Origin of the sequence: Amycolatopsis sp. MtRt-6, from assembly GCF_017308975.1 — a bacterium.
GTDB lineage: Bacteria > Actinomycetota > Actinomycetes > Mycobacteriales > Pseudonocardiaceae > Amycolatopsis.
The window spans coordinates 109,248-224,054 of record NZ_JADWPD010000002.1 but is presented as its reverse complement, the minus strand read 5'-3'; the positions used below and the strand labels follow the sequence as shown (position 1 = coordinate 224,054).

Sequence of the window (114,807 nt, the reverse complement as noted above, 5' to 3'; positions counted from 1 at the left end):
GGCGACGGCCCGGCCATCGGCCACGCCTCGCAGAACTTCGTCACGATCGCGCAGGGCTTCGTCGCGCTCGCCGACGACTTCGAGCGCACCGGCGACACCGCGCTGGCCGAGTGGGTCGACGAGGCGGGCAACGCGGCGAAGGAAGCGCTCGGCGACTTCTCCTCCGGCATCCGCGGCATCGGCTCGGCCGCCGGCTCGGTGGCCGAGGTGCTGCAGATGTGGTCGATGGTCATGGTGGTCATCGAAGAGGTGATCAAGGGGATCATCACCGAGCTGGTGTCCTGGCTGATCACCCTGTGGCTGCCCGCGCTGGCCGCGTCGGTGATCAGCTTCGGCGGCTCGGTCGCCGCGGCGATGACCGCGTCGATCGCCAAGGCGGCCAGCGTGCTGCAGAAGGTGACGCGCTACCTCGGCAAGTTCGGCAAGCTGCTCGACAAGTTCATGGAGTTCCTGGTCAAGTACTCCGGGAAGATGGAGGTGTTCGCCCGCAAGCTGCGTGTCGGCGTGATGCCCGGCGAGACGAAGTTCGGCTTCGGCGCGGCGGCGCAGGGCTTCCAGCCGAGCAACCGGGTGCTCACCACGATGTTCGGCACCGACGCCGGCGTGAAACCGTTCCTCGCCGGCGCGGGCGTCAAGGCCGGCATCGGGGCGGGCAAGGGCGCGTTCGCCGAGGGCAAGGAAGCGGTGACGCCGGAGGGGGACGAACCGTGGTTCGACAAGAGCGAGATCGGCGGGGACCGCAGCCCGGAGGAGACCCGCAAGGACCTGGACATTTGAGCGAGCGCATCGAGCGCTGGGCCGAGGAGACCAAGGTCCGGCCGGGGTTCCGCGAAGGCGTCGAGGCGCTGCTGCGGGACCGGTGGCGCGAGCCGGTCATCGTGCTGCACCTCGGCGACACCGACGTGGGCTACGACGTGCCCGGCCGCCGCGAGGACGGCACCGTCCGGGGGAAGCGGCTCGTCCGGCGGTTCTTCTGGAACATCCTGCGCGGGATCGGCGCGGTGGTGTTCGGCGTCTTCGCCCTGGCTCACGGCGAGCGGCCGGGGCTGCCGTTCCGGCGGACGATCGGCGTCACGGGCCCGGAGAACGCGATGGCGCTCGACCTGGTCGACCGGCTCGGGTCCGTGAAGGGCGCGTGGCTGGCGTGCTCGCCGTCGTGCCTGGCGGTGGTGGACACCGGGGCGACGAGCACCGATCCGGCCGCCGCGCCGCCGCCGCGGATCGTCTGGGAAGCACGCAAGCCGCAGGCGCCGGAGCTCAGCTTCCGCAAGAGCACGCTGACCTGGCCGGACGGCTCGGTCTTCAAGCTTCCCATCCAGGGCCGTACCGAGCAGCAGCACCTGCGGAAGTTCGTCGAGTTCCCGGACGTCATCCACTGGAACGGCCGCTAGGCCCTCGCCTGGTCCGTGCAGGCCAGCCGGGCCCAGACGACCTTGCCGTCGTCGTGGTGGCTCACGCCCCAGGCGAGGGCGAGCTCGTCGACGAGCTGCAGGCCGCGGCCGCCCGAGCGGCCCGGCACCCGCAGGCGCGGTTCGCCCGTGCCGGTGTCGGCCACCGCCACCGTCACCTCGCACGGGTCGCGCGCGAGGTGGATCCGCAGCTCGTGCGGCCCGGTCGCGTGGACGTAGGCGTTCTCCAGCAGCTCCCCGACCACGATCACGACGTCGACCCGGTCCGCTTCGGTGAGCGAAGCCAGCCTGGCCGCGGCCCATCGGCGTGCGGCGGCCAACCCCGCGGCGCCCCCTCTGCCGACGTCCAGCACTTGCCAGCCGGGCTCACCCGCGGTGCCCCAGTTCACTTGCACGTGCGACTCCTCCTTCCGTGGCGGCGTACCCGGCCGGGCGGCGTTTACTCACCGGGTGTTTCCGGTGACGACGCCGGGTAACCCGTAGCCGGGATGATTTCCGGCCGCGGAAGGGGGCACGCCCGTGCCGCAATGGGCAGAAGCGGGGCTCTGGGGCCTCGTCGGCGGGGTGGCGCTGGTGCTCGGCGCCGCCGTCGCGTGGTGGGTGCGGGTGTCGCGGCGGGTGGTCGCCGGGATCATGGCCTTCGGGGCCGGGGTGCTCATCTCCGCGCTCGCCTTCGACCTCGTCGACGAGGCGCAGCGGTCCGGCGGGCTGTGGCCGACCGCCGCCGGTTTCCTCGGCGGTGCCGTGGTCTACGTCGTGATCAACGTGCTCCTCGCCCGCCGGGGTGCCCGGCACCGCAAGCGTTCCGGCGGGCAGCAACCGTCCGAACAGGACACCGCGGGCAGCGGGGCGGCCATCGCCGTCGGCGCGCTGCTGGACGGGGTTCCGGAGTCGGTGGTGCTCGGCGTGTCCCTGCTCGGCGGCGGTGGGGTCGGCGTCACCGTGCTCGCGGCCGTGTTCATCTCGAACGTCCCCGAAGGCCTGTCCAGCGCCGCCGGCATGAAGGCCGCCGGACGCGGTGCGCGGTACGTCTTCGGCGTGTGGAGCGGCATCGCCCTGGCCAGCGGGGTCGCGGCCCTCCTCGGCAACCTGCTGCTGCGGACCGCGTCCCCCGCGACCGTCGCCGCGATCACGGCGGTGGCCGCGGGAGCGATCCTCGCGATGATCGCCGACACGATGATCCCCGAGGCGTTCGAGCGCACCGAGCTCTATACCGGCCTGCTCGCCACCGCCGGCTTCCTGACGGCATTCGTCATCGGGCACGCCGGCTGACGGCGGCGGTGTCGCCGCCGACGCAGGGAACCGAAGAGCACGGCCTTCGAGGCTCGGTGCGGATGCGGGGCGGCGACAGTCATCATCTTCTCCTCGACGTGTTCAGCGCGCTTCGGCGGCGGCCAGGTAGCGGAGGGCGGTGGCGGGGTCGGCCTCGATCTGCTCGCCCGTCCAGCTCTCTTCGGTGCGCACGAGCACGCCGCGGTCGATGCGCAGCCCGTCGCCGATCGCCGGCCCGGTCCAGCGAAAGCCCCGGGGCGGGCGTGCCCGGCTACCACGCGCCCGGCGACGCCACCGCGATCTCGTCCGAGGTCATGGCCGCGGTGCTCGAAGCCTGCGCCGAGGAGGCGGGGGAGGAGCCGCCGACGCCGTTCGACGCGCACCTCGAGACCCACCGCGAGTGGGCGGGCGACCACCCCGCGCCGGCCGCGGTCCTGCACCGCGCGCTGTCCTTCTGGACGCGCCTGCACGGCGTGCTCTCGCTGGAGCCGGCCGCCCTGCGGCCGCGGTGACTCAGCCGGTCTGCGCGCGGATCCAGTCCGCCACGACGTCCACCCGCGCGATCGTCTCGGGACCGGGCTGCGGGCACGGCGGCCCGGTGTTGACGATGGCCACCAGGGTCGCGGTGCGGTCGTCGTCGGAGACGAAGAACGGGCCGCCGGAGTCCTCCGGGCACGGCCCGTTCTCCACCGTGCGCGTGCCGACCGGCTGCGCCTCCAGCGTCGCCCGGTTGATGCGCGACACCGTGAACTTCCCGCGTTTGAGGTGATCGGACGGGCCGAGCACGGTCGCGGAAAGGGAGCCCCAGCCGGCGAACTGGAGCTGTTTCCCGACCGTCGGCCGGGTCGTGGCCAGTGCGATCGGGACGATGTCGGTGATCGGGGTGGCGAGCTTCGCCACCGCCAGGTCGTTCACCGGCGACTGCCGGACGTCGACGACCTCGGTCGTGTACCCGCCGGGATCGGAGTCCTTCAGCCGCCCGACGGTCACGGTCATCGTGTACGGCGGCCGCCCGCCGATCCGGGCGTCCTTCAGGTCGTGGAAGCAGTGCCCGGCGGAGATGACCCACTGCGGCGCGATCAGCGCGCCGCTGCAGGCGCCGCTGCGCACCCCGCCGCCCGGGACGGGGATGTCGTCGGACGTCAGCTTCGCGTTGAACGGCAGGACGGGGTTCGGCGCCGGCCGGGTGAACGTGGGCTCCGGGGCCGGCGCCGGGGCAGGGGCCGCGGTGTCGGGCAGGCTGTGCCCGCCGGCCGCCGCGGCGAGGATGGGACCGGCGACGGTTGCCCCGGTCGCGGCGTGGGCGAAGGCGAGGCCGCCCCCGGCCAGCACCGCGACCGCCACCGCTCGTGCCCGGAACTGCCGTCGTCGATCCGAAGAGGTCCTCACACCTCTAATGCACGGGTGGGAGCCCGGAATGGTTGCGAAGACCGGGCGGCCGGTGCGTTCGCGCCGGTCAGCCGCACGCGGGCACCCGGCGTCACCCGGCCAGTTCGGGCAGCGCCAGGGTGTGGTCGGTGTGCCGGACCTTGGCGTCGAGGTACCGCAGGTTGTCCGGCGTCGCGTGCACGCCGGTGGGCACCGTGCCGGCGACCGTCACGCCCCGGTCGCGCAGCTGGCGGACCTTGTCCGGGTTGTTGGTGAGCAGGTCCACCTCGGCGATGCCGAGCGCGGCGAGCATCTGGGCCGCCGCGGTGTAGTCGCGGGCGTCCTCGGGCAGGCCCAGCGCGGTGTTCGCCTGGTAGGTGTCGAGCCCGGCGTCCTGCAGGGCGTAGGCGTCCAGCTTGGCGTAGAGGCCGATGCCCCGGCCCTCCTGGCGCAGGTAGAGCAGCACACCGCCGGCGCCGTCGATGCGCTCCACGGCCTCCCGCAGCTGCGGCCCGCAGTCGCAGCGGGCGGAGCCGAACACGTCGCCGGTCAGGCACTCCGAATGCATCCGCACCAGCGGCCGGACCGGGGTGCCGAACACGAGGGCGAGGTGCTCGCCGCCGTCCGTCAAGCCGTCGAAGGTGACGACCTCGGCCGAAGCCGAGTAGCCGTCGGCGAAGCGCAGCGGGACCCGCACCCGGGTGCGGACGGTGGCGACGGGGATCATGGCGGCTCCACTCTCGTTCAAATTTGAACCTGCCGCCAACCCTACCCCTTGAGTTCGAATTTGAACAACGGGTACGGTTGTGACATGGGTCGTCCGCGGTGGCTGAACGCCGAGGAGAAGCGCGCGTGGAACGCGTTCCTCGGCACCTACGAGCTGCTCAACCGCAGGCTCGACCAGCAGCTCAAGCAGGACTCCGGAATCTCCCACCTGCAGTACGTGATCCTCGCGCGGCTCAGCGGCGCCCCGGACCACGAGCTGCGGATGGCCGAGCTGGCCTGCGCGGTCTCGAACTCCAAGAGCGGGCTGACCTACCAGATCGGCCAGCTGGAGCGAGCCGGCCTGGTGCGCCGCCGCGCGTGCGAAAGCGATCCCCGTGCCGTCTACGCCGTGCTCACCGACGAGGGCATGGCCCTGCTGGAACGGGCCGCGCCCGGGCACGTGGCGCTCGTCCGCGAGCTGCTGATCGACGTCCTCACGCCGGACCAGCTGCGCGCGCTGGCCGACGGCCTCGGCGAGGCGAACCGCCGCATGCTCGCCGTCGGCGACCCGGTCGGGGGAAGCTCCGCCGCCTGCCCCTGAGTGACCTGCGCCACTTTCGCCGCCGATTCCCGATCTTTCCGGAACCCGTTCCACGCCGCCGGGGAACAGCCCACGACACCGGCTGGACCGAAAGGCGGGCGATGACCCCGGAAGACCCCGATTCCGACGACGACGCGAGCGTGATCGCGCGGTCGCGGCACGAGCCGAGCCTGTTCGCGGTCATCTTCGACCGCCACTCGCGGCACATCCACCGCTACCTGGCCCGGCGCCTCGGCCCGGCGACCGCCGACGACGTCCTCGCGGACACGTTCCTGATCGCCTTCGACAAGCGCGCGAAGTTCGACCCGGACCGGTCCGACGCCCGGCCGTGGCTCTACGGCATCGCCACGAACCTCGTTTCGCGGCAGCGGCGAACGGAGGTGCGCGAGCTGAAGCTCCGGCTGGCCGTCGGACCGCCGCCCGCCGAGGAAGGGCACGCCGACCGGGTCGCCGACCAGGTCAGCGCCCAGGCCCTCGGCAAACGGCTCGACCGGGCCCTCGCCGCCCTGCGGCCCCGCGAACGGGACGTCCTGCTGCTCGTCGCCGCGGAAGGCCTGGCCTACCAGGAAGTCGCCGAAGCACTCGGCATTCCCGTCGGCACCGTCAAATCCCGCCTCAGCCGCGCCCGCGGCCGCGTCCGCGCCGAGCTCGGCGCCTTCGACCTCGTGAAGGAGACCTCGGGTCATGGATGAACTCGACCTGATCCGCGACCGCGCGGAAACCGTCGGCTTCGCGCCGGCGGAGCACCTCGCCCCGGCCCGCGAGCGGCTGCTGGCCGCCGCCCGCGGCGAGCGGCGGCACCGGCCGCGCCGCTGGTTCTGGATCGCCGGCGCCTCGGCCGGCCTGGCCGCGGCCATCACCGCCGTCGTCGCGCTGGCCCCCGCCGACCAGGTCGGCGTCGGGGCGGGCGTGGCGCACGCCGACCCGGTCAAGGTGCTGACCGAAGCGGCGAACACCGCGCTGAAGGAGCCCGTCAAGCCGCCGCGTCCGGACCAGTTCCTGTACGTGAAGACGGAGTACCCGGACCACCACACCCGTGAGGTCTGGTACTCGGTCGACGGCACTCGCGACGGCCTGATCGGCGACAGCAAGGTCGGCGGCTGCCGCGACGGCAAGGCGCCGATGTACGGCACGAACGACCCGCGCAAGGAAGGGATGCTCGAGGACTGCGTTCCCCGGCCGGTCTACCGGACGGACCTGCCGACGACGGCCGACGCGATGCTGGCCTACCTCTACGCCGAGGCCGGCGACCGGAAGGGCGACGTCAACTCCCTGGGCAAGGACGTCTACGGCCTCGCCTACGAGCAGGTCCTCCAGCCCGCGTCCTACGCGGCGCTGTTCCAAGCGGCGGCGAAGGTGCCGGGCCTGACGGCCGTGGACCACGTCACCGACGGCGCCGGCCGGCCGGGCGTCGGGATCACGTGGCCGGTGCCGCCCGGCTCGTCACCGAAGGCGAAGCCGGTCGTGATCGTCTTCGACGCCACCACCTACCAGTTCCTCGGCACGCCGGAGAGCGCGGTGACGGTGAAGACCTACGTCGACGAGGCGGGGCAGCGGCCCTGACAGCCGGCGTCAGCGTCGTGCCGCCGCCGTCGCCAGCTGTTCGGTGAGCTCCGCCAGCAGCTCGGTGGCGGCGTCGCCGAGCGCGGCGAGGTCGGCGAGGGTCGTTTCTTCGGTGGTCACGGGCACAGTTCCTCCTCCACGGCCTCGTGGCGGGCGATGACGGCCGCGGCGAACGCGGCGTGCACGTGGAGGTACTCCTCCAGGCTCACCGCGGAGTCCGCCCAGGCGTGCCAGCGGACGTGGGCTTCGGCGACGTCCAGCTTCGCGGCGGCGGCCACCCGTGCCGGGCTGGTGCCGGCGAGGACCGCCTGGTGCATGAGCGAGGGCGACGAGTTCCGGGCGAGCTCCGCCAAGGCCGCCAGGCGGGCGAGCTCGGCGAGCGCGTCGCGGGCGACCGGACGGCGGCGAGGCCGGGGAACGCCGTCGGTCAGGACGCTGGTCATCAAACGACTCCTGGGGCGGAAAGCAGCTGACACAACCCGAACGGCGGACGTTTACCCCGGCCTCACCGGGGCAAACGCCCGCCGTTCGTGATCTCTGTCTCACCGCTTCGAGTGATGCCTCAGAGCGCGTGGACCCGTCCGCAGTGCCACGGGATCCGCTGCGGCCGCACGCTTTCCAGCGTCGGGACGACCGGGGCGATCGTGCCGTCGCGGCGGAACGTCAGCTTGTCGATCGTCGTCTCGCGGTGCGTGCCGTCGCCGCCCGGGATGCCGAAGCGGTGGTACGCGAGGTACCAGTCGTCGGTTCCCGGGACCTGCAGCATCGAGCTGTGCCCGGTGCCGAGCACGCCCAGGCGGGCGTCCTTGCTCAGGATCAGGCCGCGGTTGGTGAACGGCCCGGCCGGGCTCGGTGCCGTGGCGTAGCCGACGCGGTAGTCCTCGCTGCGGGTGTCGTCGATCGACCAGCTGAGGTAGTACGTGCCCTTCCGCTCCACCATGAACAGCCCCTCGCGGAAGCCGTCGAGGCCGTTGATCCGGGTGATCTTCGCACTGTCGTAGGACACCATGTCCGCGTTGAGCGGGACGACATAGGCGTTGCCGTTGCCCCAGTACAGGTACGGCTGCCCGGAGCGGTCGAGGAACACCGCCGGGTCGATCGCCTGTCCGCCGTCGGGGTTCTTCGCGATCAGCGGCTTGCCCGAGTCGACGAACGGGCCGGTCGGGGAGTCGCTCACCGCGACGCCGATCTTGGCCTCGGCGCAGAAATAGAAGTAGTACTTCCCGTTCTTCTTGGCGATCGTCGGCGCCCAGGCGTTCTTGTCGGCCCAGCCGACGTCCTTGCCCAGGTCGAGGATGACGCCCTCGTCCTTCCAGTCGACGAGGTTCTTCGACGACCACGCCGAGAACTTCGTCCCGCTCCAGCCGTCGAAGCCGTCGGTGGTCGGGTAGAGGTAGTACGTGTCGCCGAACGCGACGATGTTCGGGTCGGCGGTGTAGCCGGGCAGCACCGGGCTGCGCGTCTCGTGCGCCTCGACCGTCCACACGCGACGGTCACCGCCCGCGCCGGTCACGGTGAACTGCTTCGGCGAGCTGAGGTTGACGGTCTTCCCGTTGTCCGGCTTGATGGTCGCGCCCGGCGCCAGGGCGAACTTCGGCGCGAGCCGGCGCAGGTCGGTGCCCGGCTTGACCGGCAGCACGACCGTGCCGGCGGCCGAGTCGATGACCGCAGGCGTCTTGAGCGAGCCGAGTTCCACCGACCGGATCGCGGTGCTGTTCGACGGCAGCGTGGCGACCTCGAGCCCGGACAGCGCCCGGTTGTAGAGCCGCACGTCCTTCATCTTGCCGGTCAAGGTCTTGTCGCTCGCGTACACCGAGCGGCCGAGGTAGTTCGCCGCCGTGACGCCGCCGCCGAGGTCCGACGGCTTGATCGTGGCGTTCGAGTTGCGGGCGACCTCGACGCCGTCCAGGTAGAGCACCTCGACGCCGTTGCCGACCGTGAGCGTCACGTTCTTCCACACCCCGCGCGGCAGCCCGCCCGCGCCGGCCGCCTGTTCGGTGGTCCAGTTGCCGGTCGCGATGGCGCCGCGGAACCCGCCGCTCGCGGTGCCGCCGGTGGTGAACAGGTAGCCGTTTCCGGTGCCGTCCTTCGCGGTGTTGCCCAGGCCCCACAGGAAGTAGGGTGTCTGCTGGTTCGGATCGACCAGGACGTCGGCCGACACGGTGGCCGCGGTGGCGCCGGTGAGCAGGTTGTTCGGCAGCTGGACGTGCCCGTTCTTACCGCCGAAGGCCAGCGCGCCGCCGGCCCAGGAGACGTCACCGGCCAGGGCGCCGTCGTAGCCGTGCCCGGTGGTGTCGGCCGCGACCGTGCCCGACTTCGCGTCGAGCGGCCAGTGTGCGACGAGGCCGTTCGCGTCGGCCTTCACCGGCGCCGGGGGCGCGCTCAGCCGGTTCATCTCGGCCTGGGTGACCGGCAGGACGGTGCCGTGCCGCGGCGACGCGGGCAGGTGCGCGCCGGTCGACATCGTCCACTTGCCCGAGTTCAGGTCGGTGGTCTCGAACGGGACGTACCCGCGGCCGCCGAACTCGTCGATGAACAGGTACCACTTGTTCTCGGTGTTGGACTTGAACCCGGTCGGCCCCTCGCCCGCGGACAGGCCCGGGCTGGTCGCCGTGGCCTTGCCGATGCAGTCGGCGACGAACGCGTAGCGCGGGTCGAGCAGGTCGGTGGCCTTCTCCTCGGTGATGAACTTGCTGCACGGCGTCGTCGACGTGTTGTTGCGCTCGTCCTTGGTGAACCGGTAGTAGGTGTCCTGGTTCTTGATCACCGTCGAGTCGATCACCGAGTAGCCCGGGTCGATCCAGACCTGCGGCGCGCTGAAGGTGTGGAAGTCGCGCGTGGTCGCGTACATCATCCGGTTGTAGCTGTCGCCGAGGTGGTTCGGGTCGTTCTCCGCGTAGAGCTTCGAGGCCCAGTAGACGACGTACGTGCCGCGCTTGGCGTCCCAGAAGGCCTCCGGGGCCCACGTGTTGCCCGCGGTCGGCGGGGACACCTGGACGCTGCGCTGGCGCGACCAGTGGGCCAGGTCCGTCGACTCCCAGACCATGATCGACCGGCTGCCGGTGCGCTGGGCGGCGTCCCAGCCGCGGCCGTCGTAGATCCGCAGGTCGGTGGCCAGCAGGTAGAACTTGTCGCCGTCGGGGGAGCGCAGGATGAACGGGTCGCGCACGCCCATTTCGCCGAGGCTCGACTTGAGCACCGGCTGGCCGTTGTTGAGCTCGGTCCAGTTCAGCGGGTCGTTGCCCTTGCTGAGCGCCGAGTAGATCTGCTCGCCGTTGGAGGTGCCTTCGCCGGTGAAGTAGAAGAAGCTGTAGCCGGCCAGGGGTTCCTGGACGGGCTTGGGGACCACGGTGGCGGTGAACCGCCGCGTGGTGCTCTCGCGGCCGAGGCTCAGCTTCGCGGTCAGGACGACCTTCGCGGGCGACGCGCCGGTCGCCGGGCGGGTGACCTCACCGGTCGGGGTGATCACCGACGGCGCGGACGACGTCCAGGCGACACTCGTGCCGTCCGGGCCGCTCGCCGGCAGCGTGAGATTGCCGCGGACGTCGTCGATGTCGGGGACGGACAGCGTGCTCGCGGCGGCGCGGAGCGCGGTGCCGGTGTCGGCGGACGGCGCCGCACCGGCGCCGGCACCGCCGAGGGGGACGAGTGCGGCCGCGACGGCCAGCACGACGCCGAAACGGCGCGGGGAGAACAACTTCATCGTTGTCGGTTCCTTCGGGGCACGTCGGGGACCGGCGCATGTTAACGTTAACATGAGTCGGGGTACGCTGACTCTAGGTCGGCGCGGTCCGGCGGTCAAGAGCCTTACGGCTGGTGGGCCAGCAGTTCGGCGATCGCGTCCCGTGGGTACGGCGTTTTGCGGCTCTCGGTGTGGAGGGCGAAGTAGAAGTCGTTGACGACGGCGGCGAGCGGCGCGTACCGGCGCAGCAGCGGTGTGGTGCCCGGCACCTCTCCGGTGGCGCACGCGCGGACGAAGTCGTTGCGGGTGCGGGCGTCCGGCCACTCCCGCAGGCCGCGGACGTGCCGGTTGACCAGGTGGGTCAGGACGTAGGCCCGGTCGTGGCCGTCGTGCTCGGCGAGGAACGCCGCCTCGGCGGCCGAGAGGTCGAATCCCGCGGCCACCGTCAGGCCGAAGTCGGTGAGGTAGAGCCGTTCGCCGTCGGTGACGATGTTGGCGAAGTGCGCGTCGAAGTGCTGGACACCGCGCGCGGCGAGGAATCCGGTGATGTGCCGCAGGTCTTCCTCGAGCGGCAGGTCGTCACCCGGCCACTCGGCGAGATTGTGCGGCAAGTACTCGAGGAACAGCACGAGGTCGGTGGTGGCGCCGGCAAGCGCTTCGAGCCTGCGCCGGACGCCGGCGTCGCCGTGCCAGAAAGCCACGTCGGCCTCGATGCCGGCGCGCGGGCGGGGCAGGCCGGGCAGGGTGCGCCAGTGGTGCAGGAGCGGGAAGTTCCCGCACTCGCCGCCGACGACCCACGCGGTCGTCATGAGGTGCGCCTCCAGTTCGCGCCAGGCGCCACCGCCCGCGGAACCGACGCCGTAGTGCGACCACGGCGGCAGCCCGTAGAGGTCGGCCGTCGAGCGGGGGTTCGCGAGTTCGACGTCGGTGAGCGGGACCCGCTTGACGAAGACGGGTTCGCCGGCCACCCGCAGCAGCCAGGACGACCCGCCGATGCCGGTGCCGAGCGGCCGTGCCGGGGCCAGGAGGTCGTCATCGGCGTCCGCCAGGGCCGCGGAGAGCTTCTCGTGGCGAGCGAGCCGCGGCGTCATGCGCGCACCAGCGGCAGGAAGACCTCGTCGACGATCTCGACGAGGACGCTATCGTCCACAGTGGTCAGTCCGTGCGTGAGGTATTCGTTGCGCAGCAGCACGAGAGCCACGGTGGCGACGCGGGGATGCCGGGCTTCCGGCCGGGCCTCGCCGCGGTCCACCGCCTGGCCGACGAGGGCGAGCCAGGCTTCGGTGCCCCCGGCCGCGGCCTGCTCGTGCAGCTGCTCGCGGAGCTCCGGTTCGTCGCCCACGCCGGTGAGGAGGCTGCGCAGGGCGCGCGCGGCGGGTGAGGCCTGCCCGCAGTTGATCGCCCGCAGCAGCGTCAAGGCGTCTCCGCGGAGATCGCCGGTGGCGGGCGGCGTGAGCGTGTCCTCGGCGAGGTGGCGGTAGGCGGCGACGCCGAGTGCGGCGCGGTTCGGCCAGCGGCGGTAGATCGCGTTCTTGTTGGTGCCGGCGCGCTGGGCGACGCGTTCCATGGTCAGGCCCGGGTAGCCGGCTTCGGCCAGTTCGGCCGCCGCCGCGCGCAGGATCGCCTCTTCCAGTTCGGTGCCCCGGCGCCGGGTCTTCGGTGTCGCCATGGTCCCACCCTAGCCGAGATACGGTACGGTACGGACCGTACCTTAAATCTGCTGGAGGAAGACATGCGAGCCAAGGGGATCGGCTACGACACGGGGTTCGAGCTCGGCGGGCACGTCAACCGCCCGTTCGACCCGGACCTGGTGCGCCGCGAGCTGACGATCATCCGCGACGACCTGCACTGCACGGCGGTGCGGCTGATCGGCACCGACCTGGACCGCATCGAGTTCGCCGCCCGCGAGGCGGCCGCGCTCGGGCTGGAGGTGTGGTTCTCGCCGTTCCCGTGCGACCGTGGCCCGGAGGAGCTCCTCGCCCTGTTCGCCGACGCGGCCTCGCGCGCTGAACGCCTTCGCGCGGCGGGCGCCGAGATCGTGTTCGTCACCGGCGCGGAGCTGAGCCTGTTCTGCGCGGGCTTCCTGCCCGGCGGCAGCCTCACCGAGCGGCTGGACAACCTCCTGGCGTCACGGGAACTCGTGGCCGGCCTGCCGGAGCGGATCAACGCGTTCCTGGCCCGCGCGGTGGCGGTGGTCCGGGCCCGGTTCGGCGGCCGCGTCACGTACGCGGCGATTCCGCTGGAGCGCGTCGACTGGGCACCCTTCGACATCGTCTCGGTGGACGCGCACCGCTCGAAGGAGGTCGAGCACGTGTACCGCGAGGGCGTCCGGAGCCTGGTCGCGGCCGGCAAACCGGTGGCGATCACGGAGTTCGGCGTGACGCCCTACCGCGGCGCGGCGGACCTGGGTGCCCGCTGCGGCGAGATCGTCGAGTACGAAGACGGCCTCCCGGTCCGGCTGACGGGCGACTACGTCCGTGACGAAGAGGAGCAGGCCCGCTACCTGCGCGAACTGGTGGAGGTCTTCACGGTGGAAGGCGTCGACGCGGCGTTCGCCTGCACGTTCGTGTGTTACGGGCTGGTGCACCGGGCCGATCCCCGGACCGACCTGGACATGGCGAGCTGGGGTGTGGTGAAGGTGCTGGCGGAAGGCGCGGGGGAGACGTACCCGGACGTCCCGTGGGAACCGAAGGCGGCCTTCGGCGCGCTCGCCGAGTGCTACGCCGCCTAGAGGTCGATGACGACCTTCCCGTGTACGTGACGCCCCGCCTGAAGCTCGACCGCGGCGCGGATCCGCTCGACCGGGAAGCTCGCCGCGATCGGCACCCGGAGCCGGCCGGCCGCGACCAGGCCGGCGATCTCCTCGATGGCGCCCGGGGCCGCGTTGGCGCCGTTCGCCGGCGTGATCCCGTCGACCAGTCCGGCGATGGTGGTGCTGCGCTCGTCGGGTACGCCCAGTTCGCGTCCCGCCCGCACCGTGTCCGTCCCGTGCAGGTCCATGACCGCGGTGACGCCGTCCGGCGCCAGCGCACGGACCCGGTCGGCCAGACCATCGCCGTAGGTGACCGGCTCGGCCCCCAGTGCGCACAGGGCATCGGCCGAGGTTGCCGACCCCGTCCCGATCACTCGCGCGCCCGCGAGGCGCGCGAGCTGGACGGCGAAGACGCCTACTCCGCCGCCCGCGCCGCCGATGAGCACCGTGTCACCCGGGCCCGGTTCGACCACGGCGAGAGCTGCGGCGGCCGTGCAGCCCGCGATGGCCAGGGTGGCGGCAGTGCGGTCGTCGACCCCGGCGGGAGTCCGGTGCGCCTGGCCGCCCGCCGCGATGGTCCCGGCCACGTCCACCACGACGTGGTCCGCGACCGCGCGGGACAGTGCGCCGCCGAACACGCGGTCACCGAGCGCGAATTCGCTGACGTCGGCACCGACCTGGTCCACGACGCCGGCGTAGTCGGTGCCGAACCCGCACGGCAGGCTCAAGCCGAATCGTGCGGCGGTCTCGGCGTCGGAGGTCATGAACCAGTCCATCGGGTTCAGGCCGGCCGCGGTGACCCGCACCCGGATCTGTCCCGAGCCGGCCTGCGGCACGGGCACCTCGCGAATCCTCAACGCCCCCGGACCGCCGAACGACTCGAACTGGACCGCCCGGGTCGTGGCCGCCGACGTGACGCTCGGTTCTTTCATGCTCGCCTGTCTCCTGGATCCGCTCGGGACGCACGCTAAACGGACTATGCTTCGGTTAGTGTTTTCGACCCTAGCATAAGTGGAGCGCGATCCGTTTTGGTTGCCCCGAGGAGCCGTGGACCGCGGGCGGACGCGACCCGCAACCGCCGGCAACTGCTGGACGTGGCGACCCGCATGTTCGCGTCGGCCGAGGACGAGCCGTCGATGCGCGCGATCGCCCAGGCGGCCGGGGTGGGCATCGCCACGCTCTATCGGCACTTCCCCACCCGCGAGTCGCTGGTCGACGCGGTCTACCGGGACCAGGTCTCGAAGCTCACCGCCGGCGCCCGTGAGCTGCTCACTCAGCTCGATCCACCCGCGGCGCTGCGGCGCTGGATGAACCTGTTCGGGGACTGGATCGCGACCAAGAACGGGATGCTCGACACGCTGCTCGCGATGGTCGAGTCGGGCGAGATCGCCCACGCCGACACTCGGACAGAGCTGCTCGCGGCCATCGACGGCATCCTCGAGGCCGGCCGCGCGAGCGGCGAACTCCGCGCCGACGTCCCCGCCGGAGACATCGCCGCCGCGCTCATCGGCATCTTCACCGTGGCTGGTTCGCCCGAGCACCAAGCGATGGCGGCTCGCCTGCTGGACCTCCTGATGGACGGACTCCAGCCTTGCGTTTGTGGCCAGCCGAAGGTGGCTGAGTGACAGGTGGCCGGGAGACCCGGTCCTATGCCGGACTTGATACAGACCCTGGCCGCGGGCAGGTGCGCGTTCGCGCGACCAGGGTGACACTGGCGGCATGAGGGTCGTCGACGGGTATCCCGGTACACGCCGGCCGCCGCCGGCCGCGCCCGACCCCGCCGAGCCTCCGCTCCGCCGCGGTCCGGTGCTGGTCACGGCCGTTTTCGCGGCCATGGGCGGCGCCTTGATCCCGGCCGCTTCGGTGGCGGCGCTCTGGCGGGTCTGGCAGTTCTACGCGATGTTGTTCGCCCTGGTCGCCGCGATCGGGTTCGCCGCCGCAGTGATCGCGCTCGGCTGGCCGACCCGCAAGACGACCCGCGCCGGGGCGCTCACCGCGGCCGCCGGCCTCGCGCTGTGGGTCGCGAGCCGGCCGCTCGGGCTGCTGACCCGGCTCGACCCCTGGCAGCCCGCGGACACCGTCGTCGGCTTCACCGACTACGTCGCCGCCGGGCTGCAGTGCCTGGCCGTCCTCGGCTTCCTGGTCGTGCGACGGCGGCGAGCGCATCCGTGGCCGTCGGCGCCGCGGCGGGTGGCGGCGTGGATCGTGCTGTTCCCGGTGCTGCTGCTGGTGATCGCGGCCGGCGCCGCGGGCACGGTCGCGGCCGGCGACGGCATCAGCAGCCCGGCCGCCTCGACGCTGCTCGACGAAAGCACCGTCGAGTACTGCCGCCCCGGCGGGATTCCCCTCGCCATGGACCTCACCCGCCCGGCCGCCCGCGGCGCCCCGGTGGCGCTGTTCCTGCACGGCGGTGGCTTCGTCGCCGGCAACCGCCGTCCGACCGGGCCGGGCGCGCTGCTGGCGGGGTCGCGGCTCGTGCCGCTGCGCGAAGCGCTGACCGCACGCGGATTCGCCGTCGCCTCGATCGACTACCGGCTCGCCCCCGCCGCCCGCTGGCCGGCACCGCTGGACGACGCCCGGTGCGCCGTCCGGTTCCTGCGGGCCAACGCGGCGGAGCTGGACATCGACCCGGCCCGGATCACGGCCGTGGGCACGGGCGCGGGCGGCACGCTGGCGGCCCTGCTCGGGGTGGCCGGCAACGCCGAGGTCCGCGCGGTCGCCGCGCTCGAGGCCCCCGCCGACTTCGGCCTCACGGGCCTGGACCCGCTCACCCGCGCGACGGTGCTGATGGCGCTGGGCCGGTCGCCGGCGACGCTGCGCGAGGCGAGCCCGCTGACGTACCCGGGCACGGGCGCCCCGCCGTTCCTGATCGCCGGCGGCCGGAAATCGGCCGAGTTCGCGGACCACCTGCGCGCGGCGGGCGTGGCGGTGACGACGGGCACCGGTGATCCGGCCGAGGTGGCGCGGTTCCTGGCCGCGGTCACCGGCACGCCGGCGGACGCCGCCGCCCGCGGCGGGCGGTGACCCGCGGCTTGACCTGGAGCGCGCTCCAGGTCATAGCGTGACGGCACACCCCATCACGTCAGGAGCTTGTTTCATGGAACTCGGCTTCCACCTGCCCATCTTCGACATCGACGGCGGCACCCCCGCCATCGCCGGCGAGCTCGCGCGCGTGGGCGCCGCGGCGGAGGAGGCGGGGGCGACCTGGCTGTCCTTCATGGACCACTTCTTCCAGATCGAGCCCACCGGCCTGCCCGCCGAGTCGAACATGCTCGAGGGCTACACGACCCTGGGCTTCCTCGCCGCGCACACGTCCCGGATCGACCTCGGCCTGCTCGTCACCGGCGTCACCTACCGGCACCCGGGCCTGCTCGCCAAGATCGTCACCACCCTCGACGTCCTCTCCGGCGGCCGGGCCGTCCTCGGCATCGGGGCCGCGTGGTTCGAGCGCGAGCACCGGGGGCTGGGCGTACCGTTCCCGCCGGTCGCCGAGCGGTTCGAGCGGCTGGAGGAGACCCTGCGCGTCTGCGGGCAGATGTGGGACCCGGCGGACAACGGCCCGTTCGAGGGCAAGCACTACCAGCTGGCCGAGACGCTGTGCTCGCCCCAGCCGATCAACCGGCCGAAGGTGCTCATCGGCGGCGGCGGGGAGCGCAAGACGCTGCGGCTGGTCGCCCAGTACGGCGACGCGTGCAACCTGTTCGCTTCGTCGCCCGCGGACGTGGCGCACAAGCTGGACGTGCTGCGCCGCCACTGCGACGACCTCGGCCGCGACTACGACGTGATCCGCAAGACGGTCCTGGCCAACAACCCGCGCCCGGAACCGGAAACCCGCGACGACTTCGTCCGCGCGATGGCGGACTACGCGAAGCTCGGCGTGCAGACGGCGATCGTCACCCCGACGACGGGCTCGCCCGCGGCGTGGATCGAGGGGATGGCGCCCACGGTGCCCCAGCTGGCGGAACTCTGACGTCCACAGTGGACATGTGAGAAATTTTCCTTTCGGGTGAACCGCATCGCCGATTTGTCCGTGTGCCCTGGTGAGGTGGCGACCAGAAAGGAGGGGCTGATGCCCCAGGTGCGCACGACAGGACGACACCGCAAACCCGCGACGATCGGACTCGCCGCACTGGTGGGCGTGGCAGGCGCAACGGCGGCGGCGATCGCGCTCACCAGCCCGGCGAGCAACGCGGCCACGGAACAGCAGTGCGGTGGTCTGGACACGGCGTTGCGGAACAACCTGACGTTCATCGCGAGCCAGCGCACGGCCCCGGACGCCCAGTCGGAAGCCCGCATCGCCAACCGCCAGGCGGTGGTCGACCAGATAGAGCAGAAACGCGAAGCGGCGGGCTGCGCCGGCCAGGTGGCGGCGAACGAGGTGGCGACCCAGTGCGCGGCGCTCGTCGGGGCCGGCCAGGAAGCCGAGGCCGGGAAGGAAGCCGAGCAGGACGGCATGGCCGCCGGCCAGGGCGAAGCGGGTGCCGGCAAGGCGCAGAAGAAGGGCATGGCCGGCAACGACGCGGCGGCCGGGAACGACGCCGAGAACGGCATGGCCGACGAGAACGGCATGGCCGACGAGAACGGCATGGCGGCCGAGGACGGCGCGGCCGGCAACGATGCCGCCGAGGAGAAGGGCGCGGCCGGGAACGGCGCCGCTGACGAGAACGGTATGGCCGGCGAGAAGGGCGCGGCCGGCAAGAACGGCATGGCGGGAAAGAAGGGCGCGGCGGCCGAGAACGGCAAGGCCGGGCAGAACGCCGCCGACGAGAACGCCGCCGGCCAGGATGCCGCTGCCGTCCAGGCCTGCGAGGTGGTCCAGAAGTGCCTTGCCCAGGCCGCCGGTGCCGCGGACGAGAACGCCATGGCGAACCAGAACGGCAAGGCCGAGGAAAACGGCGCAGCCGCCGAGAACGGCATGGGCGGCGCCGCCGAGGAGAATGGCAAGGCGGGCAAGAACAAGGCCGCCGACCAGAACGGCATGGGTGACGCTGCCGCCGAGAAGGACAAGGCCGCCGAGCAGGAAGCCGCCGGTCAGGGCGATGCGGCGGAGCAGAACGGCATGGCCGGCGCGCAGGACGCGGGCAAGATCGTCCTCGACGCGCAGGACTGCGCGGCCATCCTGGACTGCGTCGCCGAGGCCGCCGATCCCGCGGCCGCCGCGCAGCAGCAGGGCATGGCCGCGGAAGAAAAACAGCAGGCCCAGGAGCAAAAGAAGGCCGAGAACAAGGCAGGCGACAACGCCGCCGAGGCGGCCGACGCCGCAGGTGCGGCCGCGGCCCAGTGCGTCTCCGCCGCCGTGGAAGCGGCGGGGAAGGCGACCGCGGGACGCTGAGCACCACCCCCGCGACCCGCAGCCCGGACCGGCGCCCCACCCGGTCCGGGCTGCCGGGCGCCCCGAACCGGTGACCGGCGGGAACTCCGGCCCGTCGCCGATCGTTGACCGAGCGGAGCGCAGTACCCTTGCGCTCGGAAAACGACCGACGACAGCACGAGGCTTCAGTGACCACCGACCCGGCGGCCGAGGACGCCGCCCTGCGCGAGGCGGCCGACGAGCTCGCCGTCGCCGGGCAGCTCCCGCGGTTCCTCCTGATGTACAAGTTCGCCATCGAAGAGCTGATGACGAAGCTGCGGATCCTCAGCGAGGAATTCGACTTCGTCCACCGGCACGATCCGATCGAGCACATCGAGAGCCGGGTGAAGCGGCCGGAAGCCATCAAGGAAAAGGTGCGCCGGCGCGGCCTCGGCGGCGACTGGGTCTCCGCGGCCGCCGCCCTCGACGACATCGCCGGCATCCGCGTGGTCTGCCCGTTCGTCTCCGACGTCTACGAGGTCGCCCGCATGCTCACCGCGCAGGACGACGTCGAGCTCCTGCGCACCAAGGACTACATCGCGAGCCCGAAGGCGAACGGCTACCGCAGCCTGCACCTCATCGTGCGCATCCCGGTGTTCCTCTCCGACCGGGTGGAAAAGGTCAAGGTGGAGGTGCAGCTGCGCACCATCGCGATGGACTTCTGGGCCGCGGTGGAGCACAAGCTGTCGTACAAGTACCGCGACAGCGTCCCGCCGGACTTCGCCGGCGAACTCGCGGCGGCGGCCCGCACGGCCGCCGACCTCGACCGCCGGATGGCCGCGCTGCACGAACGGATCCGCTAGGGCGCGTCGAGGGCGTCGAGCATGATCCGCAGCCCGAATTCGAACTCCGCTTCGTGGTCGCACACCGCCAGGTACGGTGCCGCCGCCGTGACGGCCGGCAGTCCGGACGCCGCGAGGTCCGCGAGCCGCTGGGCGCTGCCGCCGAACGTCGGCGCCGCGTCGACCTCGCGCATCAGCGTGCCGATGAGGAACGCCACCACGGCCCGCAGCCCGTGCACCGCGCGCTCGGGCGGGTAGCCCGCCGCGAGCAGCGGGGCGAGCACCGCCTCCACCGGCGCCAGCGCCGTCATCGACGCGACCCGGCGGGTCAGCACGAGCGGCGCCGCCCGTGGGTGACCGAGCAGCGCGTCCCGGAACCCGTGCGCCAGCGCGGACATCGTCTCCCGCAGGTCCGCCTCCGCCGGCGGCTCGGGGATCGCGGCGAGCAGCAGCTCGGCGATGCCGTCCAGCAACGCGTCCTTGCCGTCCACGTGGTTGTACAGGCTCATCGGGTCGACGCCGAGCCGCCGCGCCAGCTTGCGCATGCTCACGGCCTCCAGGCCCTCCTCGTCGACCAGGGCGAGCCCGGCGAGCAGGATCCGTTCGCGCGACAGGACGCCCTGGGACGGACGGCCCCGCCGGGTCGTCACGGCGTGAGCACCGCGGGCAGGTTCTCGTAGCCGCGCAGGATCCGCGTGTCGCGGCGGCGCGCGCCGGGCAGCACCCGCAGGCCGGGGAACCGCGTGAAGATCGTGCGCAACCCGATTTCGCCCTCCATGCGCGCCAAGGAGGCACCCAGGCAGTGGTGGCGGCCGGCGCCGAACGACACGTGGTCGCGCGCGCCGGACCGGGTGACGTCGAAGACCGCCGGGTCGGTGAACACGCCGGGGTCGCGGTTGGCACCGGCCAGCACCGTGGTGACCAGCGCGCCGCGCGGCAGCGGAACCCCGGCGACCTCGGTCGCGCGCGTGGCCACGCGGCCGGTCAGCAGGGCCGGCGGGTCGTACCGGAGCACCTCCTCGACGGCGTTGCCCCACAGCTCCGGCCGTTCGCGCAGCACGGCGAGCTGCCCGGGGTCGCCGGCGAGCAGGGCGATGCCGCTGCCGAGCAGGTTGATGGTCGTCTCGAAGCCGGCCGCCAGCACCAGGCCTGCGGTGGACTTCAGCTCCGTCTCGGTGAGGCCGACCCCGCCGTCGCGGGCCGCGACGAGCTTGCTGAACAGGTCGTCGCCGGGGTGGCGCCGCAGGTGGTCGAGGTGCTCGCCGAGCCAGGTGTCGAACTCGGCGAGCGCGGTCTCGACGTCGCGGAAGGTGCGCCAGCCGAGCCCGAGGTCGAGGCTGGGGGCAGCGGCCGCGCCCAGCGCCTGCACCTTGCCGAGGTCGGTCGGCGGCACGCCGAGGATCTCGCTGATCACCGTCACCGGGAGCAGGCCGCAGTAGGACTCGACGAGGTCGAGCGGGCGGGCCGGGTCGAGCGTGTCGAGCAGGCCGTCGGCGATCTCCTGCACCCGGCCGCGCAGCTGCTCGACCGCGCGCACGGTGAACACGCCGGTGACCAGCTTGCGGTAGCGGGTGTGCTCGGGCGGGTTGACGGCGAGCAGCGACGGCGGCCGCACCGGGTGCAGGTGCTCGCCGGCCGACCACTCGACGAGCCGGCCGAGCGCGGAGTCGTCGGCCCCGAGGACGCCGACGCGGAAGTCCTCGCTGGAGAGCACCTCCCGCACCGCCGCGTGCGTGGTGGTCAGCCAGCCGAAGCGGGTCCGCGCGAGCGGGCCGGCCTCGCGGATCTCCTCGAACAGGCCGGTGAGCTCCCGCCCTTCGGCCGCGGCGACGACCATCCGTCCCTGCAGGTCACCGCGGCGGGCTTCGCGGCGCAGCACCGTCCGGGGGAGTGCGTGGCCGAGGCCCCAGCGCACCACGGGTTTCGTCCAGGCCAGCGCTCCGGTCATGACGTCCCCTCCGGTCGGCGTACCTACAGTGTAGGTTATCGCCGGTCGAGGTGGGGGCTGCCGCGGTCGCCGACCGGGGCGAACAGGACGCCCAGCGCGACCAGCTCCGTCAGCGCCATCCCGCGTTCGACCAGGCCGAGCGGGATCAACGTCCACCAGCGGCCGTCGTCCATCGCCGCCACCACGACCGCGCCCAGGATCACCGCGAACCAGCCCAGCGACGCGATCGCCAGCACGCGTGCCAGCCAGCGACGCCCGGGTGACGCCGGGAACGCCGCGCGCGCCGCGACCAGGACCGCCAGCGGCAGCGCCACGAACGCCACCACGCTCGCGATCCGGTGCAGCGTGCCGCCGAAGTCCGCGCGGGAGACCGTGGCCCAGTCCGGCTTGGGGAAAGCCACGATGACCAGCAGCCCGATCGTCCACAGTGTCCCGAGGATGGCCGCCGGTACCGGCAGCCTGCCCTGGCGGTGCAGGACCAGCAGGCCGGCCGCCGAGCCGGCGGCGACCAGGAGCACCGCGAGGTCGAAGACCCACTTGTGATCGGACAAGCCGTACTCGCTGATCGTGCGGCGGGTGACGCTGATTTCGTCCGTCGGCGGGATGACCTGCAGCAACAGCACCAGGCCGGCGCCGATCACCAAGGCCGCGATGCCCGTCAGCGAGACCGCGACCGACACCCGTCGCGCGGGGAACGTGACCATGGACCGACAGTAGCCGAGCGGTGGTTGAACTCCCGGTGAAAAGCGCGTTGAACGCTGTACGACTTACGGCGGTTACCGCGGCCGGATTTCCTCCATTATGGTCCTCCGCTACCGGTACGTCCGTGCGTGCCGGCCTGTGTCAAGGAGGTCTCTTCCTGTGGGGAATTCACCAAGACGGCTGGTGATGCTGGCTTCGGCCGTCGCACTGGCCGGAACGTTCGTCGCGTTGCCGTCCGGCACCGCGGGCGCGGCGCAGAACATCCTGCGCGCCGACAAGGCGGTGCCCCGCTCCTGCTTCGCGAAAGTGCTGCCCAAGGGCACCTCGGGCACCGATCGCCGCGAGCTGACGTCCACGGTGGATGGTCTGGTGCAGGCGCGGCTCCAGCCCGCGTCGGGTGCCGAGGGCGACTGGGACGTCGCCGTGTTCGACAAGGCCACCGGGGCGGTGGTCGCCGCCTCGACGGCGTTGCGCAGCCGCGAACTCGCCGAGAGCTTCGTGAAGAAGGGGCAGGAGCTCGTCGTCCAGGGCTGCCGGTACGGCGGCTCGGCCGGCCAGGCCCAGCTCGGCGTCGACTTCCTGGCCCTGACGCCGCAGGGCACGCCGACGGGCGCGGCGCCGGCGCCCCAGCGCGCGGAGCTTGTCCGCGTCGAGACGCCCACGCGCGCCGACAAGAAGAAGCTGACCGCCCTCGGCCTCGACGTCACGGAGAAGGGTGACGCGACCGGGGTCGAGGTCGTTCTCGCCGGCGACGCCGACCGCAAGACGCTGAAGGACAGCGGCTTCAAGTCGAAGGTCATCGAGGCGGACCTGTCGGCGAAGTCGGTGCAGGACGCGAAGACCGACCGCCAGTACGCCGCGAAGACCGCCGCTTCGGCGCTGCCGTCCGGCCGCACCAGCTACCGGCACCTCTACGAGTACAACTTCGAGCTGAAGGAACTGGCCCGCAAGAACCCGGGCCTGGTCTCGGCGTTCACGATGCCGGAGCCGACGTGGGAAGGCCGTGACGTCGTCGGCGTCGAGATCGCCACCGACGTCAAGAACGTCACCGACGGCAAGCCGGTGAACTTCACCATGGGCGTGCACCACGCCCGTGAGTGGCCGGCCGGCGAGCACGTCATCGAATGGGCGTACGAGCTGGTCAACGGCTACTCCCGCGACGCCGCCATCCGCTCGCTGGTGGGCAAGACGCGCAACATCGTCGTGCCGATCATCAACCCGGACGGCTTCGAGATCTCCCGCGAGGCCGAGCCCAAGGGCGACTTCACCCGGTTCGACTACGAGATGAAGCGCAAGAACTGCAACGTCAACGACTCGCCGCCGCAGTTCGCGACCGGCGTGTGCAAGGCCAACCCGGGTGGCCGCGTGCGCGGCACCGACCCGAACCGCAACTACGGCGGCTTCTGGGGCGGCGCCGGCGCCGAGCTGTCCTGGAGCGGCGACACCTTCCGGGGGCGCGGGCCGTTCAGCGAGCCCGAGGTGCGCAACGTGCGCTCGATCGTGTCCTCGCGCCAGGTGACCAACCTGATCACGATGCACACCGTCGCGGCGCTCGTGCTGCGCCCGCCGGGCGTGGCGGACGTCCGCCCGCCGCTGGAGGAGCCGCAGTACAAGGCCCTCGGCGACAAGCTGGCCTCGCGCAACGGCTACACCAGCGAGCCGAGCTGGGCGCTCTACGACACGACCGGCACCACCGAGGACTGGTCGTACTGGGCCACCGGCGGCTGGGGCTTCACGATCGAGGTCGGCGGCAACGGCTTCCACGGGCCGTACGCCGACAGCGTCGTGGCCGAGTACGCGGGCCTGGCCCCCGCGGCCGGTGCCGGCAAGGGCGGCAACCGCATGGCGTTCCTGGACATGCTGGGCAACGCGGCCGACCCGCAGCAGCACTCGACGCTGATCGGCTCGGCGCCCAAGGGCTACCAGCTCAAGCTGCACAAGACGTTCCAGACGCCGACGTCGCCGGTGCTCCAGCCCGACGGCACCACCAAGCCGCCGATCTACATCACCGACGACCTGACCTCGAAGTTCACCGCCACCGGCGGGCGCTTCGCGTGGTCGGTGAACCCGTCGACGCGGCCGTACGTGGCCGGCCGGTACGGGCGCGACCCGCAGGGCCCGGCGCAGCAGGGCTTCCCGGTCGCCAACCCGGCGGGCGTGCCGCCGATCAACCAGAACTACCCGGCCGACCCGGCGGGTGACTCGTTCACCTTCCACGTCGACGGCCTGCCGAAGGTCGACAACGGGAAGTTCAGCGTCAACATCAACTGGGCGAACACCGCGACCGACTGGGACCTCTACGTCTACGACTCGGCGGGCAACCTGGTCAGCTCGTCGGCGAACGGCGGCACGACGGCCGAGCACGCCGTGCTGTTCGACCCGCCGGCCGGCGACTACAAGGCCGTGGTGGTGAACTACGACCAGGCGAACCCGGACGCGGTCGACGACTGGACCGGTGACGTGTCCTTCTCGTCGCCGGTCCCGCCGACCTACGGGACGAAGGAGGCCTACCAGCTGACCTGCTCGACGCCGGGCGGCAAGCTCGTCGGCGTGGCCGACGTCTACGCCGACCGCGGCCAGACGGTCGACGTCGGCGAGGTCTGCACCCGGTCCGCGCACGCGCAGAAGCAGCGCGCTTCGGGCGGCGTCCGGTAAGCAGTGCGGGTTCGTTCGTGAAGGCCTCCTCGCTCGCGCGGGGAGGCCTTCACGGCGTCCAGGCGAGAGCCAGGCCGAGGACCACGAGGATCGTGCCCACGACCCGGTTGAGCGCCGGTTTCGCGCGGGCGTACCAGCGCTGGGTGGCGGGGGAGGAGAAGAGCAGCGCGACGCTCAGGTGCCAGCCGGCCGAGGCCGCGACGATCAGCGCGACGGCGGCGGCCTTGACGGTGGCGGGTTCGGTGGGCGGCAGCGTCGCGGTGAGGACACTGCCGAAGAACGCGGCGGCCTTGGGGTTGGTCAGGTTGCTGACCACGCCCCGGCGGAAGGCGCTGCCGTGGCCCTCCGGCGCGGGCGGGTCCGTGGCGCGGGCACGGAGCCACAGCCGCACCCCGAGCCAGGCGAGGTACCCGCCGCAGACCACGCGCAACGCCGTCGCCAGCCACGGGGTGCGGGCCAGCAGGCCGCCCAGCCCGAAGACCGCGACCGCGGCGAGCACGCCGCCCGCCACGACCACCCCGAGCGCGACGGCCACCGCGGCGCGCCGGGTGCCGGCCGCGGCCGTGTGCGCGATCAGCACGAAGTTGGGGCCGGGGGACACCGCGGCCGGCAGGTAGGCCAGCAGCACCGTGGCGAGGGTGGCGGCCGGGCTCACGAATCCCGGACCAGCGCCGCCATCTTCCGGATGGTGATCCCCCGGTCGAGGATGGCCGACGGCGGCAGCCGGACGTCGAGGCGTTCGGCGACCAGCGCCTCGATGCGGGCGCCGTGCAGCGACTCGCCGCCCAGCTCGGCCAGGCCGGTGTCGGGATCGGGGGCAGGCAGGAACAGCACCTCCGCCCAGATGGCGGCGACGGCGTCGAGCACGTCGGCGGCCTCGGGCGCCGGGCCGAGCGAGGCGGCCAGCGCGCGGCGGTTCACCTTGCCGGTGGCCGAGCGCGGGATCTCGGCGACCCGCGCGAACCGGTCCGGACCGTGGGCTCGGGGCGTCCGTGCGCAGTGGCGGCGGAGGTCGTCGTCGCTCGTGGCCTCGGAGGCGACGACGACGGCGATCACGGCCTCGCCGAGCACCGGGTCGGCCGCGCCGGCGACCACCACGTCGGTCACGCCGGGATGCCCGGCCAGGACGTTCTCCAGTTCGGCCGGGGAGACCTTCTCGCCGGCGCGGTTGATCACGTCGTCGAGGCGCCCGGACAGTTCCAGTTCGCCGTCTTCGGTGAGCCGGCCGAGGTCGCCGGTCGCGAGCAGGCCATCCGGGTGGTGCCCGGTCAGCGGGCCGTCCACTGTGGACAGGTAGCCGGGGCAGACGTGCGGTCCGCGCACCATGATCTCGCCCGAATCACCGATGGAGACCTCGCAGCCGACCGGCGGCCCGACCGTGCCCGGCGTCACCGGCACCGACGGGCTCTGCGCGCAGATCTCGCCCGGCGCTTCGGTCAGCGCGTAGGCCTGCAGGACCGGGACGCCGAGTGCGTCCCCGAGCCGTACGCGCAGAGCCTCCGGCAGCGGGGCGGACGCGGACCGGGTGAACCGCAACCGGTGTCCGTCAAGCTGCCCGCCGGCGGCGAACGCGGCCACCCGCGCGTGGATGGCCGGGACCGCGCTGTACCAGGTCGGCGCCAAGGAACGGAACGCGGCGAGCATCCCCTCGTCGCTGTACCCGGGCAGGCAGACGACGCTCGCCCCGGCCGTCAGGCTCGACAGCACCACGCCGACGAGCCCGTGCGTGTGGTGCAGCGGCAGCACGTTCAGCCCGCGGTCGGCGGGGGTGAGTTCGAGCGTCCCGGCGACGAGTGATGCCGCGTGTCGCACCGCCGCACGAGGCAGCGGCACGAGCTTCGCCGCGCCGGTGCTGCCGGAGGTGCGCACGAGCAAGGCGGTTCCCGGCACCGAACACCGCGGCCCGGACACCCGGTCGATCTCCTCGAACGGCCGGATCACCGGAACGTCGGCCTCGGCCGAGTCCGTGATGAGCACGGACGCGCCGAGGTCCGCCGCCGGCTGCCCGGGCGGCAGGGGCGCGCAGACCGCGACCGAAGCCGCCGCGAGCAGCATGGCGACCGCGGACGGCGAGTTGCCCATCGCCACCGCGACGACCTGGTCCGGTGCCACGACCCCGCGCAGCCAGGCGGACAGCGCGTCGACCTGCCCGGCCAGCTCGCGGTAGGTGGTGACCGTGCCGTCCTCCGCGAGCAACGCGGGCCGGTCGTCCCGGGCCGGCTCGATCATCGGCGCGCTCCTTCGCCCCGCCGCTCCCGCAGGGCCTGGATGCCGACGACGTCGTCGGGCAGCGCGTCCGGCATGTCCTCGTCGAAGCGCGAGAGCACGCGGGTGCGCAGCGCCCCCAGGCCGAGCGCGACGATCAGCAGCCCGAGCACGACGTAGCTGAACCCGATGCCCCGGCCCGGGCCGGTCCCGAGCACCGCGCCGACGCTCGCGGCGAGCCCGCCGCCGGGCATGAGCAGCGGCTCGAACAACCCGATCACCAGCGGCGCCACCACGATCAGCCCGAGCGGAATGGTCGACCACGCGATCATCTGGTCCAGCGCGAACACCCGGCCGTGGTACCGCTGGGGCACCTTGACCTGCACGATCGTCGCGTGGATGCCGTTGACCAGCGCCACGCAGAAGAACATCCCGGCGAGCCCGGTCGCGACGACCGCGACACCGGCGTGCAGCCCGGCGAACGCGCCGCAGACGCCCATCGCGACGCCGGCGGTCAGCATCCCGCGCATCCGCCGCCGGCCCGGGCCGCCCCACATCGACATCGCCAGCCCGCCGAGCGCGGCGCCGGTCCCGCCGAGGAACGACACCGTGGCCACGGTGGACAGTGAACCGAAGGAGAGCACCAGCGGGAAGATCAGCAGGATCACCGCGGAGAGGAAGATGTTCAGCAGCCCCATGTAGGCGACCATGCCGCGGATGTAGCGGTTGCCGACCGAGTAGCGCCAGCCGTGGACGATCTCGCGGCCGAGCGATTCGCGGTGCTTGTGCGGCATCGACCGCGGGAACCGGACCGCGGCGACGACGGTGACCGCGATCGCGAAGCTGACCAGGTCGAACACCAGGATCCCGCCGAGGCCGAACAGCGAGATCGCGGCGGCGGCGAGCAGCGGCGCGATGAACTGGCCGACGCCGGTCGAGAGCTGGACGACGCCGTTGGCGTGGCCGAGGAAGTGCTTCGGCACCAGCTGCGGCACCGCGGACTGGTAGGCCAGCCGCTGGAAGACCAGCGCCACCGACAGCAGGCCGAGCCCGATCCAGATCTGCCAGATCCGCAGGTCGCCGGTGAAGTAGATCAGCGCGAACGCGGCCTGGATGACGCCGGACGCGCAGTCGGCGGCCAGCATCACCTTCCGCCGGTCGCAGCGGTCCACGATCGCCCCGGCCACCGGGGCCAGGAACAGCCCGAGCATGCCGAAGATCCACGAAGTCGCGTACGACGTCAGCGATCCGGTGGTGAGGTAGATCCACAGCGGGATCGCGTACTCGGTCAGCTGGGAGCCGGTGATCGACACGAGCTGCCCGGCCGCGACGGTCAGGAACCGGCCCAGGCTCGGCTGCGGTGTCCGTGGCGGCGGTACGTCGTCGGGTGCTTCGGAGACTTCGGTGAACCACCAGCTCGCGTCCTCGCCGCGGGCCTCGTGCGTCAGCTCGTCCGTGGTCCCGGCCGCGAGGGCCGGGTGCACGGAGGTGATGATCTCGGCGAGTTCTTCGGGGCGGAACCGCAGGAAGTAGTGCCCGGCTTCGTCGAGCACGACCAGCGCCGTCTTCCGGGTGACGATCTGCCACTCGCGGTAGCGCTCCTGGTAGTACTCGGTGATCGGGTCGCGTTCGCCGACCACCGAGATGATTGGCGCGCGCAGTTTCGCGGCGCCGGTGTCGAGCAGTGCGGAGAAGTAGTCCTCCGCGTTCGCGCCGTCCTCGCGCATCAGCTTGACGATCAGCTGGATCTCTTCGGGCGGCAGGCCTTCGAGGTCGGCGCCCATGCCGCGGAGCCAGTTCGCCCAGGACCGGTCGCTGCGCAGCCGCTTCAGCTTGGTCAGCTGCCCGAGCTTGCCGAGCGCGCCGCGCACCGGCAGCGCGAACGGGAAGTTCGCGGCCACGTAGATCGCGTCGATCTCCCGTCCGGCCGCCTCCAGCCGCCGCGCGATCTCGGTGGTCAGCGCGCTGCCCAGGCAGTGGCTGTACAGCACGAGCGGCCCGGTGACGCGCTCGAGGATCTCTTCGACGCACTCCTGCGCGATCTCTTCCAGGGGCAGTGATTCCTCGACGATGCCGGGGTCGTGCCCCGGCAGGGCGACTGCGAACAGCGTGCACCCGGGCGGCAGCGCGTCGGCCAGTGGCTGGAAGACGACCGCGCTGGTGCCCGCGTACGGCACGCCGACGTAGGTGACCAGCCGTTCGTGCTGGGGAACCGGCCGGGTCAGCTCGTAGAGCCGTTTGCCCGCGCGGCTTTCCGCGTCCGGTGTCTCGATCATCGCGGCCAGCTCGCGGATCGTCGGCTCGGCGAAGACGTCCATCACCGTGATCCCGGGTGAGCCCTCGGGCAGGCTGCGGCGCAGCCGCGAGACCACCTTGGTGGCCAGCAGGGAGTGCCCGCCGAGGTCGAAGAAGTCGTCGTCGATGCCGACCCGGTCGAGGCCCAGCACCTCCTGCCACAGCCGCGCCATCAGCTTCTCGACGTCCGTGCGCGGCTCGGTGCCGCCCGCGTCCGCAGTGGACTGCGCCGGAGCGGGCAGGGCCTTCCGGTCGAGTTTTCCGTTCGGGGTGAGGGGGAACGCGTCGAGCGAGACGTACGCGCTGGGCACCATGTAGTCGGGCAGGAGGCGCTTGAGCCGGTCCTTCAGCTCCTCCGGCCGTGCCGTGGCGCCCACGAGGTAGGCGACCAGGCGCTGGTCGCCGGGCCGGTCCTCGCGCAGGGCCACGACGGCGTCGCGCACGTCGTCACCGCGCAGGGCGGCCTCGATCTCGCCCGGCTCGACGCGCTGGCCGCGGATCTTGACCTGGGTGTCGATCCGGCCGAGGAACTCGAGGGTGCCGTCGGGCCGGTGGCGCGCCAGGTCGCCGGTCCGGTACAGCCGCGCGCCGGGCTTGAACGGGTCCGGCACGAACCGCTCTTCGGTCAGCTCGGGCCGGTTCAGGTAGCCGCGCGCGACGCCGACGCCGCCGATGTGCAGCTCGCCGGGCGTGCCCGGCGGGACGAGCCGCCGGTCCGCGTCGAGGACGTACAGCCGGACGTTGTCGATGGGCCGCCCGATGGGCACCCGCGTCAGCCCGTCCAGGAGGTGCGGCCGGCAGTGCCAGTGGCTGACGTCGATCGCCGCTTCGGTCGGGCCGTACAGGTTGTGCAGCTCGACGCCGGGGAAGCGGGTGGTGAACCGGCGCGCGAGGTCGGCGGGCAGTTCCTCGCCGCTGCAGATCACCCGGCGCAGGGCCGGTGCGCCGGCCGTTTCCTCGGCGAGGAACACCTCCAGCATCGACGGGACGAAGTGGACGGTCGTGACGCCCGCGGTGAGCAGGCTCTGGAGGTAGGCAGCGTCCTTGTGGCCGCCCGGCTTGGCGAGCGTCAGCCGGGCGCCGGTGGCCAGCGGCCAGAACAGCTCCCACACCGAGACGTCGAAGCTCACCGGCGTCTTCTGCAGCACCACGTCGTCGGCGCCGAGCCCGTAGGTCTTCTGCATCCAGTGCAGCCGGTTGACGATCGCGCGATGCTCCGTGACCACGCCTTTCGGGCGGCCGGTCGAGCCGGAGGTGTAGATGACGTAGGCCGCGTTGTCCGGCCCTGCGACGGGTTCCAGCCGTTCGCCGCGGACCACGTCGTCGAGCTGGATCGGCTTGCGCTCCAGCGGCGGCAGCTCGTCGAGCAGGCGGCGCTGGGTGAGGATCGCGGCGGGGGCGGCGTCGGACAGCATGAACGCGAGCCGCTCGGCCGGGTACTCGGGATCCAGCGGCAGGTAGGCCGCCCCGGCCTTGAGGACGGCGAGGAGCCCGACGACCAGCTCGGGTGAGCGTGGGGCGCAGATCGCGACGACGTCGTCCGCGCCGACGCCCTGATCCCGCAGCAGCCGGGCGATGCCGTTGGCGCGGGCGTCGAGGTCCGCGTAGGACAGTTCGACGCCGTCGAAGGTGACGGCCACCGCGTCCGGAGTCCGGTCCGCCTGTGCCTCGATCATCGCGGTCAGCGTGGTCTCGGGGAAGCCGGCGGCGGTGTCGTTCCAGGTGGTCAGGACGTTCGCCAGCTCGGCCTCGCCGAGCACCGGCAGCTCGCCGAGCGGGGTGTCCGGCGCACCGACGGCGGCGGCCAGGAGCGTGCGCAGGTGCTCGCCGATCCGGGTGACGTCGGCGTGGCCGATCCGGCGGCTGCTGTACTGCAGGATCAGCGCGGGCTCGCCGTCCCCGGCGACGACCTGGAAGTGCAGCGCGTTGCGCGCGGCGAACGCGAACTCCGTCCAGTCCACGGTGGCGTCCAGGCCGGTGAACTCCGGCGCCTTGGCCCGGTCCCGGTAGCTCAGCGACACCGGCGCGAGCGCGGTCGCGGGCCGGACGCCCGAAACCGCCCGGGCGAGGGGCACTTCCCAGTGCCGGTACAGCTCCCGCAGCTCTGTTCGTACTCCTTCGCCGAACGTCCGGAACGGCGTCGCCGCGTCGGCGTCGAGGGCGATCGGCAGCTCGTTGACGAACACGCCGACGGCGTGCCGGTGCCGCGGCGTGCGGGTCGACAGGTCGATCGCCACCGAAGGCCGCGCGTTGCCGTAGCGGAAGAGCAGTGCCTGGATCGCGGCGAGGAGCAGCTCGAACTGCGACAGCCCGAGTTCGCGCGCCGACTCCCGCAGCCCGGCGGGCAGGGTGAACTTGACGAACTCGCCGTCACGGGCGTCCGGCGGTCCGTCGAGCCCGGGCAGCAGGACGTCCTCGGGGAGCGGCCGCGTCGCCCAGAACGCCTTGGCCTGCTCGAGGGCCGCGGCGACGCGTTCGGTCTCGCCCTCGACGTGCTCCCGGTAGTCCGGCGGGGCGGGCGGGAGCTCCCGCTCGGTGCCGGCGACGCGGGCGTTGTAGCAGGCCGCGAGGTCGCGCAGCAGGACGTCCTTCGACGCGCCGTCGAACACCAGGTGGTGCACGACGATCAGCAGCTCGTGCCCCTCGACCAGGACGAACCGGGACAGGGGACCGTCGCCGAACGGCCGCGTGATCAGCTCTCGCCGGGTGCCCGCCGCGCGTTCCAGGGCCGGCGGATCCTTCTCGGCGAGCGTGAGGACACCGTCGCTTTCGGACAGTCCACACGCGAGCAGCGGATGCCGCTCGACGACGTCGCCGCACGCCGCGCTCAGTGCGTCCGTGTCGAGGTCGCCGCGCAGGACGACGGAGATCGGGATGTGGTAGGCCGACCCCGCGTCGACCGCGTGCTCGGTGAACCAGATCCCGTTCTGGGCCAGCGATGCCTGCCTCATCGGACCTCCTTGAGCTGGGCCAGGACGAGCTCGGCCAGCCGGTCGATCGCCGGCGGCTCGTAGGTGAGCCGGTTGTGCACGAGCCAGCCGGTGATCCGGCCGTCCGGGTGTTCGGTGAGCGCCAGTTCCGGCACGCTCAGGTCCGGTCCGGGCATCGGCCACGCGAACATCAGCTCGCGTGGCAGCCCGACCGGTCCGGAGTCGAGGCCGGGGAAGTGCACCGGCCCGCCCCAGCGTTCGAAGCGCAGCCAGGCCGGCTGCGGAATCCGGCGGCTGAACTCCTCGTACGGGTAGTACTGGTGCTCGGTCGCGTCGAGCACGACCTGCCGGACGCGGGGGAGCAGCTGTTCGAACGGCGGGTCGCCGGCGACGTCGATGCGCAGCAGCAGCGACTGGACCAGGCAGCCGACCACCGTGTCGAACTCCGGTTTGGTGCGCCCGGGCAGCGGCGACATCACGACGACCTCGTCGCTGCCCGCCCACTCCGCCATCGCCTTGGCCCACACCGTGAGGAGTCCCATGTAGACGGTCGCGCGCTGCTCGGCGACCTTCGCACGCAGCCGCTCGACCAGCTCGGACGGGATCTCGAACGGGACGGAATGTCCTTCGAACGCCGCGATTCCGGCCGAGCGCGGTGCGCCGGGGAGGGCGGCCGGAGCGCCGTCGAGGGCGTGCTGCCAGAACTCCCGCGCTCCGGGCCAGCGGGTCCGCGCCCAGGCCGAGACGTCGGCCGCGCGGCCCGCCGGGGGCAGCCGATGACCTTGGCCCGCGTAGCATTCGCCGAGTTCGCGCAGCAGCACGCCCATCGAGTGCCCGTCGAAGACGAGGTGGTGCACGCCGAGCACCAGGACGAACTCCTCCGGGCCCTCCTCGATCACCAGCGCCCGCACGAGCGGCCCGCGTTCGAGGTCGAACGGCCGCTCCAGCTCGGTACACGCCTGCCGGACCGGATCGGCGGCGAAGACCTCGTCGAAGTCCGGTTCGCAGCGGTCCAGCACCACGGCGCGGCCGCCCGGGAACACCGTGCGCAGGGCGTCGTGCCGGGCGACGACTTCGTCCAGCGCGCGGCGCAGCGCCCGGACGTCCAGCAGGTCGGTGATCCGGATCGCCACCGAGACCGCCGACACCGCACGCGGCTCGGCCGTCTCGCCGAGCCACCGCAGGAAGTACTCCTGCAGCGAGCTGAGCGGGACGCCGTCCGACACGTCGACCTGCACGTCGGCGGTGGGGCGCTGGTCGGCCAGGTGGGCGGCCTGGTCGGCGAGGCCGGGGAAGTCGAACACGAAGGACACCGGGACTTCGACGCCGAACTCCTCGGCCGCGAGCGCGGCGAACCGGGCGGCGGCGAACGAATCCCCGCCCGCGGCGAAGAAGTCCGCGCCCGCCGGGACGTCCCGGCCGAGCGCTCGTGCCCACAGCGCGGCGAGCCGCTTTTCGGCATCGGAGGCCGGGGCGGCGGGCTCGGAGGGCGCGTCGAAGAGGTCCCGGAGTGCCCGCTTGAGCACCTTCCCGGCGTCGTTGCGGGGCAGCGCGTCGAGGATCAGCCAGCGCGCCGGGATCTCGTGCCGCGCCAGCCGTCCGGCGGCGAAAGCCCGCAGGTCGCCGACCGGCTTGCGCAGGACGACGGCCGCGGCGGGCACCGAGCCGAGCACCGGGTGCGGGAGCCCGAGCACGGCGGCCTCGCGGACGTCCGGATGCGCGTACAGCTCGGCTTCGATCCGCAGGGTCGAGATCTTGAACGCGCCGGACTTGATCACGTCGCTCTCGCGGTCGACGAGGTAGAGGTAGCCCTCGTCGTCGAGCCGGCCGAGGTCGCCCATGCGGATCCAGCCGTCGCGGAACACCGCCGACGTCGCGCTCGCGTCGCCGAAGTAGGTTCGCGCGGTGGTCGGGGAGCGCAGCCAGACCTCGCCGGTTTCGCCGGGCGGCAGCGGGTGGCCGTCGGCGTCGGTGATCCGCAGGTCGTCGTCGGCGGGCTGGCCGACCGCCGCGGGCCGGTCCGGGTCGAAGATCATCACCGTCTGGGCCGGCGCGGCCTCCGTCGAGCTGTAGTAGTTGACGATGTCCGCGTTCTGGAACGCCGCGGCGAGTGTCTTGGCGATCTCGGGCGGCAGGGCGGCGGCGGTCGAGCCGAGCAGCAGCACCGAAGACAGGTCGTAGCGGTCGAGGGCGCCGCTCGCGACGAGGTCGATCGCCATGGCCGGGACCAGGAACGCCGTCCCGACCCGGTTTTCTTCGATGAGCGCGCAGAAGTCGCCGGCGTCGAACCGGGGGAGGACGAGTGCGGGGGGCTCGGCGGTGAGAGCGTTGAACAGCATCGTCTGCGCCGCGTTGGTCCCGAGCGGGAAGGCGTGCAGGAACAGGTTCGAGTGGGCGAGCGGCCGCCGCCGCATCCGGGGGTGGTAGCCGTGGATCAGGTTGGCGTGGGTCGCGCTGACGCCCTTCGGCCGGCCCGTCGTCCCCGAGGTGAACAGGATCTGGGCGACATCGCCGGGGCCGACGTCGACGCCGCCCGGCCGGTCGGCGATGACCTCCTCGATCGGCCACCCTTTCCCGGGCGCGAGGCCGGTGCCGTGGATCAGGCCCGCCGCGCCGAAGTCGGCGAGCAGCCTGCTGGTTTCGGGACCGGGCGTGCGTGCGGAAATCGGCATCGCGACGGCTCCGGCCGCCTGCACCCCGACGTAGGCGGCCGCGAAATCGAGCCAGTCGTGCTCGTCGAAGAGCAGCCCGATCCGGTCGCCTCGCCGGACGTCCAGCCCGCCCGCGATCCGCGCCGCCCGGTCGTGCCAGGCGCCGAAGGTCAGCGCGTCCGCGCCGACGCGGATCGCGACGCGATCGGGCTCGCGGGCCGCGCGGTCGCGCAGCAGCCCGGGGAAGGTGTCAGCCATCGCCCGCCTCCAGCAGCCGGGCCGACGCGCTCGGCTCGTACCCGGATTTCCACAGCTCGGCCAGGGTCAGCAGCAGCGGCAGCGACCGGTCCGGCGGCAGGTCCGCCGCGTGCTTCTTGAGGAGGAGCTGGGTGAGCTCGCGCCGGTCGTCGCGGGTGTGGCCGAACGTCATCGAATCGGCGTGCCGCCGGTACCGCTGCCCCTCGACCGGCGCGACATCGCCCTCGAACCCCGCGCGGGCCAGCCGCAGGTACAGGTCCCAGTCCTCGTACGCGGGCAGGCTCTCGTCGTAACCACCGACGGCCTGCAGGGCTTCCTTGCGGAACACGCCGGTCGCGCGGCCGTGCGTGTTGACCACCGTGCTGACGTCGCCGGCGTGCCCGAGTGGCGCCTGGACGTGGTCCAGCAGGCCGGTGTGGCGCAGGTGACCGACCACATAGGACAGTTCGGGGTGCCGCGCGAGCGCGGTAACGGCGGGGCCGAGGAACCCCGGCGGCAGCTCGTCGTCGGCGTCGAGCGGCACGACGTACTCGCCCTGGCTCGCGGCGATCCCGGCGTTGCGGGCGGCGGACAACCCGGCGTTGGGCTGGCGCACCTTGACCACATCGGACAGCGCGTCGAACGCGGCGACGGTCCCGGGCTCGGTCGACCCGTCGTCGACCACCACGATCTCGACGTCGGCGTACCCGGCGGCGCGCACGGAGCCGAGCGCGCTCGCGAGGAACCGGCCCTGGTCGAACAGCGGGATCACGACGCTCACCAGCCCCGGCTCGACCGGCGTGGTGACGGGCTCGACCCGGGGGAAGCGGAGTGCCGGTCTGTCCTCAGTGCACGCCGGCGCGTCGTCGCGGTGTGCTTCAACAGAGAGGGCTTCGGCAAGGGCGGCCGGATCGTCCGGGGCGACGACGATCCCGCCGCCGTGCCGCTCGACGACGTCGGCGGCGGTACTGCCCTTCGGCGCCACGACGGTGCTCCCGCGCGACAGGGCGAAAGCCGCGGTGCTCGGGCATTCGGCGTCGCCGGCCGGGAGGACGCAGCGGGCACCCAGCGGCTCGTCCGCTTCGCGAAGCGGGCCGCCGAAGGTGACCGCGCGGGAGAGGCGTTCCGGCAGGCGGCGGCGCAGGTGGTCGCGATAGGACCGGCCGAGCGGATCGGTCGGGGTGTCCTCGCCGCGCAGCTCGAACCGGGCTCCCGGGTGGACGTCGAGCACGAGCGCGGCCGCTTCGAGGAACGTCTCGATCCCGGCGTCCGGCCGGTACGCGCCGAGCCGCCACACCGCTGGCCGGGTCCGGCTCGCGGTGGGAATCACGGACGTCGTGACCGCGGTGGTGACGTCGGCGTGCTCGGCGCAGTAGCGCTCGGCGAACCCGGTGAACTGGTGCTCGGCGGTCAGCGGCCGGTGCGCGGCGGGACCGCCGGCGGCGGTCGACCACGGGCAGCGGACGACGTTGAGCGTGGTGCCGCCGAACTCGCCGAGCAGGCGTTTCGCCCGGATCGTGCTCAGGCCTTCGGCCCCGGCGTCCAGGAACTCGACGACGTCAAGGTCGCCGAGGGTGCGGAGGGTGTCGAGGACGCGGTCGGCATAGCGGTGCGCCTCGGTGAAGTAGCGGTGGTCCGGCCGCGCGGGCGCGGTTGGGACCCACTCGACGCGATCGTCCTTCCGCGACGGTGGCAGCTCCTCGGCGACCAGGAAGACGCGATGGCCGGCCTCGGCCGCTTCGCGGGCTCGCGCGAAGACCCGTGCGCCGTCGCCGAGCACCCGGTCGGCGGCGAGGTCACGACAGGAAAGCGCGATCCGCATAGGCGCGGCGCCCCATCACTCCCGACATCTGTCCCCCAGTGTCGCAGCCTGTTCGGTCCTGGTCGATGAGCTTCACATTGAGGCCATCGGCCTGTCAATGTCTGTGGCCTTTTGATCGATCGTGGGTGATTTCGCCCGGTGTGAGCGCGACGAACGACCGCAACACCCGCTCCGCGCCCGGGAAGGCCAACCCGGACGTCACCTCGTTCGGCACGGCGACACAGCGCAGCCCGGCCGCGACCGCGGCGGCGACGCCGGTCGGACTGTCCTCGAAGGCCACGGCGTCGGCGGCGGGCACCCCGAGTGCGTCGAGCGCGGCCAGGTAGACGTCCGGCGCGGGCTTGGGCCGGTGCCCGTCCAAGGCGGACACGACCGCGAAGTGGCCGCTCACCCCGACCCGCTCCAGGTGCTCGCCGACCCAGTCGCGCGTCGCGCCCGAGGCGACGGCGAGCCGCAGCCCGCCGGCCCGCGCGGCCTCGAGGAACTCGCCGACGCCGTCCCGGAGCGGCAGGCGGGAGGCTGCGGTCAGGTGCTTCTCCCGCCACCGCGCGACGACGGCCTCGCGGTCGACCGCCCCGATCGCGGCTTCCAGGTGGGTCAGCACGGCTGCGACGCTCGACTGCCCGCCGATCACCGCCTGCCAGGCCGGCAGCGGCAGGTCGGCGCCGTACTCGGCCAGCACCTGCCGCCACGCGCGGAAGGCCGAGGCCTCGGTGTCCACCAGCAGCCCGTCGAAGTCGAAGATCAGCGCGCGCACGACTCGTGAGTGTGGCAGCCGGTCGCTTCGCGCGGAACCGGGATCCGGGCTCAGGCCGCCCGGCCGCCCCCGCCGACGACCTGGTCGCGCATCGTCCGCAGCGTCTCGTGGTCCACTGTGGACGGATCGGCGGCGAGCCATTCGCCGATCTCGTGGAGGAACTCCTCCGGGGTCATCGGCGCGACCGGCAGGTCGCCCGGGTCCGCCGTGGTCAGTTCGCCGCTGCGGCTCGGGTACACGATCATCACGCCCCGCAGTGCCACGCCCGGGAGCAGGTCGCGGTAGGCCGCCAGGCTTTCCGCCAGCCGGCTGCCGCCGCCGCGGAACGGGCGGCCGTTGCGCAGCAGCCTGCCGTCCTCGGCCGTCTCGTAGTGGCCCGGCAGCCACAGCTTCGACTCGATGAGCACCAGCCGCTTGCCGCACAGGACCGCGTGGTCGACGTCGGCGAACACCGAGCCCGGCCAGGCGAGCCCGTGGAAGATGCGGGCGCCGGGCAGCCGGGTCAGGTAGCCCTCGAGCAGGTCGGCGGTGAGCCGCTCGGCCAGCTCGTCGCGCTCGGTGCCGGGCGCGCCGAACACCGTGCGGCCGCCGAACTCCTCGGCGTACGCCTCGCGTGCCTTCGCGGCCCGCAGGTACCCGCGCGCCAGCCGCTGGACCAGCAGCGCGGTGCCGGCGGTGAGCAGCAGCCAGACGATGAGCACCGGCGTGCTGAACCCGACGCCGGTGACCAGCGGCAGGAGCACCAGTACCATCCCGGCGACCGCGACGACCACCGGCGTGTGCCCGGGCCCGCGCCGGCGGCCGTGGCGCATCCGGGTGTCCTCGCCGGCGAAGTGCCACCAGTTCAGGTCTTCGGCGTCCAGCTCGGGCAGGTCGGGGACGAACCCGGGCTCGTCGCCGAACCGCCGCCGCGGCCGGGGCCGGACCGGCACGGGGACCACGGCCGCGCCGCCGGCGTCGTACCGCGCGCGGGCCACCGGGTCGCCCAGGACCTCGTAGGCCTCGCGCAGGAGCCGGAACGTGCCGACCGTGCCGCCGCCGTCCGGGTGCATGGTCTTGGCCAGCCTGCGGTAGGCCGTCTTGACGTCGGCCGCCGTGGCGTCCCGGCGGAGGCCGAGCACCTCGTAGTAGTCGACGTCGGGCACGCGGGTGGTCACCTCCGATGGCTGCGCGAAGACTTTATGGGGTCGGGTCGCGGGGGTTGTCACCGCCTCGGCGGCGCGCCAGGGTGATGGTCCTCGGCGCAGGTCAGGGCGGTGTGTGGAGTTTTACCGGTGGCGGCAGGGAATCGGAGGCACCGGCCTGGCTCGGCCGGCGGGCCGGGTGACGACGTCGCGCGCTGCGGTCGTGTCTCGTTTGCCGTGGTCCAGCAGTGTCCACAGAGGACTATATGTCACCCGGAAGTGTTGCGGCGGCGGGGAAAGTCGGCGCTGTGGTGACGTTTCGTAGTTGGAAAACACCTGAATGGCCCTGAACATGTGTTCGAATCCTCGGCTAGGCTTGTGCCATGTCCTCTCTCAGACGTGACGGGCCCACCGCCACCCCACCTCGGCAGCGGGCCCGTCACCCCCGTCAGCGCTCGCGCAGCAGGTATCGCTGCAGCTTGCCGCTGGCATTGCGCGGCAAGGCGTCGAGGAAGCGCACCCGGCGCGGGTACTTGTACGGCGCGGCCGCGGCTTTGGCGTGCTCCTGCAGGGCGCGCACGACGTCCGGGCCCGGGGCGACGCCGGGCCGGAGCACGACGAAGGCGGTCACGACCGCGCCCCGATCCGGGTCGGGCGTGCCCACGACCGCGCACTCCTCGACGTCCGGGTGTGTCAGGAGCACTTCTTCGACCTCGGGAGCCGCGATGTTGTAACCGGAAGAGACGATCATGTCGTCGCTGCGCGCCACGAACCGGAAGTAGCCGTCGGGTTCGCGCACGTAGGTGTCGCCGGTGATGTTCCAGCCGTCGCGGACGTAGTCGGTCTGCCGCGGGTCGTCGAGGTAGCGGCAGCCGGTGGGGCCCTGGACGGCGAGCAGTCCAGGCCTGCCGTCCGGGACCGGGTGGCCGTCGAGGTCGAGGACGGCGGCGCGGAAGCCGGGGACGACCTTGCCGGTCCGGCCGGGGCGGGCGTCGTCGCCGGCCGCGGAGATGAACACGTGCAGCATCTCCGTGCTGCCGATGCCGTCGATCAACGGCGATCCGACGGTGTCGCGGTACTGCTCGGCGACGGCGGCGGGCAGTGCTTCGCCGGCGGAGACGGCGCGGCGGATCCCGGCCAGCAGGGGCCCGTCGCCGGAGCCGAGGATCGCGCGGTAGGCGGTCGGCGCGGTGAACAGCACTGTCACGCCGTGCTCGGCGACGATGGAGGCCAGCTCCTTGGGGGTTGCGCGTTCCACCAGGAGCACCGAGGCGCCGGCGCGCAGCGGGAACACCAGGAGGCCGCCCAGGCCGAAGGTGAAGGCCAGCGGCGGGGTGCCGCAGAAGAGGTCGTCCGGGGTGGGCCGGACGACGTGCCGGGAGAACGTGTCGGCGATGGCGAGCAGGTCGCGGTGGAAGTGCATGGTGGCCTTCGGTGTCCCGGTCGTGCCGGAGGTGAAGGCGAGCAGGGCGACGTCGTCGGCGGCCGTCGGCACGTCGGCGAACGTCACCGGATGCCGGGCGCAGCGTTCGGCCAGCCCGGTGTGATTGGACGCGGCGCCGTAGGACACCACGGGTAGCCCGGGCGGCAGCTCGTCGAGCAGGTGCTCGTCACACAGGGCCACCGTGGGCCGCGCCCGGTCGGTGATCTTGGCGAGCTCGCCGCGGCGCAGCATCGGCATGGTCGTCACGGCGACGGCTCCGGCCTTGAGGACGCCGAGCCAGCACGCCGCGAGCCACGGCGTGTTGGTGCCGCGCAGCAGCACGCGGTTGCCCGGCACCACCCCGAGCTCGGCGGTGAGCACGTGGGCGATCCGGTTGGCGCGCGCCAGGACGTCGCCGTAGCTCCACGTCTCGTGCGGCGAGCGCAGGCAGGGCCGCTCCGGGCCGAGGCGGGCGACGGTGTCGTCGAGCAACGCCGTCGCGGCGTTGAGCCGGTCGGGGTAGCGCAGCTCCGGCAGGTCGAACACGAGCCGCGGCCACTGCTCGCCGGGCGGCAGCCGGTCGCGGCAGAACGAGTCGGTGTGAGCGCTGGGAGTAAGCCTCATCGCGAGCTCCTCTGCCTCGACCGCCCCCTCCCTGGAACGTAGCACTCGTTGCGACCGTCGAGAAGACGCGATGTCGCACCGATGACGGCGACGACAAGGGGGCAATACGCCGCGTGCTCAGCCGATGGCGAGCTTGTCGAGTTCGGCGATGATCGCCGGGTAGGCGTCGGGGCAGATGTCGACGAGGTCCTCGACGACGTAGGCCCAGTCGTGCTCGGCCAGCTGCTTCGCCACCGCCCGCGCCGGGGACAGTCCCCGGGTGTCGGGCATGGGGAAACGGCCGGGAACCGCGGAGGTCGCTGTTGTGCGTGCCCAGTGCCGCATGATCGTTCCCCACGTCGAGACGTGTTGGCCGACGTCGGTCAGGCTTCGGATTCGGCCCGAGCAGAGCTTCAGGACGCGCTGTACCTCCGTGGCCCCCGGCGCGGACGCGTCGTCTGGGTCTTCGCTGATCGCTTGCGCGAGAGGCCGGAGGCGGTCGATCAGGGCAATCGTGCGGTCGCGGTCGCCCCAGTCCGCGACGACCGCGATCAATTCTTCGAGGTACGTCATCGCCTCGAGGGGGGCGAACTGCGCCTCGGCGAGGCGCTGGGCTTCGTCGAGCAGCGCACCGTCGTGCGTCAGCTTCGCCACCAGCAGCACCGCGTGCGCGCGTTCCCGGGGATCGTCCGCGTTCCGCGCGACGGCTCGCGCGCGGTCCGGCAGGCCGGCTGCCAGGAGGGCCCGGATCACGTCCTGCCGCGGCCGCCATTCCAGCCCCGGGTCGGCGATGCGGGACAGCGCCCGCTCGGCACGGTCGAGGTCGCCCGCCGTCACCGCGCCTTCGGTGATGGCGGCCCAGGCGGATGCCCGGGCCGTGGCGTCGGTCAAGAGGGCGGCTTGACGCTCCGCCCGGTCGAAATCTTCGTGGTCGGCCATGGTTCTGACCCACAGCACGGAGATGCGCTGGTCGTACTCGCCGTCCGTCCGGCGGGCCACCTGCTCGGTCAGCTCCAGGAGTTCACCGGCTTCGTCGAGTTCGCCGGCGCGCAGAAGAGCTGCCGCCACGGCGAAGACCGCGGTCACGTCCATGGCCAGAGTGGCGTACTCCCGCGTGATGGTCACCGCGCGATGCGGGTCCCCGGTTTCCGCGATCGCCGGGGCGACCGCGATCAGGGCCGCACGCCGTTGCGCGGGATCTTCCACCCGTAGAGCGGCGTCGAGCGCCTCGGCGCTCAGCCGGGACGCCTGGGCCGGGTCCTTGTGCCGGATCGACGAAGCGGCTGCCGCCAGCCGGACGCACAGCAACGAGGGTGCCGAGGTCGTCCGGGCGATGGCTTCCGCGCGTTGCCGATCCCGTCCGGCCGTGATCCGGATGATCCGCCGGAGCCACCGCTCACGGTGGTCCCGGTCCGCCACCGAATCCAGGATACGCAGGGCACGCTCGTCGTCGTCGGCGAGAGCGGCGTACTCGGCCACCGAACCGGCGAAAACGGTCCTTCCGGACGAACGGCCCGCCTCGAGCGCGGCTTCCGCGTCGTCCAGCCGTGCCGCGGCGCGCGCCGGCTGGCCCAGCTTCGCGGCGGCGGCGGCCACCGCGCCGAATGCTTCGGCGCAGCCGGACGGTTTGTCGCCTTGGCGCAGTTCCGCCGCTTCGGCCAGGAGCGCCTCAGCTCTGGCCGGCGTGTCCGATGCGACGGCGCGGGCCATGAGCGCGAGCGCCTCCGCGCGTTCGTTGGACTGTTGGACGAGCTCGACCACGCGTCGCGCCCGGTCGTGGTCGCCGGCGTCCGCGGCGGCCTCGGCCAGTGAAAGCACCGAACCGGCTCCGAAGAACTGGTTGAGCACGGCCGCGTGTTCCTCCGCCTGATCGAACAAGCGGGCTGCCTGCCGGGATTCGCCCTTGCTGTGACACACCACCGCGGTGGCGACCAGGGCATCGATGCGGTCGTACGGGTGCCTGATGGCCTCGATCATCGCCTCCGCCCGGTCCAGCCGGCCGAGGAAGGCCCAGCCTGACGGCAGCGACGCCGGCACCCTGCTGTTGCCCCGGAGCAGGTGCACGCGGTGGACCGCGAGCCGGGCGAGAGCGACGAGGTCCGGCTGCGCCGAAGCGAGGACGAGGTTCTGCGTCGCGGTGATCTCGCCAAGTGCGGCACCGTCACCGCCGGCCCGGACCAGGGCGAGCCGGTGGCGACGGGGATCCGTGGCGCAGGCGAGCATGCGGGGCAGGTCCTGCTCGGCCAGAAGCATCGAGAAGTAGCCCCGCAGGAGGTACTCGGGCGTGTCCGGCGGCCATCCCCTGGCCGCGTAGCCGTCTGCCCAGTCGTGCAGGCGCTGCCGGTAGCCCGCGAGCCGGGAACCCAGCTTCGCCCGCGCGGTGACCAGGAGCTGCTCGTGCGCCAAGACGTGGACTTCGTCGGTGAGCCCGGGACGCTCCGGGGGACGGCAGGCGAAGCTGCGTCCGGTCGCCGTGTGCAGGCAGTCGTCGATCTCCCAGTCGATGGCGCCGGTCAAGGCGACCAGGTCCGGCGTGGTGAGACCGCCGGCCGCCGCGGTGATCAGGCCGAGAACGTCCTGCTCGCACGGGGAGCCGCGGAGAAGACGGTTCAGATCGCGTTCTTTGGCTTCGCGCACGGCACCGGCCTTCGCGGACGGGGCGAGCGGGCGGATGATCGCCGGCTCGCGCAGGGGGTGGTCGTCGGGGACGTCGCCGGGCAAGGGCCTGCTGCTCCGCCCGGACACGATCACGCGCATCCCCGCCGGTGGACGCGCCGGGAGCAGGGCCGCGATGCTGTGGGCGTCGGGGCTGCCGTCCAGACCGCGGTCCTCGTCCAGCCCGTCCACGACGAGCGCGAACTGCACACCGCGCTCGCGGCAGTCCCCGGCGGCTTCGGCGAGCAGACCCCGCAGCTGCGCCTCGCGGGTCGCGTCGGTCGACGGCGGAAGCGGCGTTCCCCGCAGTGCGCAGAGCTGCTCGAGCAGGTTGTCGACGAACGCCCGGCGATCGCTCTGGTCCGGCTGGCTCCCGGTGATGAAGAACGCGACGAGTTCGACCCCGGGTGGCGGATTCAGCACGAAGGTCGCCAGCAGTGCCGACTTTCCCGACCACGCCTCGGCCCGCCACCAGGCGTACGCACCTTCGGTGGCGGGGTCGGTGCAGAACCGGGCCAGTTCGGCGCGTTCTTCCTCGCGATCCTCCAGGCACGGGGGCGCGAAGGACTCGACACGGCTGAGGTAGTGGCTGCGCACCGGACCGAACCCGCCGACGTGCACGTCACCCCATACCGTCCCGGCCTGGAACACCGGTCCGGTGAACCGGCCCGAAGCGGAGTTCTCCGTCACCGGGCCATCATCCCGGGGCGAACGTGCCCAGCGCCCGGCCCGCGCGGGCCGTCGAGCGGAGTTGTCCGCTAACTGTCACGTTCTTCCCTGCCCGATCAGGTCGGCCCGCTGCCGCCGGTCACGCGTTCGTGAGGGCGTGGGAACCCTTCGCCCCGAGTGGCCGCCCACTACCTTTTCGATCATGGTCGAGACGCCCGAACCCCCGCCTACGCTGGCCGATCCGCGCGCGCTGCTGCTGGGCTACCTCGACCACAACGCCGCCGTCGTCCTGCGCAAGCTCGACGGTCTCTCCGAACGTGATCTGCGCCGGAGTGTGCTGCCTTCGGGCTGGACGCCGCTGGGCATGGTCAAACACCTCGCCTGCACCGAACGCTTCTGGATCCGGTACCTGTTCGCCGGGGAGGACGTCGACTGCTCCTGGCCCCGCACCGCCGAGCAGGAGTGGTTCGTCGCGCCGGCGGAACCCTCGGCGGACATCACCGCCTTCTTCCTGGCGGAGCGCGAACACTGCGCCCGGCTCGCCGCAGTCACCTCGCTGGACGCGCGGGCCGTCCGCACCACTCGCCGCGGCGGTGCCGAAGAGCACCCGACGTTCGCGTGGATCATGTGCCACCTGGTGCAGAGCTTCGCCCGGCACGCCGGGCACCTCGACGTCGGCCGCGAGCTGGTCGACGGCGTGACCGGCAAATAGCGTCGTCAGGCGGGCGGGGCGACCGTGGCGTCCTGGTTCGCGCGGCGCAGCGCGTCGGCGACGAACCCGGTCGCCTTCAGCTCCTCGACCAGGTCGTTCAGGAACGCGATGGTCTCCGGACGGCGGTCCGGGGTGGTGCAGACCGCCTGCCGGATCTCCATGAAACGCCCGGGCAGCACCCGGGTGCCCGGATGGGCGGCGGCGTAGGCGGTCATCGGCTGGCGGATCCCGGCGGCCACCTCCAGGCCCTGCGCCTCGAACGCCGTCACGCCGTCCTCGCCGCGCACGATCGTGGCGTGCTGCACGGTCCGCGTCAGATACAGGTCGTACGCGGAGCCCTCCTTGACGCCGATCCGGACGTCCGGCCGGTCGACGTCGGCCGTCGTGGCGAACGGCGAGCCGTCCGGCACGACGTACACGCCTTCGATGACGACGTACGGCGGGGTGAACGCCACCCGGTCCGCGCGGGCAGGTTCGATCGCCAGGAAGCCGAGGTCGGCCGCGCCCGAGGTCAGTGCCTCGAACGACTTCCGGGCTGCGTCGAAGCAGTGGAACCGCACGGGAACGTCCAGGCGCGCCGCCACTTCGCGCGCGAGGTCGACCGTGACCCCGCCCGGGTCCGCCGGCGTGCCGTGCGCGAGCACGGGATTGCCGAGGTTGACGGCGGCGCGCAGGGTGCCGGTGGGGGCGAGGTCCCCGGCGACGGCGGAAAGATCTCCCATGACCGGCGAGGGTAACGGCGGTCGTCGGCGTCCGCCGCGTGATTGTCGCTCACGCCACGGGCGGCTCGTCCGCGGTGGTCAGCGCGTACACCGTCTCCTGGTGGTAGACCTCGCCGGGCCGGAGCACCGTGCTGGGGAAGCCGGGGCGGTTGGGGGAGTCAGGGAAGTGCTGCGCCTCCAGCGCGAAACCGGCGCCGCGGTGGTACGGGCGGCCGCCGGTGCCGGTCAGGGCCGCGGTGAGGTAGTTGCCCGAGTAGAACTGGAGGCCCGGTTCGGTCGTCCACATCGTCAGCAGCCGGCCGGACGCCGGGTCCCACACGCGGGCGGCGAACGGCGAGCCGGCGTCGAGCACCCAGTTGTGGTCGTAGCCCTGGCCGATCACGAGCTGGGGATCGGGCTCGCCGATGCGGGCGCCGATCGCCGCCGGTCGGCGGAAGTCGAACGGCGTGCCCTCGACCGGGGCCGGGTCGCCGGCCGGGATGAGGTCGTCGCCGGTGGGGCAGAACCGGCTCGCGGCGATCTCCAGCCGGTGCTCGTGGACGTCGCCGGTTCCTTCGCCGGCCAGGTTCCAGTAGGTGTGGTTGGTGAGGTTGACGACGGTCGGCGCGTCGGTGGTCGCCCGGTAGGTGATGCGCAGCCGGTCGCGCGCGTCGAGGCGGTAGGTGACCTCGGTGGCGAGCCGGCCGGGGTAGCCCTGGTCGCCGTCCGGGCTGACCAGGGAGAGCCGCACCGCGACGCCGTCGTCGTCGCGGATTTCGGTCGCCGCCCAGATCCGCGTGTCGAAGCCGGCGGGGCCGCCGTGCAGGCTGTTCTTGCCGTTGTTCAGGGGCACCCGGTACCGGACGCCGTCGAGGGTGAAGGTGCCGCCGGCGATCCGGTTGGCGTACCGCCCGATCACCGCGCCGAGGAAGACGCGGTCCGCGCCGGGCCGGTTGTTGGCGACGTAGGAGCCGAGGCCGGCGAAGCCGAGGACGACGTTGCCGGGCCGCCCGTCGCGGTCCGGCGCTTCGAACGACTGCAGCACGCCGCCGTAGTCGAGCACGCGCACGACGGGCCCGCCGGGCCGCCCCAGCGTGTACCGGTGGACGTCGGTGCCGTCGGTCTGGCCGAACAACTCCCGGGTGAGTTCGAGCGCGGTCATGCGGGGATCCTCCAACCGACTGTTAGCGCTAACAGCCTGGGAAGAACCCTAGCCGACCGCGCCGCCGGTGTCAGCCGGGTCCGGCGGTGGGTGCGACACCGGCCGAAGCCCGGGAGGCGCTCCCGGGCCGGTCAGCGTTCGCCTGTGGCCGGGCGGGTGCCCAGCAGGTGGTGGGCGCGCAGGGCCATCTGGATCTCCAGCCGCTTCGCCGGGTCCGCCAGCCGGTCGCCGAACAGGTCGCTCAGCTGGCTCACGCGGTACCGGACCGTCTGGGGGTGGATCCGCAGGGCCTGCGCGATCTCCGGCGTGTTCCCGTTGTGCTCCAGCCAGCTCAGCAACGTCTCCGACAACCGCGTCTGCTGCTTCACCGTCAGGCCCGCGAACGGCGCCAGCGCCTTCGCCGACAGCTCGTCCAGCAGGAACGGGTCGATCAGCAGCCAGTGCGTCGCCAGATGGTCGTCCGTGTGCGTGACCGCGCTGTCGCCGGCCAGGCCGCGGCGGACCAGGTCGAGCGTGCGGCGGGCCCACAGCAACGACGTCGCCGCCTCCGCCGGGCGGACCCGGGGGCCGACCGCCGCGCGCCAGCCCGGCAGACGGCCTTCGAGGCCGCGCAGGTCCCGGTCCGGGTTCGGGGTCAGCAGGCACGGCTCCGGGCCGTCGAGGTCCAGGAGCACGTCGGTGGCGAGCTGCGGGGTCGGCGGCGGGTGCTGGTCGGTCCGCGGGTCGAGGGCGACGACCGTGACCTGCTCCGGCATCGTCCACTGCGCCGCCTTGGCCATCGTCGCCAGCGCGGCCGGCGAGGACGGCGGGGTGGCCAGCAGCAGTTCGAGCAGCCGGCGCCGCCGTCGTTCGAGCGTGCCTGTCGCCATCGCCTGCGCCAATGTGTAGCCCTCGACCGAATAGGAGGAAATCTCTTCCACGTAGGCGAAAATCGCCTCCGCGCCGATGCAGAGCACCGCCGCCGGGAAGCGGTGGGCCTGGCCCAGCTCGGCCACGTAGCGCCATGCCGCGCGGCCGCCCGCGCGGTAGGCGGCCTGCAGGGAATTGAGGCTGCCGCCGTCGTGGTGCACGCGCTTGCCGACCTCCACGAACAGCTTCGCCCAGTTGTCCTGTGTGGACGCCAGGTCCTCGATGCTGTCGATGCAGCTGAGGACCGCCTGCTCGATCGCCAGCACGATCATCCTGCCGAACTCGCCTTCGAGGGGCTTGGCGTACTCGGGCACGGCCCGCTGGATCTCTTCGAGGATGCGCTGGGTGAGCGGGTCGGCGTGCGGCCGGAACCGGCGCGCGAGCTCCGTCGGCAGCGAGCACCACAGCTGCCGCGCGCGGCCGGTGCCCCGCGGCTGCGGGATCGTCGCCTGCGTGATCGTCCGGGTCATGGCTCACACCCCTTGCCGCGCCTCGTGGAGAGTTCGCGCCGTCGTCGGCGCGGACGTCATGTACTCACACGGGATCGGACTTGGCAACCGCCGGCCCTGCGCCGGGAGCGGGTTCTGTCACGCCGGGACCAACGGCCGCACCGCTGTTTGTCACCTGCCGGACAAACCCGGGAACACTAACCGGGGCAAAGGTTTCCGGAATCCGATTTGTGAGCCGGGACGGTATCTTCGCGCCGCTCCTCGTTGTTAGCGTGATCAACCGGCAGGCGGGAGGAGAACACCGATGACGGCGCTCGTTTCCTGGTGTTTCCGCCGGGCCGGCGTCGTCATCGTGCTGTGGCTGGTGGCGCTGGGCGGGCTCGGCGCCGCCGCGCTGCACGCCGGCCCGGCCTTCCGCGACACGGTGGACCTGCCCGCCGCCGACAGCACCGCGGCGGCGAACCTGCTGCGTGCCACCGGGGCCGGCGGCGCGGGGGAACGCGTCGTCGTCCGCTCGCCGGACGGCCCGGTCGACAGCGGCACGGGCCGCGCCCGGCTCGACGCGCTCGCCGCGCGGCTGGCGGCGGTGCCGCACGTCGTGTCCGTCGACCCGCCGCCCGGGCAGGTGTCCGCCGATCGGCGGACTGCGGTGCTCACCGTGCGCTTCGACGCGCCGGCCGCCGACCTCGGCCAGGGGACGGCCGACGCGCTCGCCGCGGTCGTCCGCGACGCCGACGGCCTCACCGCCGGGGCGTCCGGCGAGCTCGCCGCGATGACCGCCGCCGCGCCCGACCTCGGCAACGCCGGGATCGGCCTGCTCGCCGCGGCCGTGGTGCTGTTGGTCGCCTTCGGCTCGCTGGCCTGCGTCCTGCTCCCGGTCCTCACCGCCGCGGTCTCGGTCGGCTGCGCGCTGGCCGCCGTGACGCTGGTGTCGCACGTCATGACCGTGCCGGAGATCGGCACCGAGATCGCCGCGCTGCTCGGGCTCGGCGTCGGCGTCGACTACGCGCTGTTCGTGCTCACCCGCTACCGGCAGGGCCGCCGCGACGGCGCCGAACCGGCGGCGGCGCTGGCCGTCGCGGCCGCGACCTCCGGCCGCAGCGTGGTCTTCGCCGGCGTCACAGTCTGCGTTTCGCTCGCCGGGATGTTCACCGTCGGCATGCCGTTCCTCGACGGGATCGCGGTCGCCGCCGCCGTCTCCGTGCTGCTGACCGCGTTCGCCGCGCTGACCCTGCTGCCCGCGCTGCTGCGTCTCCTCGCCCACCGGATGAGCCTGCGCCCGGAGGCCGGCGTCGCCGGGTGGGCGCGGCTCGCCCGCTCGGTGACCGCGCGCCCCGGCCCGTACACGCTCGCCGCCGTGCTGGTCGTGGCCGTGCTCGCACTGCCGATGACCGGGCTGCGGCTCGGCGTGCCGGACGCCGCGCTCGACCCGCCCGGCAGCGTCACGCGGACCGCCGCCGAACTGCTGGAAGAAGGCTTCGGGCCGGGCGCCGACGCGCCGTTGCTGGTGGTCGGGACCGGGGGCGGCGACGCGGTCGGCGAGCTGCGAGAAGCGCTGCTCGCGAGCGCCGGCGTCGCCCCGCCTGCCGCCCTGCCCGGCGGTGTCTGGCTGCTCGAGGTGATCCCGCGGACGGCGCCGAGCGATCCGGCGACCGGCGAGCTGCTCGCCTCGACGCGGGTGATGGCCCGGGTCATCGGCAGCCCGGACGCCCACGTCGGCGGGGTCGTCGCGGCCCGTGCGGACTTCTCCGCGGCGATCACCGACCGCCTGCCGCTGTTCCTCGCCGCCGTCGTCGGGATCTCGATCCTGCTGCTGGCCTGGGTGTTCCGCAGCGTGCTGATCCCGCTCACCGCGGCGCTGATGAACCTGCTGACCGCGGCCGCGACGACCGGCGCGGTGGTGTTCGCCTTCGGCGCCCCGATCGAGCCCTACCTGCCCGTGTTCCTGTTCGCCGGGCTGTTCGGGCTGTCGATGGACTACGAGGTCTTCCTCATCGCCCGCATCCAGGAGGCCTGGCGCCGCCACGGCGACACCCGCGCCGCCATCGTCGACGGCGTCGCCGCGACCGGCCGCACCATCACCGCGGCCGCGCTGATCATGGCGCTGGTGTTCGTGTCGTTCGCCTTCGTCGACGCCCGGGTGGTGCGGGAGGCGGGGGTCGGGCTGACCGTCGCCGTGCTCCTGGACGCCGTCGTGGTCCGGTGCGTCCTCGTCCCCGCGGTGATGGCCCGGCTGGACGCGGCGAACTGGTGGTTCCCGGGCCGGAAGGCCGTGGTCACCGGCGAGCCGGCCGGGAGCGTGCGATGAAGCGGCGAACCCTGGTCGTGCTCGCGCTCGGCGCGTTCGTGACGACGCTGGACAACACGATCGTCGCCGCGGGGGCGCCGTCGATCGCCCGCGATCTCGGCCTGGCCGTCGAGGCGCTGCCGTGGATCGCGCTCGGGTACATGCTCCCGTTCGCCGGGCTCCTGCCGGTGGCGGGGGCGCTGGTCGACCGCTGGGGCCGGCGGCCGGCCCTGACCGGTGCCCTCCTGGTGTTCGGCTTCGGCGCGGCGGCGGGTGGGCTGGCCGGCTCGGCCTGGCTGCTGGTCGCCGCCCGGGTGCTCCAGGGCGTGGCGGCGGCGTTCCTGGTGCCGGGGCTGCTGAGCCTGCTGCGCACGAACCTCGACGCGCGGGGCCGGACGGCCGGCGCCGCGGTCTGGACGGCGTGCCTGGCGGCCGCGCTGGCGCTCGGGCCCGCGCTCGGCGGTGTCCTGAGCGAATACTGGGGCTGGCCCTGGATCTTCTACGTCAACCTCCCGTTCGTGGCCGCGATGCTCGCCCTGCTGCCGGGCACCGTCCCGCCGGGACGCGACGCGGGCACCCGCGCGCCACCGCTGCCGGCGATGGTCCTGGTGACGGCGAGCCTGGTGCTGGTCACCACCGCGCTGGCCGAACCCCGGTGGCGGATTCCCCTGCTGGCCGCGGGGATCGCGTCCGGGGTGGCGTTCCTCGTCCGGGAACGGCGGGCGCGGGACCGGCTGGTCCCGGCGGCGCTGACCGGGAACCCGGTGTTCCTGGGCTCGCTCGGCCTGCAGCTGCTGTGGGGACTGGGGATCTCCGGGATCTTCTTCTTCACCCCGTTGCTGCACCAGGAGTTCCTCGGGCTCGGCCCGGCCGGCGCCGGGCTGCCCCTCGTGCTGGTCGCGGTGGCGGTCGTGGCCGCGACGCCGCTGGTGCCGGCGGCCGCCGCCCGCCACGGTCCACTTCGGACGGTGGCGGCCGGGCTGGTCGTGGTCGGCGCGGGCCTGCTCGCCCTCGCCGCGGTGAACCACCTCCCCGCGCTGTGGCCGCGGGTGCCGGGCATGGTTCTGATCGGCGCGGGCTCGGCGTTCACCGTCCCGATGACGTCGCACGCGCTGGACGTGGTGGCGCGGCGGTATTCCGGCACGGCGTCGGGATTGCTCACCGCGGCCCGGGAACTGTCGAGCGCGCTCGGTGTCGCGATGATCGGCGCGGTGCTGACGGCGGTGCGCGCGATCCGGCTCGAGGCGGGCGTTCCCGCGGGGGCCGCGCTGGCCGGCGGGTACACCGCGGGCCTGCTCGCCGCGGCCGGGCTGACGTTCGCCGGCGCGTTGCTGGCCGTGCGCATCCCGGGCACCCGCCCCGCCGAGACCTCGTCGCCGCGTGACAAACGTGCTGTCCCGTAACCCGTTTCGCCATGAGTATCCACGATTGAATCGTTGACAACCGCATCGGCGCGGTTATTCACTGCGCCGGTAAACGCTCTCTGCGAGGATGCATGGAAACCATTTCCCAGCCGGTTCCCGGCACCGGTGCGCCCGCTGCCGTCGGCGAGTCCTTCGCGACCCTGCTGGGGCTCTGGGCGCGCCGCCTCGGCGACGGGATCGCCGTGACCCACCTCGACCACCGCCACGGCGCGGACGGCCGGGCGGTCACGCTCACCTGGCGCGAGCTCGACACGCGGGTCGACGCGGTCGCGGCCCGGCTGTCCGAAGTGGCCGGTCCGGGGGCGCGGGCGGCGGTGCTGGCCGGGCAGTCCGCGGACTACGTCGTCGCGTTCCTCGGTGCGTTGCGGGCCGGGTTGATCGCCGTGCCGTTGTTCGCGCCGGGCCTGCCCGGGCACGCGGGCCGGCTGGCCGCGGCGCTCGCGGACTGCGGCCCGCGCGTGGTGCTGACCACGGCCGGGGAGCACGAGGCGGTCACGCGGTTCCTCGCCGGTTCCCCGGTCGACCCGGTGGTGGTCGACGTCGACGCCGTGCCGCCGGCCGCGGCGCGTGACTGGCCCGAGCCCGATCCGGACGCCCCGGCGTACCTGCAGTACACGTCCGGCTCGACGCGCTCGCCGGCCGGGGTGGTGCTGACCCACCGCAACGTCGTCGCCAACGCCCGCCAGGCGTGTGCCGCCTACGGCGCCGAAAGCGGGACGACGTCGGCGGTCAGCTGGCTGCCGCTGTTCCACGACATGGGCCTCATCCTCGGCATCGGCGCGCCGATGGCCGGCGGCCTGGCCGCGGTCCTGATGGACCCCCTGGCGTTCCTCGAACGGCCCGTGCGCTGGCTGCGCGCGCTCTCGGCCAGCCCCGGCGCGATCAGCGCGGCCCCCAACTTCGCCTACGCCTATTGCGCGTCCCGCGTCACCGAAGCCGACAAGGTCTACCTCGAGCTGAGCCGGGTCGTCTCGCTGATCAACGGCAGCGAACCGGTGCTGCCGGCCACGATCGCCAAGTTCCACGCGGCCTTCGCGGAATGCGGGCTGCGGCCGGAGGTGCACCGGTCCTCCTACGGCCTGGCCGAGGCCACCGTGCTGGTCTCGGTGACGGACGCGGGGCGCCCGCCCCGGCAGGTCACCTTCGACCGGGCCCGGCTGGCCGCCGGGCACGCGGTGCCGGCCGACCCGGGCCCGTCCGCCACGACGCTGGTTTCGTGCGGCCGCCCGGTCGGTCAGCGGGTGCTCGTCACCGACCCGGTGACCGGGGAGCCCGCCGAACCGGGCGAGGTCGGCGAAATCCGGGTCAGCGGCCCGAACGTCGGCCGCGGCTACTGGGGCCGGGCCGAGGAGTCGGTGGCCACCTTCGGCAGGCCGCCGCTGGATCCGGTCACCGGGGAGGGCTGGCTGGCGACCGGCGACCTCGGCGTCGTCTTCGACGGCGAGCTGTTCGTGACGGGCCGGCTGAAGGACCTGGTCGTCGTCGACGGCCGCAACCACTACCCGCAGGACATCGAGCAGACCGTCGAGGAACACCCGGCCGTCCGGCCGCACTCGGCCGCGGCCTTCGCGATCGGCGGCGACGACGGGGAAGCCGCGGTCGTCGTCCTCGAACGCGCGAAGGGCACCGACGCCGACCTCGTCGAGGTCGCGGCGGCGTTGCGGGCGGCGGTGTCGGCCGGACACGGCCTGCGCCTGCACGACGTCGTCTTCCTGGCCCCGGGCGAGGTGCCGCGCACCTCCAGCGGCAAGATCAGCCGCGCCCGCTGCCACCGGTCCTACGTGGACGGTGCGCTCACCGCGCGGCGGCTCGGATGAGCGCGCCGGACGCCGCGGCGATCCGCGCCTGGCTGATCGCGCGCCTCGGCACCGGGGACGTCGACCGGCCCCTGCACGAGACCGGACTGTCCTCACGGGACGCATCGATCCTGGCGGCCGACCTCGGCGAGTTCGCCGGCCGCCCGCTGCCGCCGACCCTGGTGTGGCAGTACCCGACGATCGCCGCGCTGGCCGATCACCTGTCCGATGTGGATTCCGCGACGGTGTCCGTGCCACTGCCCGAGGACGGTGAGCCGATCGCGGTCGTCGGCCTCGGCTGCCGCCTGCCGGGCGGAATCGAGTCCCCGGAAGCGTTCTGGCGCTTCCTCGACTCCGGCGGCGACGGCATCGGCGCCGTCCCCGAAGGCCGCTGGGAGACCTTCGTCCCGGCCGAAGACCTGGCCGGCGTGCCGTCGCGCGGCGGGTTCCTCACCGACGTCGCCGGGTTCGACGCGGGGTTCTTCGGCATCACCCCGCGCGAGGCCGCGGCGATGGACCCGCAGCAGCGAATCCTCCTGGAGGTGGTGTGGGCGGCGCTGGAGCACGCGGGCATCCCGCCGTCCACCCTGCGCGGCAGCCGGACCGGCGTGTTCGTCGGGCTGTCGGCCACCGAGTACGGCTCGCTGACGATGACCGACGTCGCGGGTGTCGACGTCTGGTCCGGCACCGGCGCGGCGGCGAGCATCGCGGCGAACCGGCTGTCGTACCTGCTCGACCTGCGCGGGCCCAGTCTCACCCTGGACACCGCGTGCTCGTCGTCGCTGGTCGCGGTGCACCAGGCGGTGCAGAGCCTGCGCCGCGGCGAGAGTGAGCTCGCGCTGGTCGCCGGGGTGAACGTCCTGCTCTCGCCGGGCATCACCGCCGGGTTCCACCGGGCCGGGGTGCTGGCCGGGGACGGGCGGTGCAAGCCGTTCGACGCCGCCGCCGACGGGATCGCCCGCGGCGAGGGCTGCGGGGTGGTCGTGCTGAAGCCGCTGCGGGCCGCGCGGGGTGACCGTGTGCTGGCGGTGATCCGCGGCAGCGCGGTGAACTCCGACGGCCGGTCCAACGGCCTGACGGCGCCCAATCCCGACGCCCAGGCGGGGTTGCTGCGCGACGCGTACGCGACGGCCGGCGTCGATCCGTCCTCTGTGGACTACGTCGAGGCGCACGGAACCGGGACACCGCTGGGCGACCCGCTGGAGGCGGGCGCGCTGGCGGCGGTGCTCGGGACCGGCCGGGCGCCCGGGCGTCCGCTGCTGATCGGTTCGGTGAAGAGCAACCTGGGCCACCTCGAAGGCGCGGCCGGGATCACGGGGCTGGTCAAAGTGGTCCTGGCGATGACGCACCGGCGGGTGCCGCCGAGCCTGCACTTCCACGAGCCGAACCCGCACATCGACTTCACGGCGTTGCGGGTGGTGGCGAAAGGGACGGACTGGCCGCGTTATTCGGGGACGGCGCGGGCCGGGGTGTCGGCGTTCGGGTTCGGCGGGACGAACGCGCACGTCGTGCTGGAGGAGTGGCCGGCGGCGGCCTTCCCGCCCCGGGCCGGTGCGGGTGGCCCGCAGGTGTTCGCGCTGTCGGCCCGGTCGGCGGACGTGCTGCGGGCGCGGGCGGGCGAGCTGGCGGACTGGCTCGGGGAGAGTGAGGTGCCACTGGCCGCGGTCGCGGCGACGCTGGCGCACCGGCGGGAGCACCTGCCGGTGCGCGGCGCGGTGGTCGGCGAGAGCCGGGACGAAGTGGCCGAGGCGCTGCGAGCCCTGGCCGCCGGCGTGGAGCGCCCCAATGTGGCCTTGGGTGCGCTCAACGCACCGAAGGCCACCTTGGGTGCGTTGGATGCACCGAAGGCCGCCTTGGGTGCGTTGGATGCACCGAAGGCCACCTTGGGGCGCTTGGGTGCGGCCGGGGTCGTCTTCGTTTTCTCCGGCTATGGCTCGCAGTGGTCCGGGATGGGGCGCCTGCTGCTTCGCTCCGAACCCGCCTTCCGGGCCGAAATCGACGCCCTCGATCCCGTCTTCCGCACCGAAGCCGGGTTCTCGCTGCGCGAAGCCCTCGAGCACGACCTTCCCGACCTCGCCGCCACCCAGCTCGCCCTGTTCGGGATGCAGCTCGCCCTCGCCGCGCTCTGGCGGGCTCACCATGTCGTCCCCGCCGCCGTGCTCGGGCACTCGATGGGCGAGGTCGCCGCCGCCGTCGTGGCCGGGGCGCTCGACGTCGCCGGCGGGCTCAAGGTCATGGCCGCCCGCGCCCGGCTGCTCGCCGGACTCGACGAACGCGGGGGTGGGGCGATGGCCGTCGTCGAACTCACGCCGGCCGAGCTCGCGGCGTTCCCCGACGTCACCATCGCCGTCTACGCCTCGCCGACCCAGTGCACGGTCAGCGGGACCGCCGAGAGCGTCGAGGCCGTGGTGGCGCACGCCGAAGGTCTCGGCAGGCTCGCCCGGCGGCTGCCGGTCGGCGGGGCCGGGCACTCCGCCGCCGTCGAGCCGGTGCTCGGCCCGTTCCGCGCCGCGATCGCGGGGCTGACTCCGACGGCGCCCGAAATCCGTTGCTACAGCAGCGTTTCCGACGCTCCGCCCACCTTCGACGTCGAGTACTGGGCGGCGAACCTGCGCCGCCCGGTGCGGTTCAGCCAGGCGCTGGCCGCGGCGGCCGCCGACGGGCACGCCGTCTTCGTCGAAATCTCGCCGCACCCCGTGGCCCTGGCCGCGATCGAGCAGTCCGGCGTGCTCGGGCTGCCGTCGGCGAGCCGCCGGGTCGACGAGCGGACGGCGTTCCTGACCAGCCTCGCCCGGCTGCACGTGCTGGGCAGGCCGGGCGTGCTGGCCGGCCGCCCGCAGACACCGCCGGTCGAGCTGCCCGGCCCGGTCTGGCGGCACGAGCGCTTCTGGCCGCGCCGGACCGTCCGCGCCGGCGGGACGCACCCGCTGCTGGGCGTGCACATCGAGGACCCCGGCGGCGGCCACCTGTGGCGCGGTGACATCGGCACCGCCGCGCTGCCGTGGCTGGCCGACCACACCGTCCGGGACGTCCCGGTGTTCCCGGCCACCGGTTTCCTCGAACTCGCGCTCGCGGCCGCCGGTCCGGGCGGCCGCGTCCAGAACCTCGAACTGCGGGAGGTCCTTCCGCTCGGCGAGCACACCGAGGTGACGACGACGCTGCGCGGGACCGAGCTGAGCGTCCACACGCGAGCCGGGTCGTGGGTCCGGCACGCCACCGCGAGGATCGGCACCGGCGGCACGCCGTCGGCGCCGTTCGGGGAAACCGCCGGGGAGCAGGTCGACGTCTACCGGGCGCTGGCCGAGCTGGGGCAGTCGTACGGGCCGGCCTTCCGCGGCCTGCGTCGCGTGGTCGCCGCGCCCGGCCGCGCGTCGGCGTCGATCGCGCAGCCGGAAAGCGACCATCCCGCGTACGTGCTGCACCCGGCGCTCGCCGACGCCTGCCTGCACGCGCTGGCCGCGGCCGTCGGCGAGGCGGACGCCCTGTACCTGCCGCTCAGCGTGGGCGAAGTCGTGGTCGCCGGCGATCCGCGCCGCGGCGTGCGGGTGGACGCCGTGCTCCAGGAGTCCGGCGACGGCGTGCTCGGCAGCGTTCAGCTGGTCGACGACGCCGACGTCGTCCTGGTCGAGTTCCGTGACGTCTACTGCCGCCCCTTCCGCGACGCGGCGTTGCCACGGCTGCTGTTCGAGGCGGCCTGGCAGCCGGTGCCGCTGCCCGCGGCACCGGAATTGTCGGTGCCGGCCGGTAGAGTGGAAAACGGGGGGCGCCCCCGCGCACACCGGTGGATCGTGCTGTCCGATGACGACCGGGAGTTCGCGGGTGAAGACGTCCGGACCGCCCGCCTCGGCGACCGCCCCGAACTCGCGAAACTCCTGCGCGACGGGGAACCGGCCGCGGTCCTCGCCCTGCTCGGCGGCGCGGGCGAGCCCGATCCCGCGCGCGGCGCACGGCTGGTCGAGACGCTGTCCGGCGTCGTCGCCGAACTGGCCGAACTGCCGGTGGCGCCGAGGTTGTGGCTGGTGAGCACGGGTGCGCACGCCGTCGAGCCGGGGGAGCGGGGCGATCCCGGGCTCGCCGCGCTGCGCGGGCTCGTGCGCGTGCTGGCGTTCGAGCACCCCGAACTGCGGGTGAGCCACGTCGACGGGACCGACCGGCTGCGGGACGAGGTCCGCGCGGACGGGCCGGACGACGAAATCGCCTGGCGCGGCGGCGTGCGGTACGCGCGGCGGCTGGTCCGGCCCGCTCCGGGTGACCCGTTGCGGGAGCCGGTCCGCGACGGCGCGTACGTCATCACCGGCGGCCTCGGCGGCCTCGGCCTGGCGGCGGCGAAGTGGCTGGCCGCGCGCGGCGCGACGCGGCTGGTGCTGAACAGCAGGCACGCCGCCGATCCCGGGCTCGGCGAGCTGGGTGCCGACGTCCGGGTGGTACCGGGCGACATCGCCGCGCCGGGCACGGCCGAGACCCTGGTCGCGGTGGCCGTCGAAGGGGGCGTGCCGCTGCGCGGGGTGCTGCACGCCGCCGGCGTCCTGGCCGACGGCGCCGCGATCGGCCTCGACGCCGACGCGATCGAGGCCGTCTGGCGCCCGAAGGCACTGGGTGCCTGGCGCCTGCACGAGGCGACGGCCGGACACGACCTCGACTGGTGGCTGGTGTATTCGTCGGCGGCAGCGTTGTTCGGCTCGCCGGGCCAGGCGGCGTACGCGACAGCGAACGCGTGGGCCGACGCGCTGGTCGCGTGGCGCCGCGCCCAGGGCCTCCCGGCGGCGACGATCGGCTGGGGTGCGTGGGGTGAGGTGGGCGCGGCGGCCGGGTCGGCCAACCCGGTGCTCGCCCCGCTCGGCACGGAGGAAGCGTTGTCGGCGCTGGAGTTCGTGCTGGCGCGCGACCGCGCGGCGACGGGGGTGGCCCGGGTGGACGCGGGGACGGTGCTGGAGCTCTTCCCGCGGCTGGGGGAGCGGCCGTTCTTCGGCCTGTTCTCGCCGGCGGCGCCACCGTCCACATGGGACGGTTTGGGCGCGCTGCGTACGGGGACACCGGAGGCGGCCCGCGCGGCGATCGGTGACCACTTGGCGGGGTTGGTGGCGGATCTGCTGGGGCTGGCGGAGGTCGACCGGACGGTGCCGTTGACGCGGCTGGGGCTGGATTCGCTGTCGGCGATGCGGGCTCGGGGTGCGGTGGAACGGGACTTCGGGCTGCCGTTGCCGATACCGTTGCTGCTGCGGGGGGCCAGTTTGGCCGAGCTGGCCGGGCATCTTGCGGAGCAGGCCGGGTTCGGGGCGGACGCGCAGGCTGGGCCGGCGGCGGCCGGGGTTCGGGACCCCGCCGGGCAGGCGGCCGACAGGCCGGCTTTGCCGGGCGGCGCCGTCGGGCGGGCCTCCGCCGAGCGGGGCGGGGCCGCCTCCTCCGTGGTCACCGGGCCGCGGGATCCCGCCGAGCGCTGGGTCGCCCGGCACTGGCGTGCCGTCCTCGGTGGGGCCGAACCGAACGTCCACGAGCACTTCGGCGGCGACCCCGCCCAGGCCCGGCAGTTGTGGGCGGCCCTTGCCGAACACCTCGCCGCCGTTCCCGATCAAAACCTACTCTTCGCCACCCCCACCGTTGCCGCGATGGCCGATCTCCTGCGCGCCGAACTCGAAGGCCACGGGGGCGGGCCCGTGCGCCTTCTGCGCGATGGCGTCGCCGGGCCCGTCTTCCTCTTCCACCCCGCCGGTGGCACCGCCAACGTCTACCGCGAACTCGCCCGGCTGCTCCCGGAAGGCCCGCCGGTCTACGCGCTCGAACGGCTCGACGACCGGAGCACCGTCGAAAGCAAAGCCGCCCGGTACGCCGAGCTGATCCGGGACATCCAGCCCCACGGTCCCTACCGGCTGGGCGGCTGGTCCTTCGGCGGCTGTCTCGCCTACGAGACCGCGCGTCACCTGGAAAGCACCGAACTCGTCTTCCTCATCGACACCATCCTGCCGCTGCCCGCCACCGGCACACCGGCGGACGAGCTGCTGGACCGCTTCGACCGGTTCGCCGACCACATCTCCCGCACCTACGGCGTGCCCTTCGCGGTGCCCCGCGCGGATCTCGCGAAACTGGACGAGGACGACCAGATCCGGTGGGTCATGACCAAACTGGCCGAGCAGGTGCCGGACCTGGGTGACGGTGTCCTCAAACACCAATACGAGTCCTATGTGGACGCGCGGGTGGCCGAGCGGTACACACCGCCGGCCTACGACGGCCGTGTCGTCCTGCTGCGGGCCGAGCAACCGCACCCGCTCACCACCGCGCTCGACCCCCGCTACCTGCGCACCGACGACACCCTCGGCTGGGATGCCCACTGCGCGCACCTCGAAGTCGTGCGCGTGCCCGGCGACCACGTGTCGATGATCGACCCGCCGCACGTGAACGTGCTGGCCGAGCGGCTCGGGGCGGTGGTGCGGTGATGGACGAACTGACCCCGACCACCGCCTTCCGGATCGCCGATCTCGCCGCCCGGCAGGACGAAGCCGTGCGGATCGCCGAAAAGCGGGCCGTCGACCGGCAGCACGCCAAGGGCAAGCTGACCGCGCGGGAACGGATCGGGCTGCTGCTGGACCCCGGGTCCTTCGTGGAGCTCGACCAGTTCGCGCGGCACCGGTGCGCCGAGTTCGGGATGGACACGAACCGGCCGTGGGGCGACGGCGTCGTCACCGGGCACGGCACCGTCGACGGGCGGCAGGTCTGCGTCTTCTCCCAGGACTTCAGCGTCTTCGGCGGCAGCCTCGGCGAGGTCTCCGGCGAAAAGGTCCTCAAGCTGATGGACCTCGCCATGAGCATCGGCTGCCCGGTCGTCGGGATCAACGACTCCGGCGGCGCGCGGATCCAGGAAGGCGTCGTCTCGCTGGCCTACTACGCCGAGCTCGGCCGCCGGACCGCGCACGCCTCCGGGGTCGTCCCGCAGATCTCGATGATCATGGGCCCGTGTGCCGGCGGCGCCGTCTACGCGCCCGCGATGACCGACTTCACCGTGATGGTCGACGACACCTCGCACATGTTCGTCACCGGCCCGGACGTCGTGCACGCCGTCACCGGCGAGCACGTCACCGCGCAGGAGCTCGGCGGCGCGGCCGTGCAGAGCGAGGTCGCCGGCAACGCCCACCACCGGGCGGCCGACGAGGAGGACGCCGTCGACTGGGTCAAGACGCTGCTCGGCTACCTGCCCGCCAACAACCTTGACCCCGCGCCCGCCTACGCCGACGACACCAGCGCCGGGCTCACCGCCGCCGACCTTCAGCTCGACCGGCTCGTGCCCGACTCGCCGCACCAGACCTACGACATGGCCGAGCTGATCGCCGCACTGGTCGACGACGGCGAGTTCACCGAAGTGCACGGTGCCTTCGCGCCCAACATCATCTGCGCCTTCGCCCGGGTGCAGGGCCACACGGTCGGCGTCGTGGCGAACCAGCCGCGGCACCAGGCCGGGGTGCTCGACATCGACGCCTCGGAGAAGGCCGCTCGGTTCGTGCGCTTCTGCGACGCCTTTTCGATCCCGCTGCTCACCCTGGCCGACGTCCCCGGCTACCTGCCGGGCACCGGCCAGGAACGCGCCGGGATCATCCGCCGCGGCGCCAAGCTCATCTACGCCTACGCCGAGGCGACCGTGCCGAAGGTGACCGTGGTGGTCCGCAAGGCCTACGGCGGTGGCTACGCCGTGATGGGCTCCAAGCACCTCGGCGCCGACGCCGTGCTGGCCTGGCCGACCGCGGAGATCGCGGTGATGGGTGCCGAAGGCGCGGCGCGCGTGCTCTACCGGCGTGAGCTGGCCGGGTTGCCGCCCGAGGAGCGGGAAGCGGCCCACCGGCGGCTCACCGACGAGTACCGCAAGCGCCACGGCGGCCCCTACCTGGCCGCCGAACGCGGTTACGTCGACCAGGTCGTGCCGCCGTCGCAGACCCGCCTCCAGGTGGCGCGGGCGCTGCGGGTGCTGCGCACCAAACGCCAGAGCCTGCCGGCCCGGAAACACGGAAACATCCCCCTCTGAGGAGTCCTCAATGAAGCGGATCGCCTTGCTGGCGCTGTCCGTCGTCCTCCTGCTCGCCGGTGCCGTGGCGCCGGCCCAGGCGAGCCCGGCCGTGGCCGACGACGGTGCGAAAGTCGTCCAGGAGACCTGGGTGGACGCCCGGACCGTCGACCTGCGGATCAGCTCGCCTGCCCTGGGCACCACCGGGATGGTGCGGCTGATCGTGCCGTCCGGCTGGGCGGCGCAGCCGACCCGGACCTGGCCGGTGCTGTACCTGCTGCACGGCTGCTGCGAGCCGGTCGACTACCGCTCGTGGGACCAGTTCACCGACGTCAAGGCGTTCACCGCGGCCAAGGACGTCCTGGTCGTGATGCCGACGGACGGGGCGGCGGGGATGTACACGAAGTGGTGGAACCTCGGCCTCTGGAACACCCCGGACTGGGACACGTTCCACACCGCCGAAGTGCGCCAGATCGTCGAGCGCGGTTACCGCGGCGGCACGCGCCGCGCGGTCGCCGGGCTGTCGATCGGCGGGTACGGCGCGATGGCGTACGCGTTCAAGCACCCGGGGATGTTCGGCGCGGCCGCCTCCTACAGCGGGGTGCCGAACACGCTGTACCCGGGGCTCCCGGTCTGGATCATCGGCATCCTGGCGCGCGCCGGGTTCTACAACTACCTCAACCTCTGGGGCGACGCGTTCGGCTTGAAGACGCTCTGGACGGCCAACAACCCGTACGACCACGTCGACCAGCTGCGCGGCACCGCGCTCTACGTCTCCTGCGGCAACGGGCAGACGGGGCCGCTCGACCCGCCGAACCAGGCGGACTTCCTGGAGTCGACGGCGGAAATGTCCTCCCGCAGCTTCACCGACCGCCTGCGGACCGCGGGCATCCCGGTGACCGTCGACTACTACGGGCCCGGCACCCACAGCTGGCCGTACTGGCAGCGGGCCCTGCACCAGTCCTGGCCGGTCCTCGCCGGCGCGCTCGGCCTCCCGGCCTGAGCGGTTCCTTTCCCCGTTTGGAGGTTGTGGTGAAGCCTGCCCGTTGTCGTGCCGTGCTTTCGGCGCTCCTGACCTGCTGCCTGGTGGCGCTGGGTGTCGCGGCCGCGAGCCCGCCCGCCGGCGCGGCGCCGCTGCTGCCCGGACCGTTCGACGACTCGTTCTACACCCCGCCGTCGCCGCTCCCGGCCGGGAAACCGGGGGACGTCATCCGCTGGCGGCCCTCGGTACCGCTGCTGAACGTGCTCAACGCCGACGCCTGGCAGGTCATGTACCTGTCGACCAACGCGCTCGGGAACCGCAACGCGGTGACCGGGACTATCCTCGTGCCCAAGGGCGTGGACCCGGCCAAGGCGCCGATCATCGGCTACGCCGTGGGCACGCAGGGCCCGGCGTTCAAGTGCACGGCGTCGAAGGCGATGGAACGCGGCACGCTGTACGACCAGCCCGCGATCAACGACTCGCTTTCGAGCGGCTACGCGGTCGCGGTGACGGACTACGAGGGCTATTCGCCGACGACCGTGCCGACCTACATCACCGGGCAGTCCATGGGCCCGGCGGTGATCGACTCGGTGCGGGCGGCGCAGGACCTGCCGGCCACCCGGCTTTCCCGGGGTGCCAAGGTGATTTTCCAGGGTTACTCGCAGGGCGGCGGTGGCTCGATGTGGGCCGGGGAGAAGCAGCCCACGTACGCGCCGGAGCTGAACGTCGTCGGCGTCGTCGCCGGTGGCGTGCCGGCCGACCTGACGGAAGTCTCGAAGGGCCTCGACGGCTACCTCGGCTTCGGGTTCCTGGCCTTCGCCGCGGTCGGCCTCGACGCGGCTTACCCGGACCTGAAGCTCGATTCGTTTCTCAACGACACGGGCCGTCAGCAGCTGGCCGACGCGAAGAAGAACGCGTGCACCGCGGAACTGCTGCTGAACTATTCCTTCAAGAAGATCAGCGATTTCACGACGTCGAACCCGCTGGGGACGCCGCAGTGGCAGGCACGGCTGGCGCAGAACAAGCTGGGCGCGAATCCGCCTCGGGTGCCGGTGTTCCAGTACCACGCGAGCGTCGACGAGATCGTGAACACCCCGCAGGCGGAAGCGTTGCACCGGGCGTACTGCGCGGCCGGGGTCCGTGAGCAGTGGACCACCTACCTGGCCGAGCACGCCAGTGGCATTCTCGCCGGCAATGCCGACGCGCACCAGTGGATCGTCAAGCGCTTCAACGGGGAACCGGCTCCGGTGAACTGCTGAGGACACACGTGGGGCCACCTCGAGGTGGCCCCACGCGTTCCGTCAGACCTTGCCCGCGGCGAAGGCGGCCGCGTCGCCTGCGTCGTCGCCGTAGCTCAGGTGGGCCAGGATGTTGAAGCCGCCTGCCTGGCAGATCGGGTCGCCGGACTCGCAGTAGTCCTTCGTGCGGCTCTGGTACGTGCCGGTGACCGAGCGGCCGATCGCGCGGATCGGGTTGCCGAACAACAGGATTGCCGCGATCCGGGGGGCCAGGTCCGCCGGGATGGTCGCGACGATCGGGCCGCCGACGATCGCGCCCGCGCTGCTGATGCCGATCGAGTTGTCGACGACGTTCGCGCCCTGGGAGTAGCCGACGAGGATGAAGCGCTGCTGGGGGCAGGCCGCGGCCTGCGTGCGGATGTGGTTGACCAGGTCGGTGTTGCCGCGCTGCACCGAGGCGGGCTGACCGAGGTCGGCGGGGTAGTCGACGCGGTAGCTGCTGACCGACCGCGGGCGCAGGCGGTTCTGCACGGCCGAGAAGACCGGGTCGCCGACGATGATGCCCAGCGTGCCGGGTTCGCCGGTGCCGCGGGCCACCGGGACGTCGATGTCGGTGCACGGCGCCGCGGAAGCGGCCGGTGCGGCGGCCACGGTGAGCCCGGCGACGGCGAGGCCGACGGCGGCCGCGGCGGACGACAGGCGTTTCTTGGGGACGCGAATCATGGCTGATCACACCTCGTTGTGTGGGAAAAGGGGGTCGGCAAGCGGTTTCCGTGGGAGCGGAAATACGTGCGTCGCTTGCGGTTATCGCAGCGTCGCAGTGGTTGCCGAGCCCGGCAAGAGGTGGTTTCCCGGGATGCCGGGAATTGTTCAGCCGGTGACAAACGGTCCGGTGTGGACGCTCAGGTGGCGCACTGCCCGGCCCGGTCAGGGCTGTGCCATCCGGGGCTTCGCCCCGGGCCGGGGGCTTCGCCACCCGGAACCCCCGCAGGACGGTCGAGGCGCTCCAGCAGTGCGGGGTCGAGCCCGCGCAGCGCGGCCATGACGAACCCGGTGGCCAGCTCGCCGGCGGCGATCGGGTCGAGCCCGGGGGAGTGGGAGACGTGCATCGCGGCCCGCCCGACCAGGCCGACCATCATCGCCCCGAGCAGCTCCGCGCCGGGGCCGGCCGGGCGGCCGTGGGCGAGCAGGTGGTCGCGCACCTGCCCGATCACGTGGGTGGTGATGGAATCGGCCAGCGCGCGGCGCTCGTTCGACATCTCGTCGACGGCCGAATCGAACAGCAGCCGGAAGCTTTCCGGGTGGGCTCCGGCGTAGGCGAACATGGCCATCACCGAAAGCCGGACGCGCTCCTCCAGCGGGCGCGTGTTCGCCGTTTCGTGCGCGTTGAGCACCCAGGCGCGCAACGCGGCGACCTCGCGGCGGACGGTGGTGCGGAAAAGCGCGGCCTTGTCCCCGAAATGCGCGTAGAGGGTGGGCTTCGTGGAATCGGCGCGGTCGGCGATCAGGCCCATGGTGGCCTGGGCGTAGCCCCGCTCCGCGAACACGGCGCGGGCGGCGTCGAGCAGCTCGTCGTCGGTGGGCCGGGCGGCGGGGCTGCGGCGAGCGCTGGATCGATCAGGGGGACTCTGCCGGCTCATGGAGGTGTACTGTACGGACTCCTTGCTTTACTGTCCGGTAAAGCACCGAACGAGCTGCGATCGCCGTCCCCGGTGGAGGAAGCCTGGTGTCCCGCGACAGTGCTCGGCAACCGGTCCCGGCGCCCCGAGACGTCGGCGAAGAAGTCGTCCGGCGCAGAGAGCTGGCCGCGCTCATGCGTCCGGCCCTGCCGGCGCTGGTGGACGGAATCGTCCGGGAGGTCCTGCGGGCGGTCCCGGTCTACGCCCGGCCGGGCGACGGATCCTACGGCCGCATGACCCGGCACGCCGTCCAGTGCGCCGTCGAGCTCTTCGTCGACCTCGTCGAGGATCCGCTGGCTTCGCGCGACGGGCTGTACGAGACGTGCCGCCGGCTCGGCGCGGGCGAAGCCCGCGAGGGCCGGACCCTCGACGACCTGCAGGCGGCCTACCGCGTGGGCACCCGCGTCGGCTGGCGCTGGATCATGCGGCTGGGCCGGCGGCACCGGCTGTCGTCGGCGGCCATGGCGCAGCTGGCCGAGATGCTGTTCGGCTACGCCGACGAGCTCGCCCGGATGTCGAGCCGCGGCCACCGCGAGGCGTGGGCGGAGATCGAGGGCACCCGGGCAGGCCTGCGGCGGCGGCTGCTGCGCTTGCTGATCGGGCCGGGCACGATCCCGGACGCGGTCCTCACCGAGCTCGCGGCCGCGGCGGGCTGGCCGGTGCCCCGCGAGGTGGCGGCGGTCGCCGCCGAAACGACGGTCGGCACGTCGTGGGGATCCGACGTCCTCGCCGACCTCGATCCACCCCAGCCGTACCTGCTGCTGCCTGCCCCGGTGGACGCCAAGACCCTGACGCGGCTCGGCACACGCGTGGCGGTGGGGCCGCCGACGGACCTGAGCGCGGCGGCGCACTCCCTGCGCTGGGCGCGCACCGCGCTGCGGCTGGTGGCGGACGGCGCGCTCCCGGACACGCCGGTGACGTGGTGCACCGACCACCTGACGGAGCTGTGGCTGCTGTCGGACTCGCCGCTGGCCGAGCAGGTCGCCCGGCGGGAGCTGGCCCCGCTGGACCAGTTCGCGGAGCGGACGCGCCGCCGGCTGGGCGAGACCCTGCTGTCCTGGCTGCAGAACGGCGGCAACTCCGAGAAGATCGCGGTCGACCTTTCGGTGCACCCGCAGACGGTCCGCTACCGGGTGCGGCAGCTGAAGCAGGCCTTCGGTGATCGCCTCGACGATCCCGACGCGCGGTTCGCCATGCAGGCCGCGTTGCGCGCGTCGGGCCTGCGGACCGCCCGGAACGAGTTCTCCTCTCCCGAGACGTAGGACGCTCCCCGGCCCGGCTCCCGACCTTGTCCCCGGCGAGAACATGTTCTAGTTTTGGGGGCGGAAGGTGGTGTGCCGGTGAAGACGGAGCTGGGCCTGGCCGGGACGGTCGTGCTCGTGACCGGCGGCGTCCGCGGCGTGGGCCGGGGCATTGCCGAGGTGTTCCTGGCCCACGGCGCCCACGTCGTCGTCTGCGCGCGGCGGGCGGCGCCCACGGAGGCGGAGTTCGCCGCGTGCGACGTCCGCGACGAGACGCAGGTGGCGGCGCTGGTCGAGGGGATCGTCGAGCGGCACGGGCGCCTGGACGTCGTCGTGAACAACGCCGGCGGGGCACCGTACGTGCCGGCGGCGGAGGCGTCGCCGCGGCTGCACGAGAAGGTCGTGCAGCTCAACCTGCTGGCCCCGCTGCTGGTCGCGCAGCACGCCAACGCGGTGATGCAGCGGCAGGATTCCGGCGGGTCGATCGTGATGATCTCCAGCGTGAGCGGGACGCGCCCGTCGCCGGGAACCGCGGCTTACGGTGCGGCGAAGGCCGGGCTGGACAACCTGACCGCGAGCCTGGCCGTCGAGTGGGCGCCGAAGGTGCGGGTCAACGCCCTGGACGTCGGGATGGTGCGGACCGAGCAGGCCCACCTGCACTACGGGAGCGAGGCCGCGGTCGAGGCGGTGGGGAAGACCGTGCCGCTCGGGCGGCTGGCCGAGCCGGCGGAAGTCGGGCACTGCGCCGCGTTCCTGGCCTCGTCGCTGGCTTCCTACGTCTCCGGCGCGACGCTGCGCGTGCACGGCGGAGGTGAGGTCCCGGCGTTCCTCGCCGCGGCGGACGTCAACCATCGGGAGGATTCGTGAGCGGGTTGTGCCAGGGCCGGGTGGTCGTGGTGACCGGGGCCGGGCGGGGCATCGGGCGGGCGCACGCGCTGGCCTTCGCGGCCGAGGGCGCCTCGGTCGTGGTGAACGACGTGGATGCCGGCGCGGCCGCCGAAGTGGCCGGGGCCATCGGGGAAAACGCGGTGGCGAACACCTCCGACGTGGCCGACTGGACCGGTGCCCGCGACCTCGTCGGCACGGCGCTCGAGCAGTTCGGGCGGCTGGACGTCCTGGTGAACAACGCGGGGTTCCTCCGGGACCGGATGCTGGTCAACCTCGCCGAGGACGAGTGGGACGCGGTTGTGCGGGTCCACTTGAAGGGCCATTTCGCGCCGTTGCGGCACGCCGCGGAACATTGGCGGGCCGAGGCGAAGGCCGGGCGGACGCCGAGCGCGCGGGTGATCAACACGAGTTCGGGTGCCGGGCTGCTGGGCAGCGTGGGCCAGGGGAACTACTCGGCCGCGAAGGCCGGGATCGCCGGGCTGACCGTGGTGGCGGCGGCCGAGCTGGCGCGGTACGGGATCACCGTGAACGCGATCGCCCCGGCGGCCCGGACCCGGATGACCGAGAGCGTCTTCGCGTCGATGGCCCGGCCGGACTCCGGCTTCGACGCGATGGCGCCGGAGAACGTCTCGCCGCTGGTCGTCTGGCTGGGCAGCGAGGAGTCCTCGCACGTCACCGGGCGCGTCTTCGAGGTCGAGGGCGGAAAGGTCTCGCTGGCGCAGGCGTGGCGGCACGGCCCGGTCGTGGACAAGGGCGAGCGGTGGGAGCCGGCCGAGCTGGGGCCGGTGGTGAAGGAGCTGCTCGAGCGTGCGCCCGAGCCCGAACCCGTCTACGGAGCGAGCTGATGGGCATCCTGACCAAGCGTGACGGCCACGTCGAGGTCGTCACCGTCGACTTCCCGCCGGTGAACGCGCTGCCGGTGCAGGGCTGGTTCGACCTGGCCGACGCGATCACGCAGGCGGGCCGGGACCCCGACGTGCACGTGGTGATCCTGCGCGCGGAGGGCCGCGGGTTCAACGCGGGTGTGGACATCAAGGAAATCCAGCGCAGCGCCGGCTATGACGCCCTGGTCGGCGCGAACCGGGGCTGTTACGCGGCTTTCGGCGCTGTCTACGACTGCGCGGTGCCGGTGGTCGCCGCGGTGCACGGCTTCTGCCTGGGCGGGGGCATCGGGCTCGTGGGCAACGCCGACGTGATCGTCGCTTCCGAAGATGCCACGTTCGGGGTGCCGGAGGTGGAGCGGGGAGCGTTGGGCGCGGCGACGCACCTTGCCCGGCTGGTTCCGCAGCACCTGATGCGGACGCTGTACTTCACCGCCCGCAAGATCACCGCCGCCGAGCTGCACGCGCACGGCTCGGTCTACCAGGTCGTGCCGCGCGCGGAGCTGGACGAGGCGGCGCTGGAAGTCGCGCGGGACATCGCCAAGAAGGATCCGCGGGTGATCCGGGCGGCGAAGGAAGCGTTGAACGGCATCGACACCCAGCAGGTGCACCGCAGTTACCGCTTCGAGCAGGGGTTCACGTTCGAGCTGAACCTGCTGGGTGCGTCCGACGAGGCTCGCGAGGAGTTCCTGAATGGCCGATAAGCGCACGACCGCCGACGACGTGGTGGCCGAGCTGAAGGACGGCATGACCATCGGCATCGGCGGCTGGGGTTCCCGGCGCAAGCCGATGGCGCTGGTCCGCGCGATCCTCCGCAGCCCGGTGCGGGACCTCACCGTCGTGTCCTACGGCGGCCCGGACGTCGGCCTGCTGTGTGCCGCGGGGAAGGTGAAGCGCGTCGTGTTCGGGTTCGTCACCCTCGACTCGATCCCGTTCGACCCCTGGTTCGGCCGCGCCCGGGAGACCGGGGCGATCGAGGTCACCGAATACGACGAGGGGATGTTCGGGACCGCGCTGTCGGCGGCGGCGCAGCGGCTGCCGTTCCTGCCGACGCGGGCCGGGCTCGGCTCGGAGGTGATGCGCGCCAACCCCGGCCTCCGCACGGTCCGCTCACCGTACGAGGACGGCGAGGAGCTGGTGGCGGTCCCGGCGCAGCACCTGGACGTGGCCTTGCTGCACCTCAACCGGGCCGACGCCCGCGGCAACGTCCAGTACCTGGGGCCGGATCCCTATTTCGACGAGCTGTTCGGGCTGGCGGCGGAGCGGTGCTTCGTGTCGGTGGAGAAGGTCGTCGAGACGGCCGAGCTGACCGCGGGCAGTCCGGTGCAGTCGCTGCTGCTCAACCGCGGCAGCGTGGCCGGCGTCGTCGAGGCGCCGCGCGGGGCGCACTTCACGACGGCGGTGCCGGACTACGGCCGGGACGAGCGGTTCCAGCGGCACTACGCGGCCTGCGCCAAGGACCTGGCGGCGTGGCCGGAGTTCGTGGACCGGTTCCTGTCGGCGGACGAAGGCACCTATCTGTCCGAAGTGGACAAGTTCGAGGCGGAGGCGGCATGAGTGCGACCCGGGCCGAGATCGTCGTGGTGGCGATGGCCGAGGTCTTCCGCGGCGACGGCGAAATCGTCGCGAGCCCGATGGGCCTCATCCCGCAGCTGGGCGCCAGGCTCGCGCGGCTGACGTTCGAGCCGGACCTGCTGATGTCCGACGGCGAGGCCTACCTGATGACCACCGACGGGGTGGTCGAGGGGTGGCAGCCGTTCCGGAAGATGCTGGACACGATCGTCCCGCACGGGCGACGGCACGTCGTGATGGGCGCCAACCAGATCGACCGGTACGGCAACCAGAACATCTCCGCCATCGGCGACCACGCCCGCCCGAAGAAACAGCTCCTCGGGGTGCGGGGCGCGCCGGGCAACACGGTCAACCACCGCACCAGCTACTGGGTGCCCCGGCACTCCGCGCGGGTCTTCGTCGAAAGCGTCGACGTCGTCTCGGGCGTGGGTTACGACAACGCGGCCAAAGCCGGGCCGTCGGCGCAGAAGTTCCACGACGTCCACCGGGTCGTCACCAACCTCGGCGTGTTCGACTTCGGCGGCCCGGACCACGCCATGCGGGCGGTGTCCCTGCATCCCGGCGTCACCCGGGACGAGGTCGCCGCGGCGACGACGTTCGAGATCGACTTCACCGGCACCGGGACCAGCCGGGAACCGACGGACGAGGAACTGCGGCTCGTCCGCGAGGTCGTCGACCCGAAGAGCCTGCGGGACAAGGAAGTTCCGGCGTGAAGACGGCCCTGACCCGGCTGGTGGGGGTCGAGCACCCGGTCGTGCAGACCGGGATGGGGTGGGTCGCCGGGCCGCGCCTGGTCTCGGCGACCGCCGAAGCCGGGGCGCTCGGCATCCTGGCGTCGGCCACGATGACGTTCGGCGAGCTGGAGGCGGCGATCGCGGAGGTCAAGAAGCGGACGGAGAAGCCGTTCGGCGTCAACCTCCGCGCCGACGCGGCCGACGCCGGCGAGCGCGTCGACCTGTTGATCCGCGAAGGCGTGAAGGTCGCTTCCTTCGCGCTGGCGCCGCGGAAGGAGATGATCGCGAAACTGCGGGACCACGGGATCGTCGTGATCCCGTCGGTCGGCGCGGCCCGGCACGCCGAGAAGGTCGCCGCCTGGGGCGCGGACGCCGTCATCGTCCAAGGCGGCGAAGGCGGCGGGCACACCGGGGGCGTGGCCACCACGCTGCTGCTGCCCTCGGTGCTGGACACCGTCGACATCCCGGTCGTCGCCGCCGGCGGCTTCTTCGACGGCCGCGGGCTCGCCGCCGCGCTCGCCTACGGCGCCGCCGGGGTGGCGATGGGCACCCGGTTCCTGCTGAGCAAGGAGAGCACGGTCCCCGACGAGGTGAAGCGCCTCTACCTCGAGCAGGGTCTCACCGGGACGGTCGTCACCCGCCGCGTCGACGGCCTGCCGCACCGCGTGCTGCGCACCGAGCTCGTCGAGAAGCTCGAACGCACCGGCCGGCTCCGCGGCCTGGCGCAGGCCGCGCGCAACGCGCTGCGCTTCCGGAATATCACCGGCCTGTCCCCGGTTGCGATGCTGCGAGAAGGCTTCGCGATGAAGCACGGCAACGATCTGACCTGGAGCCAGCTGGTCATGGCGGCCAATACCCCGATGCTGCTGCGGGCGGGACTGGTCGAAGGCCGGACGGACGCGGGAGTGCTAGCGTCGGGACAGGTGGTGGGCATGATCCACGACCTGCCCACGGTGGCGCAGATCGTCGAGGGCGCGGTGGCCGAGGCAGGTGAGATCCTGCAGCGCCTCGGCCGGCAAACGGGAGGATGAGGAAGCGGTGTTGAAGGTCGGTTACAAGGCGTCCGCGGAGCAGTTCGGGCCGCGGGACCTGGTCGAGTACGCCGTGCGTGCCGAAGAGGTCGGCCTCGACTCGGTGTGGGTGTCCGACCACTTCCTGCCGTGGCGGCACGAAGGCGGCCACGCGCCGTTCGCGCTGGCGTGGATGCCGGCGGTCGCCGAGCGGACGAAGCGGGTGCAGATCGGCACGAGCGTGCTGACCCCGACGTTCCGGTACAACCCGGCGGTGATCGCGCAGGCGTTCGCGACGATGTCGCTGCTGTCGAACGGCCGCATGATCCTCGGTGTCGGCACCGGTGAGGCGCTCAACGAAATCGCCGTTTCGGGGCGGGAGTGGCCGGAGTTCAAGGAGCGCTTCGCCCGGCTGCGGGAGTCGATCCGGTTGATCCGTGAGCTGTGGACCAGCGACAACGTGAACTTCGAGGGTGACTACTACCAGCTGGTCAACGCCAAGATCTACGACCGGCCGGAGCAGCCGGTGCCGATCTACGTCGCCGCGGGCGGCCCGGTGGTGGCCAAGTACGCGGGCCGGTCGGGCGACGGGTTCATCTGCACCTCGGGCAAGGGCATGGACCTCTACACCGAGAAGCTGATGCCGGCGGTCGTCGAAGGGGCGAAGGCCGCGGAGCGCGACGCCGAGACGATCGACCGGACGATCGAGATCAAGATGTCCTACGACCGCGACGCGGAGAAGGCTCTGGAGAACACCCGGTTCTGGGCGCCGCTGTCGCTGACGGCCGAGCAGAAGCACACGGTGTCCTCGGCCGAGGAGATGGAACGCCTGGCCGACGAGCTGCCGATCGAGCAGGTCGCCAAGCGCTGGATCGTGGCGTCCGACCCGGACGAGGCCGTCGCCCAGATCAAGCCGTACCTCGACGCCGGGCTCAACCACCTCGTCTTCCACGGCCCGGGCCACGACCAGGAGCGGTTCCTGACCCAGTTCTCCGAGGACGTCCTGCCGAAGCTGCGCGCCCTCGGCTGATCACAGCCGTTCGACGATGGTGACGTTGGCGGTGCCACCGCCTTCGCACATCGTCTGCAGCCCGTAACGACCGCCGCGGCGCTCCAGCTCGTGCAGGAGCGTGGCGAGGAGCTTGGTGCCGGTGGCCCCGATCGGGTGGCCGAGGGCGATCCCGCCCCCGTTCACGTTGACCCGGTCGGGGTCCGCGCCGGTTTCGTCCAGCCAAGCCAGGACGACGCTGGCGAACGCCTCGTTGACCTCGAACAGGTCGATGTCGGCGACGGTGAGCCCGCTCTTGCGCAGGGCGTACGCGGTGGCCGGGATCGGGCCGGTCAGCATCCACACCGGGTCCGCCGCCCGCACCGACAGGTGGTGGACGCGCGCCCGCGGCGTCAGGCCGTGCTCCTTGACGAATGCCTCCGACGCCAGCAGCGCCGCGCTCGCGCCGTCGGAGATCTGGCTGGCCACCGCCGCCGTCAGCCGCGAACCCTCGCTCAGCGGCTTGAGGCCGCGCATGCGCTCGAGGCTGGTGTCCCGGCGCGGGCCTTCGTCGTGCCGGAACTCCTCCACCGGCACGGTTTCCGCGTCGAACCGGCCTTCGTCGATCGCGGCCAGGGCCCGCTGATGACTGCGCAGCGCGTACTCCTCCATGTCCGCGCGGCTGATGTCCCAGTGCTCGGCGATCATCTCGGCGCTGCGGAACTGCGAGACCTCGACACTGCCGTAGCGCTCCTGCCAGCCCTTCGAGCCGGAGAACGGGTCGTCGAAGCCGTGTTCGCGGCCGGCCAGCATCGCCGCGCTGATCGGGATGCGGCTCATGTTCTGCACGCCGCCGGCCAGCACCAGGTCCTGCGTGCCCGACATGACGGCCTGGGCGGCGAAGTGCACGGCCTGCTGGCTCGACCCGCACTGCCGGTCGACCGTCACGCCCGGCACGTGGTCGCCGAAGCCGGCCGCCAGCCACGCGGTGCGCGCGATGTTGCCGGACTGCGGGCCGAGGGTGTCGGTGCAGCCGAGGATCACGTCGTCGACCAGGTCGGGGTCGACGCCGGCGCGCTCGACGACGGCCTTGATGACGTGCGCGCCGAGGTCGGCGGAGTGCCACCCGGAGAGCGCGCCGCCGCGCCGGCCCACGGGGGTGCGCACCGCGTCGAGGAGGAAAGCTTCGGGCACGGGGGACTCCTAGGGGTGCTGGCTGCTGACGGAAACGACTTCGCCGGTCAGGTAGCTGGCGTAGTCGCTGGCGAGGAAGACCATGACGTTGGCGACCTCCCACGGCTCGGCGGCCCGGCCGAACGCTTCGCGCTTGGTGAGGTCTTCGAGGAGTTCGTCGCTGGTCACCTTGGCCAGGAACGGGTGCATGGCCAGGCTGGGGGCGACGGCGTTGATCCGGACGCCGTGCTCGGCGGCATCCAGCGCGGAGCATCGGGTCAGCGCCATGACCCCGGCTTTGGCGGCGGCGTAGTGGGCCTGACCGGCCTGGGCGCGCCAGCCGATGACGGAGGCGTTGTTGACGATCGCCCCGCCGCCGCCCTGGGCGACGAACTGCTTGAGCGCCGCCCGGGTGCAGCGGAAGGTCCCGTTGAGCGTGATGTCCAGGACGCGTGACCACTCTTCGTCGGTCATGTCGATGACCGATTTCGTCCCGCCGAGGCCGGCGTTGTTGACCATGACGTCGACGCGGCCGAAGTGGTCCACGGCGCCGTCGATGAGGGCCTGGACCTGGTCTTCCTGGGTGACGTCACAGGGGATCGCGTGAACGGCGCCGAGCTCGGCGGCCTTCTCCTTCAGCCGCCGCTCGTGCCAGTCGCTGATCACGACGTGCGCGCCTTCTTCGAGACAGCGTTTCGCGACGGCCGACCCGATGCCGGTGCCCGCGGCGGCGGTGACAACCACGACTTTCCCCTGCAGGAGGTCGTGGCCGGGCGGGTAGACAGGGATCACGGGCGGGCCTCTCGGGGTAGGCCGAGGACGCGCTCGGCGATGATGTTGCGTTCGATTTCGTCGCTGCCGCCGTAGATGGTGTCGGCGCGGGTGAAGAGGAACAGCCGCTGCCACTCGTCGAGTTCGGTGCCGTCGGCGACCATCGATCGCGCACCGCGGGCCCGCATGGCGAGTTCACCCAGCCCGCGGTGCCACTGCGCCCACAGCAGCTTCCCGACGGCGACTTCGGGTCCGGCGGCTTGGCCGAGCGTGCGCAGGGCGTGGGCGCGGAGCACGCGGAGGCCGATGCGGGCGCGGGCGAGGTCGGCGCGCAGCAGCGGGTCGTCGTAGGTGCCCAGCCGCTTCGCCTCGGCGGTGATGTCGTCGAGTTCGCGGCGGAACCCGATCTGCTGGCCCAACGTCGAGACGCCGCGTTCGAAGCCGAGCGTGGCCATGGCGATCTTCCACCCCTCGCCGGGTTCGCCGACGACGAGGTCAGCGGGGGTGCGGGCGTCGTCGAAGAAGACTTCGTTGAACTCCGAGGTGCCGGTGAGCTGCTGGATGGGCCGGATGGTGACGCCGTCCTGCCGCAACGGCACCAGCAGGTAGGAGAGGCCGTGGTGGCGTTGCGAGCCGGGTTCGGTGCGGGCGACGACGAAGCACCAGTCGGCCACGTGCGCCAGGGACGTCCAGATCTTCTGGCCGTTGATCACCCACTCGCCGTCGCGCAGGACGGCCGTGGTGGACACGGCGGCGAGGTCGGAACCGGCGCCGGGCTCGGAGTAGCCCTGGCACCACAGCTCCTCGACGGCGACGATCCGGGGCAGGAACCGTTGCTGCTGTTCCGGGGTACCGAACGCGATCAGCGTCGGCCCGAGCAGCTGCTCGCCGATGTGGTTGACCCGCGCCGGGGCGCCGGAAGCGGCGTATTCCTCGTGGAACGCCACCTGGTCTGCCAGGGACAAGCCTCGGCCGCCGTGCTCGACGGGCCAGCCCACGCACGTCCAGCCGGCCGCGGCGAGGTGACGTTCCCACGCCAGGCGCAGGTCGAACTCCTCGTGCTCCCGCCCCGGCCCGCCGAGACCGCGCAGCCGGGCGAACTCGCCGGTCAGGTTGTCGGCGAGCCAGTCCGCGACCTCGCGGCGGAATCGCGACGGTTCCACCCACGCCTCCTTGCTGCCGGGCCGGTCCGGCACCTAGGGTAATGAGAACACGTTCTACTTTGTCGGTCCAGAGGAGGCTGTGGTGGGACAGACCACGATCCCGGCCGTCGTCCGCGATGCCGCCGCGAAGTTCGGGGCCGCGGAGGCGCTGGTCGACGGCCCGGTGCGGCTCGGCTACGACCAGCTTCTGGAACGTGTTCGAACGGTCGCGCGGGCGTTCGCCGCATGCGGTGTCCGGGCGGGCGACCGGGTCGCCATCGCCCTTCCCAACACCCACCACTGGGTCGAGGCGGCACTCGGTGCCCTCTACGCGGGAGCGACCCTGATCCCGGTCAACACCCGCTTCACCGCCACCGAGACGGTGGACCTGCTCGTCCGCGGCCGGGCCACGGCGCTCGTCGTGGCCGCCGACTTCCTCGGCACCGACCGCCACGCCGCGATCCGCGAGACCGGCGTCGAGCTGCCCGACCTCGGCACGGTCGTCCGGGTGCCGCTGCAGGAGCCGCACCGGCCGGTCGCGGGCACCCTGGGCTGGGACGAGTTCCTGGCCCGCGCCGAGGAGGTCCCGGCTGCCGAAGCCGAGGCGCGGGCGGACGCCGTCGGCCCGGACGACGTCAGCGACATCCTCTTCACCTCCGGCACCAGCGGCCGCTCCAAGGGCGTGCTCTCCGCGCACCGCCAGACGGTCGACGTCGCCGCGGCGTGGGCGGAGTGCGGCCAGGTCACTGCGGACGACCGCTACCTGGTGATCAACCCGTTCTTCCACAGCTTCGGCTACAAGGCCGGCATCGTCGTGGGCCTGCTGACCGGCGCGACGATCGTCCCGCAGGCGGTCTTCGACGTCCGCGAGGCGCTGAAGGTGATCGAGCGGGAGCGGATCTCCGTGCTGCCGGGCGCGCCGACGGTCTTCCAGTCCCTGCTGCACGAGCCGCGCAAGGGCGACCTGTCGTCGCTGCGGCTCGCGGTCACCGGGGCGGCCAGCGTGCCCGCCTCGCTGGTCCGGCGGATGGGGGCCGAGCTGGGGTTCGAGACGGTCCTGACCGCCTACGGCCTGACCGAAGCCGTCATGGTGACGATGTGCCGCCCGGGCGACCCCGCGGAACTCGTCGCGAGCACGTCCGGCCGGGCGACCGCCGGCTTCGAAGTGGCGATCCACGGTTCGCCGGGCGAGATCGTCCTGCGCGGGCCGAACGTGATGCTCGGGTACCTCGACGACCCCGAGGCGACGGCCAAGGCGATCGACGAAGACGGCTGGCTGCACACCGGGGACGTCGGCGAGCTCGACGCCGACGGCAACCTCACCATCACCGGCCGGCTCAAGGACATGTACATCTGCGGCGGCTTCAACGTCTACCCGGCCGAGGTCGAGAGCGCGCTGACCGAGCTGGCCAGCGTCCGCGACGTCGCCGTGGTCGGCGTTCCGGACGAGCGGCTCGGCGAGGTCGGCAAGGCGTACGTCGTCGGGACCGGGCTGACGGCGGAGGCGGTCATCGCGTTCTGCCGCGAGCGGCTCGCCAACTACAAGACCCCGCGGTTCGTCGAGTTCCTCGACGAGCTGCCCCGCAACGCTGCCGGCAAGGTGCTGAAGCGGCTGCTGACCGAGGAGAAGGCATGAGTGAATCGGTGGTCCGGTCGGAGCGGCGGGGGCCGGTCGCGGTGGTGACCATGAACCGGCCGGACTACCGCAACGCCCAGAACTCGGCGATGACCTACGCCCTGGACGACGCCTTCACGGCGGCGGTGAACGACCCCGAGGTGAAGGTGATCGTGCTGGCGGGGGAAGGGAAGCACTTTTCGGCCGGGCACGACATCGGCAGCCCGGGCCGGGACGCCGACCAGTCGTTCGATCGGCGGGCGGTGCTGTGGTGGGACCACGTCGACCGGGCCGGCGGTGATCAGCGGTTCGCCCGGGAGTCCGAGGTGTACCTGGGGATGTGCCGCCGGTGGCGGGAGATCCCGAAGCCGATGATCGCCAGCGTCCAGGGCGCCTGCATCGCGGGCGGGTTGATGCTGGCCTGGGTGTGCGACCTGATCGTGGCGGCCGATGACGCGTTCTTCGCCGATCCGGTGGTGCGGATGGGCATTCCGGGTGTCGAGTACTTCGCGCACCCGTGGGTGCTGGGTCCCCGCGCGGCCAAGGAAGTGCTGTTCACCGGGGAGCGGTTCACGGTGCAGCAGGCCAAGGAGTGGGGGATGGTCACCCGGATCGTGCCGCGCGAAGAGCTGGAGCAGCGCACGCTGGAACTGGCGGAGAAGATCGCGGGGATGCCGTCGTTCGGGCTGGCACTGGCCAAGAAGGCGGTCAACCAGGCCGAGGACCTGATGGGACTGCGGTCCGGGATGGACTCCGTCTTCGGGCTGCACCACTTCGCGCACGCCCACAACGCCGAGACCTCGGAAGACTCCCTCGGCGGGCAGTCGGCGCGGTCGATGCGTGATGCGAACAAGGGGGCCTGATGGACCTCGACATCGACGAGGCGTCGGCGGCCTTCCGCGACGAGGCGCGGGCGTGGCTGGCTTCGCACGTGCGCGTGCTGCCGTCGATGGACACGGCCGAAGGCTTCGAAGCGCATCGCGAGTGGGAGGCCGAACTCGCGGAGGCGCGCTGGTCGGTGGTGTCGTGGCCGCGCGAGTACCACGGCCGGGACGCCTCGATGCTGCAGTGGCTGTTGTTCGAGGAGGAGTACTACGCCTCCGGCGCGCCGGGCCGGGTGTCGCAGAACGGCATCTTCATGCTGGGCCCGACGTTGTTCGCGCACGGGACGCCGGAGCAGCGTGACCGGATCCTGCCGCCGATGGCCCGCGGCGAGCAGGTCTGGGCGCAGGCGTGGTCCGAACCCGAGGCGGGCAGCGACATTGCCGCGTTGCGCAGCACGGCGGTCCGCACCGACGGCGGCTGGCTGCTGTCCGGGCAGAAGACGTGGAGTTCACGGGCCGCTTTCGCGGACCGGGCGTTCGGGTTGTTCCGCACCGATCCGGAAGCGCGGCGCCACCACGGCCTGACGTACTTCATGGCCGACCTGCGGGCCGAGGGGGTGACGGTCCGGCCGATCCCGCAGCTGGACGGCGAACCCGGCTTCGCGGAGATCTTCTTCGACGACGTGTTCGTGCCGGACGAGGACGTGATCGGCGAAGTGGGCCAGGGCTGGCGGGTCGCGATGACGACGGCCAACAACGAGCGCGGCCTGTCGCTGCGCAGCCCGGGCCGGTTCCTGGCCGCGGCGGACCGCCTGGTGGATCTGTGGCGCGACCGCGGCGAGCCACTGTCCACACGGGACCGGGTGGCGGACGCGTGGATCGGCGCCCGCGCGTATCAGCTCTACACCTTCGGCACGGTCAGCAGGCTGGCGGAGGGCGGTGAGCTGGGGCCGGAGTCGAGCGTGAACAAGCTCTTCTGGTCCCACCTGGATGTGGAGCTGCACGAAACCGCGCTCGACGTGCTCGGCCCGGCCGCGGAGACCGATCAGGCGTGGGTGAACGGCTACCTGTTCTCCCTGGCCGGTCCCATCTACGGCGGCACCGACCAGATCCAGCGCAACACCATCGCCGAACGGCTGCTGAAGCTTCCGAGGGAGGCCCGCCGATGAAGTTCCGGCTCTCCCCGGAGCAACGGCAGTTCGCCGCGACACTCCACGAGCTGCTGGGCGGTGCGGACACCGCGGCCGCGGCCCGGGCCTGGGCGGCGGGGGAGCACGACCGCGGCCTCAAGCTGTGGCGCGCGCTCGCCGACGTCGGCGTCTTCGCGCTGCTGGTCGACGAGGACCACGGCGGCCTCGGCGCCGGCCCGGTCGACCTGGTGGTCGCCTGCGAAGCACTCGGCTACCACGCCGTCCCCGGCCCGCTCGTGGAATCGGCCGCCGTCGCCCCGGCGCTGCTGACCGGCGACCGGCTCACCGCGCTCGCCGAGGGCGACCTCCTGGCCACCGTCGTCGCGCCGCCGGAAGTCCCCCTCGCGCTCGACGCCGACGTCGCGGGCGCGGTGCTGGACCTCACCGGCGCGGAGCTCACCGGAGCCGGCACCGGACCCGAACGCTCGATCGACCCGCCGCGGCGGCTGTTCCGCGTCCCCGGCGCAGCCGTCCGACCGGACGGCACCGCGTTCGACCGGGGCGTCCTGGCCGTGGCCGCCCAACTGGTGGGGGCGGGGCAGTGGCTGCTCGACACGTCGGTGGCGTACGCGAAGCAACGCACGCAGTACGGCCGGGCGATCGGCGAGTACCAGGCGATCAAGCACCTCCTCGCCGACGTCGTCACCCGCCTCGAACTGGCCCGGCCGCTGCTCTACGGCGCCGCGGTCGCCGGGGACACCTTCGCCCGCGACGTTTCGGCGGCGAAGGTGATGGCCGGGGAAGCCGCGCTGCTCGCCGCCCGGACCGCGCTCCAGGTGCACGGCGCCATCGGCTACACGGCCGAGCACGACCTCGGGCTCCGCCTGACGAAGGTGCGCGCGCTCGTCGGAGCGTGGGGGACCGGGTCGTTCCACCGGGCGCGGGTCCTGCGATGACGGACCCGACGGAGACCGAGGAGGCCCGGGCGCTGCGGGAGGCCGTCCGGGCCCTGCTGACGCGGCGGTCGGGACCGGAGGCGGTGCGGGCGGCACTGGAGTCGCCGCTGGGTTACGACGACAAGCTGTGGTCGACGCTCTGCGAGCAGATCGGCGTCGCCGCCCTGGTGGTCCCGGAGCACTACGGCGGCGCGGGCGCGGGGCTCGCCGAGGCGTGCGTCGTGCTGGCGGAACTGGGCCGGACGCTGACGCCGGCGCCGATGCTGGGCTCGGCGGTGCTGTCGGCCCAGGCGCTGCTGCTGACCGGCAACGACTCCGCGTGCCGTGAACTGCTGCCGGGCATCGCCGCGGGCACGACACTGGCGGCCCTGGCCTGGTCCGGCGAGGACGGCCGGTGGACGCCGGCCCTGCGCGCGTCGGACGCGGGGCTGGAGGGCAGCGCCCACTACGTCCTGGACGGTGACCTCGCCGACGTCCTGCTCGCGGTGGCCCGCACGGACGACGGCGCCGGCCTGTTCGAGGTGCCGGCCGACGGGGTGCGCCGGTCGCGCGTGACGAGCCTGGACCCGGGCCGGCGGCTCGCGGTGGTCGAGTGCGCCGCGACGCCGGCGCGACGGCTGGACCTCGGCGGGTTCGGTTCGTCCCTGCGGCAGCTGCGCGACACGGCGGTGGTCGCGGTGGCCGCGGAGCAGGTCGGGGCGGCCGCGCGGGCGTTGGAGCTGACGGTCGAGTACACGAAGCAGCGTCGTCAGTTCGGCCGCCCGATCGGATCGTTCCAGGCGCTGAAGCACCGGATGGCCGACGTGCACGTCCACGTCGAGGCGGCCCGCTCGGCGCTGTACGCGGCCCTGGTGGACGGCGACGCCGAGGCCGTGGCGACGGCGAAGGTGGTGTGCGGCGAGGCGTTCGCCCACGCGGCGGCGGAGATGATCCAGCTGCACGGCGGGATAGCGATCACCTGGGAGCACGACGCCCACCTGTACTTCAAGCGCGCCCACGGCACGGCGCTGCTGTTCGGTGAGCCGGGTTCGTGGCTCGCCCGATGAGCCCGAGCAAGCGGCCCGATCGGGGGTTCAGACCGCGAACACCTGGGCGTCGTCGGCGAAGGCCTTGAACTCCAGGGCATTGCCCGCCGGGTCGAGCAGGAACATCGTCCACTGCTCGCCGGCCTGGCCTTCGAAGCGGACGTACGGCTCGATCACGAACTCCGTCCCCGCCGCGCGCAGACGGTCGGCGAGGGCCTGGAACTGCGGCACGGTGAGGATCAGCCCGAAGTGCGGCACCGGCACGTCGTGGCCGTCGACCGGGTTGTGGACGCGCTCCGGGCCGGCCGGGGCCAGGTGCGTCACGAACTGGTGGCCGTGCAGGTTCCAGTCGATCCACGTTTCGGCGCTGCGGCCCTGCTCGAGGCCGAGCACTTCACCGTAGAACCGGCGCGCGGCGGCCAGGTCGCCGACCGGCATGGCGAGGTGGAAGCGGGGGATGGCCAGGGTCATCGGGACTCCTTCGCTGGTGATCTTGGCTGAATGTTAACATTACGACATGAGTGGTTCGGTGGTCCCCGCCCGGCGCCGCGGGCTGGCCGACGAGGTCGCGGACCGGATTCGCGACGCGGTCTTCGACGGCGTCTACGCCCCCGGCAGCCAGGTGCGCGAGGTCGAGCTCGCCGAAGCGCTGGGCGTCAGCCGCGGGCCGGTGCGGGAGGCGTTGTTCAAGCTGGAGCGGGAGGGGCTCGTCCGCAGCGAATGGCACCGCGGCACCACGGTGGCCGCCCTGTCCGACGACGACGTCGCCGAGCTGAACAGCCTGCGGGCAGCGCTTGAACAGCTGGCCGTCGAGCTCGTCGTCGAGCGGGCCGGCGAGGAGGCCCTGGCCGCGATCGACGCCGTGGTGGATCGCATGGAACGCGCGCTCGACGAGCACGAGATGGTCCGGTGCGACCTCGAGTTCCACGACGCGGTCTACGCGGCCGCGGGCCACCGCCGGCTCCAGGAGGCCTGGCAGGCGATCCGCTCGCAGGTGCATCTATTCCTGCTGACCCGGATCGGCGTCGCCACCGACGGCTACCTCGACGGCATCCCCGCGGAACACCGCGAGCTGGTGACGGCGCTGCGGGCGCGTGACCGCGAGACGGCGCTCGCGCTGTTCGCCGAGCACCGCCGCCACGCCTTCGAAATCCTCAGTGGACGGACGGACTAGCGCGTCAGAGCACCAGGTCCGCCGCCGTCCGGACCTCCTGGGCCGCGCTCGTCGACTCCAGGCCGGCGAGCGGGTCGGCGGCCGGCAGGTCGCCGAACGACAGGCCGGTCAGGTCCGCGATCCGGTGCACCGGGACCTGGTAGGTGCGGTAGGCGCCGTAGTTGAACTCCGTCGCCGCCTCCAGACCCTCGATGAGCTCGGCCTGGCTGAGCAGGTACGCCGTCGCCGACAGGGTCCCGTCCTTCCTGACCATCGCCACGACCTTCCAGAACTGGCGCGGCAGCTGCACGCCGCGGTACTGGTCGTCGTCTGCCGCCAGGACCGGGCCGGTCAGCACGCTGACCTTCAGGTCGTGGTTGTCCGCGTTGTTCAGCACGTAGTCCTCGAGCCCGGCCCACGTCGTCTTGTTCTGGTTGAAGTCCTTGTGCTGCGGCGAGCAGTTGGTGAAGTGGAACGTGTCGTCGTTGCCCAGCTGGGCGACCGCCTCCGTCGCGCCCCACGCCGGGTCGAGGCGGCGGACCAGGTGCCCGCGGTCGAGGGGGTTGGCCCGGTAGATCTCCTCGCCGATCTGCTCGGTCACGGCGACGCGCGGGTCGAGCGACCAGTGGTCGGCTTCGCGCCGCAACGACCGGCTGGTGCGCCCGTCGATGTTGACCGCGGTGAACAGCGCCAGCCGCCGCTCCTTGTGCATGACGACGCTGAAGTGGTGGTACGGCAGGACGTACCGGGGCTCGCCGGTGGCCTGCCGGTTGATCGCCGCCAGCGGGACGAGCGCGTCGGACAGGCCGGGCAGCGGCACGGTGTGCCCGGGCAGGAAGGCCGGGTCGTAGCCCTCCCGGTTCGAGTAGTCGGGGTCGATCCGCCCGGTGGCCGGCTCGGCGCGCAGCCGGATGTCGAACGGCATCGAGAGCGTCAGCACCGGCGAAGCGCCGCCGCCGTTGCCGCCGTTGCCGGTGGCCGGCAACGCGCGCTCGGGACGGGTGGCCAGCCGGTCGAGCAGGGCCTGCTGCGCCGGCGTGAACGCCTGCGCCCGCAGGAACTTCAGCAGCTTGCTGACGCGGATGCCTTCGTTGAGGAACCCGCCGTACTCCGCGCGGCCCGCCGCCGGGACGCTCGCGTGGTGCAGCGCCACGATCTCCCACTGGTCGTTGAACACCGGCGAGCCGGACGACCCGGGTTCGGTGTCGGTTTCGTAGTGCAGGAAGTTCTCGAGGACGTCGACGACGCGGTTTTCCCGTAGCGCGACCTGCTTCTTGCCGCCGCCGGGGTGCTGGACGATGGTGACGAAGTCGCCGACGATCGCCTTGCCCTCGCTGCCGATCAGCCGGTTGAACCCGAAGGGGCGCAGCTCGTCGGCGGTCGCCTTCACCGCGACGAGCGCGAAGTCGAGGGCGCGGTCGGCGGCGAAGAAGCGGTCCGGGTCGAGCGCGAACGCCCGCACCGGCCGGGGCAGGCCGTCGATGCCGTCCTGGTAGTCGAACTCGATGATGCTGAACCCGGCGGTCGCCGCGTCCGGCAGCACGTGGTGGTTGGTCAGCAGCAGCTCCGGCGAGATCAGCGAGCCCGTGCCGTAGCCGACCAGCCTGCCCTGGGCGTTCCGGATGTTCACCCGGCCGATCGCCGCCGCGGCCGCGACCCCGCCTTCGAGGTAGCCGACGCCGAGCAGGTCGTTCGTGAGCACGATGCGTTCGAGGATCGCGCCCGCCGCCGTCATCGCCTCCGGGTCGCCTGCCGCGATCGCCGCCGGGCTCACCGGCCGGACGTCGGGGTAGTAGCGGCCGAGCCGGTCGATCCGGGTGGCGACCCGGCTCGGCTCGTCGGCCTCGGCGATCCCGCCGGGCTTGCGCAGCAACGCGATCTTCTGCTGCCGCTCTTCGGTCCGCTCGGCGGCCCGCGCGGCCGCGGCCTGTTCCTGTTCGGACTGCCGGTCCGTCTTGACGTCCACGATGCCTCCCCGCGAGCGATCCGGAAACATCGCGTTAGTCGCGCCACCGGAGAGCGCGTTACACGATTTCCGGCGCGTCGCCGGGAATTCTTTTTCACTCCACTTCGCGGTATTTTCGCGAAATCTCCGCGATTATCGAAAATTACGCACGGGCAGCACGATCGCCGACGCGTGCGCGGGGTCGTGGTGGACCTCCTGGTCCGCGGCGCGCAGCGTGACGGCGGTGGCGTGCGGCTCGCCGGTGCCGGGATTCCGGGCGTAGCGCGGGAAAGCGCCGCTGGAGACCTGGACGCGGATGCGGTGCCCGCGCCGGAACCGGTGCGCCGTCGGCCACAGCCGCACGGTGACGGCGGCCAGTTCGCCGGCGTCCCGCAGGCTGGTGAGGCCGTCACAGACGTTGACCGACCGGCCGTCCGGACCGACGTCGCAGAGCCGGACGAAGACGTCGGCGAACCGCAGGCTCGACCGGAACCAGATTTCCGCGTGCACGTCCCCGATGACCTCGACGTCTTCGCCGAGCACGGCCGTGGTGTAGGTGAGGACGTCGGCGCGCGCTTCGAGCGCCGCGTTGTCCACCCGGCCCGCGTCCGGGGCCATCCGCACCCCGCCGGCCGCGGGGGTCGGGTCCGCCGGGTCGTAGCGGTAGCGGTCCGGTGCGGACTCACCCGGAACGGCCGTGGCCAACGTGCCGCCGGCCTGCAGGTGGAACCGTTGCGGCGCATAGCCTTCCGGCGGCCAGGAAGCGAAGTCGCGCCAGGCTTCCTCGCCCATGACGAACAGCCGGACCGGCGCCCGGTCCGGCGGTTCCTCACCGCGCGCGTGCGCGAGCCCGAACTCGAGGGTTTCCCGCAGCGTCTCGCTCGTGCTGCCGAGCAGGCTTTCGCGGCCGGCGTGGGTCCACGGCCCGACCGTGAGCCGGGGTCGCCGTCCCGCGTCCTGCAGCGTCCGGAAGTCGCGCAGCTGGCCCGGCAGGAAGATGTCGTACCAGCCGGCGACCGAGCTGACCGGGACGGTGACGTCCGCGACGCGGCTCCGGTGGTCGATCTCCGCCCAGCGCGGGCTGCTCTCGGGGTGGACGAGGATGTCCTGGATGTAGTCGGAGCGGTGGCCGATGGCGACGACGTCGGCCTGGGCGAGCGGCAGCGTGTTCAGCGCCTGCGCCAGCTTCTTCGCCTGGGTGCGTTGCCGCAGCAGCGCGAAGCGGCGCTCCTGGGTAGCGACCTGCACGCCCCACCCGAACGGCGTCTCCAGCGAAAGGCCGTCCTCCCGCAGGAACTCCAGTGTCAGTCCCGATTCGGTGACCTGCGGGACCATCGCCTTCACCTGCGGCGGCAGGCGATCGGCGGCCGCCCACTGGACGTAACCCAGGTAGCTGGCGCCGACGAGCACGATCGCGTCGCCGGACCACGGCTGGTCCACCACCCAGTCCAGCGTCGCGAGGCCGTCTTCGCGCTCCTGCCGCAGCGGGTCGAAGACGCCGCCGGAGCCGAAGCCGCCGCGGGTGCTCTGGACGAGCACCTGGAAGCCGCGTTCGGCCAGGGGACGTGCCAGGATCGCGCCGAACGGGCCCCGGCGGCCGTAGGGCGTGCGCACCAGCGCGGCCGGGAGCCCGTCCGCGCCGTCGCGCGGCGCCCAGTGGTCGGCGAGCAGCTCGACGCCGTCGCGCATCGGGACGCGCAGGTCCCGCCGGACGACGAGGCGCCGGGTGGCCGGCGCGGGCAGCTTCAGCAGGCGTTCGACGAGACGGCTGATCATCGGCCGGCCTCCTTCGTGATCATCGCGGTGACGACCGAGTGCATCCGCTGCAGCCGGTCGGCGAACTCTTCGGGGTCGAGCGGGTCCGGCCCGTCGACGACCCACGCGTTGACGAACGCGCCGGCCCCGCCGGTCAGGAAGGTCGCGAGGTCCTCGATGCCTTCGGCGTCGAAGCGGCCGCCGAGCGCGCGGCCGAGGTTCTCCCGGTTGACCGGGAGGAACAGGCCGGTCAGCGCCTTGGTGAGGGCGAACGCGGACGCCCCGGTCAGCAGCGCGCGGTAGAAGCGCCGGTACCGGGCGAAGTGCCGGCCCAGTGCCAGCAGCGACGCGCGTTCGCCGTCCGGGACCGCGAGGTCGGTGAGCTCGCCGAGCAGCTCGCGCCGGACGAGGTCGAGCGCGGCCTCCAGCAGCAGCGCGTCGCGGTCGCCGAACTGCTGGTACAGCACCTGGCGGCTGACGTCGGCCGCCTCGGCGATGTCGGACACCGGGACGGCGGGGGAGTCGCGTTCGGACACGAGCTCGACCGCGGCCCGCATCAGCGCGGCGCGCGACCGGCGCACCCGCCGGTCCTTGGGGGGCTCTTCGGTCGTCCAGTCGTCGGTCACCGGTCGATAATGGACAGATGTCAAGAAAATGGCAAGTGTTCGGTAATCGACCCGCGGCGGCGGGATGCGATCATGCGGGCATGTCTTCGACCATGCGGGCCTTCGTGCTCACCGGGCCGGGCGAGTCCTCGGTGCAGGAAGTCCCCGCGCCGCGGGCCGTCGCGGGGGAGGTCGTCGTCGACGTCGAACGGGCCGGTGTGTGCGGCACCGACGTCGAGTTCTTCACCGGCGCGATGGCCTACCTCCACCAGGGGCACTCGGCGTACCCGATGCGGCTCGGCCACGAGTGGGCGGGCACGGTGACGGCCGTGGGCGAGGGCGTGGACCCGGCCTGGCTCGGCCGCCGGGTCATGGGCGACACGATGCTCGGCGACCGGACGTGCCGCCGCTGCCGCAAGGGCCACCAGCACACCTGCGAGCGCCGCCAGGAGGTCGGCATCCGCGGCGGCCGGGCGGGCGCGCTGGCCGAACGCCTCGCGGTGCCGGCGTGGTCGCTGCACGCCCTGCCCGACACGGTGGACGCCGTGCTCGGCGCCCTGGTCGAACCGGGCGGCAACGCCCTGCGCGCGGCCCGCGCGGCCGACGTCGGCGAGGGCGACCGGGCGCTCGTCCTCGGCCCGGGCACGATCGGCCTGCTCACGGCGATGTTCCTGCGCGCGGCGGGCGCCGAGGTGCACCTGATGGGCGTCGGGTCGCTGGAGTTCTCCCGCAGCCTCGGGTTCACGAACTCGTGGACCCGGGAGACGCTGCCTTCGCTGCCGTTCGACGCGGTGGTCGACGCCACCGGCGCCGCCGGATCACCCGCGCTGGCCGTGGAGCTGGTGGAGCCGGCGGGCCGGGTCGTCTACATCGGACTGTCCGGCAACCCCAGCCGCGTCGACACCCGCGAACTGGTCCTGAAGGACGTCACGGCGGTCGGGGTCCTGTCGGCTTCGCCGGGCTTGGCGGAGACGATCGAGGCGTACGCGAGCGGCGTGGTCGATCCCCGCCCGCTCGTGGCGGCGACGGTGGGCCTGGCCGAGGCCGGGGCCGTGCTCGCGGGCGAGCGCGTCGGCGGCGCGGGTCCGAAGGTCCACATCGACCCGCGTCGCTGACCCTCAGAGCTGCTTGAAGAACTCCAGCAGCGCCGCGTTCACCTCGGCCGGGCGTTCCAGCTGGACCCAGTGCCCGGCGCCGGGCACGTCCACGACGTCACGCAGGTCCGGCGCTGCCTCGGCGATCCGGCTGCTGTCGGTGAACGCGCGGGTCAGGTCGCCGTCGCCGCACAGGTAGAACGCCGGGCGGGTGATCGGCGTGTCGCGCCACGCCGCCAGGAGTTCCCAGTTGCGGTCGATGTTGCGGTACCAGTTGAGCCCGCCGGTGAACCCCGAACGGCCGAACGACTCGACCGCGGTGTCGACGTCCTCCTCGCTCAGCCAGGACGGCAGCACCGCGGGCTCGGTGAACCGGTCGAGGAAACCCTCGCCGTCCCGGACGACCGGTGCCTCCGCGCTGCCGCCGAGCAGCTTGCGGAACGTCGTGCGCGGGTCCGCGCCGAACTCCGCCTCGGCGACGCCCGGCCGCTGGAAGTAGATCTGGTAGAAGCCGTCGCCGAACCGCTCGCGCAGAAGGCTCAGCGGGGGTGCCGGCGCGCGCAGGGCCGGCGGCACGCTGATCCCCGCGACGCCGCGGACGACGTCCGGGCGCAGCAACGCCGTGTGCCACGCGACCGGCGCGCCCCAGTCGTGGCCCACCACGACGGCCTCGCGCTCGCCGAGCGCGTGGATCAGCCCGACGACGTCGCCGACGAGGTGCAGCAGCGTGTACTGGCTCGCGTCGGCGGGGGCGTCGGTGCCGCCGTAGCCGCGCTGGTCCGGCGCCACGACGTGGTAGCCCGCGTCGGCCAGCGGCCCCAGCTGGTGGCGCCACGAATGCGACGTCTCCGGCCAGCCGTGCAGCAGCAGCACCAGCGGCCCGGTGCCCTGCTCGGCGATCCGCATGCGGAGTCCACCGACGTCGACGGTGCGGTGTGTCAGCATTCTTTTCCCCTGTTCGCCGTGTCCACAACGGACCGTACGGCATCAGTCCGCCGGCACGGCGAGCGTGGTCGGCCGGGCGCGGCCGCGCAGGGTGACGTCCTCGGTCGCGGTCCACCGGGCCGCTTCCGCCGCGGCCGCGGACTCCACGGCCGTCCACGAGGCCAGCAGCCGGCCGGGCACGTTCTTGGCCAGCTCGGTCAGCCGCGCGGCCTCGTTGACCGGGTCGCCGATCACCGTGTACTCGAAGCGGCGCGGATCGCCGACGTTGCCCGCGACCGCGTCGCCCGTCGCCACGCCGATGCCGGCCGGGCCGTCCGGGACCTCGGCGGCGAGCCGGCGGGCGATGGCGCGGCCCGCGGCCAGCGCGGGGGTCGCGTGGTCGCCGAGGGGCGCGGGCGCGCCGAAGACGGCCAAGGCGGCGTCGCCGACGAACTTGTTGACCAGTCCGTGGTGCCGGTCGACCTCGTCGACCACCACCGCGAAGAACCGGTTGAGCAGGCCGACGACCTCCTCCGGCGGGCGGCTCGCGGCCAGTGCCGTCGAGCCGACGAGGTCGACGAACAGCACCGACACCGTCCGGACCGTGCCGCCGAGCTCGGCCGACGTCCGCATGGCCTCGACCGCGACCTCGTGGCCGACGTGCCTGCCGAACAGGTCGCGCAGCCGTTCGCGCTCGGCCAGCCCGGCCGCCATGTCGTTGAACCCCGCCTGCAGCAGGCCCAGCTCGGTGCCGTCGTAGACCGGGATTTCGACGGCGAAGTCCCCGGCCCGGACGCGGCCGAGCGCGTCGCGGACCGAGGCGATCGGGTTGACCACCGAGCGGGCGGTGAACACCGTGACCAGCAGGCCGAAGCACAGCACGACCAGCCCGAGCGCGATCACCGACACGGCGAGCTTCGTGGTGGAGACGTCGCCACGCACCCAGGCCAGCACCGCGGTGACGACCAGCCCGGCCACCGGGACCCCGGTGCCCAGGCACCAGAACAGCAGCATCCGCCGGTTGACGCCGCCGTTGACCGGCCGCGTGGGCGCGGTGCCCGCGAGGGCCAGCGCCGCGTACGGCCGCAGCGCGAACTCGCCGAAGAGGTAGGCGATCGCGCAGACGACGACCGCGGCGAAGGCGACCACGAGGAGTTCGGTGAGCACCACCTCCGGCTGCACGAGCGCCGCGAGCCCGCCGAAGACCAGCGTCGCGATGCCCCAGAGCACCGCCTGGACGGACGTCAGCCGCAACGGGACGCGCAGGCTGGCGGCGCGTTCGGCGTCGGTCGGCGGGCGCCCGTCGGCCGCCCAGCGCAGGGTCCGGAGGGCGCCGCGGGTGCCCCACAGCGTGCCCACGACGACCGCGGAAACGACGTACACGGGTACTGCCACCGCCGTGACGCGCACGAGTTCGCCGGACATCCCGGGTGCCGGCATGAGCAGGGCCGCGAGCCCGGCGACCACCAGCGCGCCGATCACGTTGGTGGCGATCAAAGCGGCCGTGAGCAGGCCTTGGACCCGCCGGCGCAACGCCGTGGCGTGCTGGTCGAGCGGCCCGAGCAGGCCGGAGCCGAACGGCTCCGCCGGGGACTGTCCCTGGTTCACCATTTTGAGTGTACGGTCGTTCACTGAACTGCTCGCAGCCGGGTGGCCGAGTATATGTTACGGTTGGTAACAGTGAACTTGAGTAACACCTGACGAGGAGGTCGGTCGTGACGAGCATCAGCGAATCGGGCGTGTCGGACCGGGAGACCGTGGCGCGGCGGCTGCTCGACTCGTCGGAGCAGCTGTCCTACGACCCCGTCAAGGAGGTCGACTGGGAGACGCCGCTGGACACGGGCTACCACGGCGCCAGTCCGGAGTGGAGCACGCTCTACGGCACCTCCTACTGGGACGACATGACGCCGGAGCAGCAGCGCGAGCTGACCCGCCAGGAGGCGGCGTCGGTGGCCAGCACCGGGATCTGGTTCGAAATGATCCTGCAGCAGATGGTGTTGCGCGACTTCTACGCCAAGGACCCCACCGACCCGGCGTTCCAGTGGGCGCTGACCGAGATCGCCGACGAGTGCCGGCACTCGATCATGTTCGCCCGCGGCGCGGCGAAGCTGCGGGCGCCCGCCTACCGGCCGCGCCGGTTCGTCGTCGAGCTGGGCCGGGTCTTCAAGGCCACCGCGACCGGGGAAGCCGCCTACGCGGCGATCCTCGTCGCCGAAGAAGTCCTCGACGTCATGCAGCGCGACTGGATGCGCGACGAGCGGGTGGTCCCGTTCGTGCGCACCATCAACAACATCCACGTCGTGGAGGAGTCGCGGCACATGAAGTTCGCCCGCGAGGAGACCCGCGAGCGGCTGCGCGGCGCCGGCCGGCTGCGGCGGCAGATCAACGGCCTGGTCGTCGCGATCGCGTCGTACTTCATCGTGACGAGCATGGTGAACGGCAAGGTCTACGAGAACGCCGGCCTCGACGGCAAGCGGGCGCGGCGCGAGGCGAAGGCCAACGAGCACCACAAGTCGATGCTCCGCTCCAGCTGTTCCGGGCTGATGGAGTTCCTGCACTCGGCGGGGTTGCTGACCAAGCCGTCGCTGTGGTTCTACAAGCGCGCGAACCTGATCTGACATGGCGTTCGCGATCACCCAGACCTGCTGCGCCGACGCGTCCTGCGTGTCGGTCTGCCCGGTCAACTGCATCCACCCGACGCCGGACGAGCCCGATTTCGGGACCACGGACCTGCTCTACATCGACCCGGCCACCTGCATCGACTGTGGTGCCTGCGCCGACGCCTGCCCGGTCGACGCGATCTTCCCGGCCGGCGACCTGACCGGGCCGCTGCGGGCGTACGAGCAGATCAACGCGGAGTACTACGCGGGCCGGGACGTGCTCGCCGACGTCTCGGTGGCGCCGAACTTCCACCGGTGGGCACCGCCGTCGTTCGCGCGGGTGCTGCCGAGCGACTTCGCGCCGCTGGACGTCGCCGTCGTCGGCACCGGCCCGGCGGGGATGTACGCGGTGGAGGACCTGCTGCTGCACACGAACGCCCGCGTGACGCTCGTCGACCGCCTCCCGGTGGCCGGCGGCCTGATCCGCTACGGCGTCGCGCCGGACCACCCGTCGACGAAGAAGATCGGCGAGACGTTCGCGCGGTTCCACGACCACCCGCGGCTGCGCCTGCGGCTCGGCGTTGCGGCCGATCCCGGCCTGGCGGACCGGCACGACGCGGTGATCTACGCGGTCGGGGCCACCGAAGCCCGGCGCCTCGGCGTCCCCGGCGAGGACCTGCCCGGCAGCCTCCCGGCCGCGACGGTGGTCGGCTGGTACAACGGCCACCCGGAGGTGGCGCCGCCCGACCTCTCCGCCGAGCGGGTCGTCGTGGTGGGCACGGGCAACGTGGCCGTGGACATCGCCCGCATCCTGACGGCCGGCCCGGAGTCGCTGGCGGGGACGGCGATCGCCCCGGAAGCACTGGCGCGGCTGCGGTCGTCGAAGGTCCGCGAGGTGGTGCTGCTGGCCCGCCGCGGCCCGGAGACGGCGGCGTACACGCGCCCGGAGCTCCTGGCACTGGCGGCCCGCGGCGGCTTGGTGGTGGACGCACACGATCGGCGCGTCGCGGACGCGATCGAGGGGGCGGCGCCGGGGGAGAAGGCGGCGTGGCTGCAGGGGGTGCCGCGGGAGAAGGTGGACTGGTCGGCGCCGCCGCCGGACGGGCGCCGCGTGGTGCTGCGGTTCCACTCGGCGCCGGTGGCGTTCGCGGGGGACGCGGAGGTCCGCGCGGTGGTGGTGTCCGGTGTGGAGGGAGACGTCGAGATCGCGGCGGGCCGGGTCGTCCGGGCGGCGGGGTTCCGCGGGGTACCGCTGCCGTGGCTGCCGTTCGACGAGGAGGCGGGCGTGATCCCGAACGACTCGGGCCGCGTTTCCGGGCGGCCGGGGGAGTACGTGGCGGGGTGGATCAAGCGCGGCCCGTCCGGCGGGATCGGGGCGAACAAGGCCTGCGCGCGGGAGACCGTGGGGGCATTGCTGGAGGACGCGGTGGCCGGCCGCCTGCCGGCGCGCCGGAGACGAGCGAGGGCGCGGTTGTTCGGCCGCGGCTGACCCGGAGGCAGTGCATGACTCATTCCCGACGTCGGACGCCAGGAATGAGTCATGCAGGAAAATCGCGCCCGGGCGGGCTCAGCGGCACCAGTGCGGGCCGGTCGTCCACCCCAGCAGCCGCCGGCCCGAGCCGTCCGGGAGTGTTCCGTCGGGCGAGAACCTCGCACCCTCCAGCACTGCCGACAAACCCCGCACCGCCGGGCCGAACCGCTCCGCCGCGCCCGCCCGCGTCACCAGCTCGCCCAACCGGGCCACCGCGGCCCGCTGCTCGTCCTCCCCGCAGAAGCTCAAGAAGAAAATCCCCTGCCGCCAGGCGTACGCCACGTTCTTGACCAGCTGCCGTCCCGCGGAACGGACCGTCATGCGGCGGACCACCCACGCGAACGCCTGCTCCGCCAGCTCCGAGCCCGCCAGGCGTGGCCCCAGGTCGAGGGTCTCCGTCAGCGTTGCCAGGTTGTGCGTCGTCAGGATCTGGCTCTGCTCGATCACCATCCCGTTGCCCGCCACCGATCTCCGCCGGCGGCCCGCCCGTGCCTCGCACACCGCCGCGAAGTCGTCCGCCGTCCGCCAAGGGCGCCGGCGCCGCGGCTCCGCCCATTGCCGCTCGTCCGGCAGGTCGTAGTAGCGGGCGTACAGCGTGCCCGCCATGACCCGGCTGGTGGTCGCCGCCGCCGTGCGCCACTTGTCCGTGAACGTGCCCACGAAGATGTCGGCCGCCAGCTCCTCCAGCAACGGCATCGGCAGCCCGGCCTGCTTGGCCAGCGCACCCAGCTCGCGGACCAGCGTGTTCGGCAGGATCGCCTGCGGGAACGAGCCGAGCGCCAGCAGTACCGTCTGCGTCAGCGTGTGCCGCGCCGCCCGGGCGACGTCGGGACGCCGGGCGCGGAACGGTTCGAGCACGCGGATCCACGGCAGCTCCTCGAGCCGCACCTGGTGTTCGAGGCCGAGCAGCAGCAGCCCGCGACGGCGGCGAAAGGCCGCGTACGTCTGCGCGTACAACGCGGCCAGCCGCTCGTCCTCGACGTTCGCCGCCATCAGCTGCGCGGTGATCTGCGGCAGCACCGCCGCCAGGACATCGCCCGAGGTGATCACGCCGCGCGCGACCAGGTCCTCGGCCGGGGCTTCCAGTGCCCGCGCCACCTTCGCGACGAGGTGCGCCGGAACGTCGGCCCCCGCCTCGGTGATCGGGTCGAGCGCGGGGAGACCGCCGTCGCCGGGGTAGGCGTCGAGCCGCCCGGCCAGGACCGCCGCGAGCTCGGCGTGCGTCGGGCGCGCGGCCACCACCGCCTGCCCGGCCCGCAGGGCGGCCCGCCGCTCGGAGCCCGCTTCGCCGTGCTTGGTGATCGTGTTGGCCAGCGCCCGGCGGATCCAGCCGACGTCGCGGCCGGTGAGGTTCGCGCTCGCGAACTGGCAGAGCCGCAACGCCCGGTACAGCCGCGCGAAGTTGCCCTTCGGCTGCCGGTGGGACGTCGACGCCCGGTGCCGCGCGGTCGCCGCCGCGTAGTCCGCGAGCCACTGCGCCCGCCGCGACCCCCAGTCCGCCGGCCACGTCCGGCACGGCCAGCCGCCGGTGACGCCGTCCGCCGTGAGCCGAGGCAGTTCGCCGTCGACCGTCTCCGCCCAGAGGGCGACCAGGCGGTCGTACAGCGGGTGCCACACCCGCAGGGTTTCCAGCATCGCCGCGATCGCGGGCTTGGTCGTCGCCGCCCGCAGGGTCTCGCGGACCTCGCCGACCGTGCTCAGCCGCACCAGCGCGCCCGCCGGCCGCGGCGTGGTGCCGGGCAGCGGCGCCAGGCGGAGCCGGTGCAGCAGCGGCCGCAGCTCGGCGAGCAGGTCGAGGGCGGCCTCGGCGTGGCCGTGGTCGAGCAGCCAGGCGACCACGGGCAGCGCGGCGTCCTCGGGGACCTCGATCCGGTAGGCCTCGGTGGCCAGGGCCGCGCGCAGGGCGGCGAGCCCGGTGTCGGTGAGGTGGCCGAGGTTGACGCGCTCGCGGTCGGTGCTGCCCGGGGTGCCCGCGGGCACGGCGGCGAGCTCCGCCGGGCGCACCGGAACCTCGGCGAGGTACCGGCCGGTGGCGAACCCGCCGTGCGCGACTTCCAGGGTCACCCACGCCGGGGTGTCCGCGACCGGGGTCCGCGAGCCCACCGTCAGCGTGCCGTCGGCCATGCCGGCGAGCACCGCCTGCCACCGCCCGGCCTTGGCGCGGGCGCGGCGGCGGACCGCGAAGTCCTTTGTGGACGACGCGGTGCGCAGTGCGCGTTCGAGCTGCCCGTAGGCGTAGCCGGGTGACGCCTCCTGTGCCATGTGGACTCCCCCTGGTGACAAAGACTTGGAGGCAGGACTCGAACCTGCGCCCTCCCGGATTACAGCCGGGTGTTCTGCCTGCTGAACTACTCCAAGCTGCGGGGACACGCTTTCCCGCGGGGGCCAGGGTAGGCCGCGCCGGGGGAGCGGCGCGACCGACTTTTCAGGTCGTGGCGAGCACCGGGGTCGCGGCGGCGAAGGCGTCCGCGGCCGCGAGGTCGAACTCGCCGTGGTCGCTGCCGAGCCCCTGGGCCACCAGGCCCGCCGCGGCGCAGCCGAGCACGGCGGCGTCCCGTGGCGGGCGGCCCAGTCCGATGCCACGGAGGAAGCCGGCCGAAAACGCGTCGCCGCAGCCGGTCGTGTCGAGCACCGGGACGGCGAACGCGGCGACGGCGATCGTCTCCGCCGCCGTCACCACCAGGGCGCCGCGTGCTTCCCGTGTCACCGCCACGCAGCCGACGCCGCGGGCGACCAGCGCGCGGGCGCCTTCTTCCAGGGTGCCGGCGCCCGTCAGGCCGAGGACCTGGTCCTCATTGGGCAGCAGGTAGTCCAAAGAGGACAATGCGGGTGCGAGCCAGGCCAGCACGCCGGGATCGCCGGGGGCGAGCAGGTCGGCCGAGGTGACCACCCCGGCCGCGCGCGCCGGGCCGAGGATCGCCGCGGCCTTCTCGCCGCCCATCAGCTCGGGGCCGCCCAGGTGCAGGTGGGTCGCCCGGGCGATCTCGGCGTGCGGGGCGTCCGACGGCTCGTACGTGAGGTTCGCGCCCGGGACGTGGAACGCGGGCCGGCTGCCGTCCGGGCGGATCGGCAGCACCGACGCCGACGTCTGCACGTTTTCGCGGCGCAGCACCAGTGACGTGTCGACGCCGTGGCGGGCGAGCATCGCCAGCAGCAGGTCGCCGATCGGGTCGGCGCCGACCGCGCCCGCCGTGCGGACCGTTGCCCCCAGCTTGGCGAGGGTGACCGCGGTGCCGGCGGCCGGGCCGGCCGGCCCGAAGCGGATCTGCTCGACCAGCGTCGCGCCCTGGCCCGCCGGGATGGCCTCGACCGGCCGGACCTGCACGTCGAACACGTGCGCTCCCAGGGTGACGACCGTCTGCGTCATCGGCCGTACCCCCGGCGGACGGCCGCGGCGACGACGGCTTCCTGCTGCGCGGAGTCCAGGACGCGCGGCGCGCCGAGCGTCGCGGCCCGCACGTACAGGCCGCACGCCCACTCCAGCAGGAGCGCGTTGTCGACGGCGGCTTCGAGGGTCGGGCCGTGGGTGACGGCGCCGTGATTGGCCAGCAGCGCGGCGGCCTTGCCGTCGAGCGCGGTGAGGGTTTCCGCGGCCAGCTCCGCGGACCCGAAGACGGCGAACGGCGCGACCCGGATCGCGCCGCCGAGGGCCAGCTGCTGGTAGTGCACGCACGGCAGCTCGTCGAGGACCAGGGAGACCGCGGTCGCCTGCGGCGAGTGGGTGTGCACCACCGCGCCGGCGCCGTGGCGGCGGTAGATCCCCAGGTGCAGCTCCAGTTCGGAGGTGGGGGCCCGGTCGCCGTCGACGACGGTGCCGTCCAGGTCGACGACGGTGACGTCCTCGGCCGTGGCCCGGCCCAGCACGACCCCGGTCGCGGTCACCGCCACGTGGTCGCCCACCCGCACGCTCACGTTCCCGGCGCTGCCGATGAGCAGGCCTTCGCCCGCGAGCCCGTGACAGGCCCTCGCCACCGACCGCCGCGCCTCGCCGAGCGCTGAACTCGCCACTGTCATGCGCCGAGGCTAGGATAAACCCGAAACAAAGTCACGTTCAGGTTTGGGGAGCGGATGACGGCCGAGGGCAGGCTGCGCCGGGTGCCGCGCCAGGCGCGCTCGCGGGAGAAGCTGGCCAAGGTGCTCGCGGCCGCCGACCGCCTGCTGGCCGGGGAAGGCGTCGAAGCGCTGACGACGACCCGGGTCGCCGCCGAGGCGGGTGTCTCGGTGGGCGCGCTGTACCAGTACCTGCCGGACCGCGAAGCCATCACCGAGGCGCTCGGCGAGGTCTACCTCGCCCGCCTGGAAAGCCTGATGGACTCGTTCGCCGAGCAGGCGGCCGGCGAATCCTGGGCGGACCCGGTCGGCCTGCTCGTCGACGCGTTCGCCGGGCTCTACCGCGCGGAGCCGGGGTTCCGCGCGCTGTGGTTCGGCCGTGGTCTCACCGACGGCACCCGGGAGGCCGACCGCGCGCACAAGCGGGTGATGGCCACCGGGGTGCACCGCGTGCTCGTCGCGCAAGGCCTCCTGCGCGACGACTACGCGGCCGCGGTGGCCTGCCGCACGGCGTTCCTCGCCGCGGACGCCGTGATCCAGGAGGTGTTCCGCGGCGACGGGGCCCCGGAGCTGCTGGAGCCGGTCAAGACGATGCTGCGGGCGTATCTCGGACAGCTGCCCCGGCCGTAGCGACATCTGGGTGTCCCGCCGTCCGGCGCTTGACGCGGGAGTGCGGCAGGTCAACAATTCACAAGGTTCTGTTAGCGCTAACAGTCGTCGACGACGAAGTCGGAGCGATGCCATGAAGCTGCGCCTCGGATTGTCCGCGTTCCTGCTGATCGCCGGAGTGGTTCCCGGGACCGGCCCCGCCGCGGCGAGCACCACCGCCGACGAGGTGGCCGTCTCCCCGCCGGTCATGGGCTGGGCGTCGTGGAACACCTTCGCCGCCAAGATCGACTACAACACCATCAAGGCGCAGGCCGACGCGCTCGTCTCCTCCGGGATGAAGGACGCCGGCTACAACCACGTCAACATCGACGAAGGCTGGTGGCAGGGCACCCGCGACAGCGCCGGCAACATCACCGTCGACACCGCCGAGTGGCCCGGCGGGATGCCGGCGATCGCGGACTACCTGCACAGCAAGGGACTCAAGGCCGGGATCTACACCGACGCCGGGCGCGACGGCTGCGGTTACTACTACCCGACCGGGCGGCCCGCGGCACCCGGGAGCGGCAGCGAAGGCCACTACCTGCAGGACATGCTGCAGTTCCAGCGCTGGGGCTTCGACTTCGTGAAGGTCGACTGGTGTGGCGGTGACGTCGAGGGCCTCGACCCGCAGAGCACCTACCGGGCGATCAGCGACGCCAACAAGGCCGCGACGGCGCAGACCGGCCGCACGCTCACGCTGTCGATCTGCAACTGGGGCAAGAAGAACCCGTGGAACTGGGGTGCCGGCACCGGCGCGATGTGGCGGACCAGCACGGACATCATCTACTACGGCCAGAGCGCGACCCTGGGCCAGGTGCTGACCAACTTCGACCAGGCGCAGCACCCCGTTTCGCAGCACACCGGGTACGTCAACGACCCCGACATGCTCACCGTCGGCATGCCCGGTCTCACCGACGCGCAGGCGCGCACGGAGATGAGCCTGTGGTCCGTTTCGGGCGCGCCGCTGCTGGCGGGCAACAACCTCGCGACGATGAGCGCGGCCACGAAGGCGATCCTGACGAACCGGGAGGTCATCGCCGTCGACCAGGACCCGCGTGGCCTGCAGGGCGTCAAGGTCGCCGAGGATGCCGCCGGCCTGCAGGTCTACGCGAAAGTCCTCAGTGGATCCGGGAAGCGCGCGGTGGTGCTGCTGAACCGGACGCCGGCGGCCGCGACGATGAACGTCCGGTGGGCCGACCTCGGCCTGACGCCGGCCGCGGCCACCGTGCGCAACGTCTGGGGCGCAAGCAATGCCGGGAGCTTCGCCACCGGCTACAGCGTCACCGTCCCGGCCAACGACTCAGTGCTGCTGACCGTCCAGGGCACCGACGCCGCGTCGGCGAGTTACCCGGCCACCGGCTCCCGGTTCACCGGGATCACCGCCCCCGCAACGGGTCTCGCCGTCGCGACCTTCTTCTACACCGCGACCGCCACCCAGCCGGCCACCCTTGCCGTGAACGGCCAGCAGCCGACCGCCGTCGCCTTCCCGGCGACCGGCGGAACACCGAAGACCGTCTCCGCCGTCGTGTCGCTGGGCAAGGGGAACGCCAACACCCTGACGTTCTCCGGCACTCCGCCGCAGCTGTCCGGCGTCTCGATCCTGCCGCTGCCCGGTACCCACGGGGTCCAGGTCGTGGGTGCCCAGTCGGGCCGCTGCGTCGATGTCAACGACAACGGCATCGCCAACGGCATCCAGGCCCAGCTCTGGGACTGCGCCGCCGGCCCGAACCAGACCTGGGTGCCGGCACGCGGGCAGCTCGTGGTCAACGGCACCAAGTGCCTCGACGCCTACAACAGCGGGACGGCGAACGGCACCGCGGTGGTCGTCTGGGACTGCAACGGCCAGCGCAACCAGCAGTGGACGCTCAACGCGAACGGCACCATCACGAACGCGGTGTCCGGGCTGTGCCTGGACGCCAGCGGCGCGGCCACCGCGAACGGCACGAAGATCATCCTCTGGGCCTGCGGCGGGGGCGCCAACCAGCAGTGGACCCGGCGTTAGGCCGCTCAGGGACAACGCTGGTCACGACGGTGGTGCCGGTTCCCGGTTCCGGGAACCGGCTATCCGGTGCTGGTTACTTCCGTTCGAGATAGCAGCCGAAGAATGCGCTGAGGGTCGCCCGCTGACCGGCCACGCTCCGGTCCGGGTCGACGGTTCCGACGAACGGCGCGATGGCCGCCGGGTCGAGGCCGAGCCGGGGGAGGAGCACCTGGTAGTCGGTGTAGCTGAAGTGCTCGCCGTCGGGCAGGTGCTGCGTGCGGACGGGACCGCGCTGGTGGGCGAGGAACTCCTGCCACGACGGGTCGGCGGCCGCGCTGTGGTCGCCCGCGCTCAGCAGCAGGAAGGGCTGGTCGAGGCCTTCCTCGGCGGCCCGGCCGAATTCGCGGTTCGACTGGGAGTACGCCATGCTCCCGTCGAGGTCGGCCCCGGCGTCGAGGCGGGCGTCCGCCACCATGGCTTCGCCGGTGGTGAACCCGCCCGCGGAGTGGCCGAACATGCCGATGCGGGAGACGTCCGGGGCCAGCCCGGCCGGCAGCACCCGGCGTTCGGCGTCCGGATTCCCGCCCCTGGCCAGGGTTTCCAGCGCGTCGAGGACGAACCGGGTGTCGGCCACGCGCGTGGCGATGAGCTGCCGGCCGGCGTCGGGACCCGAGGGCAGCACCCGGCGTTCGACGCGGCCGCCGGGGAATTCGACCGCGGCGGGCTCGTGGGTGTGGTCGATCGCCACCGTCACGTAGCCTTCGCTGGCGAGCTGCTCCAGCTGCGCGGTCCCGACCGAGCGCGGGTACTTGGCGCTGGGCGAATAGAGCACGACCGGTCGTCGCCCACCGGCCGCGGGAACGCCGGTGCGGGCGTGCGTGGCGAACGTGTAGCCGAGCCGGTCGGCGGCGATGCCGAGCGTCCGCGCGTCTTCCTCGGCGATCAGCTTGGCGGCTTCCGGTGCCAGGTAAGGCGTCTTCGGGCCACCGCCGGGACGGGCGGGGTACCGGACGGTCACCATGAGTTCCCGGGTCGTCCCGGCGACCCAGGGGTCCGGCCGCGCGTGGTCGACGAGGTGCAGGTCGACGCTGCCGACGGCGTACGGCCCGGTGGGGGCGGGGAGCGCGAGCCGGGTGGCCGCGGAGGCGGGGACAGCGGTCAGGAGAAGGACGCCGGCGACCCCGGCGACGAGGGTTTTTCGCATGCTTCGACCGTATTGCCGGCCAGCGTGCGGGACATCGGGATGATCACCGAGATCGACCCGGTCAGGGGCGTGGCCCGCCAGGCCACGCCCCTTCGGGCTCAGAAGCCGTAGATCGTTTCGTAGACCCGCTGCTCGCTCGACGCGGCGAGCCCGTTGGCCCACAGCTGGTTGACCCGGGCGCGCTCGGCCGCGTTCGGGACGGCGTTGGTGCAGGACGGGCCGGGGCCGCCACCCGACATCAGCTCGGAGCACGGGCCCGAGTAGTGGTCGGGCAGCCCGAGGGCGTGCCCGGTCTCGTGCGCCGCGATGCGAGTCGGGTTGTACTGGCGGGCCTGGGTGTAGTCGATGAAGATGGTGCCGCTGCCGTGGCCGTTGGTGGCGGCGTAGGAGCCGCGGGGGTCGTTGCCCTCGGTGAAGCGCAGGCTCGCGCCGGAGTTGCGCTCGACCAGCCGGACGTTGGTGACGCTGCGGTTCCAGTTGGCGGCACCGGCGTTGATCACCGACCGGAACGTCGGTGCGCTGGAGGTGCTGTAGTAGACCGTGGTGACGGCGGCTTCCTGTGCGGTGGCGGCCGAAGCGGTCCCCGCGGCGAGCGGGGTCACGGTCAGGGCAAGCGCGACGGCGCCGGCCAGGGCGAACTTCCTCGACATCGGAAGACTCCTCGTGGGGGACGGGGATTTGCCGGAATTGCGCGCGCTGTCGAGAATTTACCGCCAAGACGCGGTTGCCGGAGCCGACTAACGTAGGGCCCGGAAAGTGGTGATTTCCCAGCACCAAAGGAGGGTTGACAGCCCGCCGGTCAGCCGGTCCGGGTCAGGGCGAGCAGCTGCTGTTCCAGCTTCCGCGTCGCCGCCACGTCGATACCCGCGCCCCACAGCGGCGCCGTGCAGGCGCCGTCGGCGGCCGCGACCACCAGGGTGAGCACGTCGTCCGGGAGGCCGTCGTCGTGGAGGTCGCGCTCCCACTTCTCCGCGTCCGCGCGGGCCAGCTCGGCGATCTCGGGGATCGAGATCAGCTGGGCGATCAGGGCGAAGGTCTCGCGGACGGCCGCCTCGTCGTAGGAGGTGTCCAGTGACGCCCGGACGTACGCGCGCGTCAGCCGGCCCGGGGCCGTGTCGGCCGGGTCGACCGCCGCCCGGACCGCCGTGCGGAACTCGTCGAGGAGGTCCTGCGCGAGCGTGCGGACCAGCGCGTCCTTGGCCGGGAAGTGGTACAGCAGCCCGCCTTTCGACACGCCGGCCGCCCGCGCGATGTCGTCGAGGGAGGCCGACACGCCGCGGGTGCGGATGACCGTCGCGGCGGCGTCGAGCAGCGCGCGGCGCGTCTCTTCCGGGCCGCGCCCGGCCTTGCGAGGCATGCTCAGTCCTTTCCGGACGGAATCGTACGCCAGGCGATCACCGCGGCGACGGCGGTGACGGCGGCCGCCGCGAGCGACGTCACCTGCATGGCGCCGGTGAACGCCTCCCGGGCCGTGTGGGCGAGTTCCGAAGCCGGCTCCAGGACGCTCGCGGCGCCGGCGAGCGAGTCGCGGACCTCGTCCGGCACCGGCCCCGCCGGCAGGTACGCGCGGTAGACCAGGTTCACCACCGAGCCGAGGATCGCGATGCCCAGCGCCGCCCCGAGCTCGTAGGCCGTCTCGGAGATCGCCGACGCCGAGCCGGCCTTGTCGCGCGGGACCGCGGACAGCACCGAATCGACGGTCAGCGTCAGCGCCAGGCCGACGCCCAGCCCGACCGGCACCAGCGTCAGGCCCAGCCACCAGTACTGCGGCGCCCGTTCGGCGACCGAGACCAGCGCGAGGCCGAGCGCGGCGAAGGCGAGCCCCGCCGCGACGGCCCGGCCCCGCCCGAGCCGCCCGGTGACCACGCCGACCGCGGCCACGACGGCGATCGAGGCGAGCGTCGCCGGCATCTCCGCGAACCCCGCCTGCAGCGGCGAGAAGCCGCGGACGAGCTGCAGGTACTGCGAGAAGAAGAACAGCAGGCCCATCAGCGCGAAGACGGCGATGAAGTTCGCCAGCACCGCACCGCTGAAGGCGCCGTTGCGGAAGAGCTTGACGTCGATCAGCGGAGCCTCGGCTCGCCGCTGGCGGCGGACGAACAGGACACCGGCGACCACGCCGAGCGCGGCGGCGACGGCCACCTGCCCGTCGAGGCCCGCGCTCACGGCGTGCTTGACCGCGTAGACCAGCGGGACGATCGCCACCAGCGACAGCCCGGCCGACAGCAGGTCGAACCGGCCCGGGTTCGGGTCGCGCGACTCCGGCAGCAGCCACGCGCCCATGACCAGGAAGATGACGACGATCGGGACGTTGATCAGGAACACCGAGCCCCACCAATAGTGCTCCAGCAGGGTGCCGCCGACCAGCGGGCCCAGCGCGATCCCGCCGCCGGAGCCCGCCGACCAGATCGCGATGGCGCGGGTGCGCTCGCGCGGGTCGGTGAACAGCGTCCGGATGAGCGACAACGTCGACGGCATGATCGTCGCGCCGGCGACCCCGAGCAGCAGCCGCGCGACGACGAGCACGCCGGCGGTGGGGGAGAAGGCGGCCAGCGCGGACGCGAGCCCGAACGCCGCGGTGCCGATGAGCAGCACTTTCTTGCGCCCGAAGCGGTCGGCGAGGTTCCCGGCCGTGACAAGCAGGCCGGCCAGGGCGAGTGAGTAGACGTCCCCGATCCACAGGATTTCGGTGGCGGTCGGCGCGAGCTCGCGGGTGAGCGACGGCACGGCCAGGTAGAGCACGGTGCCGTCGACCGCGAGCAGGAGCACGGCGCCGACGAGCACGCCCAGCGCGGCCCAGCGGCGCCGGGGGCTCAACGGGCGGGTGGCGGTCGGCAGGGTGGCGGTCATACAGCTTACTATACCGTCTGGACGGTACAGTAACACTGGTGACGTGGCTCACGGGTAAGCTGGGGTAGCGAGAGGGGGCGGATGTGACGGCCGAGGAACTGATCATCGAGTTCGCCCTGAGGCGGCTGGACCACCCCGACCTCGACTTCGAGGAGATCGCGGCGCTCGTCGTCCGCCGGGGCGGCCGGGAGCGGGAGCTGGAGTTCGCGGCCCGCAACCTCGCCGACCGGGGCGAGCTGCGCGGCGCCCCGTTCCCGTCGGCGGTGGAGTACGTACTGCGGGTGGTGCTCACCCTGCGGGGGCCGTCGGACTAGTCCACCGTGGACGGGCGGCGCCGGTCTCCTCCACCGGGCCGTGACCGCCGGGAAAGCCCTTTCCGTCCGGGCCCGTTTCGTCCGACGCGTCCTCCCGAGTTGCCGCGAGTTTCTCCGCGAACCCTTCCGGCTCGGCTTGTTGTATGTTAAGAAACTTTACTAACTACAAGTCGGAGGCACGTCGTGAGCTCACCTGCCCGGTCCGGGGGACCGCCCGCCCTGGAGCGCAAGATCGGGCCACTGCAGGCCACCGCGATCAACATGACGCAGATGTGCGGCATCGGCCCGTTCGTCACGATCCCCGCCATGGTCGCCACCATGGGCGGCCCGCAGGCGATGTTCGGCTGGATCATCGGGGCGGTCGTCGCGCTCGCCGACGGGCTCATCTGGGCCGAGCTGGGCGCCGCGATGCCGGGTGCCGGCGGCACGTACCTCTACCTGCGCGAGGCGTTCCAGTACCGGACCGGACGGCTGATGCCGTTCCTGTTCGTCTGGAGCGCGGTGCTGTTCATCCCGCTGATCATGTCGACCGGCATCATCGGCCTCGTCCAGTACCTCGGCTACCTGATCCCCGGTGTCACCGGCGACGCGGGCACGACGCCGCTGGGCAAGATCATCGGCGTCGGCATCACGCTGGTCGTCATCCTGGCGCTGTTCCGCCGGATCGGCGAGATCTCCCGGCTCACGACCGTCCTGTTCGGCATCATGCTCGCCGCGGTGCTGACGACGATCGTCGCGGCGTTCTCGCACTTCAGCGCGGCGCAGGCGTTCGCCTTCACCCCGGGCGCGTTCAGCTCCGGCGGCGAAGGCACGTTCTGGGGCGGCCTCGGCGCCGGCCTGATCATCGCCATCTACGACTACCTCGGCTACAACACCTCCGCCTACCTCGGCGGCGAGGTGCGGACGCCGGGCCGCACGCTGCCCCGCTCGATCATCTTCTCGATCCTCGGCATCATGGGCCTGTACTTCCTGCTGCAGGTCGGCGTGCTCGGCTCGATCCCGCTGGAGCAGCTGAAGGACGCGAAGTCGGTCGCGTCGTCGGTGCTGGAACAGGTGTGGGGCACCGGCACGGCGAAGGCCGTCACCGTGCTGATCGTGATCGCCGCGATCGGGTCCGTCTTCGCGGGCCTGCTCGGCGGCTCGCGCGTGCCGTTCGAAGCCGCGCGGGACAAGGTGTTCCTGCCCGTGTTCGGCAAGCTGCACCCCAGGCTGCACCTGCCGACCGCCGGCGTGCTCACCATGGGCGCCATCACGATCCTGGGCTCGCTGTTCACCCTGACCACGGTGATCAACGCGGCGGTCGCGACCCTGGTCGTCATCCAGTCGCTGGCCCAGGTCGCGGCGATCGTCGTGCTCCGCCGCCGGCAGCCGGACCTGAGGCGGCCCTACCGGCAGTGGCTCTACCCGGTGCCGACGATCATCGCGCTCGCCGGCTGGGTCTACATCTACGTCTCCGCCGACTGGCTGTCCATCGGGCTGTCGCTCGGCTGGATCGTCCTCGGCGCGGTCGCCTACCTGGTCTACGCCAGGGCCGAGCGCACCTGGCCGTTCGGGCCCAAGGAGATCAACGAGGCGTTCGCCGCCGAACCGGAAGGGACTCGGGCATGAGGGGCGCTCGCGTGAGCGACGATCGGATTCTCGGGATCGACTTCGGCGGCACGAAGGTGGCGCTGGGGCTCGCCGACCGCGACGGCACCCTGCTGGCGACGCGCCGGCTGGACACCGACGCGCAGGCGGGCGCCGGGCAGGTGGTGGTGCGCGCGCTCGCCGCGGCCAGGGCGCTCTTGGCCGACGAGGGCGCGGTGCCCGCGTGCATCGGCGTCGTCAGCCCGGGGATCGTGCTGCCGGACCGCATCCTGCTCGCGCCGAACGTGCCCGGCTGGGAGCAGCTGCGCCTGGCGGACCTGGTGGCCGCGGAGTTCCCGTCCGTGCCGATCTCGGTCGGCACGGACGCGAAGGCGGCGGCGCTCGCGGAATGGCGCTGGGGCACGCTGGCCGGGGCCGACCCGGCGGTGTTCCTGTCACTGGGCACCGGCATCGCGGCGGCGGTGCTGATCGGCGGCCGGGTGCTGACCGGCGCCAACGGAGCTGCCGGCGAGATCGGGTACAACCTGCTCTCGCCGCAGGACACCGAGGGTTTCGCGAGCGGAGCGGCGCCGCTCGAGGAAGCCGTCGGTGGGCGTGGGCTGGGCGGCCGGGCGAGTGAACTGCTCGGCCGCCCGGTCACCGCCGGGGAGCTGTTCGCGCTGGCCAAGGAGAACGTCGAGGCCAAGGAGCTGGTCACGGCCGCGCTCGACGAGCTGTCGACGCACGTGGCCAACCTGGCGATCGCCCTGGACCCGGAACGCATCGCGGTCGGCGGCGGCCTCGTGCGCTCGGCGGACGTGCTGCTGCCGGCGCTGGCGGACCGGCTCGCGCACGCGGTGCCGTTCCCGCCTCAGCTGGTGGCCGCGCGGTTCGACCAGGACGCGGCGCTGCTGGGCGCGGTGGCGCTGGCCTTGGGCGGTTAGGTGTGCGGGTGGTGTGCCAGGGCGGGGCACCGGCCACCACCCGGCTTCAGGCCCGGGCCGCGGCGGCTTCTTCGGCTTGCCGGAAAGCCGCGGGAGACAGCTGGAACCACACGAGGACCGCGCTGACCGCCTGGACACCCGCGGCCATCACCCAGACCCCGCGGATGCTCCAGTGTGCCGCGACCAGGCCGCCGGTCAGCGCGCCCAGCGGGGTCAGGCCCCAGGCCAGCGCCCGGTGGCTGGTGAGCACCCGGCCCAGCAGCGGCGCCGGCGTGAAGCGCTGGCGGCTCGACTGCGAGCAGACGTTCCAGATGAGCACGCTCGCCGTCAGCGACACCAGCACGACGCCGACCAGCGGCGGCCACGGCGGGACGACGGCGATCAGCAGCGCCGCCACGACACCGAAGCTCTGCGAGAACCGCATCGACCACGAATAGCCGAGCCGGTCCACCACCCTCTGCACCACGAACGACGACGCCACCCAGCCGACGGCGAGGCAGGCGAGCAGCAGGCCGTAGCCGAACGGGCCGACGTGCAGCACCTGCGTCGCGTACAGCACGAACATCGCGTTGCCGGCGCTCGCGGCGAACGAGCCGAGGGCGACGTTGATCGTGATCGACCGCAGCAGCGGCGTCCGCACCAGGTGGCGCAGCCCGCCCGAGAGGTCCCGCAGCGGGTGGGTCGTCGCCGCCACGACGGACTGCGACGGGATCCGGCGGGCCAGCACCAGCGCGACCAGCGCGCAGGCCACGGCCAGCCAGGCGGGCGCCCCGCCGCTCACCGCGATCAGGAACCCGGTCAGCGGCGGCACGACGAACCGCACGACCCCCTGGTCGATCACCGTCAGCCGCGCGTTGGCGTGGGCCAGCCGGTCGGGCTCGACGAGCTCCGGGACCAGGGCACCACTGGCGCCGTCCCCGAGCACCTGCGCCGAGGTGACGACGAAGGCGACCACCAGCAGTACGGGCAGGTTCAGCAGGCCGGCCGAGGCGACGGCGGCGAGCACGACGGCGGCCCCGGCCTGCACGGCGTAGGCCCAGGCGAGCACGGTGGTCCGGCGCACCCGGTCGATGAGCACCCCGGCGAAGAGGGACAGCAGCAGCCACGGCGCTTCCCCCACGACGTTGACCAGCGACACCTCGCGCGGATCGGTGGTGACGGACACCGCGAGCAGGGGGAGCGCGGCCAGCATCAGGCCTTCGGCGGACGAACCGGACACCGCGACGGCCTGCAGCCGCGCCCATCTGCTGGTCATGATCGCCAGCCTGCCGAAGGAACCGGTGAATACCAAACGATTTAGCCGCCGGGTCAGCGGCGCACCCGGGTCGATTCGCGGACGACCAGCTCGGGCGCGAAGACCACGGCCCGCCGTTCCGGTTTCGTGTCCGACGTCTCCGCCAGCAGCAGCTCGGCGGCCGTGCGGCCGAGGCGGCGGGCCGGCTGGCGGACCGACGTCAGCGGGACCGCCGCGGCGCCCGCGAACTCGATGTCGTCGTAGCCGACGATCGCCATCTCGTCCGAGACGCGGACCCCCGCGCCGACCATCGCCTGCAGCACGCCCAGCGCGAGGAGGTCGTTCGCGCAGAAGACGGCCGTCGGCCGGGGGCTCGCGCCGAGCAGGCGCGCGCCGGCGTCGCGGCCCGAGGAGACGTCGAGGCCGATCGCCTCCAGCACGGTCAGTTCCGCTCCGGAGCCGGCCAGCGCGGTGCGCACCCCCTGCTCGCGGTCGCGGCACTGGGCGAGGATGGCGGGGCCGTTGACGAACGCGATCCGCCGGTGCCCGGTCTCCAGCAGGTGCCGCGCCCCGAGCGTGCCGCCGGCGACGTCGTCGACCGACACCGAGCTGGCTTCCTCGGCCGGGGCCTTCCGGTCGACGAAGACGTACGGCGTGCCGGTGCGCCGGAACGCCCGCAGCGCCTCGCCGGACGTCGCGACCGGGCTCAGCAGCACCCCGCGCACCCGCTGTTCGGCGAACATCGCCAGGTACGACGCTTCCAGCTCGGACCGCTGCCCGCTGTTGCAGGTGATGATGTTGAGGCCTTCGGCGTGCGCGGCCTGCTCGGCACCGCGGGCGACGTCGACGAAGAAGGGGTTGCCGAGATCGAGCACGAGCAACCCCAGGACGCGGCTGCGCCCGGCCCGCAGCTGCCGCGCGGACTCGTCCCGCACGTAGCCGAGCTCCTCGATCACCGAAAGCACGCGGCTGCGCGTCGCGGCCGCGACGACGTGCGGCCGGTTGACCACATTGGACACCGTGCCGATCGAGACGCCCGCGCGCTTCGCGACGTCCTTGATGCCGACCACTGCACCCCCTCGCTGAGAAGTGTCAGCCTAGCACCATCTGAAACGTTTCAGGCCTCGGAGGTCACCCCGTTCTCCCGGCCGCCTGCCGGTGCCGGCGGAGTGCTGCCGAACGATAGCTGACGGGCCTCGTCGGTCCCGGAGATGACGCGGTTGATCGAGACCTTGAGCCACTCCAGCGTGACCCGGACCTGATCGTCGATCTGCCAGCGGTCCAGCGCGTCCGATGCGAGCAGATTGTTGACGAAGTCGAACACCTCCCTCCGGTGGGTGTCCCGCTCTTTGACGAGCGCCTCGACCACCTGGGCCACCTGCTGCGGGTTCTGCGCCAGCTGGAGCGCGAACTGGTCGATGTCCCCGCCTTCGATCAGGGTCTTGAAGGCCTGAACCTCGGACGTCAGGCGCAGGTTGTGCTCGGTCTGCTTGTCCATGCGCAGCCGCACGAGCACCTTCGTCCAGAGCCCGTGTTCCGCCTCCAGCCAGGCTGACTCGAAGCGGGCGGCCGCTGCCTTCTCCGCGGATTCGACGGCGCCGATCTGCAGCGACCTGGTCTCCTGCCGCAGCCCTTCGAGCAGCTGCGGGACGAGGACCCGGCGAACGTCGGTGATGCCGCTTCGCACCACCAGCTCCGGGTCGACGACCCGCCACTGCACGTCGACCGCCGCCCGGAAGACGAAAGCGTCGCCGGCGCTTGGCAGGGTGACGCCCAGGGTCAGCCGCCGCAGGGACACGTCCACTTCGTACTGGCTGCGGAACCCGCCCCACAGCATCTTGCGCACGGTCGGCTGCTTCCCGCCGCGGAAGGTCGTCATGGCTCCGTTCTTGCGGACGAAGACCATCGCCGTCCAGGGCCGGGCCGGGGCGCGGCGGACGAGGAAGTTCAGCCGGCCGACCCGGTACTCCCCGACGAGCGGTGCGAAGTTCGACGGCTCGACGGTCCGGACCTCCTCTTCCGGGGCGTCCTCCTGCTTCGCGTCTTCCCGCCAGTTGGCTGCCGGTGGGGCGGCTGGCTCCGGCGCGGTGGCCGGCGGGGTTTCGTCCGATTTCTGTTCGTCACTCATGCCGGTAGATACCTTTCTTCTCGGGCGTGGACGGCGTCGGTCAACCGGGCCGCCACCTCCGTCCGGAGCGGATCGGCCCAATCCACCTGGAGCCGCTCGATCAGGTGCTTCAGCCGGAGCCGGTCGCTTTTCGCGTCGACGACGTAGGGGAGGAACCGGGCCAGCGTCTCCAGGCATTCGGCGTCGCGCTCGGCGACGCGGACCCATTTGCCGAGGACCTGTTTCGCCACGGAGCCGCCGGCCCGGGCGCGCAGCGACTGGCGGAGCAGGTCGGCGATCGGCTCGGTGAGCGCGGGCTGCTGCCACTGAAGGGTGAGCAGCAACGGCCACTTCTGCGCCGCGGCGGGGAGCTCGGGCCGTTCGCTGCCCGCGGCGATGTGCAGGTAGTCGAGTTCGAACCCGTACAGGTCCGTCAGCTGGTCGACCGCGTTCAGCGCCAGCCGGCGGAGACTGCTGCGCTCACTCCGGATCCACCGGCCGAGACAGTCGAGTACCGGACGGATCTCACCGAACGCCAGCAGTTTCGCGATGCTGAAGCCGGCCGCCCAGACGAGCCCTTCGTCAACCCCGCCGAACGAGGGGCGCTCCGCGGGTGTCCCGATGATACGCAGCTCGTTCAGCGATTCCGTGACGTAACGCCGCCCGAGGGTGAATCCCTGTGCCGCCGCGGCGGTCCAGCGCGCGGTGTAACTTCCGGAACGGCACCAGCGGCGCAGCATGCGCCGGATCGCCGGCCGGAGGTCTTCGTTCTGCGCTGCCTGGTCCAGTGCGATGGCCGCGGACATGCGGCGCTGCCACGAGTTCTTCTTGGTGGGGGCGGCGAAGGCTCCCGAGGCGATCATCTTCGTGTAGCCGTAGACGAAGTCGAGCCCGCAGAGGAAGCCGGTTGCCTGGGCGGCGCGAACCCACACGAGCGCACGGGCATCCTTGCTGAGCTTGGTCAGCCACCAGGTGATGGCGTCCCGCATGCGGTGGTGGTTGTCCCAGACGTACTCGAGCACGGCACTGGGGTACCGCTCGTCGTGGAAGACCAGCAGCGGCATGGGAACGAGCTCCTGGCCGAAGGTGGTGTAACCGTCGATCACCTTCGCGCGCAGGGCCGGGAGGCGGTGTTCCTGATCATCGGTGAACAGGGACGTGCGCCGCGTCCCGGTCGCGCCGGTCGCGGTGATGAGCCGGCCCGCCAGCCGCCCGGCCGCCTCGGCGACGAGGTGGTAGGGCGATTTGTTGAGCACGGCCAGCGCGATCCGGAAGGCGGCAAGGCGCAGTGCCTCGTCCCGCTCTTCACCCGGGGGCGCGGCCTGGAGCCCGGCGAACCACTCGGTGATCTGGAAGTACACCGCGCGCGCGGCCTCGCGCTCGACGTCGATCCGGGTGATCCGGCCTCTCGCGTGCCGGGCGAGCATGGCCGCCATGCGGACGGATTCGAGGGGGCGGGGGCAGGGGCCCAGCGCCCTGGCGACCCAGTCCGCCTCCCGCAACCCGGACATCCGGTCCTCGAAGTCCTCCGTGTCTTCGGTGCGGGCTTCATGCGAAGCGTGCCTCTCCAGCAGCGCCCCGGCGTCCGGGGCGGTGTAGTCGTGCGCGTAGTCGCCGAAGACGTCGGAAGGCCGGGGATCGGTTTCGCCGACCAGGACGCAGTAAGCGTCATGGTCCTTCAGCAGCCCGTGCAGTTTCTCTAGGTGTGTCTCGGTGAGCGAACCCGCGATCCGGCGCGGGACCTCGGCGACGTACCCGGCGTTGTTTTCGGGCAGTCCGGCGTCGGTCAGCGACTTGACGGTCTCACCGCTTTCCAGGCGGAACACCCGACCGGGCGCCAGGTGGTCCAGCAGGTGCAGGGCGGTGGTGACACGTCCGGTGCCCGGCTGGCCGCGCAGCAGGAGCACCCGGTTGGTTCGGAGCGCACGAAGCATTTCCCCGTACCCGGAGACCTCGAGGTAGCGTTCCCGGATCCAGCTCAGGACTTCCTCACGGACCGATCCGGACGTGCGCGAAACGGTGTGCCCGACGAAGATCTGGGTCCGATCGCCGATCTGCAGCTCTTTGATGTTGTTCCCGGTGAGCAACGCGGATCGGGCGTACTGGTTGACCTCCGGGGACAAGAAGTGCTGCCCCTGCTTGAAACTTTCGGTGAAACCGCGCTTCTCGTCGCCGAGCAGGTTGTCGTCGGTCTTGTCCCCGGAGCCCGGTCCCGTATGGGCATCCGGTTGGTCCGCGGCCGCCGGGGTGGAACTGTCCGGCGGCGTGCTCGATGCGTCGGTCATCGGGGACCTCCGTACCGGTTGACGTCGCCCAGGATGACCGGGGCGGTGAAGGTGCTCTGGCCAAGGATCGGCGAGCGGTCTCCGTGCGTGGTGGCGGAGAAGGACTGGCCGGCAGCCGGGATCTCGGCACCGGCTGGCGGCGAATCCGGGGCCGGCCCGGCTTCCGGGGGCACCGAATGTCCGGGAACCCTGATCCAGCAACCGGTTTCCCCTTCGGGCCGTCGGTAGGACTCCGGGAACACCAGGCGGCCGCCTCGGGCCACCACCACGTCGTGGACCCGTTCGGACACGATGATCACGAGCCGCCCCCGACCCGTGGCGGTCAGCAGGCGGGCGGCTGGTTCCGCGCCGGCGAGTTCGGCGGCCTCGGCGCGGGCGGCCGCCGGGTCCGCGGCCAACGCGATGCCGACGGCCATGCGGGCCAGGGGGAAGTGCGTGGTGACTGCTGTGCGCACCTCCTCGATCCAGCGCCCGGTCAGGGCCGTTCCGGCGAGCTCGGCAGGCACGCAGAATGTCGGCTCCTCGCTGTCCGGCGCGGCCACGCCGACGGCTTCGAAGGACGGCCGGAGGACCTGTTCGAAGAAACCGGGGGCAGGTGCGGCCGCCCCGGCGAACCGCAGGCTCACGGCCAAGGTGCCGAGACAGGCGCCGACACGCTCGCTGGCGACTCCGGGCACGTACACCCACGTCGTCGCGAAGAACTGCTTCGCCGGGTCGCCGACTTCGACCCGCGTGAAATCCTTCGCCGCCAACGACGTGTGGCGTCGGCGGACCGAGCCTTCGAAGATCGGTTCGGACACGGCGAGTACGAGGTTCACCTCGGGAAACACTTCGAGCGCCTCCCGGACCGCACGGGCGTCGCGGAGCCGGCAGACGTGGACCGGCGCGTCGCCGGCGAACCCGAGCGCCGCCGACAGTGTGACGCCGTGGTGGACCGCCACCCGCAGCCGCAGCCGGGCGCGCGGCCGGAGGTCGTGGTTGTGCCGGCCGAGCCACTCGTCCAATTCCCGGATGAAGGGACCGATCACCTTGGGCTCGGCGCCTTCGTCGGTGACGACGGCGAACAGCCCGTCGCCGGCCTCCTGCCGTCGCCACCGCGCCGGATCGAGCCCGCTGCGCGTCGCGGCCTCCCGGAGGGCCTCGGCGAGCGCCCGCTGCAGGTCGTGCTGCTGCCGGTCATCCCGGGTCCCGTAACGCCAGGCGTCCACCGCGAGCAGGAGCATCCGGGCGAACTGGTTGTCATCCGTCACGGTGACCTCTGGTGATCGACTGAGAATTCTCCTAACTCTGAGCCACATCCGGGTCGTCGACCCCGTACAGATACGGGTTCTGCTCGGCGAGGCGGCCGAATCGGAGCAGCGCGGCGAGGTCGTCGACAACGATGCGTCGATACTCGCTGCGGAGGACACCCCACCGGTGGAGGCGCTGCGTCGTCTTCTCGAAGGTGCTCAGCGCGACTCCGCTGAGCGAGGCGAGTTCGGCCTGGGTGAGCGACAGATCGAGGATCCAGCCCTCGCCGGCGCGGTGACCGTGGCGCTGGACGATGTCGGCCAGCACCCGGCCGACGCGCAGGGGCGCCGGACAGCTGAGGATTTCGGCGCGGCGGCTGTTCGCCCAGTGGAGCCGGGTGCTCAGGGAACTGGCCACGGCCCGCCAGACATCGGGATGGCGGTCCAGGAACTCGTTGAACCGGGCCTTGCCGACGAGTCTCGCCTGCACCGGCGTGCAGGTCTGCACGTTGGCCGAACGCGACCGCCCCTCGAAAACGGACATCTCGCCGAGGATGTCACCCGGGCCGCGCAGTGCGAGCAGGACCGGACGGCCGAACTCGGTGTCGACGACGACCTTGAGCGCGCCGGCCAGCGGAATCACCACGTGATGGCTCGGCTCGCCCTGCCTGATGACGATCTGCCGGGGCCCGTAGGTCACCGAGTTGCCGAGGTCGAGCAGCGCGGTCCGGGTGCGCGCGCCCAACAGCCCGAGCACCGAGTCCGCCGGCCAATTCCGTTGCTGGTTCAGCGTTACCCCCGGGGTCCGCACGCTCCAGTCGCGGCGCGTGCGTGGGTTGTTACGCCAGGGAAGCCCGCATCGCTTCTGGTGATCCCGTCTTCCGATGGGGTGCGGCCGGGCCGACCACGCGAATCTGGGAGCGGGAGAACGGAGTCGTGAATGAGCCCCAGAGCGGTCGACCGCGCGCTGGCGAAGGATGCAGAACTGGTGCGCGAGCTGGACACCGCGTTGAGCACGATCATGTCGTTCCAGGGCGCGGTGCAGCACGCGGACGACAAAGTGCGCACCGTGGTCGCCGTGCAGAGCGCGATAACGGCACTCGTCGCCGCGCAGCTGGCTTTCCTGCCGGCGGTCCAGCCGGCCACCTGGCTCCGGACCGCCGTGTTCGCGATCTTGGCCTGCTTCGTCACGGGCTACGGTTATTCGGCTTATGAGCTGGTCCAAGCCCTGCGGCCGCGGACGGAGCGCCTCGCGGTACCCAACCGGTTCGCCTTCCCGACCGTCGCGGGCGGCGGCGTCACGACCGTGTCCGGCCCGGTGCGCCGGCAGTGCGCCGAAGCCCATCAGGTGT

Annotated in this window: 91 protein-coding genes, 1 tRNA gene and 1 pseudogene (2 of these 93 running past the window's edge); 45 read left to right on the top strand and 48 right to left on the bottom strand. The window is 72.8% G+C overall.

Annotation, left to right across the window (positions count from 1 at the left end):
• Together I4Q55_RS04640 and I4Q55_RS04635 are read left to right on the top strand one after the other, a co-directional pair.
• Nucleotides 1-777, top strand: the 3' portion of a protein-coding gene (locus I4Q55_RS04640) for a hypothetical protein (RefSeq protein ID WP_206784748.1). 351 nt of this gene lie to the left of the window's left edge; 777 of the gene's 1,128 nt are visible here — the last part of the coding sequence; the start codon falls outside the window, past its left edge; its stop codon occupies nt 775-777.
• On the top strand, nt 774-1,391 hold the full coding sequence (locus I4Q55_RS04635) for a hypothetical protein (protein WP_206784747.1): 618 nt from the start codon (nt 774-776) through the stop codon (nt 1,389-1,391). The genes I4Q55_RS04640 and I4Q55_RS04635 overlap by 4 nt, the downstream gene beginning before the upstream one ends.
• Here I4Q55_RS04635 and I4Q55_RS04630 read toward each other — a convergent pair.
• Nucleotides 1,388-1,804: an ATP-binding protein gene (locus tag I4Q55_RS04630; protein ID WP_307793110.1), complete on the bottom strand. Its 417-nt coding sequence runs from the start codon at nt 1,802-1,804 to the stop codon at nt 1,388-1,390. The two genes, I4Q55_RS04635 and I4Q55_RS04630, sit on opposite strands and share 4 nt — an antisense overlap.
• A gap of 124 nt (nt 1,805-1,928) precedes the next feature.
• Here I4Q55_RS04630 and I4Q55_RS04625 point away from each other — a divergent pair, with 124 nt between their 5' ends.
• A complete protein-coding gene (locus tag I4Q55_RS04625; protein WP_206784746.1) occupies nt 1,929-2,681 on the top strand; it encodes a ZIP family metal transporter in 753 nt (250 codons plus the stop codon).
• A 254-nt stretch (nt 2,682-2,935) separates the two neighbouring features.
• A pseudogene (locus I4Q55_RS04620) lies at nt 2,936-3,175 on the top strand (TetR-like C-terminal domain-containing protein); the annotation flags it as partial.
• A gap of 19 nt (nt 3,176-3,194) precedes the next feature.
• On the opposite strand, the gene I4Q55_RS04615 reads toward I4Q55_RS04620, so the two are convergent.
• Together I4Q55_RS04615 and ribA are read right to left on the bottom strand one after the other, a co-directional pair.
• Nucleotides 3,195-4,070 (bottom strand): trypsin-like serine protease, encoded by an 876-nt coding sequence (locus I4Q55_RS04615; RefSeq protein WP_307793109.1) that lies wholly within the window; start codon nt 4,068-4,070, stop codon nt 3,195-3,197.
• Nucleotides 4,071-4,161: 91 nt separating this feature from the next.
• On the bottom strand, nt 4,162-4,776 hold the full coding sequence (ribA, locus tag I4Q55_RS04610) for a GTP cyclohydrolase II (protein WP_206784745.1): 615 nt from the start codon (nt 4,774-4,776) through the stop codon (nt 4,162-4,164).
• Between the two features lie 84 nt (nt 4,777-4,860).
• Here ribA and I4Q55_RS04605 point away from each other — a divergent pair, with 84 nt between their 5' ends.
• From I4Q55_RS04605 to I4Q55_RS04595, 3 genes are all read left to right on the top strand, one after another.
• Nucleotides 4,861-5,355, top strand: a complete 495-nt coding sequence (locus tag I4Q55_RS04605; protein ID WP_206784744.1) for a MarR family winged helix-turn-helix transcriptional regulator — start codon at nt 4,861-4,863, stop codon at nt 5,353-5,355.
• Nucleotides 5,356-5,456: 101 nt separating this feature from the next.
• Complete coding sequence (locus tag I4Q55_RS04600) at nt 5,457-6,047, top strand: RNA polymerase sigma factor (protein ID WP_206784743.1); 591 nt, start codon at nt 5,457-5,459, stop codon at nt 6,045-6,047.
• Nucleotides 6,040-6,918: a CU044_5270 family protein gene (locus I4Q55_RS04595; RefSeq protein ID WP_206784742.1), complete on the top strand. Its 879-nt coding sequence runs from the start codon at nt 6,040-6,042 to the stop codon at nt 6,916-6,918. The genes I4Q55_RS04600 and I4Q55_RS04595 overlap by 8 nt, the downstream gene beginning before the upstream one ends.
• 116 nt (nt 6,919-7,034) lie before the next feature.
• Here the strand turns inward: I4Q55_RS04595 and I4Q55_RS04590 are convergent, their stop codons facing one another.
• The 4 genes from I4Q55_RS04590 to I4Q55_RS04575 form a co-directional block, all read right to left on the bottom strand.
• Nucleotides 7,035-7,361: a hypothetical protein gene (locus I4Q55_RS04590; protein WP_206784741.1), complete on the bottom strand. Its 327-nt coding sequence runs from the start codon at nt 7,359-7,361 to the stop codon at nt 7,035-7,037.
• Between the two features lie 119 nt (nt 7,362-7,480).
• On the bottom strand, nt 7,481-10,621 hold the full coding sequence (locus tag I4Q55_RS04585; protein WP_206784740.1) for a family 43 glycosylhydrolase: 3,141 nt from the start codon (nt 10,619-10,621) through the stop codon (nt 7,481-7,483).
• Between the two features lie 104 nt (nt 10,622-10,725).
• Nucleotides 10,726-11,691, bottom strand: coding sequence for a hypothetical protein (locus tag I4Q55_RS04580; RefSeq protein ID WP_206784739.1), 966 nt, complete (start codon nt 11,689-11,691; stop codon nt 10,726-10,728).
• Entirely contained in the window at nt 11,688-12,269 is a 582-nt protein-coding gene (locus I4Q55_RS04575) for a TetR/AcrR family transcriptional regulator (protein WP_206784738.1), read from the bottom strand. The genes I4Q55_RS04580 and I4Q55_RS04575 overlap by 4 nt, the downstream gene beginning before the upstream one ends.
• Before the next feature lie 63 nt (nt 12,270-12,332).
• Between I4Q55_RS04575 and I4Q55_RS04570 the strand changes: the two genes are divergently transcribed.
• Nucleotides 12,333-13,331 carry a hypothetical protein gene (locus tag I4Q55_RS04570; protein WP_206784737.1) on the top strand — a complete coding sequence of 333 codons (999 nt, stop codon included), beginning with the start codon at nt 12,333-12,335 and terminating at the stop codon, nt 13,329-13,331.
• On the opposite strand, the gene I4Q55_RS04565 is transcribed toward I4Q55_RS04570, so the two are convergent.
• Nucleotides 13,328-14,284 (bottom strand): NADP-dependent oxidoreductase, encoded by a 957-nt coding sequence (locus tag I4Q55_RS04565; protein ID WP_206784736.1) that lies wholly within the window; start codon nt 14,282-14,284, stop codon nt 13,328-13,330. The genes I4Q55_RS04570 and I4Q55_RS04565 overlap by 4 nt on opposite strands.
• Before the next feature lie 96 nt (nt 14,285-14,380).
• On the opposite strand from I4Q55_RS04565, the gene I4Q55_RS04560 reads away from it, so the two are divergent.
• From I4Q55_RS04560 to I4Q55_RS04540, 5 genes are all read left to right on the top strand, one after another.
• Nucleotides 14,381-14,977, top strand: a complete 597-nt coding sequence (locus tag I4Q55_RS04560; RefSeq protein WP_206784735.1) for a TetR/AcrR family transcriptional regulator — start codon at nt 14,381-14,383, stop codon at nt 14,975-14,977.
• 94 nt (nt 14,978-15,071) lie between these two features.
• Entirely contained in the window at nt 15,072-16,376 is a 1,305-nt protein-coding gene (locus tag I4Q55_RS04555; protein ID WP_206784734.1) for an alpha/beta hydrolase, read from the top strand.
• Between the two features lie 73 nt (nt 16,377-16,449).
• Nucleotides 16,450-17,322, top strand: a complete 873-nt coding sequence (locus I4Q55_RS04550) for an LLM class F420-dependent oxidoreductase (RefSeq protein WP_206784733.1) — start codon at nt 16,450-16,452, stop codon at nt 17,320-17,322.
• 99 nt (nt 17,323-17,421) lie between these two features.
• The gene (locus tag I4Q55_RS04545) at nt 17,422-18,684 is read left to right on the top strand and encodes a hypothetical protein (protein WP_206784732.1); all 1,263 of its coding nucleotides are present in this window, start codon (nt 17,422-17,424) and stop codon (nt 18,682-18,684) included.
• Nucleotides 18,685-18,851: 167 nt separating this feature from the next.
• The gene (locus tag I4Q55_RS04540) at nt 18,852-19,505 is read left to right on the top strand and encodes a GTP pyrophosphokinase family protein (RefSeq protein WP_206784731.1); all 654 of its coding nucleotides are present in this window, start codon (nt 18,852-18,854) and stop codon (nt 19,503-19,505) included.
• Here the strand turns inward: I4Q55_RS04540 and I4Q55_RS04535 are convergent.
• From I4Q55_RS04535 to I4Q55_RS04525, 3 genes are read right to left on the bottom strand one after another with little or no spacing between them, the layout of a single operon-like run.
• The gene (locus I4Q55_RS04535) at nt 19,502-20,134 is read right to left on the bottom strand and encodes a TetR/AcrR family transcriptional regulator C-terminal domain-containing protein (RefSeq protein WP_307793108.1); all 633 of its coding nucleotides are present in this window, start codon (nt 20,132-20,134) and stop codon (nt 19,502-19,504) included. The genes I4Q55_RS04540 and I4Q55_RS04535 overlap by 4 nt on opposite strands.
• A complete protein-coding gene (locus I4Q55_RS04530; RefSeq protein WP_206784730.1) occupies nt 20,131-21,432 on the bottom strand; it encodes a cytochrome P450 in 1,302 nt (433 codons plus the stop codon). The genes I4Q55_RS04535 and I4Q55_RS04530 overlap by 4 nt, the downstream gene beginning before the upstream one ends.
• Nucleotides 21,433-21,467: 35 nt before the next feature.
• Nucleotides 21,468-22,136 carry a DUF998 domain-containing protein gene (locus I4Q55_RS04525; RefSeq protein WP_242545294.1) on the bottom strand — a complete coding sequence of 223 codons (669 nt, stop codon included), beginning with the start codon at nt 22,134-22,136 and terminating at the stop codon, nt 21,468-21,470.
• Between the two features lie 184 nt (nt 22,137-22,320).
• On the opposite strand from I4Q55_RS04525, the gene I4Q55_RS04520 reads away from it, so the two are divergent.
• Nucleotides 22,321-24,789 (top strand): M14 family zinc carboxypeptidase, encoded by a 2,469-nt coding sequence (locus I4Q55_RS04520; RefSeq protein ID WP_206785016.1) that lies wholly within the window; start codon nt 22,321-22,323, stop codon nt 24,787-24,789.
• Nucleotides 24,790-24,838: 49 nt separating this feature from the next.
• On the opposite strand, the gene I4Q55_RS04515 is transcribed toward I4Q55_RS04520, so the two are convergent.
• The 9 genes from I4Q55_RS04515 to I4Q55_RS04475 all read right to left on the bottom strand — a co-directional run bounded on the left by I4Q55_RS04515 (nt 24,839) and on the right by I4Q55_RS04475 (nt 44,181).
• Entirely contained in the window at nt 24,839-25,444 is a 606-nt protein-coding gene (locus I4Q55_RS04515) for a LysE family transporter (protein ID WP_206784729.1), read from the bottom strand.
• Nucleotides 25,441-27,018, bottom strand: coding sequence for a non-ribosomal peptide synthetase (locus I4Q55_RS04510; RefSeq protein ID WP_206784728.1), 1,578 nt, complete (start codon nt 27,016-27,018; stop codon nt 25,441-25,443). Before I4Q55_RS04510 ends, I4Q55_RS04515 begins: the two co-directional genes overlap by 4 nt.
• Nucleotides 27,015-32,240: a non-ribosomal peptide synthetase gene (locus I4Q55_RS04505; RefSeq protein ID WP_206784727.1), complete on the bottom strand. Its 5,226-nt coding sequence runs from the start codon at nt 32,238-32,240 to the stop codon at nt 27,015-27,017. Before I4Q55_RS04505 ends, I4Q55_RS04510 begins: the two co-directional genes overlap by 4 nt.
• A complete protein-coding gene (locus I4Q55_RS04500) occupies nt 32,237-35,128 on the bottom strand; it encodes a class I adenylate-forming enzyme family protein (RefSeq protein WP_206784726.1) in 2,892 nt (963 codons plus the stop codon). The genes I4Q55_RS04505 and I4Q55_RS04500 overlap by 4 nt, the downstream gene beginning before the upstream one ends.
• On the bottom strand, nt 35,121-36,929 hold the full coding sequence (locus I4Q55_RS04495) for a glycosyltransferase (protein ID WP_206784725.1): 1,809 nt from the start codon (nt 36,927-36,929) through the stop codon (nt 35,121-35,123). Before I4Q55_RS04495 ends, I4Q55_RS04500 begins: the two co-directional genes overlap by 8 nt.
• Nucleotides 36,930-37,023: 94 nt before the next feature.
• Nucleotides 37,024-37,686 carry an HAD-IA family hydrolase gene (locus I4Q55_RS04490; RefSeq protein ID WP_307793107.1) on the bottom strand — a complete coding sequence of 221 codons (663 nt, stop codon included), beginning with the start codon at nt 37,684-37,686 and terminating at the stop codon, nt 37,024-37,026.
• 50 nt (nt 37,687-37,736) lie between these two features.
• The gene (locus I4Q55_RS04485; protein WP_206785015.1) at nt 37,737-38,831 is read right to left on the bottom strand and encodes a DnaJ domain-containing protein; all 1,095 of its coding nucleotides are present in this window, start codon (nt 38,829-38,831) and stop codon (nt 37,737-37,739) included.
• A 427-nt stretch (nt 38,832-39,258) separates the two neighbouring features.
• Nucleotides 39,259-40,857 (bottom strand): AMP-binding protein, encoded by a 1,599-nt coding sequence (locus tag I4Q55_RS04480; RefSeq protein WP_206784723.1) that lies wholly within the window; start codon nt 40,855-40,857, stop codon nt 39,259-39,261.
• A gap of 117 nt (nt 40,858-40,974) precedes the next feature.
• Complete coding sequence (locus I4Q55_RS04475) at nt 40,975-44,181, bottom strand: hypothetical protein (RefSeq protein ID WP_206784722.1); 3,207 nt, start codon at nt 44,179-44,181, stop codon at nt 40,975-40,977.
• A gap of 181 nt (nt 44,182-44,362) precedes the next feature.
• On the opposite strand from I4Q55_RS04475, the gene I4Q55_RS04470 reads away from it, so the two are divergent.
• Nucleotides 44,363-44,872, top strand: coding sequence for a DinB family protein (locus I4Q55_RS04470; protein ID WP_206784721.1), 510 nt, complete (start codon nt 44,363-44,365; stop codon nt 44,870-44,872).
• 5 nt (nt 44,873-44,877) lie between these two features.
• Here the strand turns inward: I4Q55_RS04470 and I4Q55_RS04465 are convergent, their stop codons facing one another.
• From I4Q55_RS04465 to I4Q55_RS04455, 3 genes are all read right to left on the bottom strand, one after another.
• Nucleotides 44,878-45,594, bottom strand: coding sequence for a transporter substrate-binding domain-containing protein (locus I4Q55_RS04465; protein ID WP_206784720.1), 717 nt, complete (start codon nt 45,592-45,594; stop codon nt 44,878-44,880).
• A gap of 49 nt (nt 45,595-45,643) precedes the next feature.
• Entirely contained in the window at nt 45,644-46,735 is a 1,092-nt protein-coding gene (locus I4Q55_RS04460) for an aldose epimerase family protein (protein ID WP_206784719.1), read from the bottom strand.
• 131 nt (nt 46,736-46,866) lie between these two features.
• Entirely contained in the window at nt 46,867-48,114 is a 1,248-nt protein-coding gene (locus tag I4Q55_RS04455; protein ID WP_206784718.1) for a helix-turn-helix domain-containing protein, read from the bottom strand.
• Nucleotides 48,115-48,397: 283 nt separating this feature from the next.
• On the opposite strand from I4Q55_RS04455, the gene I4Q55_RS04450 reads away from it, so the two are divergent.
• The 7 genes from I4Q55_RS04450 to I4Q55_RS04420 all read left to right on the top strand — a co-directional run bounded on the left by I4Q55_RS04450 (nt 48,398) and on the right by I4Q55_RS04420 (nt 63,828).
• Nucleotides 48,398-50,401, top strand: coding sequence for an MMPL family transporter (locus tag I4Q55_RS04450; RefSeq protein ID WP_206784717.1), 2,004 nt, complete (start codon nt 48,398-48,400; stop codon nt 50,399-50,401).
• Nucleotides 50,398-51,783, top strand: coding sequence for an MFS transporter (locus I4Q55_RS04445; RefSeq protein ID WP_206784716.1), 1,386 nt, complete (start codon nt 50,398-50,400; stop codon nt 51,781-51,783). Before I4Q55_RS04450 ends, I4Q55_RS04445 begins: the two co-directional genes overlap by 4 nt.
• Nucleotides 51,784-51,875: 92 nt before the next feature.
• Nucleotides 51,876-53,621: a fatty acyl-AMP ligase gene (locus I4Q55_RS04440; RefSeq protein WP_206784715.1), complete on the top strand. Its 1,746-nt coding sequence runs from the start codon at nt 51,876-51,878 to the stop codon at nt 53,619-53,621.
• Nucleotides 53,618-60,031 (top strand): type I polyketide synthase, encoded by a 6,414-nt coding sequence (locus I4Q55_RS04435; RefSeq protein WP_206784714.1) that lies wholly within the window; start codon nt 53,618-53,620, stop codon nt 60,029-60,031. Before I4Q55_RS04440 ends, I4Q55_RS04435 begins: the two co-directional genes overlap by 4 nt.
• Nucleotides 60,031-61,608, top strand: coding sequence for an acyl-CoA carboxylase subunit beta (locus I4Q55_RS04430; RefSeq protein WP_206784713.1), 1,578 nt, complete (start codon nt 60,031-60,033; stop codon nt 61,606-61,608). The genes I4Q55_RS04435 and I4Q55_RS04430 overlap by 1 nt, the downstream gene beginning before the upstream one ends.
• Before the next feature lie 10 nt (nt 61,609-61,618).
• Nucleotides 61,619-62,590, top strand: coding sequence for an alpha/beta hydrolase family protein (locus I4Q55_RS04425; protein WP_206784712.1), 972 nt, complete (start codon nt 61,619-61,621; stop codon nt 62,588-62,590).
• A 53-nt stretch (nt 62,591-62,643) separates the two neighbouring features.
• Nucleotides 62,644-63,828, top strand: a complete 1,185-nt coding sequence (locus tag I4Q55_RS04420) for a lipase family protein (RefSeq protein ID WP_206784711.1) — start codon at nt 62,644-62,646, stop codon at nt 63,826-63,828.
• A 42-nt stretch (nt 63,829-63,870) separates the two neighbouring features.
• On the opposite strand, the gene I4Q55_RS04415 is transcribed toward I4Q55_RS04420, so the two are convergent.
• Both I4Q55_RS04415 and I4Q55_RS04410 read right to left on the bottom strand, forming a co-directional pair.
• Nucleotides 63,871-64,530, bottom strand: a complete 660-nt coding sequence (locus I4Q55_RS04415) for a cutinase family protein (RefSeq protein ID WP_206784710.1) — start codon at nt 64,528-64,530, stop codon at nt 63,871-63,873.
• Between the two features lie 179 nt (nt 64,531-64,709).
• A complete protein-coding gene (locus I4Q55_RS04410) occupies nt 64,710-65,447 on the bottom strand; it encodes a TetR/AcrR family transcriptional regulator (RefSeq protein WP_206784709.1) in 738 nt (245 codons plus the stop codon).
• Between the two features lie 86 nt (nt 65,448-65,533).
• Here I4Q55_RS04410 and I4Q55_RS04405 point away from each other — a divergent pair, with 86 nt between their 5' ends.
• The 8 genes from I4Q55_RS04405 (at nt 65,534) to fgd (ending at nt 72,842) form a co-directional block, all read left to right on the top strand.
• Nucleotides 65,534-66,748 carry a helix-turn-helix domain-containing protein gene (locus tag I4Q55_RS04405; RefSeq protein ID WP_307793106.1) on the top strand — a complete coding sequence of 405 codons (1,215 nt, stop codon included), beginning with the start codon at nt 65,534-65,536 and terminating at the stop codon, nt 66,746-66,748.
• 78 nt (nt 66,749-66,826) lie between these two features.
• Nucleotides 66,827-67,594, top strand: a complete 768-nt coding sequence (locus tag I4Q55_RS04400) for an SDR family oxidoreductase (RefSeq protein ID WP_206784708.1) — start codon at nt 66,827-66,829, stop codon at nt 67,592-67,594.
• Nucleotides 67,591-68,460 (top strand): SDR family oxidoreductase, encoded by an 870-nt coding sequence (locus tag I4Q55_RS04395; RefSeq protein WP_206784707.1) that lies wholly within the window; start codon nt 67,591-67,593, stop codon nt 68,458-68,460. Before I4Q55_RS04400 ends, I4Q55_RS04395 begins: the two co-directional genes overlap by 4 nt.
• On the top strand, nt 68,460-69,200 hold the full coding sequence (locus tag I4Q55_RS04390; protein WP_206784706.1) for an enoyl-CoA hydratase family protein: 741 nt from the start codon (nt 68,460-68,462) through the stop codon (nt 69,198-69,200). The genes I4Q55_RS04395 and I4Q55_RS04390 overlap by 1 nt, the downstream gene beginning before the upstream one ends.
• Entirely contained in the window at nt 69,190-70,053 is an 864-nt protein-coding gene (locus tag I4Q55_RS04385; protein WP_206784705.1) for a CoA transferase subunit A, read from the top strand. Before I4Q55_RS04390 ends, I4Q55_RS04385 begins: the two co-directional genes overlap by 11 nt.
• Nucleotides 70,050-70,781: a CoA-transferase subunit beta gene (locus I4Q55_RS04380; protein ID WP_206784704.1), complete on the top strand. Its 732-nt coding sequence runs from the start codon at nt 70,050-70,052 to the stop codon at nt 70,779-70,781. The genes I4Q55_RS04385 and I4Q55_RS04380 overlap by 4 nt, the downstream gene beginning before the upstream one ends.
• Nucleotides 70,778-71,833 (top strand): nitronate monooxygenase family protein, encoded by a 1,056-nt coding sequence (locus I4Q55_RS04375; protein WP_206784703.1) that lies wholly within the window; start codon nt 70,778-70,780, stop codon nt 71,831-71,833. Before I4Q55_RS04380 ends, I4Q55_RS04375 begins: the two co-directional genes overlap by 4 nt.
• Before the next feature lie 7 nt (nt 71,834-71,840).
• Nucleotides 71,841-72,842 carry a glucose-6-phosphate dehydrogenase (coenzyme-F420) gene (fgd, locus tag I4Q55_RS04370; protein ID WP_206784702.1) on the top strand — a complete coding sequence of 334 codons (1,002 nt, stop codon included), beginning with the start codon at nt 71,841-71,843 and terminating at the stop codon, nt 72,840-72,842.
• Here fgd and I4Q55_RS04365 read toward each other — a convergent pair whose 3' ends face one another.
• The 3 genes from I4Q55_RS04365 to I4Q55_RS04355 are packed head-to-tail and all read right to left on the bottom strand — an operon-like array spanning nt 72,843 to nt 75,907.
• Nucleotides 72,843-73,994, bottom strand: coding sequence for an acetyl-CoA C-acetyltransferase (locus I4Q55_RS04365; RefSeq protein WP_206784701.1), 1,152 nt, complete (start codon nt 73,992-73,994; stop codon nt 72,843-72,845).
• Nucleotides 73,995-74,003: 9 nt separating this feature from the next.
• Nucleotides 74,004-74,765, bottom strand: a complete 762-nt coding sequence (locus I4Q55_RS04360) for an SDR family oxidoreductase (protein ID WP_206784700.1) — start codon at nt 74,763-74,765, stop codon at nt 74,004-74,006.
• On the bottom strand, nt 74,762-75,907 hold the full coding sequence (locus tag I4Q55_RS04355) for an acyl-CoA dehydrogenase family protein (RefSeq protein WP_206784699.1): 1,146 nt from the start codon (nt 75,905-75,907) through the stop codon (nt 74,762-74,764). The genes I4Q55_RS04360 and I4Q55_RS04355 overlap by 4 nt, the downstream gene beginning before the upstream one ends.
• A gap of 82 nt (nt 75,908-75,989) precedes the next feature.
• Here I4Q55_RS04355 and I4Q55_RS04350 point away from each other — a divergent pair, with 82 nt between their 5' ends.
• From I4Q55_RS04350 to I4Q55_RS04330, 5 genes are read left to right on the top strand one after another with little or no spacing between them, the layout of a single operon-like run.
• A complete protein-coding gene (locus tag I4Q55_RS04350; RefSeq protein ID WP_206784698.1) occupies nt 75,990-77,522 on the top strand; it encodes a FadD3 family acyl-CoA ligase in 1,533 nt (510 codons plus the stop codon).
• On the top strand, nt 77,519-78,364 hold the full coding sequence (locus I4Q55_RS04345) for an enoyl-CoA hydratase (RefSeq protein ID WP_206784697.1): 846 nt from the start codon (nt 77,519-77,521) through the stop codon (nt 78,362-78,364). Before I4Q55_RS04350 ends, I4Q55_RS04345 begins: the two co-directional genes overlap by 4 nt.
• A complete protein-coding gene (locus I4Q55_RS04340) occupies nt 78,364-79,494 on the top strand; it encodes an acyl-CoA dehydrogenase family protein (RefSeq protein ID WP_206784696.1) in 1,131 nt (376 codons plus the stop codon). The genes I4Q55_RS04345 and I4Q55_RS04340 overlap by 1 nt, the downstream gene beginning before the upstream one ends.
• A complete protein-coding gene (locus I4Q55_RS04335; protein WP_206784695.1) occupies nt 79,491-80,411 on the top strand; it encodes an acyl-CoA dehydrogenase family protein in 921 nt (306 codons plus the stop codon). Before I4Q55_RS04340 ends, I4Q55_RS04335 begins: the two co-directional genes overlap by 4 nt.
• Nucleotides 80,408-81,457, top strand: coding sequence for an acyl-CoA dehydrogenase family protein (locus I4Q55_RS04330; RefSeq protein WP_206784694.1), 1,050 nt, complete (start codon nt 80,408-80,410; stop codon nt 81,455-81,457). The genes I4Q55_RS04335 and I4Q55_RS04330 overlap by 4 nt, the downstream gene beginning before the upstream one ends.
• Before the next feature lie 27 nt (nt 81,458-81,484).
• Here I4Q55_RS04330 and I4Q55_RS04325 read toward each other — a convergent pair whose 3' ends face one another.
• Nucleotides 81,485-81,907, bottom strand: a complete 423-nt coding sequence (locus tag I4Q55_RS04325) for a VOC family protein (protein WP_206784693.1) — start codon at nt 81,905-81,907, stop codon at nt 81,485-81,487.
• A 46-nt stretch (nt 81,908-81,953) separates the two neighbouring features.
• Here I4Q55_RS04325 and I4Q55_RS04320 point away from each other — a divergent pair, with 46 nt between their 5' ends.
• Nucleotides 81,954-82,610 carry a GntR family transcriptional regulator gene (locus I4Q55_RS04320; protein ID WP_206784692.1) on the top strand — a complete coding sequence of 219 codons (657 nt, stop codon included), beginning with the start codon at nt 81,954-81,956 and terminating at the stop codon, nt 82,608-82,610.
• A gap of 4 nt (nt 82,611-82,614) precedes the next feature.
• Here the strand turns inward: I4Q55_RS04320 and I4Q55_RS04315 are convergent, their stop codons facing one another.
• The 3 genes from I4Q55_RS04315 to I4Q55_RS04305 all read right to left on the bottom strand — a co-directional run bounded on the left by I4Q55_RS04315 (nt 82,615) and on the right by I4Q55_RS04305 (nt 86,915).
• Nucleotides 82,615-84,555 (bottom strand): DNA/RNA non-specific endonuclease, encoded by a 1,941-nt coding sequence (locus I4Q55_RS04315; protein ID WP_206784691.1) that lies wholly within the window; start codon nt 84,553-84,555, stop codon nt 82,615-82,617.
• A gap of 132 nt (nt 84,556-84,687) precedes the next feature.
• A complete protein-coding gene (locus tag I4Q55_RS04310; RefSeq protein WP_206784690.1) occupies nt 84,688-86,310 on the bottom strand; it encodes a CocE/NonD family hydrolase in 1,623 nt (540 codons plus the stop codon).
• Nucleotides 86,307-86,915: a TetR/AcrR family transcriptional regulator gene (locus tag I4Q55_RS04305; protein WP_206784689.1), complete on the bottom strand. Its 609-nt coding sequence runs from the start codon at nt 86,913-86,915 to the stop codon at nt 86,307-86,309. The genes I4Q55_RS04310 and I4Q55_RS04305 overlap by 4 nt, the downstream gene beginning before the upstream one ends.
• An 80-nt stretch (nt 86,916-86,995) precedes the next feature.
• Between I4Q55_RS04305 and I4Q55_RS04300 the strand changes: the two genes are divergently transcribed.
• Entirely contained in the window at nt 86,996-88,009 is a 1,014-nt protein-coding gene (locus I4Q55_RS04300; protein WP_206784688.1) for a zinc-binding dehydrogenase, read from the top strand.
• A gap of 3 nt (nt 88,010-88,012) precedes the next feature.
• On the opposite strand, the gene I4Q55_RS04295 is transcribed toward I4Q55_RS04300, so the two are convergent.
• On the bottom strand, nt 88,013-88,933 hold the full coding sequence (locus tag I4Q55_RS04295) for an alpha/beta fold hydrolase (RefSeq protein ID WP_206784687.1): 921 nt from the start codon (nt 88,931-88,933) through the stop codon (nt 88,013-88,015).
• Between the two features lie 42 nt (nt 88,934-88,975).
• Nucleotides 88,976-90,520, bottom strand: a complete 1,545-nt coding sequence (locus I4Q55_RS04290) for an adenylate/guanylate cyclase domain-containing protein (RefSeq protein ID WP_307793105.1) — start codon at nt 90,518-90,520, stop codon at nt 88,976-88,978.
• A 107-nt stretch (nt 90,521-90,627) separates the two neighbouring features.
• On the opposite strand from I4Q55_RS04290, the gene I4Q55_RS04285 reads away from it, so the two are divergent.
• Nucleotides 90,628-91,530, top strand: a complete 903-nt coding sequence (locus tag I4Q55_RS04285) for a diiron oxygenase (protein ID WP_206784685.1) — start codon at nt 90,628-90,630, stop codon at nt 91,528-91,530.
• A 1-nt stretch (nt 91,531) separates the two neighbouring features.
• On the top strand, nt 91,532-93,001 hold the full coding sequence (locus I4Q55_RS04280; RefSeq protein ID WP_206784684.1) for an FAD-dependent oxidoreductase: 1,470 nt from the start codon (nt 91,532-91,534) through the stop codon (nt 92,999-93,001).
• Between the two features lie 78 nt (nt 93,002-93,079).
• Here I4Q55_RS04280 and I4Q55_RS04275 read toward each other — a convergent pair whose 3' ends face one another.
• The 4 genes from I4Q55_RS04275 to I4Q55_RS04260 all read right to left on the bottom strand — a co-directional run bounded on the left by I4Q55_RS04275 (nt 93,080) and on the right by I4Q55_RS04260 (nt 97,057).
• Complete coding sequence (locus I4Q55_RS04275) at nt 93,080-95,305, bottom strand: hypothetical protein (RefSeq protein ID WP_206784683.1); 2,226 nt, start codon at nt 95,303-95,305, stop codon at nt 93,080-93,082.
• Nucleotides 95,306-95,328: 23 nt separating this feature from the next.
• A tRNA-Tyr gene (locus tag I4Q55_RS04270) sits at nt 95,329-95,401 on the bottom strand.
• Between the two features lie 67 nt (nt 95,402-95,468).
• A complete protein-coding gene (locus I4Q55_RS04265) occupies nt 95,469-96,410 on the bottom strand; it encodes a carbohydrate kinase family protein (protein ID WP_206784682.1) in 942 nt (313 codons plus the stop codon).
• Entirely contained in the window at nt 96,407-97,057 is a 651-nt protein-coding gene (locus I4Q55_RS04260; RefSeq protein WP_206784681.1) for a class II aldolase/adducin family protein, read from the bottom strand. The genes I4Q55_RS04265 and I4Q55_RS04260 overlap by 4 nt, the downstream gene beginning before the upstream one ends.
• A 54-nt stretch (nt 97,058-97,111) precedes the next feature.
• Between I4Q55_RS04260 and I4Q55_RS04255 the strand changes: the two genes are divergently transcribed.
• Complete coding sequence (locus tag I4Q55_RS04255; protein ID WP_206784680.1) at nt 97,112-97,723, top strand: TetR/AcrR family transcriptional regulator; 612 nt, start codon at nt 97,112-97,114, stop codon at nt 97,721-97,723.
• 112 nt (nt 97,724-97,835) lie between these two features.
• Nucleotides 97,836-99,743: an alpha-galactosidase gene (locus tag I4Q55_RS04250; RefSeq protein WP_206784679.1), complete on the top strand. Its 1,908-nt coding sequence runs from the start codon at nt 97,836-97,838 to the stop codon at nt 99,741-99,743.
• Nucleotides 99,744-99,816: 73 nt separating this feature from the next.
• Here the strand turns inward: I4Q55_RS04250 and I4Q55_RS04245 are convergent, their stop codons facing one another.
• The 4 genes from I4Q55_RS04245 to I4Q55_RS04230 all read right to left on the bottom strand — a co-directional run bounded on the left by I4Q55_RS04245 (nt 99,817) and on the right by I4Q55_RS04230 (nt 103,776).
• Nucleotides 99,817-100,926 carry an alpha/beta hydrolase gene (locus tag I4Q55_RS04245; protein ID WP_206784678.1) on the bottom strand — a complete coding sequence of 370 codons (1,110 nt, stop codon included), beginning with the start codon at nt 100,924-100,926 and terminating at the stop codon, nt 99,817-99,819.
• A gap of 98 nt (nt 100,927-101,024) precedes the next feature.
• Nucleotides 101,025-101,576, bottom strand: a complete 552-nt coding sequence (locus I4Q55_RS04240) for a snapalysin family zinc-dependent metalloprotease (RefSeq protein ID WP_206784677.1) — start codon at nt 101,574-101,576, stop codon at nt 101,025-101,027.
• A gap of 149 nt (nt 101,577-101,725) precedes the next feature.
• Entirely contained in the window at nt 101,726-102,283 is a 558-nt protein-coding gene (locus I4Q55_RS04235) for a TetR/AcrR family transcriptional regulator (protein ID WP_206784676.1), read from the bottom strand.
• A gap of 2 nt (nt 102,284-102,285) precedes the next feature.
• On the bottom strand, nt 102,286-103,776 hold the full coding sequence (locus I4Q55_RS04230; protein ID WP_206784675.1) for an MFS transporter: 1,491 nt from the start codon (nt 103,774-103,776) through the stop codon (nt 102,286-102,288).
• Between the two features lie 83 nt (nt 103,777-103,859).
• On the opposite strand from I4Q55_RS04230, the gene I4Q55_RS04225 reads away from it, so the two are divergent.
• From I4Q55_RS04225 to I4Q55_RS04215, 3 genes are all read left to right on the top strand, one after another.
• The gene (locus I4Q55_RS04225; RefSeq protein WP_206784674.1) at nt 103,860-104,090 is read left to right on the top strand and encodes a hypothetical protein; all 231 of its coding nucleotides are present in this window, start codon (nt 103,860-103,862) and stop codon (nt 104,088-104,090) included.
• Between the two features lie 183 nt (nt 104,091-104,273).
• Nucleotides 104,274-105,698, top strand: coding sequence for an APC family permease (locus tag I4Q55_RS04220; RefSeq protein WP_206784673.1), 1,425 nt, complete (start codon nt 104,274-104,276; stop codon nt 105,696-105,698).
• Between the two features lie 11 nt (nt 105,699-105,709).
• The gene (locus tag I4Q55_RS04215) at nt 105,710-106,600 is read left to right on the top strand and encodes an ROK family protein (protein ID WP_307793104.1); all 891 of its coding nucleotides are present in this window, start codon (nt 105,710-105,712) and stop codon (nt 106,598-106,600) included.
• Between the two features lie 46 nt (nt 106,601-106,646).
• Here I4Q55_RS04215 and I4Q55_RS04210 read toward each other — a convergent pair whose 3' ends face one another.
• From I4Q55_RS04210 to I4Q55_RS04185, 6 genes are read right to left on the bottom strand one after another with little or no spacing between them, the layout of a single operon-like run.
• Nucleotides 106,647-107,855 carry an MFS transporter gene (locus I4Q55_RS04210; RefSeq protein ID WP_206784671.1) on the bottom strand — a complete coding sequence of 403 codons (1,209 nt, stop codon included), beginning with the start codon at nt 107,853-107,855 and terminating at the stop codon, nt 106,647-106,649.
• Between the two features lie 53 nt (nt 107,856-107,908).
• Nucleotides 107,909-108,904, bottom strand: coding sequence for a LacI family DNA-binding transcriptional regulator (locus I4Q55_RS04205; RefSeq protein ID WP_206784670.1), 996 nt, complete (start codon nt 108,902-108,904; stop codon nt 107,909-107,911).
• Nucleotides 108,905-108,951: 47 nt separating this feature from the next.
• On the bottom strand, nt 108,952-109,962 hold the full coding sequence (locus I4Q55_RS04200; RefSeq protein WP_206784669.1) for a hypothetical protein: 1,011 nt from the start codon (nt 109,960-109,962) through the stop codon (nt 108,952-108,954).
• Nucleotides 109,959-112,226, bottom strand: a complete 2,268-nt coding sequence (locus tag I4Q55_RS04195; protein WP_206784668.1) for a hypothetical protein — start codon at nt 112,224-112,226, stop codon at nt 109,959-109,961. Before I4Q55_RS04195 ends, I4Q55_RS04200 begins: the two co-directional genes overlap by 4 nt.
• Nucleotides 112,223-113,476 carry a hypothetical protein gene (locus I4Q55_RS04190; protein WP_206784667.1) on the bottom strand — a complete coding sequence of 418 codons (1,254 nt, stop codon included), beginning with the start codon at nt 113,474-113,476 and terminating at the stop codon, nt 112,223-112,225. The genes I4Q55_RS04195 and I4Q55_RS04190 overlap by 4 nt, the downstream gene beginning before the upstream one ends.
• Before the next feature lie 31 nt (nt 113,477-113,507).
• Nucleotides 113,508-114,212 carry a Crp/Fnr family transcriptional regulator gene (locus tag I4Q55_RS04185; protein WP_206784666.1) on the bottom strand — a complete coding sequence of 235 codons (705 nt, stop codon included), beginning with the start codon at nt 114,210-114,212 and terminating at the stop codon, nt 113,508-113,510.
• A 183-nt stretch (nt 114,213-114,395) separates the two neighbouring features.
• Between I4Q55_RS04185 and I4Q55_RS04180 the strand changes: the two genes are divergently transcribed.
• Nucleotides 114,396-114,807, top strand: partial view of a hypothetical protein gene (locus I4Q55_RS04180; protein WP_206784665.1) — the 5' portion only. 119 nt of this gene lie beyond the right edge of the window; only the first 412 of its 531 coding nucleotides appear in the window; it begins with the start codon at nt 114,396-114,398; the stop codon falls past the right edge of the window.

Coding starts and splice junctions, on each gene's coding strand:
- ribA (WP_206784745.1), bottom strand. CDS start 4,776: ATGATCCCCGTCGCCACCGTCCGCACCCGGGTGCGGGTCCCGCTGCGC.
- I4Q55_RS04605 (WP_206784744.1), top strand. CDS start 4,861: ATGGGTCGTCCGCGGTGGCTGAACGCCGAGGAGAAGCGCGCGTGGAAC.
- I4Q55_RS04600 (WP_206784743.1), top strand. CDS start 5,457: ATGACCCCGGAAGACCCCGATTCCGACGACGACGCGAGCGTGATCGCG.
- I4Q55_RS04595 (WP_206784742.1), top strand. CDS start 6,040: ATGGATGAACTCGACCTGATCCGCGACCGCGCGGAAACCGTCGGCTTC.
- I4Q55_RS04590 (WP_206784741.1), bottom strand. CDS start 7,361: ATGACCAGCGTCCTGACCGACGGCGTTCCCCGGCCTCGCCGCCGTCCG.
- I4Q55_RS04585 (WP_206784740.1), bottom strand. CDS start 10,621: ATGAAGTTGTTCTCCCCGCGCCGTTTCGGCGTCGTGCTGGCCGTCGCG.
- I4Q55_RS04580 (WP_206784739.1), bottom strand. CDS start 11,691: ATGACGCCGCGGCTCGCTCGCCACGAGAAGCTCTCCGCGGCCCTGGCG.
- I4Q55_RS04575 (WP_206784738.1), bottom strand. CDS start 12,269: ATGGCGACACCGAAGACCCGGCGCCGGGGCACCGAACTGGAAGAGGCG.
- I4Q55_RS04570 (WP_206784737.1), top strand. CDS start 12,333: ATGCGAGCCAAGGGGATCGGCTACGACACGGGGTTCGAGCTCGGCGGG.
- I4Q55_RS04565 (WP_206784736.1), bottom strand. CDS start 14,284: ATGAAAGAACCGAGCGTCACGTCGGCGGCCACGACCCGGGCGGTCCAG.
- I4Q55_RS04555 (WP_206784734.1), top strand. CDS start 15,072: ATGAGGGTCGTCGACGGGTATCCCGGTACACGCCGGCCGCCGCCGGCC.
- I4Q55_RS04550 (WP_206784733.1), top strand. CDS start 16,450: ATGGAACTCGGCTTCCACCTGCCCATCTTCGACATCGACGGCGGCACC.
- I4Q55_RS04545 (WP_206784732.1), top strand. CDS start 17,422: ATGCCCCAGGTGCGCACGACAGGACGACACCGCAAACCCGCGACGATC.
- I4Q55_RS04530 (WP_206784730.1), bottom strand. CDS start 21,432: ATGACCGGAGCGCTGGCCTGGACGAAACCCGTGGTGCGCTGGGGCCTC.
- I4Q55_RS04525 (WP_242545294.1), bottom strand. CDS start 22,136: ATGGTCACGTTCCCCGCGCGACGGGTGTCGGTCGCGGTCTCGCTGACG.
- I4Q55_RS04520 (WP_206785016.1), top strand. CDS start 22,321: ATGCTGGCTTCGGCCGTCGCACTGGCCGGAACGTTCGTCGCGTTGCCG.
- I4Q55_RS04510 (WP_206784728.1), bottom strand. CDS start 27,018: ATGATCGAGCCGGCCCGGGACGACCGGCCCGCGTTGCTCGCGGAGGAC.
- I4Q55_RS04505 (WP_206784727.1), bottom strand. CDS start 32,240: ATGAGGCAGGCATCGCTGGCCCAGAACGGGATCTGGTTCACCGAGCAC.
- I4Q55_RS04500 (WP_206784726.1), bottom strand. CDS start 35,128: ATGGCTGACACCTTCCCCGGGCTGCTGCGCGACCGCGCGGCCCGCGAG.
- I4Q55_RS04495 (WP_206784725.1), bottom strand. CDS start 36,929: ATGCGGATCGCGCTTTCCTGTCGTGACCTCGCCGCCGACCGGGTGCTC.
- I4Q55_RS04480 (WP_206784723.1), bottom strand. CDS start 40,857: ATGAGGCTTACTCCCAGCGCTCACACCGACTCGTTCTGCCGCGACCGG.
- I4Q55_RS04470 (WP_206784721.1), top strand. CDS start 44,363: ATGGTCGAGACGCCCGAACCCCCGCCTACGCTGGCCGATCCGCGCGCG.
- I4Q55_RS04465 (WP_206784720.1), bottom strand. CDS start 45,594: ATGGGAGATCTTTCCGCCGTCGCCGGGGACCTCGCCCCCACCGGCACC.
- I4Q55_RS04460 (WP_206784719.1), bottom strand. CDS start 46,735: ATGACCGCGCTCGAACTCACCCGGGAGTTGTTCGGCCAGACCGACGGC.
- I4Q55_RS04455 (WP_206784718.1), bottom strand. CDS start 48,114: ATGACCCGGACGATCACGCAGGCGACGATCCCGCAGCCGCGGGGCACC.
- I4Q55_RS04450 (WP_206784717.1), top strand. CDS start 48,398: ATGACGGCGCTCGTTTCCTGGTGTTTCCGCCGGGCCGGCGTCGTCATC.
- I4Q55_RS04445 (WP_206784716.1), top strand. CDS start 50,398: ATGAAGCGGCGAACCCTGGTCGTGCTCGCGCTCGGCGCGTTCGTGACG.
- I4Q55_RS04440 (WP_206784715.1), top strand. CDS start 51,876: ATGGAAACCATTTCCCAGCCGGTTCCCGGCACCGGTGCGCCCGCTGCC.
- I4Q55_RS04435 (WP_206784714.1), top strand. CDS start 53,618: ATGAGCGCGCCGGACGCCGCGGCGATCCGCGCCTGGCTGATCGCGCGC.
- I4Q55_RS04430 (WP_206784713.1), top strand. CDS start 60,031: ATGGACGAACTGACCCCGACCACCGCCTTCCGGATCGCCGATCTCGCC.
- I4Q55_RS04425 (WP_206784712.1), top strand. CDS start 61,619: ATGAAGCGGATCGCCTTGCTGGCGCTGTCCGTCGTCCTCCTGCTCGCC.
- I4Q55_RS04415 (WP_206784710.1), bottom strand. CDS start 64,530: ATGATTCGCGTCCCCAAGAAACGCCTGTCGTCCGCCGCGGCCGCCGTC.
- I4Q55_RS04410 (WP_206784709.1), bottom strand. CDS start 65,447: ATGAGCCGGCAGAGTCCCCCTGATCGATCCAGCGCTCGCCGCAGCCCC.
- I4Q55_RS04390 (WP_206784706.1), top strand. CDS start 68,460: ATGGGCATCCTGACCAAGCGTGACGGCCACGTCGAGGTCGTCACCGTC.
- I4Q55_RS04385 (WP_206784705.1), top strand. CDS start 69,190: ATGGCCGATAAGCGCACGACCGCCGACGACGTGGTGGCCGAGCTGAAG.
- I4Q55_RS04380 (WP_206784704.1), top strand. CDS start 70,050: ATGAGTGCGACCCGGGCCGAGATCGTCGTGGTGGCGATGGCCGAGGTC.
- I4Q55_RS04345 (WP_206784697.1), top strand. CDS start 77,519: ATGAGTGAATCGGTGGTCCGGTCGGAGCGGCGGGGGCCGGTCGCGGTG.
- I4Q55_RS04340 (WP_206784696.1), top strand. CDS start 78,364: ATGGACCTCGACATCGACGAGGCGTCGGCGGCCTTCCGCGACGAGGCG.
- I4Q55_RS04335 (WP_206784695.1), top strand. CDS start 79,491: ATGAAGTTCCGGCTCTCCCCGGAGCAACGGCAGTTCGCCGCGACACTC.
- I4Q55_RS04330 (WP_206784694.1), top strand. CDS start 80,408: ATGACGGACCCGACGGAGACCGAGGAGGCCCGGGCGCTGCGGGAGGCC.
- I4Q55_RS04325 (WP_206784693.1), bottom strand. CDS start 81,907: ATGACCCTGGCCATCCCCCGCTTCCACCTCGCCATGCCGGTCGGCGAC.
- I4Q55_RS04320 (WP_206784692.1), top strand. CDS start 81,954: ATGAGTGGTTCGGTGGTCCCCGCCCGGCGCCGCGGGCTGGCCGACGAG.
- I4Q55_RS04310 (WP_206784690.1), bottom strand. CDS start 86,310: ATGATCAGCCGTCTCGTCGAACGCCTGCTGAAGCTGCCCGCGCCGGCC.
- I4Q55_RS04300 (WP_206784688.1), top strand. CDS start 86,996: ATGTCTTCGACCATGCGGGCCTTCGTGCTCACCGGGCCGGGCGAGTCC.
- I4Q55_RS04295 (WP_206784687.1), bottom strand. CDS start 88,933: ATGCTGACACACCGCACCGTCGACGTCGGTGGACTCCGCATGCGGATC.
- I4Q55_RS04280 (WP_206784684.1), top strand. CDS start 91,532: ATGGCGTTCGCGATCACCCAGACCTGCTGCGCCGACGCGTCCTGCGTG.
- I4Q55_RS04275 (WP_206784683.1), bottom strand. CDS start 95,305: ATGGCACAGGAGGCGTCACCCGGCTACGCCTACGGGCAGCTCGAACGC.
- I4Q55_RS04265 (WP_206784682.1), bottom strand. CDS start 96,410: ATGACGCAGACGGTCGTCACCCTGGGAGCGCACGTGTTCGACGTGCAG.
- I4Q55_RS04260 (WP_206784681.1), bottom strand. CDS start 97,057: ATGACAGTGGCGAGTTCAGCGCTCGGCGAGGCGCGGCGGTCGGTGGCG.
- I4Q55_RS04255 (WP_206784680.1), top strand. CDS start 97,112: ATGACGGCCGAGGGCAGGCTGCGCCGGGTGCCGCGCCAGGCGCGCTCG.
- I4Q55_RS04250 (WP_206784679.1), top strand. CDS start 97,836: ATGAAGCTGCGCCTCGGATTGTCCGCGTTCCTGCTGATCGCCGGAGTG.
- I4Q55_RS04245 (WP_206784678.1), bottom strand. CDS start 100,926: ATGCGAAAAACCCTCGTCGCCGGGGTCGCCGGCGTCCTTCTCCTGACC.
- I4Q55_RS04240 (WP_206784677.1), bottom strand. CDS start 101,576: ATGTCGAGGAAGTTCGCCCTGGCCGGCGCCGTCGCGCTTGCCCTGACC.
- I4Q55_RS04235 (WP_206784676.1), bottom strand. CDS start 102,283: ATGCCTCGCAAGGCCGGGCGCGGCCCGGAAGAGACGCGCCGCGCGCTG.
- I4Q55_RS04230 (WP_206784675.1), bottom strand. CDS start 103,776: ATGACCGCCACCCTGCCGACCGCCACCCGCCCGTTGAGCCCCCGGCGC.
- I4Q55_RS04210 (WP_206784671.1), bottom strand. CDS start 107,855: ATGACCAGCAGATGGGCGCGGCTGCAGGCCGTCGCGGTGTCCGGTTCG.
- I4Q55_RS04200 (WP_206784669.1), bottom strand. CDS start 109,962: ATGAGTGACGAACAGAAATCGGACGAAACCCCGCCGGCCACCGCGCCG.
- I4Q55_RS04195 (WP_206784668.1), bottom strand. CDS start 112,226: ATGACCGACGCATCGAGCACGCCGCCGGACAGTTCCACCCCGGCGGCC.